Origin of the sequence: Fusibacter sp. 3D3 (assembly GCF_001748365.1) — a bacterium.
In the GTDB taxonomy this organism is placed as follows: domain Bacteria; phylum Bacillota; class Clostridia; order Peptostreptococcales; family Acidaminobacteraceae; genus Fusibacter_A.
This window is the reverse complement of sequence record NZ_BDHH01000003.1, coordinates 115343-230685: the sequence shown is the minus strand read 5'-3', so window position 1 is coordinate 230685 and position 115343 is coordinate 115343. Positions and strand designations below refer to the sequence as shown.

Here is a 115343-nt window from a genome sequence, read left to right as displayed (position 1 = left end):
CCTGATTCCTAGGCACAACGACGTCACATTCATCCATCTCTGTTGTTGAAGCTTTAATCCCTTCAAGGAACGCCCCTCTTGCTGACCAAATGGATTCTTGACGCTCTTGAGTATCAGAAATAAAAATATCCAGTGCACCACCCTCTAAACATACCTCTGCCACTTTTTCGTAAATGCGCTCTACTTCATCATACGAATTGCCATCGAAAGTCAATAAAAGATAGGCATCTGATGAAGCATCCGGAAATTGCTTACCTAGAAAATCTTCGGCATTTTTAATAACGCGTCTTTCCATATACTCAATCGCTGTTGGAATAAACTTGGATTTGATGATCATGGGAACCGTTTCAACAGCTTGTTCTAGGGTTGGAAACGGCACCAATAAACTGATTGCAACCTTTGGTAAGGGTAAAAGCTTTAAAATCGCTTTCGTTATAACCCCCAGCGTCCCCTCAGAGCCAACAATCAAATCTTTAATACTATATCCAGAAGAATTCTTGACGACTTTACCCCCTACCTCAATGATATCGCCATTCATGAGGACCACTTCTAGTCCCCTGACAAAGTCTCGTGTAACGCCATATTTAACGGCTCTCATCCCCCCAGCATTGGTTGAAATATTGCCGCCAATTGTCGCTGATTTTTCACCTGGATCTGGTGGATAAAATAAATCTTCAGCCTCGACATACTTTGAAATCTCCATTAAAAGGACGCCCGGTTCAACCGTTAAAGTGAGATTTTCCTTATCCAGTTCAAGGAAATGATCCATCTTCACAGTGGAAATCATCAGTCCACCATGAATTGCAACGCTGGCACCCACTAGCCCTGTCCCTTGGCCTCTAGGCGTTACTGGGATATTATTTTCATAACAATACTTGAGCAAACTGGATATTTCCTGTGCATTAATCACTTCAACAACAACGTCTGGATATTGATGAACACCCGCAAGTTCATCTTTTGAATAGTCTTCATGAATTTCATCACCGACAAATAGACGAGACTTTGGCATAACGGATTGGAAAAATTCTATATCCTGTTGATCTATTTTTTTATAAGTCACTTGCATCTCAACCTCCTACGCTCTCTCGTTTTCAATGCGCTCAATAAGTTTTGGAAGTACTTCATAAATATCCCCTACGATGGCATAGTGTGCCGTATTAAATATAGAAGCTTCTTTATCTATATTGATCGCCATTATTTGATCTGCACCCTTCATGCCAGCCACGAACTGAACAGAGCCAGAAACACCACAAGTGATAATGAGTTTAGGTCTCACGGTACGCCCGCTGAGACCGATTTGAAGTTTGGCATCCATCCAGCCTTTTTCGATCAAAGGTCTCGTACTTGCCACTCTGGCATCCAGAAGATCCGCCAGTTTAAAGGCCATATTGAGATCTTCTTTCTTTTTAAAAGCAGAGCCTACAACGACAATCACTTCAGCATCTTCAATACTCTCTGATTTTTCTTTAGCGTGAACTTCAAGTACATCAATCTGAGACTTCAATAAACTTTGGTCCAAAGTACACTTTGTAATTTTTCCAAAAGGCGTTTTAATCATTTCTGGTGCATCGAAAATTTTATATCTCACCGTTGCAAATTGGGGTCTATGATTGGGCGTGTGAATATGTGCCATGATATTACCTCCAAAAGCAGGTCTAATTTGATCTAAATCCGTATTCTCTTGAACGTCTAAAAAAGTACAATCCGCTGTGAGCCCTGTTCTAAACCGTGCTGCAAGCCTAGGTGCCAGTGATCTTCCGATAGTTGTTCCACCCACAAGGACAATGCTCGGCTTATGTGCTAAAATGTAATCTTCAAAACAAGCTGCATAGGGTTCAATTCGAAAGTTTTCAAGTGCCACATCATCGTATAAAAACACTTCATCCACACCATATTTTAAGATTTGTTCTGCAGCGTGCTCCATATGACTGCCCATAAGCACCGCATGGACTGGGTGATTGATTTTCTCCGCTAGTGCTCTTGCTTTGCCAATGAGCTCAAATGATACTGGGTGGATATTGCCTTCAACATGGTCCATATAAACGGCAACGCCTTTCCATTCCTCTTTATGAATGCCCCTTATTTGCGCTTCAACAAACTCAAAGATTTCTGGTGCTTGCTTCACACAGAGCTTGCACATTTTACAGCCACTGTTAATGCTTAACTTAGAATCCATGTATTCAATTGCATTAAAGGGACATAATTTTATCAGTTTATCTGGTGATTTCACATATTCATCGTGAATAAGAATTTTCGCCATCTTGTCCTCCTAAATAAACTTTGATCGCATTAACGATTCAAATATTTGATGGGTTAAAATATCACTATTCCCTTCCCAAATCTCATGTGCATCATTTCCTATTGGTGGAAATATGCGCTTCACTTGAGTCGGCGAACCATTTAGGCCATACTTCATTTCATCTTGATCTTCTAGATCTTTTAATGCAAAATATTGAATGTTGAAATGGGCTGTTGCCTTTTTCAATTTATAAGATGGCAGTCTGGGTTGAAAAATACCTTTTTCCACTGTTATGAGACACGGGAACTTGACTCTAGCCACTTCAACAGTCTGTGGCATATCCATTTCCACGGTAATATGGGCATCCGTCACTTCAATAATCTTCAGGACATTGGCGATGTGTGGCATGTCTAAGAATTCTGCCATTTCTGGTCCCACCTGTGCAGTATCACCATCTGTTGTCATCTTGCCGCATATAATTACATCTGGTTTACAGAATTTTCGAGTCCCTTGAGCTAATGTATATGCGGTAGCCCAGACATCCGATCCCGCAAATTTTCGATCACTTAGAATCGCACCACGATCTGCCCCCATCATAAAGGCTTCCTTGATGATCCGCTCTGCTTGTGCTGGTCCCATGGTCATTACGTTCACGGTTGCACCATACTTTTCTTTTAAGATCATTGCACTTTCAAGTGCATACAAGTCATATGGATTCATTTTGGATGCGACACCATCGCGTTTTAAGACACCCGTTACTGCGTCAATTTCTACCTGTGTGGTTCCTGGAACTTGTTTGATACACACTAATATTTCCATAACGCCTCTCCTTTGAATATGGATTTTCAATTTAGATATTGATCCTTCGCAAATTATTTCAACAAAACATATTCGGTCTTATGGTCTGCTGGTCTTACCACTTTAATAAATGATAGCATTTCCCATCTTATTTTTCTATAATTATTTAAATATTCACATATTTTTTACATCATAAAAGGAGCCTTTACGCTTCTAGAGGACTAGATTTGTAAAAGCTCCTACGCTTTTTTGATATTAAATTTTGATATTGAATCATGATAGTAAATTATGGGGCCTTGTTATTGAGATCGACTTCGAACCACCATCGCAAAATGTTCTTTCATATTTAAGGCAGCCTCTTCACTCCTACCCGCTATGATGGCTTCCTCTATTTTACAATGTTGAAGCAACAGCACGCCAGAATCTTGATCCCAAACATTTATAGAGTGTCGCGCTTCTTCTATAAAGTTCTTCAATATAGCCTGAATCGCACGCATCATAGTATCGATTAGAACATTATGAGAGGCTTCCGCTATTATAATGTGAAATTGTTGGTCCAATTGGGAGAGTTCTTCTTCTGATGTTGCTGATTTGAAGGCTTCTATCAGTGCGATGAAAGCTACTTTTTGCTCTTCTGTGATTCTTATCGCCGCAAGACGTGCGGCTTCTACTTCTATAACCGTTCGAATCTCCAGTATTTCGTCAAAATTACCGCCACCTAACTTAAACATCAGCGATATTGGCTCAATCCAGTTTGATCTTTTATAGTCTCCTATAAAATTGCCACCGCCTTGACGGCATTCCACAACGCCAAGTATTTCAAGGCTTCTAATTGCTTCCCTGATAGACGCACGAGATGCACTGAATTGTTCCGCTAGAACGCGTTCTGAGGGTAATTTGTCTCCAGTTTTCAATTTTCCAGATAGGATCATCGCTTGAATTTGCTCTATGATCATTTCATATATTTTTTTAGTCTTTACAGGTTGAAACAAAACTTGCACCACCTTTATGTTGAATGTATTGTTGCAAAGAGTGTATACAAGTTTATTATACCAAAATTTTGAAGCCTTATATATCCCCAAATTATTCTTGCTCGTGCGTTCCTATAATCGTCAAATTCTAAAATCGGTATAACCGCATTCTTATCAATTGCTTGAAACTTTATTTTTTTTGACTTTTATTCAATGCAGATAACCTTCGATAGAACGTTCGTCTTGATATGCCCAAATAGGCCGCAGTCCTTGTTCTATTATTATTACAGAGCCTTAAGGCTTCCTCAATATCACATGACTCAACGATATGCATGCCATCTCTTACTCGACTCGGTCTAATCATGGGTTGTTCTAAAACATCATCAAAGGCTAAATATCGATTAATATCCTCACGTGTAATCAAATCACTCCGCTGAGTGCTAATGATGCCTTCTAGCATATTTTGAAGTTCTCTGACATTCCCTGGCCAATCATAAGATGTGATAAAAGCCTTGGCTGAGTCTGACAAATTAATTTCAGCTCTTTGATGCCGTTTGCATATTTGTTCCATAAAAGAAGTCGCCAAAAGGATTACATCCCCCGAACGCTGTCTAAGCGGCGGTATATGAATCCGTACAATCCCAAGGCGGTAAAATAAATCCTCTCTAAATAGCCCTTGCCAAATTAATTTTTTTAAATCTTTATTCGTCGCTGCAATAATGTGAACATCAACATTTATAGGCGTATTTCCACCAATTTTCATAAAACTTTTTTCTTCTAAGACACGGAGCAAAAATGCTTGTAAATCTAAAGGCATATCCCCTATTTCATCTAAGAAAAGCGTCCCTTGATTGGCCATTTCAAATTTTCCAATATTACCACCTTTCTTAGCGCCTGTAAAAGCACCCTCTTCATAACCAAAGAGCTCACTGCTGATAAGTTCTTTAGAAAAAGAAGCACAATTCAATGCGACAAACGGCTGAAAGCGCCTATGACTTTCATTGTGTATCGCCTGTGCCAAAATATCTTTACCTACGCCGCTTTCCCCTAGCAAAAGAATTTGACTACTTGATTTTGAAGCAACTTTACATTTATCAATAGTTGTTAAAAATGCATCGCTCTTCCCTAATATTTCGTTAAATGTCATCCTTGCTGTATTCACAGAGTACTTTGATAAAAGTGTATTAATGCGTTTGATAGAATTGATTGCAATAATCAAACCATCCATATGAAATTTATTTTCTTTAAAGGCATAAGTACTAATGGTGAGCCCTATTTGCATGCCATTGATATTAAGATGGATATTAATATCATTTACTATTTTCTTTTCATTAACAATGGTAAAAAATTCACTATTTTCATCAGAATCAGGGATCACCGCTTCGAGAAATTCATAATGGACACTCCTACTTCTAAGTCCTAAAATATGGAAAACTTCTTTGCTCATGGTCAAAATACGATTTTCCCCATTTGACTGATCTAACGAAATAATGCCGTATCCTTCAATTATGCCCGTGCTAATTTCTGTAATATCTAACCAAAACATCTGAAGTTCAATGAGCCGAGAGATTGTCATAGCCAGATTAGATAAATAAGGACTACGCTCATCATAGCTCGTCATCACAACAACACTTCCAAGTTTTATACCATTATCAAGCCCCACATGTGCCAAATAGCATGCTGTATCCAATAGAAATTTCGGGTAATTTTCAGGACCAATAAGTGAAGTGCGCTTATTCAGTTTTGAGCCAAGTGAGAAAATATTAGTGCCAATTTTGTCAGAGCGCCAAATACTCCCAACTTCAATATGATGTGCATGAGCCCATGTTAAAAAACTACCTTTCCCATACAGTTTAAGTAAACAACCCTCATTGTCAAAAATAGCAACTCCTATCTGATCATTTTTAGATGTTTTCTCCAAGTTTTTGATAACGCTATTGGCGTAGACATACAATTTTCGTGAATGTTGTTTTGATTTTTGATAAGCAGAGGGAGCCAGTTTTGGAGGCAATACATTTTTAAAGTCAATATGGTTTTGATCATCTTCTTTCCACATGATCTGCAACTCTTCCCGCAGTTCTAATCGGTTACTTTCTTCTTGATGCAATGTCATCCATTTATCCCGTAACAAATCATTCATGATTCACCTCAGCACCTTTATCTTGTATTCACACTTGATACAATATCATTGTATCACTAACGCACTCAACATCTCAACACATCTGATCCTTGCGGAACAAAAACTAACAATCAATGGAAAGTGCTTTCCAAAAAGGTAGCATTATCCATTGATTGACTGTTTGACTCATTGCTCGACCCATTAAAAGGTATCAATTTGACCTATAACCCCTGTTAAGACAAGAGTCCTGCCGTTTTTGCTTCGTCTAATAAACCCGCTCTAAAGTCTGGATGTGCAATCTTGATCATTGCAAGAACACGATCTCTAATCGGCTTATTATATAAATGAGCAATCCCATATTCCGTAACCACATACATAACATCTGCTCTTGGCGTTGTAACAATTTCACCATCTGGCAAATTTAAGCTAATTGTAGACTTAATACTGCCATCTTTATTATTGACTGTTGCAGGTAGGCAAATAAAGCTTTTTCCACCTTCTGAAACACTTGCACCACGTACATAATCCAATTGCCCACCTGTTGAACTGTATTGAAAATGCCCTAAAGATTCCGAGCAAACTTGACCTGTCAAATCCACCATCAAGCAGGCATTGATGGAGATAAAATCTTTATTCTTCCCAATCTCAAATGGATTGTTAACATAACTGATCGGTGCAAGTTCTACTTTACCTTCGCCAACAAAATCATAAAGTTCCGTGCTTCCTAGTCCGAAAGCTGCTAATATTTTGCCACTTATAACGCCTTTTTTAGCGAGATAAACCATTGAGTCTGTAAACATTTCTGTGTGCACTGATAAATTTTGCTTACCTTCAAGCCCATAGCCCACTGCGTTTGCAAGACCACCCAATCCAACTTGTATGGTCGCACCATCCGGTATATGAGGCAATAACAAATCTGCTATTTTGCGATCAATGTCTGAAATTGGTGGTTGAGGTAATACTGGTAATTCATGATCATATTCACAAATGCAATCTACTTCGCTCACATGAATTCTATGCTTTACACCTTTAACCTTAGGTTGAAATTTATTGACTTGAACAATTTTTTTTGTTGCCATCTCTGCCACTTCACCATTGACAACAACACCCATAGGACCATAGTACATATAACCTTCTTCATCAGGCTCAGAAACATCCGCCAAAAGCGTATTCACTTCATAATGTTCTCTTAATGTTCTTGCAATATTAGAAAGATGAATAGAGTTAACATTGACATTGCCAGTCTTATAAAATTGTCTTTCAAAAGCACCATAGAATATCGTGTGAAAATTGAGATGTCCGATATAGTCTTTTGACTTCAGAAATTTATAAGGATAAAGTGCCATTGCTGTGATCAGATCCACATTTTCAAGTGATTCATATCGATCTCCAATCGCTTCCAAAAGTTGAATTGGTGCTGAAGAACAAGCTCCAAACCATGCTGTATCACCCGATTCAATTAAAGATGCCGCTTTTTCAATAGAAACTAATTTTTCTTGATATATTGCTTCCCATTTCATAATAGAGCCTCCTAAAATTTTATACGATTTCAAATAATGTTCCCCTTATTTCTCACCTTAAAAGACAAATTCATTATCCAAATAAAGGTTTTCGCTTTTCTACAAATGCTGAAACACCTTCTTTGAAATCCGAAGATTGGCTACAAGCACTTTGTGCCATAACTTCAGCTTTAATATATGATTCAAAATCAGCAAATTGACTTTGATAAATAAGTTCTTTCATATACTTATAGGATTGCGCTGGCCCTGAAGCAATTTTTTGCGCCATCTTTGCCGTCGCCTCTTCCAGTTCTTCTTTTGAACAAACTTCACTTACAAAACCAAGCATTTGTGCTTCTTTAGCAAGTACAGGTTTGCCTGTCATCCCCAATTGAATTGCACGGTTTACGCCCACTGCCCTGCCCAATAGATAAAGACCTCCAGCATCTGGAATCAATCCAATATTTACAAATGCTTGTATGAATTTAGTATCCTCACTTGCAATACAGAAATCACAAGCAAGTGCAATATTAAACGCGGCACCTGCCACAGCATTATGCACAGAAGCAATAACGGGTTTTGGAAACTTCTTGATGGCTACAGAAATAAGAGCAATCTTCTGAACACCGCTTTCCAAATCAAGGTCTCCTGACTTGATTCCTTTGTACATCATGCCAATATCTCCACCAGCACTAAAAGCAGGACCATTACCTTTTATAACGACAACGCGAATTGACGCGTCTGCCTCTGCCTTTTCCAGTGCCGTTAGAACATCGTCGATCATCAATTCGTCAAACGCATTGAGATTTTTAGGACTATTGAGTGCTATGACTGCAACTGAATCATTCACTTCATAGCTAATTTTTGAAAATGTCATTATCTTCCCCTCCTTCTAATCATCTAATCTTTCAAATACTGCTGCTGCACCCATGCCACCGCCGATACACATGCTTACCAACCCGTATTGTTGCTTTCTTTTTTCCATCTCTGACAACAATTTAATGGTAAGATAAGCTCCCGTGCATCCGAGCGGATGTCCCAGGGCAATGGCACCACCATTGACATTGACAATTTCCTTATTGAGACCTAACGTCTTAATACAAGCTAAACTCTGTGATGCAAAAGCTTCATTGAGTTCAATAAGTTCAATGGATTCTAGTTTTATATTTGCAATTTTTAAAGCTTTTGGAATCGCCTTAATAGGACCGATGCCCATAATCTTTGGATCGACACCAGCCACCGCAAAACTGACAAACTTGGCAATGGGTTTTAAGCCAAGCGCGGTTGCTTTCTCTTTGCTCATAAGAAGCACAAAAGCTGCGCCATCGCTCATTTGTGATGCGTTACCCGCGGTAACAGTCCCGTCCTGTTTAAAAATTGTCTTGAGCTTTGAAAGTGATTCAACAGTCACATCAGTTCTAACACCTTCATCCATTGTAAATTTAAAAGATGTGATCACTGGCATTCCATTCTCATCTTTTCCCATGCGCTCGGCATCAATCGGAATAATTTCTGACTCAAATTTGTGGGCTTCAATTGCATCAAGTGCTCTCTTATGACTTTCAGCGGCAAATGCATCTTGTTCTGCTCGGCTGATATCATAAGCTTTTGATACGTTTTCCGCAGTAAGCCCCATTGAGATATATGCCGATGGATTGAGCTCGATAAGTTCTGGATCAGGGTGGTACATATTGCCCCCAATTGGGACTACACTCATCATTTCAATGCCACCTGCCATAATGCAATCAGCTTGTCCAGCGATAATGCTATTCGCTGCTGTCGCAATGGTTTGAAGTCCTGATGAACAGAATCGATTAACCGTTTGAGCTGGCACATCATCAGGCAATCCAGCCTTTAATCCGATAATTCTTGCAATATTAATGCCTTGCTCACCTTCTGGAAAGGCACAGCCTACAATAAAATCATCTATCTCTTTTAAATCAAATGAAGGCACTTTCGAAATAACGCCTTTTAAAACCTGTGCACCAATAGATTCTGGTCGAGTCTTGCTGAGGCTCCCTTTTGGTGCCTTTCCAATTGGCGACCGCCCCATTGCCACAATAACTGCTTCTCTCATTTTTATCACTCCCTAATTTCGCAATGGTTTTCCTCTTGTCAACATATGTCGAATGCGTTCTTGGGTCTTCGCTTCACCACAAAGACTTAAAAATATTTCTCTTTCTAAGTCCAGAATTGTTTCTTCGTTCATTACCGTATTGGATAGAACATTGCCACCGGTTAAAATATAAGCGACTTTTTCTGCAAGCATGCCGTCATATGCCGATATAAAATGACCGTCTACCATCTGCATAATCTCCAGCTTAATCGCTGCGAATCCCGTTTTACCAGTCATGTTGATCGGTGTCTTCAAATTACCCATGTAGGCCGTCTGTGAAAGCTTTATGACTTCATTTTTAGCATCTGTCAGTTGTAAATCTGCATTCATATTAAAGACGTCTCCCAATCGCACAAACCCTAGTTTTTTAGCATCGTAACCACTGCTAGAAACTTTGGCCATAGCAATATTTCGCCAAATCCGTTTAACATGAGTAACGCGTTCTGCTAATGGTGCTTTGTCCATATCTAACATTGCTCTTGCAAGTAACTCTTTACAGCCACCACCACCAGGTATAAGGCCTACCCCAAGTTCAACGAGCCCCATATACGTTTCCGCTGTAACCACTTGACGATGTGCATGCAATGCCATTTCAGCACCGCCACCTAAGGTCATGCCTCTTGGTGCCGATACAACGGGTTTATGGCAATACTTTAAAGCGAGATTTGCATATTGAAAATCATGAATAAGCGTTTCAAGTGCCTTCCAAGCCTTTTTCTCTGCAAGTTCCCCAATCAAGGCCAGATCTGCACCCGCAGAAAAGTTTTTAGATTGATTGCCAATTACCAAACCTTTAAAATCACCATTTTCAACAATTTCAACTGATTTGTTAATCATTTCTATTACGCCGCGATTAACCGTATTGCCCTTGGTTTTGAAGGTAAGACAAGCAACGCCATCCCCTAAATCCACAAGTGAGGCATCCTCATTTGATCTTAAAATAGTATCAGACTTGCGATCCAAGACAATATAAGATTTCGTCTCATCAATATCTTCATAAAAAGTCTTATGGCCTGCCTCAAGGTGCTTTATAACCCATTCAGGTACCGCTTCACCTTCAGCTTGCATACGCTTAACGGTTTTTGAAACACCTAGAGCATCCCATATTTCAAAAGGTCCTAACTGCCAGTTAAAGCCCCATTTCATGCCGTTATCGATTTCAGTAACACGATCTGCTATTTCAGGCATACAATAAGCACTGTAGAGTAAATTTGCTTTAATCACATCCCAGATAAAATGCTGTTCTTCCGCATCACCCCATACTACCAAATTAAGCTTTTCTGCTAATGTGTCACCTTCTTTAACGACCTTCATAATATCAAGTTCTACTTTTGAAATTTCTGTATAAGATTCAGTATCACAATCCCATACACTTTTTACAACACCTTGAGCGGTCTTTTGTTTTTTATAAAAACCATTGCCAACTTTATCGCCGTAGTAACCCATTGATGCTAATTTTCTGACATAATCCGGTACACGATAAACTTTGGCCTCATAAGTTGACGTGATATTATTCATCACATTGTCTGCCACATGCAAAAGTATATCCAGACCCACCATATCGATGGTTTTAAACGTCGCCGTCTTAGGTCTTCCAATAATCTCACCACTGAGCATGTCCGACTTTGGAATACTATATTGATACTTTTCGGCAAGCTGCATCACAGCAACATTAGCCTGTGCTCCAATCCTATTGGCAATAAAATTTGGTGTATCTTTTGCATATACAACGCCTTTCCCTAGAAGCTTTGTCGCATATACCGTCATAAAATCAACAATAGACGGTGCTGTTTCGGCAGTCGGAATAATTTCGAATAGTTTCATGTAGCGCGGTGGGTTAAAAAAGTGTGTCCCTAAAAATCGTTTTTTAAATTCTTCGTCAAATGGTTCCGCAATTTTTCGAATAGAAACACCCGATGTGTTCGATGATATAATGGTTTTTTCTCCTATATAGGGCCTCATTTTTTTAAAGAGTTGTTGTTTTACTTCTAATTCTTCTAAGACAACTTCCAATACCCAGTCACAATCTTTTAAAAGTGATAAATCATCTTCAATATTTCCAGTGGTAATAAGATCACCAAAGTCTTTGTGATAAATGGCACGATTTCTTGGGTTCAATACTTTTTCCTTACCAGCTACGGCAAATTTATCTCGAAATACTTTGTCCGAATTCGACAGCCCTTTTTCTATCTCTTCTGGACTCAGTTCATTCGGTAAAATATCCAACAAAATGACTGGCGTTCCAGTCCCTGCGATTAATGCGGCAATGCTGGCACCCATAACACCTGCACCAATAATCGCAACTCGGTTCATTTGATATTGCATCCGTTTCACTTCCTTTATTAGATTTTGATACACCATTCTATAACGCAATATGGATGCCAATATTAAAAATGCCTCCTAGGTGTTGAAGTTCCTATGTTCATAAAGTTATACAAAACCGTGCCACATCGTGCCAATTGTGTGCGGTTGTGCCTTGTGGCACAATTTTGGCACAGTTTTGTTTCAATTTAAAATAAGATTGCGCCCATGCTGGGCACACCATAAAAAAACTTCCATCCCAAAAGGAATAGAAGTTTTACGAGTATTTTTATTATTAACTTAAAGGCCTAAATCTTCATCACTTAGCAATACTTCTACAGCTAGGCCCATCATAAATGCCCACAGCGTCACAATGCCTTTACAACGCTCTCTGAACTTCTACAATCATAACACTGCTCTTCTCGAATTAAACAAGGTGTTTTTTATGCCTAACTGGATGATCACACAAAAACACATCCATGATAAATGAACTGCTATTAATTTTATATCTTATTACTCTATACAACGTACAAACACTTTAAACAGCTCTGCCTCACCACTTTGGCCATATCGATAAGGCACTAAGGCATATCCTGAAACTTTATAAAGACCTACGCCTTCGCCAAACTTTATGATGGCGTCAAATTGGGTATCTTTAATTTCTATACTCTGAGAATTGATTTCAACAAACTGCTGACTTGTTTCATCCAGCTTTTTAATTTCTACTCTCATATAATTATTGTCTGCACCTGTTAGTTCCCCTAATAAAGGAATTTCACTTTCTGCCGTTTCAACATAACCCTGCAACGGTTTAGAAATTTTAATCCATGTGAACGGTCCTATCATATTCTCGAGATTAAGGCTGTTCAACTCATAATCTGGTGTGATATTCTTAATCGTTTTTAACATTAATATGCGCCCGTCATATACCACCGTCATTTCCAGTTCATTATGACCACTTGCTAGCATTACACTTGCTTGATGCACAAACTTACCGGTTTCCATATCCGAATGTCCGCTCATATTGCTGTGTAAATCTAATGTCTTATTGTAAACGAAACAATTATACGCACTTGGGTCATCATCTATACTAGAATGTATCGTGAACTGTTCCCCCATGATCTCATAAATCCCATAATCTTTCACGGTGTAATCTGAATAGGTCAAATGTAGATTTCCAGTTTGTTCATCCCATGCTTTCCGTAAACCAAATACAAAATCAGCATCCAAATCACTGATATAAAGCACACCTTTTTTTTCAATAGGTTTTATATCTAGATCATCTGTTTGATATAAAAGCCCTGAAAAATACCGCTGAACTTTACTGGTCTTCCCATTAACTTTGAAACTGTAGTTGTCTTTTTGAATGGTAAAGACAGGCTCATTTTTAGTACCACCTTCTGTAATGTTGTATCCCAATTTTCTAGCTAGGAATTCAAGCGATATCATCGCAAACTGATTATTAAAACCCACTTCTTCGCCTTCAAAATAGTATTTTTGATCCTCAAAATTGAGATCTAAATTAACTGTTGCTATTTTTTCAATTTTGATGGCACAATTGTCAGTTTTATCGTCTTCTGCCACAGTGGTTTCTCCGCTTGCAGGCACATTAGATGTAAAACGGATTGTCCGTGCGTTCGGATTCCACTGAACATCTCCCCATACAGCTAAATCACTTACAAGAATCGCTGTGCTCCCATCAATATTATAGGCCTGAACGTTTTCGCCATCGATATAAGTTTTAATATCCGTATATAGTACATCCCCCAATTTTTTACCCACAACAATCTTTTCAGATTTATTGACAGCCAGTGGTTTTATGTTTCTTTTATTATTTCTAGTAACAATCAATGTTTTCTCTACAGGATTCCAAACCACATCAAAGCCATAGTTTCTCAAGTCTTCTGCTACCACAACGGTGTAGCCACTAATATTCATAGAGGGTATTGGAAACCCGTCAATAGTGGCTTCTATATCGGTCTCAAGAACTTGATCCACGACAGCCCCTACAGATACTTGACCTGCATAAGTTAACGGTGAGATACACAGACAAAGTAATAACATCATTAAGATTTTCATATTCATAATCATACTCCTTATTCTTTTCGTTTTTATTATAAGCTCAAAAGCCTGAAAGCCTCTACTTATAAGGACATTCACTTTTTAATGCTTCATATGCTACACACATGAATACGCCTCCCTTGTAATTTAAAGCTAAGCCTTTAACAATCTATATTATAATTTTATCATTTTGAGCCGCTTTTTTCTCAATAAATTAGAATTGGCTAAAATTTATAAACTCTTTATTTTTTTTACGGGAGATTTCATGATAGAACCAAATCAAACTTAATTCTATTTGAACCTTCTCCTAATTAAAAAAACACAATCTCCCTTCAAGATTAATTCAGTAGGGGGATTGTGTTTTTGTGCTTCACTTAAATGAACTTAAATTGACCTAAATAGACTTAAATTTCTTGCAGCCTTCTATTCTTCAAATATGACGACCACTTCTTTAGTGCTATTGATCCCATTTACGGTGCAGTTTAAGTTTTCTGCAGCAAATTTAACTGGCACAAATGTACGTCCATTTTTAGAAACAGGTGCAACATCCTTTTGGGTACTCACTTTTTTGCCTTGTCTTTTTAATGAATTCCCAAGTTCATATAACCTCTCTAAAATCCGATTCATGGCTCCGATTTATTTCTTGTATATCTGATTTCCTATTTTTCATCTAAGATATTTAAAATCTCATTGGGCATGGTTTGAGGTCTACAGAAACGTTTATGAAGGATTTTTCGATCACCTAAGCCTTCAATTTGCTTTGGCACCTCTATACCTGTTTGATGGGAGAGTTCTGCAATAAGATTTAGTTCGTCAGTCTCTGTTTGACCAAACAAGGCTTTGTAAACACTGCCTGTAAATTTAAAAGGACTCGCTGTTGATAGAATCACACTTTTGCTCTCATCGTCTGTTGCTTTAACATAGTCTTCATAGACCTTGTAGGCTACAGCTGTATGGGTATCAAGTAGATATCCCTCTTCTTCATAGACTTTTTTAACCGTTTGGCTCGTGTCCGATTCTGAGCAGTAAGATGACCAAAATTGGTCTTTGATTTTTGCCTTGATTTCATCAGTCACTTCATATTTTTTATTTTTTTTGAGTTGGTCCATGAGTTCTGCCACATAGGCGTTATCTTTATCGCTCATAAAATAAAGCAATCTTTCAAGGTTACTTGAGATCAAAATATCCATTGAAGGCGACATCGTTTTCTTAAAGTCCCTATTGATGTCATAAACCCCTGTATTTAGAAAGTCATATAAGACGTTATTTTCATTAGCCGCACAAATGAGTTTACCCACCGGTAAACCTAAAGTCTTAGCAAAGTAGCCCGCAAGAATATTACCGAAATTACCTGTTGGAATGACAAAGTTAATCTTGTCCCCTAACTTAATCTGATCTTTTTTCACCATATCAGCATAAGTCGAAAAATAGTATGAAATTTGAGGCACAAGTCTCCCAATATTGATAGAATTAGCTGATGAAAATTTCATGCCCTTAGCAGACAATTTCGCTCTTAAGTCTTGATCATTAAAAATCGCTTTAACCGCTGATTGAGCATCATCAAAGTTACCTTCTACAGCGACCACATGGGTATTGGCACCATCTGTTGTTAGCATTTGCATTTCTTGAACCTTGCTGACACCATCATTAGGATAAAAGACAATAATTTGAGTACCCTCAACGTCTTTAAAGCCTTCAAGTGCCGCTTTTCCAGTATCACCAGAAGTCGCTGTTAAAATGACAATCTCTTCTTTCATGCGACAATTGCTTTGCGCCTTTTTCATCAAATGCGGCAAAATAGATAGGGCAATATCTTTAAAGGCAATGGTCGACCCATGGAAAAGCTCCATAATATAAGTCTCTCCCACTTTTTTTACAGGGACAATCTCAGGATCATCAAACTTGCTATCATAAGCCTTCATAACTGAATCGTTAATCTGTTCTTCTGAGAAATCAGTAAAAAAAAGACTCAAGACTTTTTTAGCCGTTTCATGAAAATTAAGGCTACACATTTCTTTAATATCAAGACCAAGCCCGTCAATTTCTCTTGGTACGAATAAACCACCATCATCTGAAAGACCTTTAACAACTGCTTCTGATGGGCGTACATTTACACGATTATCTCGTGTACTTTCGTATTTTAAACTCATGATTCCCTCCACATAAAAGCTTCTATAGTAGATGTTAATTTTTATCTACATATTACGTTGTTAATTATAATATACCGCTTTTTCAATAATTACAAGTCCATTATTATAAATAGGAATCGGAATTTTACGCTTTTAATAGGTTGTCGCTTCACGGCGGACAATTCAAATTAAAATAATTATACTTTTTTGATGGGCATGTTTTTAGATGTTATCACTTGTTTATAAAAAAAGTCCCGATCAAATTTTCTGCTCAGAACTTTTTTAAGGTATTAATTATTTTATGATTTTTTAAGATCACCCAATTACATTTCTTCAACTGCTGTTTTTCCAGCGATTCTACCAAACGTAAAAATATCGGTGAGTGCATTACCCCCAAGACGGTTGCCCGCATGAATGCCACCTGCAACTTCTCCAGCAGCATATAGATTTTTAATTGGATTGCCTTTTTCATCTAATACACGGGTAGAGGTATCAATTTTTAACCCGCCCATTGTATGGTGAACAGCTGGTTTTCTTGGTGTTGCATAAAAAGGTGCTTTTTCTACTTTTAAGCTGAACGTATCTTTGTGGAATTCAGGATCTGCACCCGCATCAACATATGAATTGTATTTTCTTACAGTGTCCGCAAGAATATCTGGATTCATACCGACTTTTTCAGCAAGTTCTTCAATTGTATCTGCTTTAAAGAGTGTTCCTGCTGCCACTTGGAGCTCTAATTTTTCCTCGCTTGTATTGGCAGCTGTTTTCTTGATTTCACTGTCCGCGATAAGGTAGAATAACCCACCTTGCTCAATCGCCGCTTTGGTTAATACATCTCTGCCCGAGAACTCGTTGATAAATCTCTTACCTTCTGTATTAACGATGACGAAGTTTTCTGGCGGCACTTGAATACCGCTGAAGAGTTCGCCAGTTTCTGGGTCAGCTACTGGCATCATCTGTGTAAAGCCCATGCCTGTAAGTGCGGCGCCCACTGATTGACCAAGTAAAATCCCATCGCCAGTCATTGCATATGAGTTTGTCGTTCTGATATTATCGTCAATTTCTTGCCAGTAGGTGTTGTATGCTTTAAGCATTTTGGTATTAGCACCGAAACCGCCACTTGCAAGTACCACTTTTTTAGCATGGATTGTAATCTTTTGACCATTCTCTCCTGTTGCAATCACACCTTTAATTTCGCCATCCTCTAGGATGAATTCTTTTACAGGACTATCTGTAATGATTTTGCCTGAGTTCGCTTCAACATAGTCTCTTAGGGCTAAAATAAATGCAGTCCCATAGCTCTTAACAGGCTTATGTCCACGACGCCACAATGCGCCTACTGGTGCAAAAACGATACTTTTATCATATGCAACACCGATTTCTTCAAGCCATTTGACACTTTCAAGCGCACGGTCGGTCATAATTTTTACCAGGTCATATTGACCATAGATATTATTGCCATGAAGGTCAGTTCGCTTACCACCAAAATAAGTCTGCATTCTATGAAGTAACGGTGAATCAAAAAGGTGTCCTTTTACATCTGCAAACTTTTCTTTATAGGCTTCAAATTCTTTCTTTAGGGCTCTAAAATCTTCTAAATACTCAGCGTGAATCTGATTTTCATCAGTAGAAAGTAAATGCTCTATAGTCGTTCTCTCACCAGGATTTTCCTCAAATCCAGTTTGCCACTCTGGGTCAGCTGCATTGACTGGACCACCTGAACGGATAGTATTACCACCCACTGCTGGGTATTTTTCAATAACAATTGTATCTGCACCCTTTTGAAGGGCTGTTGCCGCAGCACTGAGACCCGCGCCACCGCCACCTACGACGACGACGTCACAAGTGTACTCTTCATCCTCTTTGTTTAGAGCACTTGGTGGTTTAGGGCGTCTTTTTAAGATATCAGGGTTAACACCTGCAAGTTTAATCGCTTTCGCAACGCCATCAAGTACGGCATTACTCGTTTCTGAAGCACCTGAAATCGCATCTACATTAAGCGTTTGCCCTTCGAGGATTCGATCTGGAATTCTTATGAAAACAACATCTGCAAGGCCTTCTGTCTCACCTTCTCTGTCAATTTCTATAGTCTCAATACGCTTTTCGCTGAAAGTCACCTTCATCGGTAGACTACCACCATGTCCTAGTGTACTTACCTCATAATCACCTGGGTTAAACTCAAACGCTTCCTCTTCATTTAAAAGGTTTGCAATTTTTGAAAAACGCATAAAACGCAAGAAACAAATTTCTAGGAAATCAATCGTTCTTTCGCTATTGAGGTCGCCGTTTTCATCAAAAGCCTTGTGGGTATTCCCAAGTAAGAATTCATAACCCGGCATCACATTAGCATCGACACCTGGTGCATCTAAAATCTGGCGAAGATGTAATTGTGCACGTGATGACCCTTGTACATCTCTTGACGCTCCAAGAACCATTACAGGCTTTCCTACTAGAGGATGAAGCTCAAAGCTAAGCCATTCAATAAGGCTTTTGAGGCTTGATGGAATTGAGTGGTTATACTCTGGCGTTGCAATAATCACCCCATCACACTCAGTGATTTTATCATTAAACATCTGTAGAATTTCTGTATTGGATTGGTCATCTGATTGGTTAAACATTGGGACATCTGCTATGTCCATAATTTCAATTTCAGCTTTTTCTTTAAAATACTTTTTCATAAACTGAAGGAGTGAACGGTTATATGATTTTTTCGCACTCGTTCCAGCAATCGCAATAAATTTCATCATGTTCTCTCCTATTCTTGCCAAGTAAATTTTTTATCTTTATTAATGACTGCTTTTTCCGCTAGTAACTCGGAAGTAATTTTTGTAAAAAGTAAAAACTCTCTAAAGACTTCATTGAGTTCTGCTCGTTTTTCAGGGTATTTTAGCTTCCCAGCATAATCAAATGCGTCTTGTGATTTTCCAAGAAGAAACTCACTGCTCGGCATGATTCTCGCTGCAAGTTCAGGTGAATCAAGAATTTGTCTGAGGTGAGCCTGTGCTCTAGAAGACCCCAATATCCCATGAGATGCCCCTACGATTAAAACGGGTTTGTCTTTAAGCACCTGACTTGTATAACTGATCCATTCAAGTGCACTTTTTAATACTGCAGGAATAGCATGGTCATATTCTGGTGTTGCGAGTATAACCCCATCAGCCTCCATGATTTTTTCTGATAATTCTACGACAGTTTCAGGCACATTGTCATCTTCTGGCTCATAAAAGGCAGGTAATGCCTTGATTTCACAAAGCGCTATATCAGCATCATTTACAAAGTGCTTTTGCATGAATTGAAGCAACATACGATTCGTCGACACATCCGCATTCGTGCCTACAATTGCTAAATATTTCATTGGTTTCCCCTTTCAGTATGGAAATAATATTCTATTACATCTAATTGATATAATTTTAACACATTCATAAAATTCTATCTAATAGTTATATATTGAACTTTGATAACAAATTTGTTATCATCAATCATAAACAAAATCTATCATCACTTAGCAAGAGGCGGTATATATGTCACAAAATAGCCCACAGAACACCCTATATTATATCGACGCTATACTTAAGTACAGCAATTATGGTAAGGCAGCCAAGGCACTTTACGTCTCTCAACCCTACCTAACACAGGTTATCAAACGCGTCGAAAAGCAACTTGAATGTGAACTCATTAACAGGAGTGAACTCCCTTATCGCCTAACCGAACAAGGTAAAATATATTATGAATACTTAACCTCATTAGAAAATCGTTATTCGAGATTTCTACGTGAAATATCAGCTATTGCCAATCTTGGTAAGCAAGTGATTAAAATTGGAATTCTCCCTAGTCTTGGCACTTACCTCTTGCCGTTATTGCTTCCTCATTTTTTAAAAAACTATCCGGACTGTAAGCTTGAGCTCTCTGAAGATTTACCTGAAAAAAATGAGAAACGCGCATTAAGCGGAGAACTGGATTTTTGGATTGGACAAAATTCTAGAAACATCTCTCCAAATCTGAGTTCGACCATTTTAGGCAAAAACAGCTACAGTGCCATTATCCCGCGCTCGTGTACGCTCTATAGAGAAGGTGTTGCAATTATTGATGAAGGGATTTATGACATGAAAACCTTACTCTGCCAAAACCTCATTTTAACCCGTAAGGGGTCTTCCATAAGAAGCCAAATAGATCAGCTTTTGAGCGTTTATAAAATCACGCCTAAAATTATCCTTGAAAGCACTGAAATTCACACCATTCAAAAGCTTGCTATAAATGATATGGGCTTGACCTTCATCCCTGAGAGCATTATCGTAGCGCCCTGTCCAGAAAAATACAATCTCTACCAGGTGCCAGTAGATGAACTGAGTTTGGATTTTTTTATAGCATATCACTCAGACCGGCCGCTCTCAGAAATAGATTTGGCACTTATAAATGCGTTCTCTATTGGCGCAGAAAACGATTTGAATTCAGGAGAATAAGATGGAAACTTCTAAAAAAACACTTTATCTCATGGGAACGGTCATTAAGCTATATTTAATAAGTGAGCGCGCTGAAGCCCTTTTAGATGAGGCTTCAAAGATGCTTAGTACATTCGAACAGGTCTTTAGTGCCAACAGCGACAGTTCACCACTTGCCAACCTAAAAGAGACTGCTTATAAAGTGCCTCAAAAGGTGACTTCAGATTTATTTGAGCTCATAAAGATCGGAAAAGCACACAGCCAAGCAGATGATAGTCTCTTAAATATTGCAATTGGACCCCTTACAAGACTGTGGCATATTGGATTTGAAGATGCATGTGTCCCTAGCCACGAAGAGATTGAAGCTGTGCTCGGCCTTATAAAAGCAGAACACATCTCCCTAGATGAAGAACACAAGACTGTTTTTTTTGAGAAAGAAGGCATGACAATAGACCTCGGCGCCATTGCCAAGGGCTATTTCTGTGATAAAATTATGGCTTTTTTTAAAGAAAACAGGGCTGTTTCAGCGATGGTGGATTTAGGGGGCAACGTACTCGTCTATGGCGATTCACCTAAAGGAAATGCCAAGTGGCAAGTGGGTATCCAAAACCCATTTCTACCTAGAGGCAATTTGGTTGCCAGTGTCAGCGTTAAAAACCAATCGGTGGTCACTTCAGGGATTTATGAGCGCATCTTTAAAATTGATGGAAAGACCTACCACCATATTTTCGACAGTAAAACGGGTTACCCTATAAAAACCAATATCGCCTCTCTGACGATCATTGCTGATAAGTCCCTTGATTGCGATCTCTACACGACAAAATTCTTTGGCCTTGATGTCAGTACTATTTTACAAAAGGTAAATCATATTGAGGGCATGGCGGCTATCGTCATCACTACAGATGGCAGGATGGCACATACCCATAATCTTAAAGGGAAAATACAATACAATAACATTTGAACCTTAGTTCAATAACAAAAGAAGACACAGCGTACTGGGCTATAAAACTCCAGTTGATTAAGCAAGCACTCCTTTATATAAAATAAACACGCAGAAAGATTGTTGTCTTGACCGATTGTATAAATCCCTCGATAACCGTTTTCGACAGCTATTTTCTTGCCCTCAACCAGCAATAGATTTCCTATTCCATGACCTCGATATTCATTACATACTTTTAAGTCAACAAGATATAAGTATTGGAGCAAATCATGCCTATAAACCGCAAGTCCTACACACTTTCCGCACTCATTATAGGCTCCAACAAAGAAACACTCTTTTTTTAGTGCATCAAAATCGTAGTTCTCATTTGGAAATGTCATCTCGCTAATTTTATCTTTCTCAAATTTTAAAGTTGTGTAGGCCCATTTGCTACCATCGTAGGTAGGTATCATTTTTTTTGGAAATGCTTCTAGTTACCTAAAAAAAATTTGATAATACCTATTTTTTCTAATACAATGCTTGTAGACGACACAAAAAATCAAAAGGTTGGTCACATATGAAAGTTATGATTATCGGAGCAGGAAAATTAGGTAAAAAAATAGCAGCTGCACTCAATGGTGAAATACACGTAACACTAATGGACAACAATCCTTTAGTTTTAGATCGCTTAAAAGATCATATGGATGTATTAACAGTACATGCAAATGGTGCTAGAAAAGACATATTGGAAGAAATGAATATTGAAACTTATGATTTAACCATAGCTGTTACCAGCAGCGATGAAGCCAACATTCTCATTAGTTCCATGTCAAAAAATCTAGGTTCTAAACGCAGCATCGCTCGAATCAGGAATCCAGAGTACGCTTCACAACTTGACTTTTTTAAGAAACACTACAACATTGATTACGTTATCAATCCTGAGCTATCCACTGCGAATATGATACTGCGCTATTTAATGGAAAGCTACACTTTCTATTTTGATGATTACGCAAAGGGAAAAGTTTCAGTTGTAAACTTTAATATTAAAAATATTTCAAACTTTGTTAACAAGTCAATTAGTGATCTTGATCACTTAGACGATCTGGTAATCGCAGCTATTTCACGTAATGGAAATATTATCATTCCACATGGTGATACTATTTTGCAGGAAAACGACACTATTTATGTTGTTGGACAACGTAATAAAATTCACGGTTTAGCAAAAGTATTGAAATCTTCAGTCGACAATAAAAACATTCGTAAAGTCATGATTCTAGGTGGCAGTAAAATCGGATACTACCTTGCAAAATCTCTCACTAAAAAAGGGGTCAGTGTTAAAATCATTGAATCTGATTTAGACCGCTGCAAAGAGCTTTCTGAACTGCTACCAAATAACGCTCTCATCATACACGGTGAAGGAACGGATATTGATTTGCTAGAAGAAGATTTGGCTGACATGGATGCCTTCATCGGTTGTACAGGCTTTGATGAAGAAAATCTATTCATGTCTTTACGTGCAAAGCAACTCAATATAGGCAAAGTTATTGCTAAGATATCAAGACAAAGTTATGTCCATATTATCGAAAAGCTTGGAATCGATATGGCTATAAACCCTGTAAATATTACAGCCAGTGATATTCTTAAATACATCCGCGGCGGTAGAGTTGCTGCTGTTTCTTTGTTACTCGGTGGACAAGCAGAGGTCATGGAAATTATTGCCGATAAAAATTTGTCCATTATTAACAAACCACTAAAAAGTCTCAAGTTATCGCAAGGTATTATAATCGGCGCTATTGTCCATAAAGGCAACGTGATTATTCCACATGGTGAATCTAAAATCCAAGCCGGTGATAGAGTTGTCATATTCTCCATACTAGAGAAGGTACCTAAACTAAAAGCACTCCTGCAGTTAAAGGATGGGCTCTAATGAATAAACGCATAATTGTAAAAGTTCTTGGATATTTATTATTAATCCTAGCACTCAGTATGATTATTCCACTGCTTATTGCCGTTTCAAAGCAGCAATATGATATGATCCCATTCGCATTGAGTATTGGTATTACAGCACTTACAGGCGCTGGAATGTCTCAGATACCCATAAAAGGTAAGACCAAGATTAAAACACGAGATGGCCTCGCCATAGTGACTTTAGGTTGGCTTCTAGCATCAGCTTTTGGAGCCTTGCCATTTTATATTTCAGGCAGCATCCCAAGTTATGTGGATGCATTTTTCGAAACAGTTTCTGGATTTACCACAACGGGTGCAACCATAATAAACAATATTGAAGTCTTGCCAATGGGCATATTATTCTGGAGGTCCTTCACCCACTGGATTGGAGGCATGGGCATTCTTGTAGTGGCAATCGCCATTCTTCCTATGATGGGTTCTGGTGGTTTTCATGTTTTCAAAGCAGAAAGTCCAGGGCCTGTAGCTGATAGAATTGTTCCTCGTATTAAGGATACTGCTAAAATTCTGTATGTCACATACATCATCATTTCTTTGGCTGAATTTGTTCTGCTTCTTATAGGTGGCATGACCCCATTTGAGTCCGCAGTACACACCTTTGCTACTTTGGGCACCGGTGGATTTTCTACCAGAAATGCTAGTATTGGTGGATTTAACAACTCATATATTTATATCGTAATTTCTATTTTCATGATGATGTCAGGCACAAACTTCTCACTTTACTATGACGTGTATAAAGGTAAATGGCGCGATGTGCTTCGCAACAGCGAACTGAAATTTTACGTAGGCATTATTTTTGCATCGGTTCTTGCCATTACAATTAACATGAATATGAATCTTTATCACAACTGGTTTGAGTCCTTCCAGCACGCATTCTTTCAAGTAACCTCACTCATAACAACAACTGGTTACACATCCTTTGATTATGAACAGTGGACGACATTTTCAAAAGCAATACTATTTATGCTCATGTTTATTGGTGGTAGTGCCGGTTCAACGGGTGGTTCCATCAAGGTGGTTCGAATACTTGCCCTAATCAAACTTGTCCGTCGTGAATTTACGCGCATACTACACCCTAGATCCGTAGTAGCAGTAAAATTAAACAATCAAGCTGTTCCAGAAAATGTCCTTCTAAATATAGCAAGCTTCTTTATGTTATATGTACTCATATTCGTATTTGGAACAATGCTGATCTCATTTGAAGGTGTTAGTATGCTAAGTGCAAGCAGTGCTGTTGCAGCAACACTGGGCAACATTGGACCTGGTTTTGATTTCGTAGGTCCAACGAATACGTACTCGGAATTCTCAAATGCAGGTAAGCTCTTATTATCGTTCTTTATGCTTCTTGGTCGACTTGAATTATTTACAGTACTTGCACTATTGTCACCAAAGTTCTGGAGACAATAATCGATTAAAACAGATTTTGCTTATAAATTAGATTTTATATGGCAATTTGATATCCATTGACTTGCATGTCTATATGAAATACAATCAAACCGAAGAATTGTTTACCCGACAGGTAAATATTTCTTGTTCAGAGGATAATTTTTCTGCTTTGTCTGTCCAGCAATTTGCTCAACAAATATCATTGCCTGCAGGAATAGTTGTTGGTAGACTGCAACATGATGGGTATGTGCCATTTACAAACCTAAACAAAATGAAAATTAAACTAAATCAGTTTAATCAACTCATTATAGCCTAAGGCAAAGGATCACTCCAATGCCGAAGGCTATTTTTTTGTGTGAATTACATATCAAAGCCTTTACCGTTATTTATGATACGGTTCAGCGTGCTGTAATAGACTGCGGTTTTTTCTAGGTATTGAAATTTTTCATTTCTCACTTTACACGCCATTGATTAAAGCTTAAAATGACTTGGTTACTGCAAATCCTCAATGATACCAAAAGTATATAAACAGCTATACCATTGATATGATTATGGTTATAGCTGTTTTCTTCTATATACTCACCTTGGAGTCTTTATATTGTCATCCTACCTTGCATTGACTTGGCAATTAGTTTATACTACCAATTTCTTCTTCGCTAATGCTGCTCAGTATTACAGGAGCTGTATCGAATGAGCCATTGTACCTCATCTCCCGATTTAATTTGCAACTCGAGATTTTGCTTCTTAGTTCATTCATAGTTCTAGCGCCAAATAAAGGCATAATTTTTTCACAATATTTTTTTGACTTTAACTTTTGCCACATCGGCTGGTTACGTAAACAATGGTAGTAAGTTTGTGGGAACCATCCCCATCTATCTTCAGCCATCCCCAAAACTTCTGACATCTGATAAAGAACTACATCTGCATTTGATAATGTTTCTTTTGTGATAATTGGTTTCTTCTCTCGTTTCACTAAAATCTCACTAGTTAGTGAATAGAATTTAGGGTTTTCACATTTGGGCTTACATACTTCTTCTATAGTTCTAAGATAAAACCGAAACTTAACGAACGTGTGGTCTTTCAACTGCTTATCGTGAAAGTACTCACGTAAAAAATATGAGTGTGTTAAGATTTTATATAATGTTTCGTATTTTTCATAGTGTAGACAAATAGCCGTAGTACAAATAAACAGTTCCCATAAAGCAAAATTGTATATTTCAAACTCTGCATCACTATATGAACTTCTTCCAATAGTGTTATGTGTTTCATTGTAAAGCTGTTCAAATAATGAAGGTACAATGTCTTCAACAGAAAAATCATTATAAATGAGTGCTTCTAAGAACTCGATATAAAGGTCACGAACTATTTTTTCTTCATCAATTTGAATTAGTAATGCTTCATCATAAGACACTTTATCATTCTTTGGAATAGCTAGTAGTGCTGAACAAAATTCATCCTTGGCTTTTCTTATTAAAAAGTCAATTTTAGTTTGGCTGTCACTCTTGTTACCTCGAATTTGCTTAATTACATCTCTTATTGCTGATAAATCAATTGACTCATCTTCTAACCACTCAGGGACAGCACCTATAGCAGGCTTACGATATAACGGCTTATTGTGTATTGCTCGTAATAATTTTTCGTAATTTGCTTCATAACCATCATCTTCAAGTGAGAGGTCTATATAAATTCTTGATTTAATATATGCAGGACAATATGCCTTTAAGTTTTCATCAGTCTCGAAAATTACAGGTATAAACTTATCTTGTTCCATATTTCCATATATCTCAGGTGAGATGATGACCGTTTCATCACCAACACCACCGGCTCTACTGTTAGCTTTTTCGGTGTATACTTTATCACAAATAATTAGAACCTTAGTGACCTCAGGATTGTTAACAGATTGTTCCATAAAAGCATATTTATCTTGCCCTTCTTTCAAATCCCATTTGTCTAAAATAACATCAACACCGTTTGCTAGTAAGCGTTCTGCTAATTCAAGAACTTTTTCAGAACTTGACCACGAATAAGATATAAATATTTTCGGATTTGTTGCACCACTCATAGTATTGACCTCCCTTTATAAATCAATCTCTTGGACCTAAAAACTTGTCCCCATTAAGATGTACCATATGCTCTGGCATATCAGCTATCCAAACCTCTGTCTCCCATGACAAAGACTCTGAGAACTTCTTGTAGATTGCAAAGTTGAGAAATGCTGTGATGTATATCTTGCCGCACTTAACACTTGTTGTCATTTCGTTGATTTCTATAAAACTATAGATAACTTTGTAAAATCCGTAGTAGAGTTCATCTTAATAAATGATAATACTAAGCTAATTGAAATACAGTCAACTTAGACAGTTTAATTATTATTTTAGAAAAGGAGACTATCCCTCTTCTTTTAGTCTTTCTTTAGAGCAGCATCTTTTTGAATTGCTTCAAATGACTCTGACTTAATAAAACCCTCAAGGTCATCATCAATCCTTTTTATAATCTTCTCTTTCTGTTTCTCGCTCAAGTTATCTGATTTACCTTTTACTCTATTCATAATGTCAATCAACTCGTTACCACAAACACTTTGAATTATCTGATTTAAAGCTTCAATTCGACCAATTCCATTGATAATCTGAGTATTTTCCCAAACTTCTAACTTTCCCTTTTTATATAAAGTGAAAAGGACAATTCCCATCATATTGGTAATTGTTGCAAGAGTTCCTTCTGTTTTATTAAAGAAAGTGTAGCTAGTTTCACCTCGGTGAAATGTTGAATGCGGTTTTACTTCCTTTGGCATATTACTAAACTCTTTAATATCATCGAAGAAAAAAATGTGGTTCTCTATTCCTTCAACATTATTAGTTTTACCTAACAAATACTTTTTTATCTCGCTTTCTTTTTCAATAAAACAATTTAATGTATCTAGGTCAATCCCAACCTGCTCAGGATTTTGCACAAAGTCCAATATATCTTGATATAGGCTACGCCAACTTATTGAAGTTAGTAAGTAGTATAAATCTTCATCATAATCAAATTCTTTCACACTATTTTTTTGATATGGATAAAAAAAGTGATTTGCAAACTTAGTTTCCTTCTTGCTGAATAAATCCTCGCACTCTCCACAAAGCATATAATGCTTCTCACTATCCTGTATGACAGCATTAGGATTCTCAATACTTCTAATTTCTCCGTGGGCAGTTTTTTTCAAATGACGCATTACAAACTTTGGTATAATATGACTTTCTTCAAGCTCTCTAAAATTACCACATAATGCGCACGCTCTGACTGGTCTCACGCTAGATTTCCCCATAATTCCCCCTATGATTTATCTACATTTAGCAATCTGATAAATGGTCATATTCTGGTCATAGCTTTCAACATCCAATAAATCAAATACTTAGTTCTGTTCCTCAATATGAACACGCTCAATCTCTTCCTAGACTATTTCAAGAATAAAATTCCGTATGTCCCTACTTATGATACGGTTCCCCCTTCATAATCCTAAACCCACGATAAACCTGCTCCAATAGCACCACCTTCATAAGTTGATGTGGAAACGTCATCTCCGAAAACGAAAGTGCAAAATTCGACCGATTGAGCACAAGGTTTGAAAGTCCTAAACTCCCACCGATCACAAATACCACATCTGAATTGCCTTCTAACCCAAGTGCCGCCATTTTTTCCGAAAGCCCCTCTGATGTAAGCTGTTTCCCTTTAATCTCAAGCGTAATCACATACTGAGTTTCTTTAATTTTACTCAGAATCCGCCGTCCTTCTTTATCTTTGATCTGTTCCATTTCCTTCTCACTCAGTATCTCTGGCGCCTTCTCATCCGGTACCTCGATCATCTGGAGTGAACAGTACTTCGTAAGCCGCTTTGCGTACTCATCAATTGCACCCATAAAATATTTCTCTTTAATCTTACCCACCGTTATAAGGGTTATCCTCATTTCATAATTCCTTTCATCTGTTATCCGATTGATTCCATTATATCAAATTCCGACCACCTTCAACAGAAGAGAACTTCAAATGAAACAAAAACACCTTCAGCAAAAGCGATAAGCTTCCACCAAAGGTGTTTAATTTGGTCTGCAAGTCCCCCCTTTTAACCTCACACCTAAAAGGGGGATTCGCACATCCTTCATGACCTAGAAATTAAAGTCATCAATGTTGTTGATATCAAAGATTGTTCTTTCTGGCATTAAAACGATTCCAGAATCATCTGCTAAATACTCGTAGTTGAGTACTGAGTTAGGCATAATTTCTACTTCGCCAACAGTTGGAATATCAATCTTGTCACCTACTACAAAATCATTACCCGCTGCTAACCAGTATGCAATATAAGCACCCATAGCGCCTTGAACTTCACAATCCCATAATCCGAATTGTTTTAAAGTACCGTCTTTAATAAAATCTCTCATAGAACTTGGTGTTGCAAAACCAGTGATAATCACATCTTCAGCGCTTTTTCCTAAGTTTTTAGCCGCTTGTGCCATACCCGGAAGTGCCGTTGAATCCGGACAAATGATCGCATCAATATCAGCGTAAGTGTTGAGAATTGACTCGCCTACTTGGATTGATTTTTGAGCATCTGACTCACCGTATTCAGTCGTTACAAGTGTCCACTTAGGGAATTCTGCAGCAACATAAGTTTTAGCGGCTTCAACCCATGAGTTCTGATCTGTAACCGTCGGGCTTGAGTAGAAAAATGCAAATTTGATTTCTGCGTTTTTAGCATCGTCGATTTGATCTGCTACCATATCCACAAGCATTTTGCCAAGTTGATCTGGCGTGCCTTGACTTACCATGATTGAACGGTATTCAGGGTTTACATCTGAATCCCAAGTAACGACTTTGATCCCTGAATCTGCCGCCGATTTAAGGGCTTCGTTTAAACCATCTGGTGAATTTGATGAAACTGCGATTGCGTTGTAACCTTGGTTAACCGCACTGTTGATCACTTGAACTTGATCTGCTACAGTTGCATTGGTTGTGCCATCATATTTACATTCAAAGCCTACTTCTTTAGCGATCGCTTGAGCACCTGCATTTGCAGATTCAAAGAACATATTACCTGTTAACTTTGGAATAAACACAACAGAAACATCTGCTGGATCCACTGTAGTCACAGTTGATTCAGGTGTTGTTGCTGGTGTCGCTGCTGGTGTTGCCGCAGGTTCTGCTGCAGGCGTTGCTGCAGGTGCTTTCCCACAACCTACCATTACAACAAGGACTAAAAGCATAATCGCTACCGATGATAAATATTTTCTCTTCATTAAGCATATTCTCCTCTCCATATTTTATATATGAGCCTCTCAGTAATTCTGAGGGGCAATATATACACCAAAATACATTGAAACCTTATAACTTTACCAAGACACTTTGACGCTCTGATGATTTAACTCTTTTCTGGTAAAAACCGCCGTTTGATCTTAGAGAAAACCTTACCGCCACTGAAATAACTCTTTATGGCCACCGATACCACGAGTAAAATGCCTATCCCTATGCCCACATACTGCGTTGATAACCCTGCCATTTGAAGTCCTAAAGTCATAAGACCAATAATAACGCTTGCAAGTGCAGTCCCTATAATAGAACCCTCTCCGCCCGTTATTGCAGTGCCGCCGAGCACCACTGCTGTGATCACAGAAAGCGTAAGTGTTGCACCGTGATCTGCCCTTGATGAACTGAGATAAGAAGTAATGTACATCCCTGAAATCGCTGCCCCCATACCCACTAACATATGAGCACTTAAGATGATCAGCTTTGTATTAATCCCTGAGAATTCAGCTGCTTTACGATTGATCCCGGTAAGATAAACGCGTCTGCCATAAGTGGTTTTATGAAGCAATAGATACGCCACTATGATTAAAAATGCGAAAATGAGTAAGGAACTTGGAATACCGCCTAAATTACCATGTCCCAGTTCTCTAAAGCTATCTGGGAAACCACCGATGCCTTCTGCCGCGCTGATACCAGAGAATCCAATGATCACAAGCGAAGCCCCTGCATATAAAAAGCTCGTTCCCAGAGTGGCCACCATGGCTTGAACACCTACAAAAGCAATTAAATAACCATTAAACGCACCACATATGGCACCCACTATGATGGCAATCACCAACGCCATCCAAATATTGAAGCCAAGTTCTTGCCACAAAAGGCCCATAACCACTGAACTCAGCCCCACCACAGAGCCCATAGATATATCAATACCACCTGTGATGATGACAAAAGTCATAAATAACGCAATAATGGCCACCGTCACAAAATCATTTGCACTGTTGAGCAGTACTTTTATCTTTAAAAATCGAGGATTCATCATGCCAAAGAGTATAATTTCCATGATGAGAAAAATCACCAAAGACACTTCCCATTTTGCTTTAAACTGTTTTATTTTATGCATCATTGACCATTACCTCCTACAAATGTTGATTCTGTAGAGATATGAGCGTCCTTAGAATCCTTAGAATCTTCAACAGACTTATCCAAACACTGTGCTCTTGCTGAAAGTCTCTGTTTTCGTGCTTTTTCTTCAAAATATTTATGAATGAGTACATCTGAAACCACAATGAGAATTAACAGTGTCCCTTGAATCGATTTATTCCAAAAAGAAGGGACCTTTAAAAAGATGAGCGCTGAATTAATCGCTGTCATAATCAAAGCGCCAATACTTGAACCCACCACAGAACCTACACCACCGCTGAGGCTTACACCCCCGAGAACACATGCTGCTATGGCCACCATTTCGATATCCACACCTGTGTTACTGGTCACAAATCCCACTTGAGATGCAAAGATCACACCTGCAATGGATGCACAAAGACCCGATAGGACATAGGCGATTACGATCATTTTCTTAGCGGGTATCCCCACGAGAATTGAGCCTTCTAAATTGTCCCCTATAGCCGCGAAATACTTGCCCGTTCTCGCTTTGGAAAAATAAAACTGAACTAAAATCGTCGTGATAATCGCCAATATAAAGTAGATATTAACATGTGCAAAGTTTGCTTGAGATGCCATTTTAAAAGCATCCGGTAAATTCTCAACCCATTTACCATCTGTGTAAACGATCATCACACCTCGAATGATACCGAGCATGCCCAGCGTCATGATAATCGCTGGTACTTTGACGATGGCCACACCTACACCGTTCATTAAACCAATGAGGAGGCCGATGAGAATCGCAACCACTATAGCCACTGGCACACTTGTGCCGCCTCGGATCATCGTGGCAGAAACCGCAGCCGCAATGCCAAGGGTGCCACCTACTGAAACATCGATACCGCCTGTTAGCAGCACAAAGGTCATGCCTATCGCTAAAAATATATAGAGCACACTGCCCTTTAATACCGTCGTTATACTTTGAGCGTTCATAAAATCTGGATTTCTAAGACCTACACCTAAAAACAAGATCACCAAAAATGCAAGTGCTGTGATTTCTCTCTTTTCAAATATCTTTTTTATAATCAACATGATACGAACAATCACCTTCCTTTTACCGCATAAAACGATTTTGTTAACAACCAAACGCCGCTTGTGTTAAAGCATCCAGCGTAATTTCTGCCTTTGAAAGTACCACATCATTGGTCCCATGATACATGACCGCAGCTCGATCTGCCAATTCATGTATCTCTTCAAAATCTGAAGAAATGAGCAGAATGGCAAGCCCCAACTTTTTAAGTTCGTAGATGATTTTATAGACATCTCCACGCGCACCTGCATCGATGCCCCTTGTCGGTTCGTCTAATAGGATCACCTTAGGGTTGGAAGAAAGCGTCCGTCCTATAACCACTTTCTGTTGATTCCCGCCAGATAAGGATTTTAAAGTTTGATCTTGTCCTGTCACTTTGATTCTAAAATCATCAATGTATTTCTGCGTCACAGATTTCTCTTCTTTTTTATTGATAAACACTTTACTGAGTCTACTTAATATAGAAGAAGTCGTATTCAGTCTTACATCTGCCATGGCAAATATGCCATTTAGATGACGGTCTTCTGGCACATAATTGAGCCCTTTCTCCACAATCTCATTTGTGTTAAAGCCTTTAATGCTCTTCCCAAGAAGTTCAACCTCACCACTGAGAATTTCACCTTTGCCAAAAATCGCTTCTGCAAGTTCTGTTCTACCAGATCCCACGACACCAGCAAGTCCGAGTATCTCGCCTTCATACACCGAAAAGGAAACCTTGTTAAAACCATACCCTGTGAGTGCTTCAAGTTTTAAAACAGGCATTTTCGTATAATCCACGGTACACGCTTCACGATTGTTTTTCGCATGCACCATATTATCAGGCATCAGGCCTTTAATCAGCATTTCTTTCGTGAAATTGGCTACAGGACCACTCACTGTGATTTCGCCATCTCTAAGAATGACCACATGAGATGCCACCTCAAAGACTTCTGTAAGCCGGTGTGTTATATAGAGCATGCCGATACCTTTTTCTTTAAGCGTCATCATGAGCTTAAAAAAAGATTGAATTTCATTAAATGTCAATGTAGAAGTGGGCTCATCTAGGATTAAAATTTTGGCCTCTCTGAGTAACCCTCTCAGTATTTCTACTAACTGCTGTTCCGCAATGGAAAGTGTCGCCGCCTTTCTTGATAAGGCAATATCCCATCCGAGTTGTTTGATCAACGCTCTCAGTTTCGCCGAAAGCACAGCTTTGTTCTCGTTAAAGCCAATGACCACATTTTCTTCAACAGTCATATTGGGAAAAAGCAAAGGTTCTTGCGGGACTAAATAAATGCCCTTTTCAAGTGCTACAGAAGGTGAACTCATGTTGACTTTTTCACCTTCTATGAAGATTTCACCGCGATCAAGTGGGTAAATTCCCATGAGAATTTTCATTAAAGTGCTTTTACCCGCACCATTACCCCCTATGATTGCAACAACTTCACCAACAGATAGTTCTAACGATGCACCTTTTAATACGGCGTTATCTCCGAATGACTTATAGACCTCATGCAATTTCATAAGAGATTTATTTGCACTCATATGATTTACCTCCAACTTCTATAGTTATCTTGGTTAATGCGAATCCCCTAGATACTAACACATCCCGAATCTAGATCTTTTGTTTTGAATCGAATCATTTGTTTTATTTAAAATCTTTTGTTTGAAAAGGTATCTTTTGTTTATTCTGAAATCTTTTGTTAAGCATGCGTTAAGTTATCATGAATCTTTCATTAACTCTATAATATTTCAAATGACTAGGCCTTGTCAATGCTTTTTTGTTTTGCTTTGCTTATTACCACCTATTGACACTATCCAAAAGCATTGATATAATATTTTTAAGCAAACATTTTATCGATATTCAAACATTTGTTTATACTTATTTCATTTGCAATTTTTTATAAATCCATCTATTAAGGAGAATCGTCATGTACGAAGATAATTTGGTTTACAAAGTAACTTGGTTTTATTACGCCGACAATATGACTCAACAAGAAATCGCTGATCATTTAGGCATTTCAAGAATGCGCGTCGTCAAGCTTCTCAATCAAGCGAAAAGTGATGGCATCATCAAATTCAAGATGGATCCAGATGCTAAAGCCCGCATAGATTTAGAACAATCCCTCATAAAGCAATTCAATTTAGAAGATGTTTTCGTGGTCCCTTCAACGCCGAACAACGTCAATGAAAATATCGCTAAGGGCGCCGCACAATATATAGAAGAAAAAGTTGAAGCCAATGCTTATATAAACATTGGCTACGGAGACACCATCTCTCGAACGATCAACCATTTGATTTATTCACTTGAAAAGCCAATTTCACTGGTTACTTTATCAGGTGGTGTTGCGCATTACACTTCTGCAATCGTTGCGGGCACACGCAAAAGAAGTTCTACAAGCATTACACCCGATATACACATTCTACCCGCACCCTTATTTGCATCTTCCGAGCAGGTTGCAGAAATCTTTTTAAATGAAAAGAGTGTCAAAAATGTATTAGACATGACCAACCTCTCTCACATGTCTGTGGTGGGTATTGGTTCCGTCTCTAACACAGCAACGATCTTTAAATACGGCATCGCAAATCCCGACGATTTAATATTACTTCAAATGCAAGGTGCTGTTGGCGATATACTCAGCCAATTCTACGATAAAAACGGCAAAATTTTAGATTCTAGCGTTCACAAGAAGTTGATTAGCATCAAACTTGACACCCTAAGATCTTCTCACAAAACCATAGGTGTCGCAGGTGGCAAAGAAAAAATTCAAGCCATCTACTCCGCATTAATTGGCGGCTACATCGATGTCCTCATTACAGATGAAGACACAGCGGAGTCGCTGATCACCTTTAAAAACAGTTAAAACGAATGCATCGCATTTAATATTTTTATCTATTAAGAAAGGGGCTATCATGAAGCAATATCTCATGGCAATCGATGCCGGCACTGGCAGTGTCAGAACCGTCATTTTTGATCAGAGTTTTAAACAGATCAGCGTTGCACAAAAAGAATGGACACACAAAGAGGACCCTAGATACGAGGGTGCTATCGATTTCGATGTGGCACATAATACCAAGTTGCTATTTGAAACCATCCATGAAGCTTTAGAAAATGCAGGTCTCAAAGGCAACGAAATCGCTGCAATCTCCACCACAAGCATGCGCGAAGCCTTTGTGCTCTACAACAAGGCAGGTCAAGAAATTTGGGCTGTATCCAACGTAGATTCCAGAGCATCAAAAGAAGTTTACGCATTAAAAGCTTTTTCTGAGACCATCGAAGAAGACGTCTATAAAGCCTCTGGTCAAACCTTTGCACTCGGTGCTATTCCAAGACTGCTCTGGGTTAAAAACAATTTGCCAGAGGTTTACGCAGAAACGGCGTCCATGACAATGCTTAACGATTGGATCATTTATAAATTGACAGGCATTTTATCTGTAGAACCTTCAAACGGCTCAACGACTGGGATTTTAAATACACACAAAAGACAGTGGGATCCTAAAATCATCGAAAGTTGTGGCTTAAAAAAAACCATGTATCCACCTGTTTACGAAAGCGGAACCGTCGTGGGGCTTATTACGAAAGAGATTGCCACTTTAACAGGATTAAGTCCAAACTGTAAAGTAGTTGTCGGTGGTGGAGATGTGCAAATGGGATGCGTCGGTCTAGGCGTCACAGGTTCTAATCAAGCAGCACTTTTAGGCGGAAGCTTTTGGCAACTTGAATACAACACAGCTGCACCACATATCGATGAAAAAGGGCTTATCCGCGTGAATTGTCATGCCACACCAGATATGTGGCAACAAGAACTCATCACTTTCTATCCTGGTCTTGTGATGAGATGGTTTAGAGACGCCTTTTGCGACTGTGAAGTCGAAACAGCGAAAGCGACAGGTCAAAACGTCTACGATATTTTAAACGAAAAAGCGAAGGCCATTCCGGTGGGTGCATATGGCGTCATGTGTTCATTTTCAAGCGTTATGGATTATAAAAACTGGCGGCATCCATCACCTTGTTTTACGAATTTTGGCATCGATCCCGAAAAATACAACAAGGCCACTTTCTATAGAAGCATTTTGGAAAATGCGGCATTGGTCACACTGGGGCACAAAAAAATAATCGAAGAATGCTTCGGCCATTTTCCAGAGACCATCACCTTTGCTTCTGGTGCTTCTAACAGTCCGCTCTGGTGTCAAATCGTAGCGGATGTACTGGGCGTGACCGTTCAAGTCCCTGTTATAAAGGAATCCACCGCTCTAGGGGCTGCTTTTTGCGCCGCAGTGGGTATCGGTTGGCTTGAAACTTTAGAAAGTGCAAAAGAATATGTCCTCATTGAAAATACTTTTACACCTCATACAGAAAATCATGAAAAGTACCAAATTATATACGAAAACTGGAAAAAGCTTTCGAATGCACAACAAGAAAACAGCGATGCAGGGTTCTTAACGCACATGTGGCGTGCGCCTGGCATCTAAAAGTTAGTGATCCTAAAATTAAAATAAAAGAGGTGAAGAAATGGTAAAGGTAAACGAATCCGAACGAGAATATCGGTTTGGAGATAGTGGCCCAAAGTACTTGAGAAGAGGTCCACATCTCAGCAGCGGTGTTGTCGTCTTTAAACCAGGACAAGATTTTCAAGGTCATCATCATAAAATTATGGAAGAAAGCTTTCTCATCATTGAAGGCGAACTTGATTTTTATATAGACGATGTTCTTGTGAAATGTGTTCAAGGCGACTTGATTACAGCTGAACCTGGAGAAACACACTATATTATAAACAACAGCACTTCAAATGCAAAAGCTGTATTTATGCTCGCACCGTTCCAAGATCAAGATAAGTACGTTCAAGAATAAAGCATTATGAATCGTCATAATGCATAAGATTAAAGGAGGCAAACTCATGGCAGATAAAGATGGTATTTTAGAAGCGAAAAATTACGGCATAGGCATCGAACAAAACTCTGATGGTTTTTATGTAAAAGGGGCTGGTCATTACAGCTGGGGCATGAAATCCAGACTCAGCAAAGTTTTCAATCCAGTTTCAGGCAAATCATTAATGCTTGCATTTGATCACGGCTACTTTTTAGGCCCAACATCAGGCCTTGAAAGACTTGACCTCAACATTCCACCACTTGCAGAGTATATCGACTGTTTCATGGGCACACGTGGTGGTATGACCACCTGCATTAACCCAACACTCACTGGCAACAAGGCAATTGCACTTAGAGTGACTTCAGGCTCTTCTATATTAGATGAGGATCTCAGTGACGAAATCATCTCCGTGGACATCGCTGAAGCGATTAGAATGAATGCAGATTTAATGGCGAGCCAAGTCTTTATCGGTGCACCCAACCAAAGAAAATCAATTGAAAATCTTTCGAAGGTCATCAACTCGGGCAACACTTATGGCGTTCCTACAATGGGCGTTGTTGCTGTTGGAAAAGACATGGAGAGAAATGCAAAATACTTTAGACTAGCAACGCGTATTATCGCTGAAGTGGGTGCACAAGTTGTCAAATGTTATTACTGTGATGATTTTGAAAGTGTCATCGCAGCATGTCCTGTACCAATCGTTATCGCTGGTGGCAAAAAGATTCCAGAATCAGAAGCACTTGAAATGTGCTACAATGCGATTTCAATGGGTGCTGCTGGTGTGGATATGGGCAGAAACATCTTCCAATCTGAAGATCCAACTGCGATGGTTCAGGCCGTTCGCGCTATTGTCCACAATGGCATTGATCACAAAGAAGCACTTGAAATGTTCAATACTTTAAAAGCACAAAAGTAATTTTTTAAACCGTTATCATCCCCTGATATCAATAGAACCTCTTATCTCGTTGTTTAAGATAAGAGGTTCATTTTTTGTTTTACTCAATTTTTGGAGATCGAATCTCGCCCTTTGTTCTAATTGACTTGGATTTTTCGCACTATTCATGATGAAATCGTACAATCTTATAGATCTTATTTTCTTTCACGTAAAGACGATAGCCCTCACCCTCAAACACCGTATTGACTTTATTTCTAAAGACCGACTCAACACCATGAGCAAGGATTATCAACTCGTCTAAATCGCATGGTGGATTGCTCACCTTCCCATCCGATACAGCTCTTTTAAAAAGCGCTATATTAATAGCCACCCAATCCTTTGGCACAGCGCTCTTTTTCATACGATTACAGGGTTTACAGCAAGTGACTAGGTTAAAAAATTCTTCTGTCCCGCCCAAGCTCTTCGGAAAGTAATGATCCAATGTCGTCCGATTCAGTCGAATCAATTTACCACAGTGATAGCACTTTCCTTGGTCACGTGTATAAACATATGCCTTGATTGTTTTCTTGTGAATCACGATGCCTCCTCTATCGTTTTAACAACATTTCTATATGCGGAATATCATCTTCTAGATATTCATCTGAAACCGATTCAAATCCAAGGCCCGTGTAAAAATCAAGCAAATAAGCTTGTGCCGAGATTCTAATCCACTCAATATGTCTAACCGTTTTAATAAACGAAATCGCCTCTTCCATGATCTTTTTCCCCAGACCTTGACCTCTACCCTGCTCGCTGACCACAACTCTTCCAATTGACGTTTCTTCGTAACTGACACCTGCATCCAATATTCTTAAATAACCCAGCAATTCCCCCGCGTCACCTTTGCACATTAAATGATAGGCTTTTCGATCTTTACCATCAATATCTTGATAAAGGCATTTTTGTTCCATCACAAAAACCTCAAATCGCAATTGCATCACATCGTAGAGTTCATTAATCGTCAAATCATCAAATCTTTTAATCACACATTTCATAAGTATGCCCCCCAAAAGCTAAATCAAAACCAAATATTTCATTTCATTAATAGTTACTACTATTTTATCTTTATTTCCCACGATTTGTAAAGGATTTTGTGATATTCGCACCTTTATAATCACCATAAAATCAGAAGATTGATCAGAATACTTGTGTTTTTATATTGTTCACGGTTTCTTATTAGCTCTTTAACACTCTGTTAATCCCACCTTAACAAGTATACAGTATTATAAAGAAGTCGAAAGGAACTCCCCTCCTTGAGACCTAAACTGCCAATTTCAAATTATTGATAAATTGCCAAGCAACAAAACGCTTACTCATTGACACGTCCCCCCGTGTCAACTCCCCTCCAACAACGACTAACATAAAGGAAAAAGACTCTCATCCCCCGAGAGTCTTTTTTCATTTCTAATATTGAGTTAGAGTATCAAAACGCCAAGTAACTCTCAAAGACCTCACGCACGCGTTCAAAGAGATAATCTGCTTTTTTGAGATACGCCGCATGATCTTTCACAAGTTCATCCAACAGCGCTTGATCATCAAGCTCATAATAACCGATAAATCTCAAATTGACGCAGACATCGTGAAGTGCCTTTGCCACCATCTGAAAGGCATCTAATAGATTGTTCAACTGCTTCAAATCTTCTTTTTTCGGCATTAAAAGGCAATGAATGTAACGGATTTTTTTTGCCAACATTCTTTTAGCATGGATTGATTTCTCAACATTTTCTTGATCAAAAGCAGATCTCTCCACAAAGACTTCGAAGAGTTCAGCTTGTCGCATCTTCTCGAACTCATCATAGGCTTTCAATTCCATGTTCTGTTTAATATGAATTTCAAAGGTCCCAAAAGTAGCCTCCTTCATTTTCTCCGCATTTGCCCTGAGCGTATCTTTCAAAGGCGCTTTTATTTTATTAATTTTAACAACGGTCGCTTCATTCATGATATGTCCATAACTTTCTTCAAAAACATCCAATTCTCGAATAAGTGAAGTTGCATTAAAATGCATTTTAGATATTTTATCTAAAGTTGTATAGTCTGCGTTTTTAATAAAGGGCTCATAAAAAAATAAAATGGCTCTAAATCGTCTTATGCTTTCACGATACTCATGGATGCCCTTGTGGCTAAAATCACTTTCAAGCATCTTTGCAAAATATAAATCAATATCCTCTAAATGTTTTTTTAAATTTTGGGGAATCCGCGTTTCAGATTTCATATTGCCTCCATCTATAAGTATTTTTTGGAAAACTCAAGTTTGAGTAAGATAAACGTTTCAAGATCATTCATATGTTAAAGGTCAGTTGTTCGAACTGATCCGACGTCTCTTTGGAACTGTAAAAATTCATTTTTGTGGCAAGACCAAGTTCTGCACAGGTTTCATAGAAGACTTTATAGAGCAGCTTGTGTTGTTCAGGTTTTACGCTATAACTTGAATTATAACGTCTTTCGTATTTTGACTTTAGTCCTGGAAAATGCACCTCTAACTTCTTATAGTAATATTCTCTGGACCCTTCTCTCAGAGTTAAACCCATGGCGCCGATCACATATTTTGCACCATTAGCCTTTGCGGCAACGAGAATTTGCCTTATATTTTCAGGATTGTCATTAATGTAGGGTAGAATGGGCATCAAAGTTACCCCAGTATACACCCCAGCATCCGACAATTTTTTCATCGCCTCAAATCGTTTAGAACTCACTGGTGCATGGGGTTCTAACACACTTGCCAAATCGTCATCGTACGTTGTTATGGTGAAAGAAACCGCTGCGTAAATACTGCTGATCTTACGAAGCAGTTCAATATCCCTTACCACCAGATCACTTTTAGTAATGATGTGTATGGGAAACCGATAGGCACATATGATCTCAAGTGCACCTCTTGTAAGCTGATATTGCGCTTCTAGAGGCATATAGGGATCGTTCATAGAACCAAATCCGATTGTGCCTTTATTGCGTTTCCCTGCAAGCGCCTTCTCGAGAAGTTCGAGTGCATTCTCCTTCACATAAATATGATCTAGTGCATCCATTCGATAACAAGCACTCCTAGAATCACAATAAATGCAGCCGTGTTGGCAGCCTCTATAAAGATTCATATTATAGCGCAATCCAAACCAAGTATCAGCACCTTCTTTAATTGAGCTCAATATAGCTTTTGACTGTATCAGATCTGCTTTTTGATTTTCTAACATACTCCGCACAACTCCATTTCAGCATTAGGGGCTCACATTGATTTTCTAAACGGTTACCATATTATACCCTATTTAGAACACTTTTTTACGATTTCTTACGATTTTTAACCCGGTTTTAATATAAATAGTGTAATATGAAGTAAGTTACTTATAAATTGACAAAGGGGATCTATATGCTAAAAGAAAAACGTAAATTTATCGAATATGTCATTGTCGTGTGTATCGCTACCTTTCTAACGGTTTGGCTCATTATGGACCGGGCTGGTGTGATGTCTATTTTTTCTAAATTTTTAAATGTCCTCACCCCTTTCTTCATTGGTTTTGCAATTGCCTATATATTAAATCAGCCCATAACTAAGTTGGAGAAAAGATTTAAAATAAAGCGCATATATGTTATTTTGATAACCTATTTGGCACTTCTGCTCATCTTGACCATTTTTTCAGTGAGTCTGGTTCCAAAGATATATGACAATGGCTCTAAGCTCATTTCGGATATCTCCAAATGGGGGGAGCAAATTCCAGCACAACTTCAGTCTTATGATTTCGGTGCTTATGACACCATCATCTACGACAACCTCAGTAAGGGTGCAGAACTTTTATCGAAATTCAGCAATCTCTTGCTCACTAACATTATCGAGGGCCTTGTGGGCTTCGCGCTTGTATTCTTCAACATCATTCTTGGCATTATCATCTCGATTTACATGTTAGCAGATAAAGACTCGCTTAAAAAAAGTTTTACCCAATTGATCCATGCATTTATTTCCAAGAAAAAAGCATCTCCATTCTTTGACTTTTTAGGCGATGTCAACAATGTTTTTTCACACTTCTTGACGGGTCTCATTGTGGAAGCATTTATCATCGGCATTTTGGCTTTCGTCGGTTTCAGTATTTTAGGTGTGAAGTATGCCATTGTCTTGGGTTTCATCATATGCCTCACCAATGTGATTCCCTACTTTGGACCTTTTATCGGTGCTGTACCCGCCATACTCACCACCTTTATGTACGATCCCGTAAAAGCGCTCTGGGTTGCTATTTTCATAGTCATTTTACAACAAGTTGACGGTTCCATAGTAGGCCCAAAAGTCATGGGCAATTATATCGGTTTAAAACCCATTTGGATTATTTTATCGATCTCCATCGGCGGGGGCTTTGGCGGTCTACTCGGCATATTGCTTGCGATCCCGCTCGGTGCTATCGCCAAAATTCTCATTATGAAATTTATAGAAAAGCGTGAAGCACACCAAAAAATGCCTCAGCAAGGTTAGAGGCATTAGATTTAGCCGTTAAATTTAGACGTATTAGATAAAAAATCATATCATAAAAAAGATGCCTCAGGATTGCATTTTTCAAAATGCGCTTCCTTGAGGCATCTTTTTTTATGCCATATCGATCATGATGTAATTATTAATTAAAACAAAATGTGCAAAGGTCCCTGCTAGAATAAAAAGATGAAAAATCTCGTGAAATCCAAATTTGCCAATCTTGATCTTTTCAGACTTCGTTGCATAAAAGATAGAACCAATGGTATAGAAGATTCCGCCTAACACCAGCCATAAGAATCCATTAAGCGGCAATGCTTTAAACAGTGGATAAATGAATATAATGCTGATCCACCCTAGAAACAGATACATGCCAGCCGATAACCATCTCGGCATGTGGATGAACAATACTTTCATAACAATGCCGACAATTGCAAGTGCCCAAACTGCTATTAAAAGTGAATTTCCAAGCGTGCCTTTAAGTGCCGTCAAGCAAATAGGTGTATAAGTCCCCGCGATGAGCACAAAGATCATGGCATGGTCCAATTTACGTAACCTCAGTATAATTTCGTTTTTACCATTAAACCAATGGTATATTGTTGACGCACTATAAAGTGCAATCATGCTCATTCCAAATATGATGCCTCCAACTAAGTAAACAACATTTTGTTTCATGACGGCATTGACAATCATCACCACTAGGCCAACAAAGGACATAACAATGCCCACAAGATGAGTCAATGTATTGATAGGTTCTCTCATACGAGCCTCCTTATGAATTTAGAATTAAAAACGTTTTATGTAGTATCGATTACTACATCTGGCTATATTGATATATTACCACGTTGTATTCTATATTTCAATACTTTTTTATGTTATACTATTGTTAAATATAAAAACATGAGGTGACACCATGAAAATCCAAACTGAGCTTATGAATTTCGATACAATTGATAGCAACGATATCCCTGAGATTCAGCTTTACATGGATCAAGTCCTTGAATTTTTCGAAACAAAATTAGGCGCGAACAAACGTACCGATAAAGAGTTGATCTTCACTAAAACCATGATTAATAATTATGTCAAGGCGGAAGTCATCCCTTCACCTCTAAAGAAAAAATACTCCAAAGAAGCCATTATGGATCTTACTATGGTCTACACTTTCAAGCAGGTTCTTTCTCTGCAGGATACTCAGTCGCTTATTAAAGCACTCAATCAAATTGAAGATGAACCCTATAATCACTTTAGGCAAATTGAAGAGGCCATTCTAATAGCGCTTAAAGAAACTTATAAAAGTGGCGCCTTCAGTTCTAATGAAGCGCTGATTTCTCAAATCGTAGCCTTAACACTTGAGGCTTCCATAAAAAAAAGGCTCGCCGAAAAGTTATTAGATCAACTTTTAAGTTCTGATTCTAAATGATACTTTTTGAGTTTATCATAGAATGTAGATTTAGATAATCCAAGCTGTATCATGGCCTCTCGATTGTTTTCAGCATTTTTAATCGTCTCCCTAATAACTTGGCTTTCATAAGCTTCAAGACGTGCTTTCAAATTTATCCCATCCGCCACACTTTTGGTTTCATCTGCCAACATACTGATGTGCTCAGGGTAGATAACATTCGTTTTACTGATTGCAAGTGCTCTTTCAAGCACATTTTCAAGCTCACGAATATTGCCCTGCCAAGGATGATTTAACAAGCGACTAAAGGCCTCGCCCGATAGTGGCTTTTCTTTTATATCCAGTCTCACGCTAATCTTCTTCATCAAGTCATTGATGATAGGGTAGAGATCCTCACGACGCTCTGCCAGAGAGGGCATATGAATCGGGAAAACATGGATTCGATAATAGAGATCTTCTCGAAACCGTCCCTCCTGTACCGCTTCGTATAGCGATCGATTCGTAGCTGTGATAACCCTTACACTTGCTGTTGTAGGCACACTAGAACCAATCTTATAAAACTTTTTGCTCTGCAAAACTTGCAAGAGTTTTACCTGTATTTCAAGCGGGATCTCACCAATTTCATCTAAAAACAGAGTCCCTTGATCCGCCATTTCGAAATAGCCCTTTTTGCCTCTTCGGTCAGCACCAGTAAAGGCGCCTCTTTCATATCCAAAGAGCTCACTTTCAAATAAGCCATGCGGAATTGCTGCACAGTTTACTTCCACAAATTCTCCCGTCAAATGACTATGTTCGTGAATCAAACGCGCCAAATAAGTTTTACCTGTACCGCTCTCACCAGTGATCAGTACATTGGATTTGATCTCAGTTGCTCTATTGGCCAAGTACTTTACATTGCGAATACTACTGCTGTTGCCAATAAAATCACTGAACTTTTCAAGCGCTTCTTGATCTGTTGACAAGTCCGACTGCGCTTTTAAGGCTTCAATACTTTTCAAAAGTTCATTGCGTTCTGTCAAGAGACCACTCATTTCAGATAAATCACTCAACTTAATGAGCACACCTTCTAAATGAGCTTCTTCAAAAATAGGGGTTAATCGACAATTCATCGGCCTGTGATTTACATCTAAAAAGAACGAACTCGAAGAAAAGACTTTGCTTTCGTCAATGTATTCAAGCGCTCTAAAGAGTTGCTCAGATTCGAAAAGTTTTGATAAAAGCATCCCTTCTACGACCAAACCCTTTTCCTTATTGCCTTTAGGTCTAAAAGTGCCCCCTTCTAATATTTCTAAAATACTTTCTTTTCTAATCGTATAACCTTTATCTTGAAAAAACTTGATTTGCCCCGTCTCACCATTGACGATCACCATGTGACCATATGCTTTTGCGTACCGTTGTTCAAAGACATCTGAATTAATCTGAATGCACATTATCTTCTCAACTTGCTCAATCTTACAGTGAATCTGGTTTCCGAGAAATTTAACTTTTAACTCTAGCAAGTCCAATAATTCGGACTGAGACCATATTTTATGGACACCCTTGATCTGAGGATGTCCATATATGCCCACGGCAATCAAAGCTTCCTTCTGATTGAGCTCTGGCATTTCACATCCGATTGTTTTTAGGATCGCTTCATTGAGCGGTCCATCATCAAGTCCAAACCGATTTGTCATCAAAATAACCAGATCACCTTTTTCCAGTTTACCCGCGGGGTGATGACGTTCACTTTTCAACGAAATACCGGTAATTTCCTTCGCTTTTTCATTAAAAAAAACAATCTCTTTGCGTTTATTTAAATAGATAATCCCCTCATCTATTTCATCTAATATCCTAATGGTTAAATCCTGTTTCATAAAACGCCTCTTTCTCGGACACTCTTATGGGTTCCATTATATTGAATCCCGTTAATTCAATCAAGCTTTTTCTATGAAATGATCTCATTTTTATACTTTGGCATCTAACTTGCATTTAGTATAAGCAAACCTAAAATTTATATGCACCAAATATTAAACCCTATACAAGTCTCAACTTTGGAGGAAATTATGCATCAACACATTACGATTAAAGATCAAAAAATATTCATTGAGGGGTGCGATGCTCTAACACTTGCCCAAACTTATAAAACACCTTTATATGTCCTTTCAGAAACCACGATCCGCGAAAAATTTCGAGAAATCAGAACTCAATTTCTTGAAAAACATCCAAATACAATTGCCGCTTATGCGAGCAAAGCTTTTTTAACCACAGCTTTTGTTAAAATTGTAGCGCAAGAAGGCTTCCATATGGACGTCGTCTCTGGCGGAGAACTCTTTACTGCACTTAACGCTCAGTTTCCCATGGAGCGCATTATCTTTCACGGCAACAATAAATCTAAAGAAGAACTGGAAATGGCCGTTCTCAACAAGGTTGGGCGTATCGTTGTGGACAATACACACGAACTTGAAGTTCTAGCCTCAATTGCAAAAGCGCATCAAATCGAAATGAACATACTCTTTAGAATTACACCCGGTGTTAACAGTTCAACACACGACTATATCGCCACAGGTAAAAAAGACTCTAAGTTTGGCATCTCACTTGATGATTTCGTCATTATGCCCGCAATAGAAACGGCTATTAAAGCACCTTTTTTAAATTTCTTAGGGTTTCATTTTCACGTGGGCTCACAAATCTTTGATCACACTTCACACGTCGTTGCCACTCAAATAGCACTTGATCTCATCAAACGTGTAAAAGCAGATTATAATTATGACATCACAGAACTCAATACAGGTGGCGGTTTTGGCATCAAATATACAGATACCTGCACGCCACAGAGCATTGGTTACTTCACAGATGCCATCGTAGACACAATTGATCAATACTGCATGGCAAACCATCTGGTTCGACCAAAAATTTGCATCGAACCGGGTCGCTTCATCGTTGGCGAAGCTGGAACGACACTTTATACGGTGGGGTCTGTTAAGGACATTAAAGATCTTAAAACTTATGTCGCTGTGGATGGTGGCATGACGGATAACATAAGACCCGCACTCTATCAAGCAAAATATACCGCACTACTTGCCAACAAACCACTTGACCCCGCAGCAGGTGAAGTGACATTATGCGGAAAATGCTGCGAATCGGGCGATCTTCTCGTGGAGCACTTGCCTCTACCAAAGGCAACATCAGGTGATGTCGTTGCTGTTTTTAGCACAGGTGCCTATAACTATTCCATGGCATCACACTATAACAAGCATGTGGTGCCTGCGGTTGTTTTAGTTTCTGGCGCAAATGCATACGAGATTGTCGAGCGAGAAACGTACGAAGATCTCGTAAGACATGATGTTATTCCACCGCACTTAAATCAAATATAAGCTCAGATACAAAACCCCCTCAGTTCCACTTTTCTAAAATGCTCAACCCGAGCGCTTTGAAAATGGCCTTGAGGGGGTTTTATATGTGCTTCATTATTCTGTGATTTGATTTAAGAATTCTAAACTTGATTTGAGGATCAGTTCTTGCTGTGTGTCCCTATCAATATCTGGAATCGAATCTCCTTTTTGAGGTCCGTAGTCCCCAAATTGAGCATGGTTACCACCTTCTACCTCATAATATTTCGTATTTTCAGGTAGGAAAACTTTATTTTCAAGCAGTTTATCAATCCCCATGTCTTTAGAACCATAAATTGAAGCCACAGGTATTTGCGCATCCCTTAAAGAATACTTCTCACCACTTGGATAAGAAGCCCAAAGCAATAACCCTTTAAGACGGGAACTCGGATAATGCTTCACATAACTTGCTGCCATAGCACCTCCTAAAGAATGACCTGCTATGATCCAATCTTTATCGGTTCTATCCTTTAATATTTTACTTGCCGCATTCATATCAAAAACAGCCAAATTCATCGGCATTTTTACTTCAATCACTTCGTAGCCATTTTTTGCAAGTTTCATGAGCATAGGTGCATACGCTTCTGGCGCTACCTTGCCTCCCGGATAGAAGATTATCCCTACTGGTTTCACTTCACCCGTTGGAAAAAAGACAATATTTTTACCACTTAACACCTTTACCTCGCTATTGCTGATCATATCATCCAGCGCCGAAGACATAGGACTGTAGCCTATAAGTGTCCATATATAAAATCCCGATCCCAAGATCATCAGGCCTATAATCACGATTATTAACAATCTCTTCAAGACTTTATTCACACAAAATCCTCCTCTTTTTCACAACTAATCAGACTCTTTTGTGGATAAAAGGGCACTTACCCACAGGTTATCCACAATTTCATGCCTTTGCATTCATGTTATCAACAGCACTAGAATTTCAACAAGTTGTATCTCCAAAGCCAAATCAACAACAATATGTTGAGTATACCCTGTACTCTAAAGATAAAAATCATCAATCCAGTCCATCTAAAATCGGTGCTTCCTCTTTGAATCATAATCCAATTTGGAATTATCAACACTATCCCCACCACGCTAAAGATTCTAATCCAATTGATCACTGTCATCGTATTAAATATAACATCCCACGAATTGTAATTCACACCTGCATAGAGAATTAGACCTATTAAAATGGACGTGACAAGAGTGGATATCAGAATAACAGTTCTAGGGGTATCATGAATTCTATTGATCTTCATAGTTTGCCATTTTGACATGAGTACCAAAAGACTGAGTATATTAAAAAGCGTCGTAACGATGAGCAATACGATCTCCACTATTAAACTCTGATAAAAAGGGGTTCTCTTATAGATGATGTTATCAATAATAAGATATTTTAAGCGTCCAAGGTCATCGAGTTTAAAGGTCGCATAGGTTTGTGTTTCCTCACAATAGAAGCTATTTGGTGCATAGGGTATATATTTTGACTTGTCAATATAAAAGCCATCTTGCTTGTTTATAACACGAATTTGATGAATAATTTGAGTTAATTTTTCAGCTGTTTCGTTAGACGCATTAACTGGCGTGAAAGCGCCAATATATTTGTTAAGGGCTGGTTCTAAATAGCCCACTTTGGTTTCTATATTCCGAGTCCCTAAATAGGCTTTTATGAGTTTTGATGTGAGCGTGGACCTCAGCTCAGTACTATCCGAATTATAGACCATAAACATGGCAAATTTTTCTTTGGGAATCACCAAAAGGCGCGCATTAATGCCTGGCGTTCCACCATCTTGAAAATAAACCTCATGTCCTTCTATGTTCATGATACTAAATCCATAACTTCTTCCCGAACTCAATTCATCGTTTCGAACTTGTCTCGATAGAAATTGGTCCATAATCACTGAATTTTTCCCTGCTGTGAGTACGTTTAAAAATTGTCCCATTTCGGACATTGTGGTCAGAAAATCATCTGATGGCAGAAGCCGCGCTTGATACCCTCTTGTTTTGGTTTTAACGCCGCCGAAGACATTATAACCCGATATCAGATGCACATCCTCAATCTTTTCCTGATTTAACATTTTACCAGAAATACTCATGCCAAATTGCTGTGAAACAACACTTGAAAGATAAGCTTCATAGGACATGTCCGTAAGAGATTCAACAAGAAGTCCTGCCAATACTGAGTTCACATTCGAATAGACCGAGTAAAGATCAGGTGCCACCGCCGCATCAAATTTATACAATTTCATAAACCGATCTGCCTCATCACTAAATGCCCCCACCACCTTAATGGCATCTGGATTAAGACTTGGACGCTTGTTAAGCGCAGTACCCGCCTTCACACTTGCCAGCCCCGTAGTATGTGTCAAAACATTTTTAAAAGTGAGATTTGCAAAACTAGGATGTGCTTCCACATACCCCTTAGATAGATAAGGACCAATGAGATCGTCTGCTTTTATGCCCTTTAAATTCATGGCTTCAACCAGCGCATAAGCAGTGAAGGTCTTTGAGATAGAACCCGTCTGAACCACGGTATGCTCCAGGTCCATCTGCTCTTGACTTGATAAATCAGACATCCCCTTTGCGATCTCAAATCGAGAGGCACCCTCTACAGCAATATTAACCATTATACCTGGTACGTTATACTGTATCATTTCAACTTGAATGAGATTTTCAAGTGCTTCTACGCTATTTTCTTCCCCTTCAGCAAAGCTCAAAAGCAGCTGAATTGTCACCATAATCCCAATAAGACCTACGATTACAAACTTTTTCAAAGCGGTTCCCCTTATCTATAAAAAGCCAATTACGGCATTATTCTTACATCAACTGTCATGGTGATTATAACAGATTTTTGAGTATTAATCATGAAAATTCTATTAAATTTCGTATAAGTGTCCCCTTCATAAAAAAACACCCTATAAAACAAACTGCGTTCTATAGGGTATCTATTAAATTTTACTCTATTATACTTCACTTACTTGATTTTGCTTTTTTTTAGATATTGCCATCAAAATACCTAAAAGAATAGACAGAAATGCAGAAACTAACACCTGAAATTCTGTAGGCAATAAAAATACAATCGTATGACATGGAATCCAAATCCATATACAGGTGGTCAGCCAAGAGAATTTTACGATGACTTTCCAATCTATTTGCTCTATCATTTCATCTATGTTGAATTTCAAATTTCGATGTTTCATGAAATGATCCACACACAAATCACCAAATTTATGATAAATATACATCATCGGTCCAAATGTGAGATTCATGACTGCACTCCCAAAGAATGCTTGTGCGATTTTAACCCCCGCAAAAGGTAGTTTACCCACATTTTGAGCAACTTCTGCACCACCTGTAAAAATTGTGAATACAAGCGCTATCATCATGCCTATAATGCCCCATACCACTGCCTTTAATAAAAACCCAACCGGTATTCTCCACTCTCCTGTAAGAATTCGTACACCGAGCAAATCTCCCATGGACGCTAAGATTGCGAACTTGATAAAACCACCTAAATAAGGATGTGTCTTTGTTACTTCTAGAAATAAAGTTCTGGATGTGGGCACCACAAGCATCACAATCCAAATGGTTAGTGCAAGCGCCCACAACAAATCGCCTTTAATCTTTCTCATATGAATTTTCCCTCGTTTTTAATTTCATTATAATTCTGATGCCGTATTAAAACCTGCATGAATAGCGGTAAAAACATTCCCAATTTCATCACAGTCACCAATAACATAGACTTCTGTTTGAGGGAGTTCAGTGCTCAATTCTGCAACTGTATTTTTAAGTGGTCTCATACCTACAGCAAACGCCACCGTATCTGCCTCATAATTTTGCCACTCAAATCTACTGTTGATTGTTCTAATCCCTTTATCTGTAATGGATTCTAATTTTGTATTTGTAACTACTCTAACTTTATGCTTTGCCATTAAAGACTGAAGTGAAAATTTATTAATCAGTGCTGCGCCATTTAAAAGGGCTTCTGTGCCCTGCATCTCAACTAAAGTAACCTCTTTACCTTCCATAGCAAGTGCAACTGCTGACTCAGCACCTGTAAGGCCGCCACCTATAATGATGACTTTTTGACCCACCTCTGCTCTGCCGCAGTCTATATCCCCAGCCCAGTGAACATGTGGTAAATCAGCACCTGGTACATTTGGCATAATAGGAGTGCCTCCGACTGCGATTATTAAAGCATCCGGTTTGAGCTCTCTAACGACCTCTGGTGTCACTTCTCTATTTAAAACAACCTTTGCATTGCTTTTAAGTGTTTGAGCGATCAACCATTCTCTAAAGTTTTCGAGATCCTTTTTGAAAACGATATCTGCTGCATGATTTAAAGTCCCACCCAATTTATCATTTTTTTCAAAGAGATGCACTTCATGGCCTCTTTCAAGTGCAGTTAACGCAGCTTGCATCCCAGCAGGACCACCACCAACGATCATGACCTTTTTAAGTTCATCTGCCTTGCCTACTTTACCATTTGGATAGTATTTTTCTCTGCCATTCACTGGATTTACGGTACATCTTGTTTTCTTAAAAAATGCCGATCTGCCACAACACGTGTTACAACGCACACAAGGTCTAATATCCTCTGATTTTCCTTGAGCAGCTTTTCTCATAAATTCAGGATCTGATACAAAGGGTCTCGCCATTGCCACGAAGTCCACTTTGCCCCTTGCGAGAATCTCTTCAGCATTATCTAAATTCATGACAGAACCAACTGTTGTAATGTAAAGATCCTCGCCAAATTCTGCTTTCATTCTTTCTGCATAATGGACATTTAACATATAAGGCACATAAAGCGGTTGAATCATATATTGGATGGTAAACGGATTTGGAAGTAGTCCCACAGATACATGTAAGATGTCAATTTTATTTTTGATCATGTGCACAAATTTAACGACATCTTCAAAAACCATACCGCCTTCAACGAGTTCTTCTGCACTAATTCTATATTCAATAATGAATTTTTCTCCAACTCTTTTCCTAACGGCGTCTAATAATTCGATGCAAAAACGTGCTCTATTTTCAAAGCTCCCACCATAACGATCCACACGTTTATTCACATAAGGTGAGAGAAACTGTGAAGGCAGCATCCCATGTGCACCGTGAATCATCGCCATCTTAAAACCACTGTCTTTACATCTGCCTGCTGCATCTGCATAATCCTGAATGGTTTTATTGATAAGTGATATGCTCATTTCTTCCACTTCACCTGGTTGTCTTCCTTGAAGTTTAGAGAAGAACTCATCAATTTCAGCAGGTTTAGGTGTAGAACTTACCGGTTTTAAACCTTTAGTTGCCAAATTCATAGAATTTGCAAAACGACCACCGTGATTAAGTTCCACAGAAACAAGCGCACCATATCTTTGGATTTCATTTGCCAAATCATCAAGGCCCATTTTGACATTATCATCACCTAAGTTAAGTTGACCTTCATGATCCATAGCATGTTCCCAGTTGATCGCCGAATCCCCTATCGTCACAATACCTGCGCCACCTTTTGCAAAGGGCCTGTAGAATTCAATGAGTTCATCCGTTACCCAACCTTCTGGTGTCGCCATACAAGGCACCATTGGCGCGGTTTGAATTCTGTTCTTAAACGTGACGCCTTTGATCGTAATGGGACTAAATACATGAGCATATTTGTTCATAATAAAACCTCCCAAAATTTGATAAATTTTTATCTATCTATTCTAAGATCAGTTTATCCCTTTTTCAGTTTTAATAGAAATACTTATAGGGCATCATAATCATTCCTAAAAGGCATAATTCGAGTGACCCTAAATTGCGTTCAAATTTCAGGCAAAAAAAAACAACCCTCAAATTACTTTAAGGATTTGTTTAAGTTTCTATACTACCCATCTGTTTCAAAACATAGTTGTTGAACACAGCCACAATTGGCGACCTATTTTCAACACGCCATGCCATGACCACACTGAGAAAATCGTCTTTTAAAATACACCTTCTAAAATTGGCCTTTCTAAAAATCCGAATATGATCATCTGTTAACGCAATACCTTCACCAGCTTCTATTGTCAAAAGTTGAGATTCAACATTAGGCATATGTCTAACCTTTCTGGGCACAAACCCATAACTTTTACACAGAGCGATCACATCATCATAACCATTTGGCGACTCCTCGCGCTCAAGCATTATAAACGTTTCCGCTTTAAAATCAGATAAGGATAAGCCTTCTTTATTCGCCAATGGATGGTGGATTGACATTAAAATACAAGTACTACTCTTATAAATTTCATCCCAAATAATACCTGGTTTTTGATCAATCTCAAACGAAAGCGTCAAAATCGTATCCAAATCACCGGAATCCAATTTTTGCCTCAACTTTTTAAACCCGTGCCTCTCAATAACAATTTCTACCAAAGGATATATTTTCTTAAAGTCATGGATGATTTGATTTAGAAAAACACCCGTATCCATAACATCATAACATCCAATTCTAAGCATACTACCAGATTCCAACATAGGGTCAACACATTTTTGAAGTGCTTGGTCTATTTTCCCTATAACGCCATTTATTTCATTGAATAAAATTATACCTTCGGCCGTTAACCGTACATCGCGTTTGGTTCGATAAAATAAATTGACGCCTAGCTTTTTTTCCATATGCGAAATTTGTTTACTCAAAGAAGGTTGAGAAGTATATAAGCGCTTTGCAGCTTCAGTAAAGTTTAAATACTCTGCCACTGCCAAAAAGTATTCTATTTGAAGAAGTGTTACACCTTTGAAACTCATATTTTTATCCCCATCAAAATAAACTTAAAAACCTGCTATAACATCCTCTGAAAGTTTCTTGATGATTTCCACTGCTAAATCAATGGATGCTTTGTAGTCGGTAATCGCTGAAAAGCCATAATGTGTATGGGCATATCTCACAGGTGTCCCCAGTACAATACAAGGTACATCGAGCACTTGTGTCTGAATTAAAGCACCGTTTGTGCCGCCACCTTCTCTAACCGCTTCTTGGAAGGGTATCTCACTTGCTTTAGCAATCTCTTTTGCCAATTTTACAAATCTCGGATTCGAAACCATGGTCTTGTCCACATGTCTGATTTGGGTGCCCTTTTTAAGTGCCCCTTGTGCATCAAATGCATCTCTAAACGTATCATCTGCTGGCGTCCCCTCAAAGACAATCGCAAGATCAGGTTCGATTATTTGCGCATTGACCTTGGCGCCTCTACCACCGATTTCCTCTTGAACAGAAATCGCACCGACCACATCTATGGCAAGATCAAGACCCTCAATTGCCTTGAGCACTTCCACAACGCAACCACAGCCCAAGCGATTATCAAATGCTTTTCCGAGCATAATTCCTGTCTTTTCATTGTAAGAAAAGGTCACATCTGGCACGATTGGTGCACCAATCTCTATTTTATAGACATTGACAGCTTCCTCATACGATGAGGCCCCTACATCAATTACCATTTCACTGATAGGCATGAGCGCCTCTGCGCCCGTGCTAAAATGAGGCGGTTTCGATGCGACTATCCCTTCAATATAGAGACCTTCCGCATTTTTAATTCTCATTTTATGTGCAGCGACATTTTGAGCAGACCATGAACCATTTGAAATAAATTTAAGGGTTCCATTGGGCCTAATGGATTGCACGATGAACGCCACTTCATCGGAATGACCGTCTAGCATTAATATGGGCTTGTCGCCATGATGATTTTTTCTCAGGAGAATCAGATTTCTCATGGTATCTTCCTGAATATCAAACCGATCTCCTACATAATTTCGGATCACTGCATTTACATCATCTTCAAAGCCTGGTGCACCATATGCATTTGACAATAATTCTATAAATTTTATATTCATCCTACACCTCCAATTTCATAGCAACTTGTAAGTTTTCCCGACTTTATCTCTATAGGTTAAATCCAAATTAATATCGATACCATCCCTGATGCCCGCTTCTTCTAAGATGCCCCTCACCGTCTCAAAGGCCAATTCCGGAAAATTATTTTCTTTACTCAAATGCGCCAAAAGAACGTGTTTTACTTTGCCAAATTCAATGATTTCTTTAGAGATATAACCCGCATCCTCATTGGACAAGTGACCATACTCACTAAGAATACGCCTCTTTAGATACATAGGATATGGCCCCACTTTGAGCATTTCAATATCATGGTTTGACTCAATCATTAAAAGATCACTGTCCTTGAACTTTTCCACAACCTCATCCGAGATCGTACCAAGGTCCGTTGCAATAGCTACCTTTTTATGCCCATGCATAAAGGCATAACAAAGTGGATCCACTGCATCATGCGAAATTCTTGCCGATTGTACAAGAATATCTCCAATTTCAAGGTTATCGATCCGGTCATATACATGTAATAAAGCTGAGTCGATTTCTCCGATTTTGTGTTTTAGCGCTTCCCATGTCTTTTCGGTCACATAGAGCGGTATTCTATGTCGCCTCATTAAAACACCCACACCACTGATATGGTCTGCATGTTCATGTGTCAACAAAATACCATTGACGTGATTGATATCCACGTCCATATTGCTGAGCGAATTTTTAATATACCGTCCGCTCATCCCCGCATCTACAAGAAGTTTCGTCTTATCTGATGCTATGAACTGACAATTACCTGAACTCCCACTGGCTAATGAACAAAAATAAAGTGACATATTGCCTCTTTCTATTGCGAATCAGAAACAGCTTGAACATAGTAGTTTTCACCGGTTTCCAATTTTATTTTATAATAAGGTAGCGCTTCTCCAGATACGAGGTCGCTCACCAGCAAACTGCTATCATTGAGTTTATAACCAATGGCAATTTCAGAAATTACATCCTCTTTTTTAAAATTTGCCATCAGCTCATATAGAGCTCTATCTACTGAAATTATATCATATTTTGATTGAGAGTTGTTATCCAGAATATTTAACCATTTGCGTTTATAGCCTACAAGTTCATCGTCCTTAAACACAAAAATCATGGAAGAATCATCTAAGAAATAAGTCTTGTAAATTTGTTTTACACACACATACGTCAATTGACCTTCCGTTGTAAAGTGCTCAAAAACATAATTTTCATCCACGTTTAAAGACTTTAAAAACTGCTCACATGTAGATTTTATACTTTCTGAATTGCTTAAAAGCGAAAAAGGCGTTTTGATTTCCATGTCAAACAAATCTTTTTTGGGTCTATAGACATTGAGAAAATATTCAATTGTGGTTCCCGTTAAGAGCACCGTTTTATCTTTACTGGAATATTGGCTGCCATCATACTCATAATCATCACCTAAAATTACTTTTAACGCCTCGTCACCGTAGGTATCGTATTCTACGTTTAGAGATTCTATTTTATCGGGGAACCTTAAACTCTTAGGGGATATCGTTATGCCTTTTTTCTCATAGAGTGCACGTATATTGTCTATTTTTTCTGACTGTTCCCTTTGAAAGGTCCTTTGTTCGTTGACAATCATAAATCCTAAAAGGGCATTTGTCACCACTAGGACCATGATTAAAATCGTCTTAATTTTTGGCCAATCCATAATACTTCCTCATCTATATGACGTCATAATATTCCCTGTGTAAGCATCGAAAATATAAGTTCTACCGCTGATATTAACGGCCCACACAGGAACCATGTGCGTCTCATCTAACTGATAGTAGTTCATCTCAATGCTTGAGATTGCACTGCGAATAGAAAAATAATATTGAATACTGTTCATTGATGCATCATAAATATTATTGTCTTGTAAATAATAAATGCTGACCTCTAAAAAATTACTCGTGATGCATTCATCTATATCATACATTTTATCATAATCTAAAGCACGTTCTAAAATGGCATCTCCAATATAGGATTTCACATTTTTGGTAATATAAATAACTTGATCCCCTTTGACGACGACTTTGATATCTGCATCTAAGCTATTTTGAGGAACCACCTCATAATTACCTAGTTTGTAATTAAATGAAAAGGTCTGCACCACAATGCCACTCTCTAATTCTGAACGGTATTTTATAAGATTGACGCCACTTGGCAAAATACCAAATTGTTCTAAATTTCCACATGCAAGTGATAATGCCTTTGCCACAGAAATACGCGTTTTTTCATTCACACTATACTTCTGATTGTAAGAAACCACACCTTCTGGGGTAACCGTTAACGCTTTATCGCCATAACCATACATGAAAATCACTGACCCGTTAATATCTTCAAGTCTTTTGATGAAATCAAAGCGATTTCCAAAAACAGCTTTTGCAATGGTTCTAATTTGATCATCAAATTGAGCAGAATCGAGGTTGACTTCAGTTTGAACCTGTAAATTCGGGACGAGATAATCATATTGATAGGGAATTAAGGTGTAATTCATATAGTTTTCATTTTCGCTCACGGTGCTCTCAAGGCTAAATCGATCACTCACCTTTCGATATTCTATATATTCCCTAGATTTAATGCTCTCAATTAATGCTGGAATATCGTGTGTATAAGTCTTACTCTTAACTTTGTAATACTGATTCGATCTACCATCTCGCAAATAGAGTTCTCGAGTCTGGTCACTGACGATCAGATATTCTATGGGTATGATTTCTTCCATTTCTTTTGGGACATCTTCTATGCCATAGAGTACTGCTAAGTCTGAAAAACGCAACTCAAGAGGCATCTTCAGCAAAATACTCTTAGTCGAAAATGCCTCTACATATGTTTTTTCATCGATAGATTCAAAGGTCTCATAGTTACTTAATGCAGAAAAAATATAGGGCTGAACATTCTCCCAAATCTGATTGCGAACCGTTTGGTCATAAACCTTGGTATATGACATACCCCCAAAGCTAATAAAATAACTTTGGGGGTTTATATACGCATTGATATCAACCGTTTGTAATGCGCTTTCACTATTTTTAGAAGCATTTGTCTTTAAGCCGTCGTACAATACCCACCTGCTTAAAATAATCGACATGAAGATTAAGCTAATGAGAGCTATGGATTTGATACGCTCTTTCAAAGTGTTTCTCCTTATTTTGCTGTATTATCGTTGACACTAATCGTAGGTGAAATCATTTTCAAAGTATCGTCTTCCTTAACCACTTCGAAAACCATCTCTTTGATAAAAATATTATTTTCATCCATGAATCTCAACTTGTACTTTCCAATCTCAAGTTTGCCAACCTCTTTTAAATAACTCGGTTTTGCAATTTGATCTTTATACAGTTCAACTTCAAATAAGCTCAAGTAAGCGGCTTGTATCTGTTCAAAAGCCTTTAGCTTTTCAGAAAGTGCAACCTTATTAGAAGTCCACGTTTTATATGCTTTCTTAACTTCATCACTTGCCTTAATGAGGCCTGCTTCAGTTAATGATTCTAATTTATATTTTTTACTCGCCGATGTAATCTCTGCTTTTAAAGCCTCTAATTTTTCAACGGATTGAAAGTAGTTGTTAATGATTTCTGTCTCTACTTTATAATCAGCACTATTCTCTTGATTTTTAAGACCGGTATCTGCAACAATATAAAGTGCAGAAGGTGATTCTTTTAAAAGCGCGCTCGATGAAAGTTTTATAATGGGCACATTTAAGTTCTTATCTAATGCATCTGCAAAGGGAAGTTTATCTTCCAGCTTCACAAGCGATAACGTCAGTGGATGTTCTTGAACACTTGTTTTTGCTTTAACACTGATATTTACGTTTAAGAAAACCGATTTATTCGCATAGAGTACATCTGACAAAGGCTCTCCAATGATGAGTTCATCAGCGGAAATCAGAGGTGTCTGTTTGGTCTCAAAACCAAATGACATTCCTATATTCAATATGATCAATAGGCTTATCGCCACACTCACTAATTTACGTCCCATTTAAAAATCCTCCAGCCTTTTACCCTCAAAATACGCAATGTACAAATTTATTATACAACACGTATATTACAGGCAGGTTACATAAGATTTAAAATGACATTACACGTTAAAAGTTTCTTGAAAAGGTAAAGAGATTGTGACTTTTGTCCCAAGCCCATATTCTGAAGTAATTGTAATTTTTCCATGATGTGCTTCGATGATTTCCTTGGCAATTGAGAGCCCCAGACCCGTTCCACCAAGTGCTCGAGACCTTGCCTTATCCACTCTGTAGAAACGCTCATAGATTCTCTCAAGATCTTCTTCAGGAATACCCATGCCCGTGTCCGTAACGACGATATCAAACCACTCATGCGATTCACCCACTCTGAGATCAATTTCAATTTGACCGCCATCACCAGTGTATTTAATCGCATTGGAGAGGATATTGAGAACCACCTGTTCGATCTTGTCGTAATCAATGATCGCAATCATAGGAATTTCTGGCAACTGCTTGATAAGGGTTTGATGCTTTTGATCCGCTGTGACCTTTACTTTAAAAACACAACTATTTATCATTTGATTAAGGTTATATTCATTCTTCTTGAGTCTAACCGCATCGGAGTCAAAATTACTCAGTTCTAATAAATCTCTTACCAAACGAGACATTCTATCTGCTTCCGTATTGACAACTTCTAAAAAGGTCCTTTGAAGCTCTGGATCATCCACACCATCCAATATGGTCTCCGTATAACTCTTGATACTGGTGAGTGGGGTTTTGAGTTCATGTGATACATTTGCCACGAACTCTCTTCGCATGTTGTCCAGACGCTCTTCTTCAGTGATGTCTTGAAGCACAAAAACAGCACCCACTTTTACAGCTCTCTCGTCCAAAAATGGTGCAAAATTTACTTTTAAAACGCGTTTGTTATATTTGACGTTTTTAGTGCCTATACCACTATTCAATTTTCCAGAATTGTATATCGACATCAGATCGCCTATGATATCTTGGTCTAAATCTTCATCAATTCCCAAAAGTTTTAAAGCTTTCGGATTGTGATGGATGACTTCACCCTCTTCATTGATGGCAACGAGACCGTCTTCCATATAATTGATAATCGCTTCAAGCTTACTTTTTTCACGCGAAACTTCACGAATATTTTTTTTGAGTTCTAATGTCAAAAAATTAAAGGTTTTAGATAGAGTTCCAATTTCGTCGTCTGAACGGACTTCAACGACCTGATCAAAATTACCTTCAGCCAACTTGGAAACTTTTATCGTAATGTCATTAATAGGATCTGTGATGCTCTTTGAAATGATAAAACTGATGATAACAGTCACCACAAGTGACGTCAATATCGCCTGCAGTATAATCATACGCGTCTTATTAAGACTTGTATAAATGTCCAAAAGATCATATCTAAGGTACATGAGCCCCACAAGTTCGCCTGAGAACATAATGGGGTATACTTTATCTTTCGTCCTGACGCTCTCAGAAATTTGAATGTTCTTTTCTACTTTCTGACCTAATAGACCATCAATCACAAGGGCATCATCTAATATATCCGAAAGATCACCATTAAAGTTTTCAGAGCTTGACGCAATGATTTGTTGAGCCTCAGCGTCTATTATGAATATTTCCTCTCTCAGTCCGATATCTGCATGATTATCAATTGATGCTTGTATAAGTGCTTTATCACCCACTAAATCACCATCTTCAATTTTAGATAGCTCAGATATCATAATCTGAGCTATATCATCTAATCTTTCCGATGCAATATTGAGGTTGTAATCCTCAAATGATTGTATAATAAAGATCCCTGCGATAATCATGGCAATGAACACAAGCAAGAAATAAATAATTGTAAATCGTGATCTTATGCTTGTAAACATTAAGCCCCCTCAAACGCTTTTCTTAGTTCTTTTTAAAATAATAGCCCACACCACGTTTAGTCATGATATAAGTAGGTTCACTTGAATCATCTTCTACTTTTTCTCTAAGGCGTCTCACCGTAACATCTACGGTTCTGATATCACCAAAGTATTCATAGCCCCAAACATCTTTTAAAAGTTGCTCTCTGGTAAAGATTTGATTGGATTGTGTGGCTAAGAATTTTAAGAGTTCAAATTCTCTTAAAGTGAGTTCAATCACTTCATTCTCTTTTTTGACCTCATATCGGTCAAGATCTATATGCAGTTTACCTGCAGCGACGACATTACTGCCGCTTGAATCTACATCCAGAAATTCAACTCTTCTGATATTGGCCTTCACACGGGCAATCAATTCTCTCATTCCAAATGGTTTCGTGATATAATCATCCGCACCCAGTTCAAAGCCAAGTACTTTATCCACTTCTTCTTCTTTTGCCGTTAACATAATGATGGGCATATTAAAGCTTTCTCTAATTTTCCTGCAAACTTGAAACCCGTCTAATTTAGGTAACATTACATCTAATAACACTAAATCTGGTTGAAACTGATAGACCTTTTTAAGTGCTTCATCACCATCAAATGCGGTCTCAATTTCATAGCCTTCTTTTGATAAATTAAATTTAATGATATCCGAAATTGGTTTTTCATCATCTACAATCAAAATCTTTTTACTCATGTTTTCGCCCCCTTATCGTGCTTATAATCCATTTATATCTCTCATTTTCTAATTAGTTTTTTTTACAACTACTCACATTATATCTTATTACAGTAAAGGTTTAAAGTCTTTAAAAAAAGGAAGTATAGCCTACGCTAATACTTCCTTATTCTCAATTTAAAACGTTACATAGTTCCTCGGATTTTGAGGCACGCCGTTTTTGCGAACTTCAAAGTGCAAATGAGGTCCAGTACTTCTCCCCGTATTGCCACTTTTCGCAATAACTTGCCCCTTAAAAACCTTCTCCCCTTTACTCACAGACAACTTACTGTTGTGCGCATAAAGCGTCGATATATTATTGCCATGATCTACGATCAAGTAATTCCCATATGAACTGCTATAACCTGCAAAAGTGACAACGCCACCATCAGCAGCCTTAATATCTGATCCAACAGGTAATCCAACATCAATACCTTCGTGACGCTTGCCCCATCTCCATCCAAACTCAGAAGTAACAGCACCCCTTGAGGTTGGTTTTGACAATACACCTGTACCCATTTTAGGCGGTGGATCTTTAGTGCCTTTATAAACCACTTTGTCAATCGGTTCAGCAATAACCGATTCTTCAACGATTATTCGACCAATTTCTCTACCATTTTGGCGTGTAATTTTTGCCACAACAGCTTTTTCGCCAAGCACACCTTTTACTTTGGTCTTCGTTTCTTCTTTATAAAGAGAACTTGTTTCTTCATAAGTTACATTAAAAGGCATTTCTGTGTTATAAGCCGCTTGTTCAACCGTACAGACACTAATCAAGGGTCTTGGTACAACCAAACTTATTTTTTGCCCGATTTGTAAGGTTTCTGGTTTAACATCTGGATTTGCTTTTTCAAGATCAGAAGGATTGACGCCATAATAATTAGCGATTACCCAGTAATTCTCACCTTTTTGTACTTCATGTAATTTTTCTTCTTTTGTGCCTTTTACAATAAACGCAAGCGTTGGTTCTAGTTCATCATATCCACCAAATTGAATGATGTTTACATAACCTTTGCTCACTTCAACTTTTTCATTAAAAAAGGCTTCCAAAATTTCGACTGCAGCATTGTTGGTATACATGTTTTTAAGATTATCTAAGAGCTGATTTGCTTCAGCCTCTGTTTTAAAATTGGTCAAAACTTTACCATTGGCTTTTACTTGATAAGATTCTAAACATGCAAAACCCAAATTTTCAATGTATGGCTTCTCCAAAAGTGGTTCTAACGATTCCAGAGTATTATTTATAGAAACATAATGTGCTTCTCCAGTTGCTAAATCTATCGTTGGTGCCTTATGGATATGTGTCCATGCATAACTGCCACCTGCTACAACTACAATTCCAGTCAAGACAGAAATTGCTACAATTTTGTGTGCATTAAACAACTCTAGAGATTTATTCCCAGCCGCTAACGCACGTTCTTTAAAATCTTCACTAGAAAACTTGAAAGAAAAACCTTTTGTTCCCGAAGTCAATTTGGATGTTCCTTTTCCTGATTTTGAACTCGCGCTTTTATAGTACGGGTTCGCATTCTGCTTTTTTAATGCTTTAGATACTCTAATCCTCATTGTGTTTGGAATAGATTTCCAATCTTTTGACTTGACGTAGTTCACAAGTTTATTGAATCCCACCATCAGCATATATACAGGATAAAACAGCATCGCAACGATTCTCGCGATCCATTCAAGGGCTTGTTCTTTTCTTTTGACTTTCTGATTACCCTTTATATAATACTTTTGAGGTGTATGCTTATAGACCTGTTTCTGATACGTTCGATTTTCATTTTGTTTCCCCATCCTATACTCCTTCTAAGTAAGCGGTTTTGTATCATCTCTCTCTAACTCTACAAAAATACCAATTTCATTATATCACATGCTGAAATATAGATAAATGCTTTAATTTCTTAAATTTTTCGAAAATCGTACGATCTACAACATATTGATTTACAATCCGTTCATATTACAACATCATGGGGTTTTGTTTGATAAAAAAAATAATAGAGCGCTTTATATCATTTTAAGATAGTGTCTATATAGGGGGCTTTATGCTATAATATGGCTACATTGACAGGTGAAATCAAAAGCATTATAGGAGGAAAAAATGGGTTTTTATCGAAAAATACCGTCATTTGATATAGGTGAACTGAATATCGAAAATTTGTTTATTACGGATTTCCTCCCCATTGCCAGTGGCACGTATGTCAAAGTTTATCTAATGGGTCTTTTATTTTCTAAAGAAGAAAATACAAACTACCGATTTGATAATGCAGTTCTTGCCAATATGTTAAAATTGCCGCTTGAAGATATCCACGAAGCTTGGATCTATTGGGAAGGCAAAAAACTCATATCAAGGCATTTTCACGAAGATCAAACCGCTTATGATGTGGAATTTCTCTCTTTAAGAGAGCTCTATATTCTCGATAATTTCGTCTCGAAATCAGCGGCACCTTCTAAAGAAGCCTCTGCAAAGAATGCAACTTTTGTTAAAGAAAACGAGAAATTCAAAGCCCTGTGTACCCGTATTGAAAAAATCATTGCTACCCCTTTAAAACATACCGACTACAGAAAAATCAATGATTTTTATACGCATTATTATAAAAATGCCGACATTATCGTCAGAGCTTTTGAATACAATTATATCGAAAGAAATATTAGAAATATCAAGGCAATCGATTCTCTTTTGAACAGTTGGCTTGATCAAGGATTGAGTACAATCGACGCGATTAATAAATCCATCGAAATGTCCACAAGTCGATTTAAAGTTTATAAAGAAGTCCTGCATCTATTGGGCATGTCTTTTAGAATGGCGAATCAAGCGGAAAAAGAAGCGATCAATCGATGGCTCGATGAGTACCATTTTGAACCAAAGGATCTATACGAATTGATCAAGAATTTTTCAAAGAGTACCATGAATATGAATTTCAATTACATCGAAACGCGACTAAAAGATTTGTGCTCTAAAAACATTTTAACTTTTGAGGCTTATAAACAAACGGCAAAACCAGAAAATACAGATTCTCAAAAATCAGTTCCCGCTAAATCGCGTAAGAAACAATACACAATAGAAAAAGAGCGCACTTACTCAGAGGATGAGCTTGAAGCGCTACTCCTTCGAAAAGGCAAAAACTCCAAATAAGTGAGGTCAATGTTTATGAACACTTCCAATCCCTACCGAGAAATATTTGAAAATTACAAACGTCAACAAGAAGCCAATAAGCACGATCGTAAAATCAGAAAAATGATGCTTTACGAAAGATTTCCAAGGCTTCAAGAAATTGATCTCCACATGAGTCAAATAGGCGCTGAAATTTCTAAGGCTATTATGAAATCACCACACGATGCCGAAATTATGCTTCAAGAATTAAAACTCTCTTTAGATACTTTAAAATCAGAAAAAGCGATGATCATGATCAACAACAACATACCCTCAAATTACCTCGAATTACAGCCTAAATGTTCCAAGTGTAGCGATTCAGGTTACCTTGAAACCAATGAACGCTGTTCTTGCTTTAACCAAAAGCTCATCAGCGTGGCTTATCAAATGTCCAATATTGAAACCCAAATGGAAAAACAAAACTTCGAACACTTTAACCTCAAAGTTTTCTCTAATGAGCCTCTTCCAAAAGAAACCCTTACTCAACGTGAAAACATGATGCGTATTTTATCTGAAAGTGAAGCCTTTGTGCAGTCTTTTCCCAATAATAAAAACCTTCTATTCTTTGGTTCAAGTGGTCTTGGCAAGACTTATCTATGTAATGCCATTGCTAAATCACTCTTAGACAAAGGGTTTTCGGTCATCTATCAAACCCCTTTTGGAATCATTAATATTCTAGAGAAAAAGACTTTTACCGATAAAGACAATGAATTTATTCAGATGGCATACAATCAACTTTTTAACTGCGATTTACTGATCATAGATGACCTCGGTACAGAGACTGCCAATAATTTTACCATCAACGAATTTTACAACATCCTCAATACACGCATTATCAACGAAAAGAGTGTCATTATATCCACTAACATCAAGCTCTCCGAAATGGCTTCTTTCTATAATGATCGGATTGACTCGCGTATCAAAGGCCATTTTCAACTCATTAAGTTTTATGGCCCAGATGTCAGATGGGAAGTTTAATCGAATTTTCCAAAGCATGTACAGCGCTATCCCTAATGTAAAATTCAATCAATTGCATTCAACGTCTCAAAAAGGACCTTTCCAAAATGACTTAAAATCATTTTGGAAAAGTCCTTTTTGAATTGTTACAAAAAAGTTTTTTTTTATGGTAAATCCTATTGACCAGCATAAATGTATTCTGTATAATTGTATACAATTATAATGTATACAAAGGAGGCGTACCCTATGAAATCACTATTTGATAAAATAATCGATGCTCACCTCATCTCAAAGACAGAGGATGAAATTTGTATCAAAGTCCATCAGACACTGACACAAGACACGACTGGAACCATGGCCTATCTCCAACTTGAAGCCATGCAAATCGAAAAAGTTGCCACCGAACTTTCGGTTGCCTATATTGATCACAATACACTCCAAACGGTCACAGAAAATGCCGATGATCATGAATACATCCGCTCGTGTGCAGATCGATTCGGTATCGTGCTCTCAAAAGCAGGTAGCGGTATCTGCCATCAAGTTCACCTTGAGCGCTTTGCTAAGCCGACAAAAGTGTTGCTGGGATCAGATAGCCATACGCCCACAGCAGGTGGCATTGGCATGCTTGCCATAGGTGCTGGTGGTCTCGATGTTGCCACTGCCATGGCGACAGGTAAATACTTTATCAGAAATCCTAAAAAAATGAAAATTCAGCTTGATGGCATCCCTGCACCTGGAGTCACTGCCAAAGATATCATCTTGGCAATCCTCCAAAAGCTTACAGTTAAAGGTGGTGTTGGCTACATCATCGAATACGGTGGTACTGGCGTCCGCTCACTTGATGTTCCAGATCGTGCCGTGCTTACGAATATGGGCGCAGAACTTGGCGCGACAACGTCCATATTTCCAAGTGATTCGATCACACATGCCTTCTTAAAAAGACAAAATCGAGAAGATGACTTTACCCCTTTATACGCTGAGGAGGATGCTCAGTATGATGATACGCTTATCCTCAATCTCAGTGAAATGATACCAATGGTGGCAAAGCCACATGCGCCAGATAACGTGACTTCCGTTTCCGAAATAGAGGGTTTAAAAGTAAACCAAGTGGCTATTGGCAGCTGTACAAATGCATCATTTTCAGATCTGATGCAAGTTTCAGCACTTTTAAAAGGCAAACAAATAGCAGCACACGTCAGCCTTTCCATAACACCAGGATCAAGCAATGTATACTCTATGCTCGCCGAAAACGGTGCGCTTTCAGATATGATTAAATCAGGCGCGCGAATTCTCGAGCCCTCTTGTGGCCCTTGTATCGGTATGGGACAAGCACCTATCAGCGATGGCGTTTCACTTAGAACTTTTAATCGTAACTTTAAAGGGCGATGTGGAACACCTTCTGCTGGCGTTTATCTAGTGAGTCCGCTGACCGCTGCATTATCGGCAATTGCAGGCCAAGTCACTGTTCCAAAAACAACTCAGACGATTGAACTGCCTAAGCGGTTTACCACTAACGACAGCTTCTTAGTTCAACCCACTTGTAAAGGCGAAATCGTAAGAGGCCCAAACATCAAACCTTTACCCGCTAGTTTCGATGTCAGAGATTTAAAAATAGTGACCGTGGGCCTTATTACAGAAGACAATATCACCACAGATGACATTGTGCCATCAACTTCTAGTTTATTGCCATTTCGCTCGAATATCCCTTATCTTTCGGAGTACTGTTTTATTGGCATAGATCCTGAGTTTCCTAAAAGATGCCAAAGCATTGATGACGTACTCATCATTGGCGGTAAAAATTATGGCCAAGGCTCCAGCAGAGAACACGCTGCACTGGTGCCCCTCTACCTAAAAGTAAGGGTTGTTTTGGCAAAATCATTTGCAAGAATTCATAGATCTAATCTGATCAATGCTGGAATTGTACCCCTCGTATTTAATACACCAGAGGATTACGATCACATTACACCAGATATGGCATTCGAAGTTCACGATCTTGAATCTGCCATTTTAGAGGGCACAGATGTTTCGCTTTCAAACAACACCCTCACACTCAAAGCCCATTTTGTTGGCTCTGCTCGTGAGCGTCAAATACTTTTAAACCAAGGCTACTTAAACTACATCAAAAATGGAGGTTTGACATGAAAATTACATTAATCAAAGGGGATGGTATCGGACCAGAAGTCTCCGGCAGTGCCAAAGCCATTATAGATGCAGCACTTGATCTTTATAGTGATATAAAAATAGACTGGGAGATTTTCGACATTGTGGACGGACAGCTCAGCGATGCCCTTTTCAAGAGTCTTGAGGCCAACAAAGTGGCTATAAAGGGTCCCATTACAACGCCTATCGGGTTTGGATTTAAAAGCATAAACGTCTTCCTAAGACAAAAATACAACCTCTACGCCAATGTGAGACCCATAAAAAAAATCATCCCGACTCGATATGATGAACCTATTGATCTCGTCATTTTTAGAGAGAACACAGAGGGTCTTTATGCAGGCATAGAACATGTTATTTCTGAAGATCACATCGTGGCCGAAAAAGTCACGACTAGAAAGGCCTCTACAAAGATTGCCGTATCCGCTTTTGAGCATGCACTTAAAATTAACGCTTCATCGATCACTGTGGTTCATAAAGCCAATATTTTGAAACAGTGTGATGGCCTCTTTTTAGAGTCCGTAAGGGCTGTAGCAAAAAAATATCCAACGGTTGCATTAAAAGAAATGATTGTCGATAACACGGCGATGCAAATGGTCATGAAACCTTCCCAATTTGGCATTTTGGTTACGACGAACCTTTATGGCGATATTTTATCCGACCTTGCAGCAGGCCTTATTGGAGGCCTTGGACTTGCGCCTTCTGCCAACATTGGTGAAGATATGGCAATCTTTGAACCGGTTCACGGTAGCGCACCAGACATCGCTGGTCAAAACTTGGCCAATCCAACGGCTTGTATACTCTCAGGCGTCCTAATGCTTGAACATCTTGGTCAAATGAAAGCGGCAGATGCCATCACCAAAGCCATCACCGCCGTTTTAGATCATGTGGATACAAGGACTAAAGACCTCGGAGGCACTCTAACCACTTCCGAGTTCACGGATGCAGTTATAAAAAAACTTTAGTAAATGGTTAGGGTGTCCAAAAGTTGAGCAACCCTCTACCCTATGATGTCGTTTACGAGAAGTACGCGATACAGCATAGGGTAGAGGGTTAATGCGAAACTGACTTTTGACACCCTAACCGTAAATGTAATGTATAAGGAGGTGTCACCGTGGGCTTTACCGATGTCTTTACTCAAGCAATACCCACTCAAAGTACGGATTTAAATCAATTAAAACTCACTAATCAGCACTTAGTGGATCTCACCAATCAAAATAATGTTATTGCACCCGAAAATTTCAAACGTTTTGATATTAAGCATGGCCTTAGAAATAGCAACGGCACTGGAGTCCTCGTTGGTATTACTGGCATTAGTGATGTTCATGGCTACCAACTGGTCGACGGCGAAAAGCGTCCAGATGAAGGGCGCCTCTATTATAGAGGGATTGATCTGTATGATATCGTCAGTAAGAATGCCTCTAATGGCAAAAGATTATTTGAAGAAACGATTTTTTTGCTGCTCTTTGGTCAATTGCCAAACGCACAAGAGCTTGCTGACTTCAATCATATGATCGATGCCTATAGACAACTGCCACAAGGTTTTACGGAAAATATGATCCTCAAAATTCCGAGCAATGATATCATGAACAAACTTCAGAGAAGTATTTTGGTTTTATATTCACACGATAAACACCCCGACGAACTTGCAGTTGAGAATCTCATCCTTCAGTGCATCAAACTCATAGCAAGGGTGCCGACAATTGTATCCTATGGTTATCAAGCGAAACGTCACTATTTTGACCATAAAAGTCTCTTTATACACGCGCCAAAAGAAGGTGTTGGCACTGCCGAGAACATTCTTCACATGATCAGAAGTGATAATCAATATACAGAAACGGAAGCGTCTACACTTGATTTGGCGCTTGTGCTTCACGCCGATCACGGTGGTGGTAACAATTCAGCATTTGCAGTACATGTAGTCTCATCCAGTGGCACAGACACTTATTCTGCTATCACTGCTGCCATTGGATCCCTTAAAGGCCCAAAACACGGTGGCGCCAATAATCGCGTCAGAGATATGATGCTCGATCTCAACCAGAATGTTTCAGATATCGGCAATGCGGCCGAAATTAGAGCTTATCTTGAAAAAGTCGTCGATAAAAAAGCCTATGATGTCTCTGGTCTAATCTATGGCCTTGGACATGCCGTCTACACGATATCCGATCCAAGGGCTGTTATTTTAAAAGAAAAGGCAAGACAACTCGCGGCTGAAAAAGGCAAGTTAAAATTGTTTTCACTTTATGAAAATGTAGAACTCATCGGTCTTGAACTCTTGAGAAATAAAAAAGGCCTTGATTTTAGCATCTGTGCAAATGTGGATTTATACTCTGGGCTCGTATACCAGTTACTGGATATTCCTGAAGAACTCTATACCCCTCTGTTTGCAGTAGCACGTATGGCGGGTTGGTGTGCTCATCGCATTGAGCAGGTGATGAGTGACACCAAGATTATCAGACCCGCTTATGTTTGCCCTCATCAACGCCAAGACTATACGCCTATGGCGGATCGGAAATAAAAAAGGTGAGTTAATACGTTTCAAAGCGTATCAACTCACCTTTTTTCTATCTCCGCTCCTTGAGAATCACTTCACGATTTATCGGAAGCTTGATCGTAAAAGTGGTCCCTTCTTCTATCTCCGATACAATTTCGATTTCACCCCTGAGCTGATTGACGCGTTCATAGAGGCCTAAGAGCCCAAAAGAAGTGTGCTTAATCTTTATTTTTTTTAAAGTCTCTTCAAGATTGAATCCCGTACCATTATCTGCGATCATCAGTCTAAGGTACACGGAACCGTATTCAAGTTCGATACTGACTTGACTCGCTTTAGCATGTTTTCTGACATTATTGAGGATTTCTTGTACCAACCTAAAAACAGCGACTTGTATAATACTTTCCACTGGAGAGATCATTTTTTGGATACGCGTCTTAACGGTAATCTGATTTTCTTTCCCATAATTCATTGCATAGGTCTCAATCGTTTCATTGAGACCTATATCCTCCAGTGACATCGGTCTCAGATCTTGAATTATATCTCTTACTTCTTTCAGCGCCTTCTTTGTGGCCTCTTTCATTTCGCCGAGCTCCTTCATGCCCTTTTCAAAATCATTTCTAATGATGCGCTCACAGAAATCTGCCTTCATGACGATAGAAGCAATTTGTTGAGCAGGACCATCGTGAATGTCTCTTGAAATTCTTTTGCGTTCCGTTTCCTGTGATTCTAAAATTTTCACCCCAAGAATCATACTGTCCGCATTCATATCCTCAATTGCCGAAAAAATTTCACCTTTCAGGTAAGTCACCGCTATGGTCACTTGACGCACGACATGTTCTGCATTTTGAATGTTCTTCATAGAACGTTTCATGGAAATCTCAAGCATGGAACGCCTTGTTTTTAAAAGTTCTTCTTCTTTTTGTATAGAAGTGAATTCAATTCTCACATCGGCTGCTCTCTCATAAGCTTGTTTAATATCTTCTTCCGTATGAGTCTTAAAAGCCTTTGAAATATTTGCCAAATTATTTCTTGCCATTTTGTCTTTTATGGATAATCGATCCGATTCACTGATTACACGCTCTATTTCTCTTTTAAGGTTTTCGAGTTCTACTTTCAGAAGATCGTATTCTTCTCTGGCAGTCTCAACAATGTCAAGCAGTTGATCTCTACTTTCATTTATAGCCTGTATCGTCTTCGTCATGATGCCTTGCACATCACCTATATTAATCTCCTTGCTTTCCATGTCTTTCACCTCTTCGCACGATTTATACCCCAAACTTTGCTTGCGCATCTTACCCAAACTTTGCTTGCGCATCTTAAATGAAGTCTTACAGCCCTATTGCAACTTAAAAATAGCTCCCCCATTATCACAATATGTAATCATTGAGGAAGCTAGTACCTTAATATTTGTATTTAATTATATCACATTTTATGGTTTTGTTTAATCAAGCCTTAGTTCTATTTAATCTAGGCCTCTTTCTACTTAATAAATATCGCCTCGAATAATCGTTTGGCTTCTCTTTGGTCCAACAGAAATAATTTTTGCAGGTATGCCAACGAGTTCTTCGATACGTTTGATATAGTTTTGAGCATTTACAGGTAATTTCTCGAATGTGTCACATTCAGAGATGTCTTCTTGCCATCCTGGTAGCGTTTCATAAATCGGCTTGCACTGGCCAAGGACATTGAGGCTCGCTGGGAAATTGTTTATGATCTCACCATTGTAATCATACCCCGTACAGATTTTAAGTTCTTCAAAACCCGAAAGCACATCTATGAGCATTAAAGCGATACAAGTCATGCCATTAACGCGTTGTGAGTATTTAACCATGACGGTATCAAGCCAACCACATCTTCTCGGTCTACCCGTAACCGTGCCAAACTCTCTACCTCTTTCGCGAATCAGATCGCCCACTGCATTATCGAGTTCCGTAACGAATGGCCCCTTGCCAACTCTAGTCGTATAAGCTTTAGTGATGCCAACAACTTCGTTGATTTCATTTGGACCGATACCTGAGCCAATCGTAAATCCACCTGATGTCGGATGTGAACTGGTGACGTATGGGTAAGTGCCATAGTCAAGGTCTAGTAAGGTCCCTTGAGCACCCTCAAGCAAAACCTTTTTACCTGCTCTTAATGCTTCATATACAATTACAGAAGTATCTCTAACAAAAGGTTTGATTGCTGCTGCATAAGCATGGTACTGTTTCACAGTTGCGTCTATATCAAGTGGCTCGCCACCATAAATTTTAGTGATGATCTCATTTTTTGCTGCCATTTGCGGTCTAAAAATCTTTTCAAAGAAAGGGGGATCAATAAAATCGCAAATTCTAATGCCACTTCTTTCTACTTTATCCATGTAGCAAGGACCGATCCCGTTTTTAGTGGTGCCGATCATATCCGCACCTCTTGCTTCTTCAGCAAGTCTATCTATTTCTCTATGGTAAGGGAATACCACATGTGCTCTATCTGAAACTCTAATAGAGGAAACATCAATGCCCTTTTCTTTTAAGCCTTCAATTTCTTTTAAAAATCCCTCTGGATCAAACACAACACCATTACCAATAACGTTAATCGTATCTTTGTTTAAAATGCCTGATGGAATTAATCGCAGTGCGTACTTTTTGTCTTCAACAACCACAGTATGTCCTGCATTGTTTCCACCTTGACCACGTACAACAACATCAGCCTGTTTTGAAAGATAGTCGATGACTTTTCCTTTTCCCTCGTCGCCCCATTGTGCGCCTACAATAACAACAGTTGACATAAAAACACCTCACTTTATATAATCAGTCATTTTCAAAGCCTAATTGCCTCAAAAGCGTGACTTTAATAGCATATCCAATTATTCCATAGTCATATTAACAGAATGGTCCCACAAAGTCAATTGAATAACGAATTATTTTACATCATAAATATTTATAATTCGTTATTCAAAGCGTATACTCAGTCCGCTTCGCTGCCTTCGTAACACTTGCACAATCCTATCGGATTGCATTCAGTGGGCGTTTCTGAATTAGGCAGATGAACCCCCACTTTGAGAAGTGGGGGACATCTCCTCAAGGGTTATACAAACGAATTTTATTTATAAAGACGGCTCCAAGTGCTTTCTCAATATGAGGTTTTACAGAAAAATGATTTCTATAATCCACATAGGTCTTCACGGCTTTTTTTTCATCCACTTCATTTTTAGGGTTCAAATAAGCTCTTATGAGGATATTTTTAGGTGTGTGTTCCAAATCTATGAATTCAAGCATCTGCGTTTCATAAGACATCACTTCAAGCGCTGTCGTTCTAAGGGTATCTGTCACCAAAGTCGCAAATTTATCTCTAATGACACCATGTCTTAAAAGCGGTTCAAGATCAGGCTGTTTGATCTGATTAAAGAGTTCGTGTTGACAGCACGGCACTGCAAAAATCACTTTGGCATGCCAAGCACAAGCTTTTCCCAGCGCTTCATCTGTGGCAGTGTCACAAGCATGAAGTGAAACCACCAGATCTACATTGCCTTCGTATTGATAATCTTTAATGTCGCCCAGTTCAAATCTGAGGCCACTGTAGTTTAAATCCTTTGCCACTTGATTGCAATAGTCGATGACATCTTCTTTTAGATCAAGCCCTGTAATTGCCACTTGAAAACCCTTTTGAATCACCAAGTAGTAGTACAGTGCAAAAGTCAAATAGGCTTTACCACATCCAAAATCAATGATTCTAATAGGGCCATCGTCTCGCTTTAGAATATCAATTGCATCTTCTATAAATTCTAAATATTTGTTGAGTTGCTTGAATTTATCGTATTTTTTCTTATAAACTTTTCCAGACGCATCCATCACACCAAGGGCCTGTAAAAAATCACAAGGCACCCCATCTTTAAGGATATAATGCTTTTCCCTATTATGGGATAACGTCATTTCAAATTTAGTAGGCGCTTTCCTGAGCAATGTGCCCTTCCCCTTTTTACTAAAAAGAATTTGATAATCATATGCTGATGTGAACACAATCCCTTGTTTAAAATACGCCCCTAAAATTTCGCTGAGTATCCCAAGCAGGATTTCACCTTCTACATTTTCATGTTTTACTTTCTGCTCATAAAAATAAGAAATATGGTAAAGATACTTTTCTTTAATGACCACAGGTTTTATTTCAACTTTTTGATAAGTCTTTTCGACACCCTTTTTAACATTGCTCAACACCATCTGTATCACTTTTTCTTCATCAATAAGGGTTTTACAAAGTGCCATGATTGTATCCATCGTCATCCTCTTTTCCTATTTTTTTCAGCCGTTATTATTTTACAGCGATTCTTTTGGAAACACAAGTTTTATGATTTAGTGTATAATGGAAGAAGTGAATTAAATCTATTTCTGGGGTGATTGTTTTGCCAGATTTTTGGAGTCATCAAATTGCCGCTAAAAAAGCATATGCACTGTATGTACCCTTTAAAAACTCAACTCTTTTTTTTGAAGGTGATTTGTTGAAAGACTACTACTTTGGTGCTCAGGGGCCTGATTTTTACTATTATATCAATCAGAAAAAACCTTTTTCAAAAAGACATTACAGCGCTCTAGGGACCTATTTTCATCTCCATGGTGTCTACAAGACGCTTAGAATGTTGGTTAAACACGCCCTTACAAGCAATCTACCGTCAGTAAGAGCTTATGTTGCAGGTTACTTGACGCACTATGTGCTAGATGCCGAGTGCCATCCACAAATCTGCGCTCATGCCCCCAGTTCAAGGGCCCATAAAGTTTATGAACTCGCTTTAGATGCACTCTGTGTCAAGCATTATGAACATGTATCCATTCATACTATGACGATAACCGCCTATAAAGATCATACCACTGAGTATTTGGAAGATTTATGGAGACCTATACTGACTTCATTATCTTTAGAGTCCACGATTTTAAGCAAAGACTTTCTGTCTGCTTATGGTGATATGTTGACTGTACAAGAGGTATTACGCTCTGATCTCATAGGTAAGAATCCATGGATTCAAAATTTTTCAAAACTATTTAAATACGATTTGTCACAATTAATGTATCCAAGGCATTTTACAGAAAATGAACTTAAAATGCTTCAATTTGATGACTTCAACGATCACTTTATCCGTGGCATTGAACGTTCAGCCATTATGTTAAAAAAGTTTGAAGCTTTATATATAAAAGATTTATCCACAGAAGCTTTTCTTGAGTGGCTTGTAACAAGCGACTATCTGGGAGAGCCTATAAAAGACGGAGGTAAACATTATGACTTTTGAAAAAACAGTTCAAATTTTTAAAGATGACATTATTAAATCAACCCAAGAACTCGTCCAAATTAAGAGTGTCAAAACGCCCGCTGTAGGTGACATGCCATTTGGGAAAGGCATTCAAGATGCACTTGAATACACCTTGTCTCTTGGAAAGTCTCTAGGTTTTAAAACCAAAAATGTCGACAATCATGCGGGTTATATTGAATTCGGAGAAGGTAAAGAGATGGTTGGGATCTTGTGTCATCTTGATGTTGTACCCGAAGGCGATCACTGGACATACGCACCTTTTAGCGCTACAATTGCAGATGATAAAATTTATGGCAGAGGCGCCATCGATGATAAAGGGCCTGTCATAGCAAGTCTATATGCGATGAAATCACTTAAGGACATCGGTATCGTCCCTAAGAAAAGAATCCGTCTAATTCTTGGAACTGATGAGGAAAGCGGCGGCAAATGTATGGCCTACTACTTAAAGCACGAGGAAGTGCCAACAGTTTCCTTTAGTCCCGATGCCGACTTCCCAGTGATTCATGGCGAGATGGGTATCGTGGTTTTTAAACTTGAAAAAACCTTTACGGATAAATGTGATGACGGGGGCATCAAAGTTTTAAGCGTAAAAGGGGGCAATGCACCTAATATGGTCCCTGATTATGCAGAAGTTCGCCTTATTGAAAATCACCCTATTGAAGCAATTTTAAAAGCCTTTAACGCCACAAACGGCACTCAGATTGAGTATATAAAAGAAGATACTTTTACAACTTTAAAATCTCATGGTGTTTCAGCACATGGCAGCACACCTGAAAAAGGTAAAAATGCAATCTCCGCACTGATTCAGTTTTTAGATTTAGTGGATTTAGAAATCGGAGATCAATCCAACTTCATTCGTTTTTTAAGCAGGACGATTGGTTCGGAAACCAATGGTGAAAGCTTTGGCATCGGTCTAAAAGATGAGTACAATGAATTGGTTTTCAATCTCGGTCTTATTGATATTGATGAAAACCAAGGTTCCATCACCGTCAACGCCAGATATCCTATTACAATAAAAGAGAAACTTGTAAGAGCGGGTGTCGAAGGTACGCTTCAAAATACAGGCATTGAAATCACAAAGTGGGCTGGCAAAGAACCGCTATTCTTTAAACCCAATCATCCCCTTGTGAAAACGCTGATGAAAGTCTATCGCGAACACACAGGTGATCTCGACTCTAAGCCGATAACCATAGGCGGCGGGACTTATGCCAGAAGCATGCCCAACTCAGTAGCATTTGGCGCATTGTTTCCAGGCAAAGCGGACACCATGCACCAAAGAGATGAGCACATTGAAATTAGAGATCTTCTAAAGATCACCGAAATATATGCATCTGCTCTTTATGAACTCTTAAATCTGTAAAATCGTATAAAAATAATCAAAGAGGCGTTGCCAACACGCATGTGTGCAATGCCTCTTTTTAGAGGATTGTTCTTAAAAGTATTGATCTCTAGAGGATTGATCTTAAATACGTTCTAAAATCTTCAGAAAGTTCTTCATTTCTTAGGGCATACTCCACAGTCGCCTTTAAGTACCCTAACTTATCGCCTGTATCATATCGCTTCCCTTCAAATTCATAAGCATAAATTTCTTTGTGGTCCAAAAGTAATCGAAGTGCATCTGTCAGCTGAATTTCATCGCCTTTCCCCGGAGGTGTTTTTTCAATCATCTCAAAGATATCGGATGTTAAAATGTATCGTCCCATAATGGCGATGTTTGAGGGTGCCTCATCGATGCTTGGTTTCTCAACTAAGTTTTTGACTTCATATAAAGCATCATCTACTTTAAGACCATCTACGATGCCGTATTTATTGACTTGGTCCTTAGGCACCGATTGCACACCGATGATTGTACTCTCATACTTTTCATACATATCTGCAAGCTGTTTAATGCATGGCGTATTCGAATAGACGAGGTCATCTCCTAATAAAAGTGCGAAAGGTTCATCCCCTACAAAGGTCTTTGCACAGTAAACGGCATGGCCAAGTCCCTTTGCATCCCTTTGACGCACATAATGAATGTTCGCCATGTTCGAAACGCGCTCCGTTAAATCAAACAGGTCTTCCTTATGCTTATCTTTTAAAAGCAATTCAAGCTCAGGAGAACGGTCAAAATAATTCGGGATCTCCTCTTTATTTCTACCAATAATAATGAGTATATCTTCAATCCCAGCATCAATTAATTCCTCAACGTTGTAGTGAATTGCTGGACGGTCTACGATGGTCAACATTTCTTTAGGCATTGACTTTGTCGCGGGTAAAAATCTTGTTCCAAATCCAGCTGCAGGTATTACGGCTTTTCTAACTTTCATCGTTTGGTCACTCCTCCCAAAAATTTTGAATGATTTCTTTTGAAGTTTCTCTACGAGCTGTGGTATGTCCCCAGTCTCTTGGTAAAAGTCTTCTATAATAGCGGTTGGACAGTCGTTTATCGAGCAAGATGATAACGCCACGATCTGTTTCACTCCTTATGACCCGGCCTGCACCTTGCATGACTTTGTTGATGCCAGGATACTGATAAGCAAATTCAAAACCTTGTTGATTGTACGCATCAAAATAAGACTTGATCAGATTGTTTTCAAAACTCATCATGGGTAGTCCCACACCTATAAGCGCAACCCCTATGAGCAAATTTCCAGTGAGATCAATCCCTTCTGAAAAAACACCCCCAAGAACCGCAAAGCATATAAGTGATTTTCCCCTATGAACTTCTCCCATCTCCTCATATGTGTTTCTGAGGTTTTGATGGTGCACAAATTGATAGAGAAAAGCCTCTTTGTCTTGATCATCCATTTCACGCTCTTGAATCATTATATCAAATGCCATCTCGTATTGGGCTATAAATAAATCCGTCACATGTTTTAAGTATGTGTAAGAAGGCAAAAAAACCATATAATTACCCACTCTACTCATACCCATATTATAAAGATAATCACAGATTGGAGAAAGCGCTGATTCTCGATCTTTGTATTTTACAGAAATATCTTCACTAAAGAGCACCAATTTCCGATTCGGATCAAACGGAGAAGGTAACTTTAATTTTTTGGCGCCCTCGTCCCCTGAAAGGATCTTTTGATAGTAGTCAAGTGGCGACAATGTGGCCGAAAAGAAAATCGTCGCTCTGCTGTTGTTTATAAATCGCATAAGCTGAGATGCCGGATTAATACAAAAAAGCTTAAAGGTTGTTTTAACGGTATGCCCTTCTGTGATATAGAAAAGAAACCCCTCATCGTAGAGTTCACTAATTCTCAAATAAGTCAGAATTTCAAAGTAGAAATCTAGCACTAAATCGTATATCTCAGAACCTTGACTTTTAATAAGCCATTTTTCAAGTATCGTAGAACGTCTTTTAAGCTGTGTGTAAATGTCCGCAACTTCATCCTTATCCACATAAATGCCCTCTTCATCGCATCGCTTACGAATCTCAAGCATCATCTTATTAATCCCATCAATCTGCTTCATAAGAGATTTGTCATATGCTTTAAGCTCATTTTTAATGGCCATCACTTTATCTTTGTGCAGTTCAGCAGAATACATCGTTCTCGCACGATCCACGAGGTTATGTGCCTCATCTACTAAAAAGGCAAAACTCTCTGTGGGGGCATCAAAAAAACGCCTTAAATAAACTCTGGGATCAAAGGCATAATTGTAGTCACAAATAATCACATCTGAAAAAAGTGCCACATCTAGCGAAAATTCATATGGGCATATCTGATGCTTTTGTGCAAAAATTTCAACCGTATCCCGACTGAGTACCACATCTTCGTGAAGCAAATCCCAAAGTGCATCATTGCATCTATCAAAATGACCTTTTGCATAGGGACATTTATCTGGATAACAAGTGGTTTGATCTAAAAAACAGATTTTATCCTTTGCCGTCAAAGTCAACGCTTTCAACTTTAGCGCATGACCACTGTGATTATGAAGGCCCTTTAAAGTATCCTCAGCCACCTTCTTAGTAATCGTTTTAGCACTCAAATAAAAAATTTTATCAACTAAGCCTTCATTCATGGCTTTTAAGGTCGGGAAAAGAGAGGAAATGGTCTTGCCAATACCCGTTGGTGCTTCTATAAAAGCATTTTGTCCATTTTTAAACGCATTATAGACACTAACCGCCATTTCTCTTTGACCCTTGCGATAACTTGCAAATGGAAAAGTCAAATCACTCAAGCTATCATTACGCTTTTTTTGCCAATTCTTTCTATAAATTACCCATTTTTTATACCGCTCCACAGTCTCTTCAAAAAAGGCAACGAGTACTTTGCGTTCGTAAGGTACTTTTATGCGCTTAACGCTTAAGGATTCAAAGTCAGCATAGGTGAGTTGAATGACGACTTCATCCAGACCCTCCGCTTCACAAAATATCGCACCATATACTTTCGCTTGTGCCCAGTGAAGAGGGTATGTATGTTCATCAATATCTTCTAAAAAAGCACTTGTACTTTTGATTTCATCAATGGTGAAACCTGCTTCTGTCCTGAGTATGCCATCCGCTCTACCACTGACCACAAGCTCAATTGGCGTTTGATCATAAGGATCTATAAATTCAAACTTTTTTTGCAAAAAAACTTCTTTTTCATAGTCAACGCCTTGTGAGTTCTGTATACGCTGATGAATGCGTGTGCCGTCAGCAGCTCTAGACTTACCTTGAAATCTCAAATCCAAATCACCACTTCTATACACAAACTCCACAAGACCTCTTACAGATATCTTGCTCAAATATTGATCTGCCATTATTAACTCACCTTTATCAGTATAATGCATCTCAATTGGTCTTTGATTAGAAATACATTAAAATTTATTTGTGAACACGTGTTCGTTCTATTGTATCAAAAAAAGAGAAAAAGAGCCATAGCTTTAAGTATGACTCTTTTTGAGCATTTGCATTATGGGTTGGTTCTTTTTTAACAGGCCTTTTAATTATTTAAGGCCACATATTTTTTCTCTCTGCTGAGTACAGATCTTGAATACGTTGTGGAATACGTCTGATTCAGTGCATAATACTTTTTAAGGTTATTTGGACCTCTGTTGTATTCAGATAGAATCCTTTCAAAATTTGAACCATGAGAATTCATGAGAATATCCAAATATTTCACACCCAAGGCTATGTTGTAATCTGCATCAAAGATGCGGTCTGGATCATACGTTAAGCCAAGTTCGTTCCCGTACTCTGTCGCCAGCCATTTCTCTGTACCCGGTATGATCTGCATAAGACCCCTGTCTTGATCTGCTCCAACTAAATCTTCATCAAAATTACTCTCGATTTCCATGATGGAGAGTATTAAAGATACCGGCACATCATACTGGTCTGAATATTTTACAAGTGCAAGTGCACTCTCTGAATCCAGTGGTGTCTCATCCACTATTTTTTGACTTCTTTCCAGTTGAGATGAATCAAACTCAGTAAAATCGATGAACTTTGACAACCGCTTAAATTCATCGACCATGCCTGATTGGTTTGACAAAGTCATTTTTGCACTTTCCAAAGATGCTGTTAGTGATTCAATTTTATTTTCTTGTTCCGTTATTTGTGATGTTAATAATGCATGCTCGTTTTCGTAAGTTTCGATTTTTTGTGCCGCTTTGATCTGCTGGAAAGCCAACATGATCACAATGAATAGTAGCGTAATAAAAGCACCATAAAAAATCTTTTGCCTTGCTTCCATGATATCAACCTTTCTTAAAAAAATGAAAACATAGCTACGCGCTATGTTTGTTTTGACTTTTCAAATTATAACACACACCTTGAGTCTGTCAATTAAGAAAATGTAACTTATGTTGTTAACCACTAAACAACTAATCGTTTTTCCTTAATCTTACACCTTGGAATCTGTTGATATCACTCGTCTTATATGAAATTATTCAAAATAGTTCATTTTAGCTTTATATGTTTTATACAATACCATTTCCATATTTGCCCATTTCAAAATAAAAGACAACGCCTTCTACAGTATTTTCAACCCCAAAGATTGCCTGATGCTGCTCCAATATCTCCTTTACTATGGCAAGACCAAGCCCACTTCCGCCCAGTACTTTTGACCTAGATTCATCTACTTTATAAAATTTATCCCAAACTCTATCCAATTGCTCATTGGATAATGGTGCACATTCATTTTGGATTGAAAAGCGAATGCGCCTTTCGGCAACACTTGTTTTAATTTCAATTGTCGTATTAGACTTTCCATATCGCACAGCATTCGATACAAAATTCGCCACAACGCGCTCAATTTTACGATAGTCACCAAAAACTTGATCGTATTCGCATTGTTCGAAGGCAAAATTCATCCCTTTCTCCAGGGCAAAATGCGTCTGTTTTAAAATGACATTTTCTATCAACACGTTGATTTTAAAGATCTCTAGCTCAAGTCTATACGCGCCCGTTTGAAGTTTTGAAAGTTCAAGCATATCTTTAACCAGAGCTTCTATGGTGGTGATCTCTTCTAATATAACACCTGAATAATAATCCACGTCATTTTCCACAATGCCATCTTGTAGGCCCTCTGTAAAGGCTCTAATGACACCAATTGGTGTTTTAAGTTCATGAGAGATATTACGAATAAACTCTTTTCTCATGTTTTCAAGTTTTCGATCTTTTTCAAGATCATCAAGCAGTTTGGCGTTCGCATCATTTAAGGCTTTAATGCTGCTTTCCAAATTATAAGAAAGTTGATTTAAACTCCTTGATAATCCACCAATTTCATCATTATGCTTAATTTCAATATACTCATTGAAATCAAAATCAGCCATCTTCTGTGCTTTTTGCTCAAGTTCAATCAAAGGATTTGAAATCATTTTAGAGAATATAAACAAAAATATGGCACCGATGAGCAGAGAGCCTGTGATTAGAACAGGATAGAAGTCTGAAAGCGCTTGAGTGGCTTCTATAATGGGTTGCTGTTGAGTCATTATAAAGATACTTTTAAGCCCTTTACGATTAGAAGGGAACACCTTTACAATTTGTTTCTTTCCAGACATTTTTTCAGTATATATGAAGCTTTCATCATCAATGACACCACTTTTAGGTGTAAAGTAGTAGTAATCCACTACACCCGCAATTCCCGTGTAATCCACACCAAAAATAAGATCCTGTAAATCTGGAATATTAAAACGAATAACAGTTCCCTCTACTTCATCCACTTTTAATCGATCATTAAGCCGTGGCTCAATCACATTAAAGACCATAACATCATTTAAAGTCATTTGCATCAGCGTGATGTTTTTCTTCTGATCACCCCAAAGATAGCCCTTTACTACAATTCGATCTCCAGCGTGGACATCCAGTTTCATGTAATCTGACTTCTGTAATACATTGTTTAATTGAACCTCATAAACCCGACCCTTATCATTCAATATGAAAATCTTATATTTACTTTCATTAATAATGCCGTAGTAATTGTCAATCATGGCCATTTTGATGTCATTTTGATTTTCAAAATACTGAATATTTTGCTCTAACTCTGCTTGACTCCAATCAGAAGACTCATATAATGCCATAAAGTCAAAGTACTTTTCATCAATATCATTAATTTTGCGTTCAAAATAATATTCTTCAAAAGACTTTAATTGAAGTTTAAATGCCACAGATACAAAGAATACTAAAAACAGGGTTGTCAAGACAAAAAGTCTAACCACGACACTTGATCGTTTCATCTATTTCACCTCAAATTTATAACCAAGTTTGACAATTGTTTTAATCGCATCACTACTATGTGGCAACTTTTTACGCAGTTTTTTAATATGAGTGTCCACTGTGCGGTAATCCCCATAGTAATCATAACCCCAAACCTTGTTGAGTATCGTTTCACGAGTAAGTACTGCATTTCTATTTTCAACGAGCAAAAGTAGTAGATCGTATTCTTTGGGACTCAATTTAACTTCTTTTCCCATATCATAAACTTCATAATTTTCTTTATAAATTTTTAAACCGCTAATTTGGATGTAGTCTTGAGCCTCTGTTTTATTGCCTAGCCGCTTAAGGAGTGCATTTACTCGTGCCACAAGCACTTTAGGGCTAAAGGGCTTAGTCACATATTCATCAGCACCACAGTCGAACCCCTTAATCTTATCTTCATCATCATCTCTTGCCGTAAGCATGATGACAAGTGCATCCGAAAAGGTCCTGATCTGCTTACAAGCCTCAAAGCCATTGAGTTCAGGCATCATAACATCCATCAAAATCACGTCCACAGATTCCATTTTCACCAGTTCAATTGCAGCTCGTCCATTTTCAGCTTCAAGCACTTTAAAACCCTCCGCTATAAAATATTTGACGATTATCTCTCTGAGCCGTCTTTCGTCTTCCACGACCATTATGGTATACATATCCTATCACCTACTTTTTAATATGCTTAATATACTCTCTTTCGTAAGCCACGATCAATTTTTGAAGTGATTTTATTTCTACATGAGTATAAAGCCAGTCAAAATCTGCCTCCGCATAATTTTCACCTAAGGATACCTTTATTTTATCGGCCAAAACCTCTTGGATATAGTTTTCAACAATGGGATTTATGATTGCATTTAAGGCATCGTCATCCTCACCACCACTTACTTCTGATTTGATTTGGTTGAAAATATCATCGTGGTAATCAACGACATCAAAGACTCTCATATCCGATTGAAGCTTCTTTAATATAATATCAAGTTGTTCTTCAGTAACAGGTTCCTCTACGCGCGTTTCTTCAACTTCTTCTGGAGTCACGGTCTTCGTTTTGACTGTTTCTTGACCACATCCCGTTATAAGCGCTACTAGGACCACTGTAGAAAAAAAGATTCTCTTTAAGCGTTTAAAACTTTTTCCGTTCATCTTCACCCCTATTTTTCTCCATTATTTCTGTTGATTTTTATAGGCTTGCATTTTCATGATGCGATTGGTGTTGATCTGGCTTCTTTCCATTTCCACTTCTTCTGCTTTTATGACCGCAGAATCTTTTTTCTGTAATTCGTTAATCAGGACGCTGATGGTATCTGACATCTGTGATAATTTTGCGATTTTATACTTCCTCTTAATAAGTTCAAGATCATTGCTTGCAAACCCGAGTATAATATTCGCTTCCTTAAAGCTTATTTTTTCTTCGATCAGGCTTATCACTTGGTCTACTAAAGATTGTTTAGTCTCTTTTACACTGACAAAAGGTTTTAATTCACTGGCTACAAACTCATCACTACCCATTAAATAAGCTGCAAGCCTTTGACGTCTTTCAGTTTCTTCATCAATCTTTGAAGGTGGCACTTTGTTTAAATTGGACTTTGCCATAGATTGGAAATCATCTGCTCCTGTGGATTGATTCTCGTCATATAGAGGTTTAAAAAAGCCTTCTAAAAACTCTTCAGTCTCTACTTTTAAAGCTTCTCTGATATCGCCCACTTCGATCACTTCTCTATTGGGTGATATGATATTACTCTCCCTGCGCTGAATAAACTCGCCCTCGTAATAAGCGGATTCCCCTTTTAAGTAACCCTTTTGGTTAAGCGACTCGAAGGCAAGCTTTGCCCTTACAGTAGAACATCCCATATAATTGCCAAGGACTTCTGAAGTCAGTTTAGAATCTTCTTCCATATTGAGTAAGATTAATAAACACATCTTTTCATAGATGTCTAAATCATCATCTTTTAACACCGTATTTAATGTATCTTTAAACTCTATCGTCACGGTTATTCTCCTCCCGTTTCCATTATAAAATTCATTTTCTAGTTCAAGACATTAAATGTCTTTATACCATTATATCGGGAGTTATGCACTTTATCTAGGTTTTCTCAGATTTAATTTTATGTAGAGGCTATTTGACATCCCATAACCACTGAAATATAATCATTATAAGATATAAAACAACAAAGAGGTACAACTATGGATAAAGAAATACGCTGGCATCAGCGCTATGAGAATTTAACCAAAGCATATAAACAATTTAAGGAAGCTATTGATCGATATGAGGAACTCTCTAAACTCGAAAAAGAAGGCTTAATTCAGAGATTTGAGTACACTTTTGAACTCTCATGGAAGACACTTAAAGATTTTCTTGAATCAAAAGAAGTCCCTGCCAATTTTCCCAGAGAAGTTATAAAATCAGCCTTTCACTATGAAATTATAAAAGAGGGCGACATTTGGATGGACATGCTCGAAAAACGAAATCTTTTGGTATACACTTATGATGAAGAACGCTTTGAGTTTGCAGTTAAAATGATAAAAGAGTCTTATGCAGAAGCCATCAAACAAGTCTTTGACTATTTAGGTGAACAATTATGAATTTTGGACTGTCTGACAAAAGTCTCAATATGATTATTAATGCGATTAAAGCTTGCCCTAATCTCGAAAAAGCGGCTAAGCGTCCAGCTCAACGAAGAATTGCCTTTGCCCTATTATTTTGATGTGCTTCATTATGAATCTCTAACAAGCGACAGCATGAGGCAGCATATTGATCAATATGCTAAAACTATTTTTCACAGAAGCACATAGTTTAAAAAATATAACCTATTTGTAATTATCAAAAAACTCGGTAGTTCTCTAAAATTAGAGCAGCTCACCGAGTTTTATTTTGGCTTATAAGAGGATAACGGTGTCCGACACTTTTTTGGGAAGTAACGCCCTTGGCCTTTACTGTATCCGTTCATTTTGCTACATTTGTTCTGTCAAATCAGGAGTTACTTCCGGTTGGGGTGTGCAACTCTTTATGCAAGTCTATGTCAACATAAATATGGTCTTCCTTGCGCTTATTCATTTGCATTTTCCTCCTGTCAAGATTTTCGCTTACGCGAAAACTGCTTGCGCCACCCTTGTTCGTCGGGTCCTCTTTTGGCAACCGAATTACAACCGGGGCTGATAAGTCTCTCTCTTGGAATTACATCCTCTGACAACCAAGGGGATACGTCAGTACTTTTGTTTTGCAAAAGTCACTCACTTTGTTCGTGCCCCCACTTCTTTACGGGACTAGGTGGGTAAGTATTATTGGGTCTGGGAGAACCAGTCCCGTAGCAAGAGTACGCCCTGTCAGAAACAGGTAACTTCTGGAAATAGGCTTAACTATCTCGAAGTCGTGTGTGTGATATTAACTCTGGTTCAACTCGATTACAAGTCAAACTTTGAGGAAAATGTTGAAAACACTGTGATTCATAAATAATAACAGCAGAGAAAGAAAAGTATTAAAACCTTTTTCTTCTCTGCTGTTGATTGATAATTATTGATTTAGTTCTGGTCAGTCCAGCTAGGATTTCGGAGAAACCGTCGCCCCCCTTAAATCCCCCAGTTGCGTCCCAGTTTACCACAGACAAAAATAACCGTCAAGGGTGGGTTCACCATGAACCGAGGGGTAGCAGAAATGACATTTAGTCTAGATGATTGAGGGCAGAACTTTTAGCTGAGAAGTAATGCTGTTTTTAAACTTAAACCATTGGCATCACTAGGATAAGAGATTATCTTGCCTTTGTATGCCCCACGTTCGCCCTGTGTCGCCCTTTCTATTCCTCAGCCGAGCAAGGATGCCATTGAGGATTATCAAAGCCGAATTTGGGGCTTTGTGACCGATTGTTTTGTGAGCAGCCATTCAACCTGATAGAGACTAAAACATTGCCGTTACTGGCGTCTGAGTTTATTCGCCCATCTGTCGCACACGTTCGCCCTGTGTGGCGTTTACCCATCCCATGTAGAGTAAAGATACCACTGGGGATGAGAACCGCCTGTTTGGGGCGAATTTGGCGAGCGTTCCACTTCGCCTTTTTAGGGCAAAACCAGTGACTGCTCGAATATTATTTCGGTGCGGGATAAAGCCGCGTGGTCGCCTTGCGCCTGCGACAAAGCACAAACGCCGGCAATGCCGACGTTTGTAAGATGCTTATGACGTGGTCGAAATGACCCGTTGTGTATCAGATGGGTGGTCGGAAGTGCTCAACAACCGCCATTTAAAGCCATAGCATAGGTGATATCTACGTGTCAATTCGAACTTGTGACTCTATCGATTTTTAATTTTCTTATAGAGTTCGTAGAACTTTAGCAATTCAATACCAAGCGAATCGCTGAAATCCCAAGAATCTACAATGAACCTTGGATAACTTGGCACAAATTGATTCGAATCCCTGATATTGTTCATTTTATTCAAATCAAAAATTATAGTTTTTAGTTGTTGATTTGATTTATCTTTCAGACCTTTTCTCACTAAATCCATTTCGCTTTCAACAGTTTGAATTAATTCGATATACTTATCTTCAAACTCTTTCACTCTTATCATTTTGACAACGCCTCCAAACTGTTAATATACCATTGCTTAGCTCCTCCTACATACTGCGAACCATGCTGTAGTTGAGGGGCTGCATTACCTGTAATCATTGATGTTCCGCTTTTAACCTGAAATTGTTGTAATCCAGACATGGAATTCCACTGATTTGGCAATGCTAAATTGTTTCTGTTTGTAGTAGGTGAAAAAGTCTCAAACAAGTATCTACCTTTTTCTTTAGCATCCCCACCATAGAATCTAATACCATATGTTGCATCGCCAGCGGTCTCCATTTTTATGGTTCGTACGTCAAACGATTCGAGGATCTGTTTTCTGTACTCTCGTGGAACATTTTGAGATTTGAGGAATTCTGAAGCTTCTTTGACTCCTGCATATACATCATTCCCTATTCCTGTCCCACCCTCAAAAACACCATCAATTTGCTTTATTTCTTTCCCAGCAAACATTTGCAAATCAAACCTAGCGATTATTGGACTTTTCTTAGCTACATCATCTAATCCCGCACCAGATAACGATTTCATCGCATTTTTTATTGGATCTACGCTGTTTTTTACTACCGTTCCTACTTCATCTGCACATTTTACTGCGCCTATTACTGGAATTAGTCCCACAACATCTAATGCCGTTTGACCTGCATGACCCCATGACCATTCCCAATGAGTAAGGTCATAACCAACATCTCTTAAATCTGCTGGTAAATCTACGCCTAAAAGGCCAATTGCAATTTGACCTACAGTTCCTAATAAGGTCACATCATCAGTGAAATTTCCTTTGATAATTTGATTCAATGACTTTGCTAGATAATTTTTTGTTCCCTCTACAATTGATGGAAGCTTATTCTTTACAAATGAAACTACATTCGTTTTTACAGCTGATGCAACTCCTATTCCGAAGTTCCTTACACTATTGAATGTATTTTTCACACCTGAGCCAATATTACTACCTAGTGTTTTAACACCTTTTACAACATTTGATCCAAGTGTCTTGGTGCTCTCGATGACACTACTGCCAAACTTCTTAGCTGTACTAAAGGCACTTTTCACGCCTGAGCCAATATGACTACCAAGTGTTTTGACACCTTTTACAACATTTGATCCAAGTGTCTTGGTACTCTCGATGACACTACTGCCAAACTTCTTAGCTGTACTAAAGGCACTTTTCACACCTGAATTTAGCTTACTTCCAAATGATTTTACACTACTAAATGCCTTCTCTGCCTTACTTTTAAACTGGCTTCCAAAGCTCTTTGCTGTTTTACTGATGCTATTTCCAAAACTCTTTATGCCACTAAATGCTTTTGAGAACCCTGATTGGGTTTGACTGCTTACGCTTTTAGCCACATTACTGCCAAATTGCTTAACACTATTATAACTCTTTGTGACAATACTTTTTGTGTTTTTTGCAAAACTTGTCACCGTTTGCCGCGATTTGAGTGCAAACCTTGAGACTGAGGTCTTCATCTTATCTAATGATGAACTTACACCCGATCTAATGGTTGCTCCAAATTTGCTCACATTTGATTTTGCCGTGCTTACTGTGGATTTCAGCTTTGTAAATGATGCTTTGATACTGGATGCCACACTTCTTGTTGCTTTATAAGTTTTATTCACCACAGATTGGGTTGCTTTTTGGGCAACACTCGATACTTTTTTTACCGCTGTATTTACATATTTCGTCGTGTTACTTACTATTTTACCTATTTTCTTTGTGGTATTACCTATCGCTGTTTTGATTGCATTTTTTGTCGAACTGCTAAATCGACTTGTGACATTACTGACGACTTTTTTAGCCGTACTTGATATTGTTTTCGTTGCTTTTTGATACGTGTTTCTCACAGATGTATTGACTTTTGATACCGTATTTTTCACCGTGCTTGTTACGCGACTTACTGTGCTTTTGATGGTTTCCTTGGCCTTTTGTGCAAAACTTTTACTCACTGGTTTTGAAGGCGTGCGTGCTGGTGGTGATTTCTTTACCACACTTGTTGCTCGGGTTACCTTGCTTGAAGCCGACTTTGCACCACTACTTGATGGTTTACTGGTGGCTTTTGTCGTGGATTTGCTTGCCGAGGGTTTGCTTGAGGTGCTTTTACTTGTGCTCGCCTTACTGTAGCTTGGCTTACTCGGTTTGCTTGGTTTACTCACCTTACTGGGTTCTTTTGTACTCTTGCTTGTGCTACGCGATACTTTTTCATAGCTGCTTCGAGTACTTTTTGAAATCTTCGAGCTTGATTTACTATATGCCGCAAACGACATACTTGATGGCGCATAGGAACTCATTGTCATGAGTAAAAATGCCACCAACGTAATCTTGCTGATGATTCGATTCCATTTGTGATTTGTAAATAGAATCATACTTGTCCTCCTTATTTTTTTTATTCAAAAAGGGGCTTAACCCTGTTTTGATACAAATAATTCAGCTGCATCTATCGATGTGTTTTTTGGGGCTTTATTGTATTTTATAAACACAACAACCGATACTAATGCCGAGACAAATGCTAAGCTTGTAAACATGGAACCTACTCCAGATAATGCAACCCCCACCATGCCTAAAAGTTCCATTAGGATTAATACTTTTAGACCTGTTAGTTTTCGCTCTGATATCATTAAGAGACATTTTAGAATAATGCCAAAGCGTATCCATTTGCCAACGATCACTGCAAATGGAACGACATGACCCATTGCACTTTGATTCCAGTCATTTCCCAACAAAAAGATCGCCAATATCATGACAATGTAGATCCCAATTCGATTGCTCTGATAAGGATTTGACCAGGTCTTGCCTGTGGTGTCTTTTACTTTACCTGCCAGTTTCTCTCCTAGACTTAATACTGAGATTTTTTTAGATAAAACAACATGGTAAAGCACAACCACTATCAAATCTAAAAGCAGAACACTTTGGGCTAATTTTGGACCCATTATGCTCTTATGGGTAAAGCTTGAAATTGTTGCTAATAACCCTGTAACGATTATGCTGAAAAAGTAAAAATCCATTACACCTGCGAATATAGGATGTGGTTTATCCAGATTCATTGCTTTATTGCTCTTACTCTTTTTTTCTTTCATGGTTTCCTCCTGATTTTCAAGTACTATTCTTCGAATGTTTTCCATCTTGTAAAGGCATCTTCGCTCATTGTAAAGGCATCATAGGACTTATCATAAAGTTTATAGGCCTCATCTAGGTTGGCTGTTACAATGCCTTCCCCTAGAAATTCATAGCCCTGCCTTAGAGCATCGATCCCCAGTATAAGCTCATTATGCATTGATTTAACATAATCATTTTTAGGTTGAATGGACTGAGCACTCATCTCTAGTTGATCTATTGCTTCAAGCGACTCAACTACTTGTAGTTTCTGAGCTTCTAAATACTGCGTTTCATCTGCGGATTCGTATTTTGATTCAAATGCAGCTTGTTTCTGACCAATTTCATCAATCTTTTCAATCATTAAATAGGCTTTAATGGTTTTCATATAATCCGCTGTTGCCTTTTGGTCACTTTGTGCACACCCTGTCATTAATAAGAGTAATAATACACTCATTAAGAGTAGGTTTTTTTTATTTTTCATAAGGCAGCCCTATGGGGTTACAACCGAATTCCATTCGGTAATAGCTAAATTGCCATTATTTAATGCCTCTATTGCTTCAGCGTTCAAGCGACTTGATTCAGCCTCATCTTCTTCGAGAAAAGATTGGTGAATAAGGTCAAAACCATTAGCCACATTATCTATCCCTAATTTTAGATTTTCATGAACAACTACTAGAGCTTCATCTGTTACAACGATTGCATTTGCACTTTCTTTAGCTGTTTTCAATTCTGCTTGAATAAGCTCAATCATCTCAAACAGCTTGTCGTTATAACCTTCTGCATTTGGATCCGGATTATCGACACTAAAAGCTGCCGCCATCGAATTTACAGCCTCTACACTTGAATTAAGATTGGAAGATTCTAGAATTTCAACATAAGCATTCATCGCTTTCTCTTCCTCTGATGCACATCCTGCAAACACCACTAAACTGAACAATAATAACCCTGACATCTTTAAAATTCTTTTCATCTTTACGCTCCTTTTAATTAGCCATCTACTTTACAGATCGCTTTTGAATATATCGTTACTTCATTGATCCCTAATATTTTTGAAAAATGTACTGGAACAGTTCTTTGAGAGTAAACCTCAACGATATTGGGTTTAATTGGGTCCGCCTCAACACTAATCAGGATTGCATCTGGCAGATTATAGAGCAGTACATATTCTATATAATCAGCCGCATCCTCTATGATGATCTCTACCTCTCCGGTTTCATCAAAATAGTCATTATCTACTGCAAGTATTGCTGAATCCGAAGCTTGCATTGTCGCTTCATCAAGACCAATCTTAGAATAAACCACATAACCACAATCGATAATCAAGCCTGCAAATGCAAGCAAAACAAACATCATCATAATTGAGATCAGTGCAGTCGCCCCTTTTTCTTCTTTGACAAAATCATGCCACTTATTTCCTTTTGACATCCCTTACACCCCTTGGCTAAACATATCAATCATAGAGAAAATCATTGGTCCAAGCAGAAAGATTACCATAGCAGGAAATACTAACAGTAATAGCGGCAAAAATAATTTCATTGAAGCTTTTTCGGCAAGCTCTTTTGCAAGCGATTTTCTAATGTTCCAACTATTCTCAGCATGTTCCTTAACGATCTTTGCAATCCCGCTATTCCCTTTTTCAAGGCCTTGAATCATGGATGAAACGAAGTAATTAACTTCATCCACGTTTGTACGTAACGCCATATTCTCTAAAGCTTCTGCATTGGTTAGTCCTAAGTGCATTTCTTCAGTTGTTATTTGAATTTCCACAGCCAATGCGTTATTAGGATTTTTAGCAATCTCTTCCATAGCCTGTGTGATATTTAATCCTGCTTCCATCAAAATAGAAAATAGACTCAATACATAGGGCACACTTTTTCGAATTGCTAGTTTTCTTTTTTTTACTTTACCATCAAGCCATTGATTAGGCACTAAATAACCCATAACACTCCCAAGAATCAAGCAAATTAATGTCAACATGTCCTTACTATGATAATAATGAAATCCAAAATATAAGCCTGTAATACCTGTGATGATCACCTTGAGATAGACAAAATCTTCTGGACTTATCATCTTACTCATATTGGCATAATCTAATTTTTCTTTAATTTGAAAGCGCTTTTCAGGCAATATCTTGATGTTGATAATGCGTCGGAGTTTCCGCGCTAATTTCACTAACTGTCTGAGCACCTTATTTTCAATATTGTCATTTGTCAGCTTTTTTTTCTTTTCATTAAATCGCCCTAAAGCACCTCTTTGCTTAAAAAATTGAGTAGGAAACAATAAAACAAAAAATAAGAGTCCGATTGAAATTGCTATAATCAGTTTCATATTGTCTCCTTAAATATCAATATTGATGATTTTTTTGCCTATAAAAAAATTGGCAATTAACATAATCACGCCTAGCGTTGCCAGCAATTTTCCTAAAGGCTTATCATACATTGGATCAAGATACTTAGGAGAAAATAGCATCAAAAGTCCTAGCAGTATAAGTGGCATAAAGGTCAAGAGCTTTGCTTCTGATCTCTTTCCAGCAGTAAGTGTCATAATATCTCTTTTCACATCAATTCTATCCCCTATGACTTCTGTTACATTTGCAAGGACTTCTGTCATGTTGCCACCTTTTTCATGAATGATAACGGCTGAGTTCACAAAAGTATCAACGTCTTCTAATTTCACTCGATTCTTAAAATCATTGAGCACTTTGTCAATCGGCTGACCTAACTGTAAGTCAGATACTATTTTTTCCCACTCTTCAAGAAGTGCATTGTTTTTTTGATGTCTATAAATTCTTTTAAGGTCCTCTAGACACCTCTCAAGTGAAGTCTGAAAAGAATTGCCTGCTTTAAGTGAGTTGGACACAGACTGCATTGCATCTTTGAATTGTATATTCATTTCATGTTTTCTCTTCTGTTTGCGTTCACGTTCCACATATTTAGGATAAAAATAACCCAATATGCCCACTAGAAGCGAAAGCCAAATATTTTTGAGCATAATAAACGAGACTAAAGAGAGAACGATTAACATAACAATTGGGTTATTCAGCAAATGAGTTTGTTTTGATTTGCTACTCGTTTTTTTCTTTTGTAATTTGCGTAATTGAGTCTCCCCTTTGAGAAGTCTTAATGTTTTTTCTGTTGTCCCTTTTTTTACATCTATCCCAAAATAAATTTCATATACAGCCATGATTGAGAAAAAGGCAGCCATAGAAAAACTGAATATAATCATACTCATAAGGCACCTTCATTTATAAAGGGACTTTCATAGTTAAAAATACCAGTGGCGTGAAATTTTTTGGTTATCGCTATGCTATTCCCTTGATATAAAAGTGCACCCTCAGTAGGCGCTTGATTCTGTTCTAAATAGCGTTCTTCATATTTGAAAATATCTTGTGTAACAATGTCTTCGCCATTCATACCTATGACCTCAATGATCTCCACCACTTTTCTCGAACCATCTCTCATCTTACTCAGGTGAACAATAAAATCCACAGCAGAAGCAATTTGTTGACGAATGGCTCTTACCGGAAGCTCCATTCCCGCCATAAGCACCATCGTTTCAAGTCTCATAAGCATATCTTGCGCAGAGTTCGCATGGCCTGTGGACAAGGACCCATCATGACCCGTATTCATGGCTTGAAGCATGTCTAAGGCTTCTCCCCCTCTTACTTCTCCAATGACGATTTGATCTGGTCGCATTCTAAGCGCTGACTTCACCAATTTACGCATTGTGATTTCACCTTTACCTTCTAGATTCGGCGGCCTTGTTTCAAGCCGAACAAGGTTTTGGACTTGGTTAAATTTAAGTTCTGCTGAATCTTCAACCGTAATCACTCTTGAGTCATTTGCAATAAACATACTTAAAGCATTTAAGAAAGTCGTTTTACCAGAACCCGTTCCTCCTGAAACAATAATATTATGTCTTGCCCTTACCATTTTTTCTAGAAGCTCAGACACTTCAGGCGTCAAAGTTCCTTTTTCAATAAGAGATGCCATGTTAAAAGGGCGCTCTGGAAACTTTCTTATGGTTACAGTTGTACCACTTAGTGATATGATGCCTAGTACGATATTTACTCTTGAGCCATCAGGTAACCGAGCATCTACAATTGGATCACTTTCATCCACTTTTCTGTTGATTGGTGACACAATTCGATCGATTACAAACCTTAAATCTTTCTCAGATTCAAACTCTACATAGTGCCCGTTAGGATCTATTGCTCTGGTAATCTTGCCACTTTTCTCAATAAATATATTTTTGCGCCCATTGATCATGATTTCGGTTACTTCAGAGTCTTTTAGAAAAGGTTCAATCACACCAAATCCGAACATATTTTGCATGAGTTGTTCTAACATCTCATGTTTTTCATTTTGAGAAAAAAAGAAAGCAGAATACTCTTTCTCCACAAGTGTATCTATAATCCGCCATCCGATCGCTTTAACTTGCTTCTCAAGGTCTCCTTGTGAAAACTCATCTCTAAGGTCAGAGATACTTTCTTTTGCTTTGTGGATAACTTCGTTTATTTTAGTTTTACGGAGTTTTGTATCGATTGTTAACCCTTTTGAATTATGCTGATCTGCCTCTATCCTCATCTTGTTGTTTAAATAATGTTCAATACTCACTTTTTAAACCCCCATTTTTTCTTAGGATTTTTATTTATAAGGCATAATTTATGCGCAAGCTCTGAAAAAACTTCATTTGTTTTATTGTGATTTTGTAGAGTAATGGGGATGCCCTCATTTACGTTATATTTTATCCACTTCTCCTCTTTAATCACACCGACTAAGGGCATCTGCATCTCAATTTCAAGTTCTTCGTTTGTAAACCCAAGATGCTTTGAAAATCGATTGACAATCAGTACACATTTTTGAGATACACCCACTGTTTTTAAGATTTCCTTTACCTGAATCAACTTCCAGCTTGAAATAATATCTGGGGTAGAAACCAAAACGACTTTATCGCAATCATCAAATATAGAAAGATTTCTCTCACAAATTTCTGTTGAAGTGTCATAAATAACAACATCATAGCCTAAGTTTCTAATCACACTTTGGATTCTCCCCACTTCTGCCGATCGCATCTTCTCCATTTTAATCAGTGAAGAGGACATTAAAATATCGAATTCACAAGTTTCTTGTTGGTATTTGTAAAAACACTCTTCGTGTACATGACTTAAATCTTGTTGATCCATTTCCACCTCAAGTCTTTCAAGTAATTTTGAAAAACCACCATGAACATTAGGCACATGAAGCATTGCGCCAATACTGCCAATTTGGGCCATGTCTACGAGTAAGACTTTCTTATTGGCTTTCGTATATTGAATTGCCAAATTAATTGCAATGGTACTCTTCCCAGAACCACCTTGTGGTGAATAAACACAAAGGTGAATTGTATCTTCTTCCTTGATCACCGTTTTCAGTGCTTCTCTTTTCTGAATAATATTTTCCTTAAAATCTTCAAATAGCTTTTCAGCCAATGCATTTGATGAGCCAAATTTGTAATGCACATTATAACCCAAAGTCTGAGCTAAACGCGTTTTTTCATCCACATATTTATCTGTTATCAGCAATACTTTTCCTGAAAAGTGTTTTTCTATAGTCTCGCTAAATTTTTTTAAATCTTTGATTTTTTCGATCTGTATAATGACCACATTAAACTCTGAGAGCTTATCTTGGTCAATATGATCTTCTTGAACAGGTTCAATGTTGAGCAATCCGTTATATGATTTCTCAAGTGTCATCAATTGATCCAATATAAGATTGTCATAATCCACTATCAAAAGTCGTGTAGGTGCTCTCATCAATTTGCTCCTTCTTCATTTACTGCTAAAGTTTCTCTTATTTTTGATTTTGTGTTTTCATCTAAATTACTGCTGTTTACTTCTTGCAATATTTTTTTTACATCTTCTTTGCGTTGTGCTTCTTGAATAGAATCACTATTGCCAAGTAACCTAAACAGATTGTCTTTTTCAGTATCCGATAAGACGCTGCTATTAATGGCATTTTCTACATTGCTAAATGCATCCAAAGAACTGGATTGCGGTGTTTGTGCGTCAATGAGCTCATAGATGCTTAATTTAACATTATTTGGTATGTTGCTTGACTCAATAATAACTTTTGCCTTTGCTAAGTCAATTTCGCCTTCAAGTGATTTTATAAGTCCTGATTTTATATCTTTAGACAATACCTCATCATTTGAAATAGAAGATATAAGTCCTTCAATTTCATCCACATCTGTCATTGGTGGCTCGGCTGAAAGCTGATATACATGTATAGCTGCTAATGGATCCGTATCTCCTTCCAAAGGATTTAAAATAAGATCAATAACGCCATTGCGTTTTGCAACCGCTAAATAAAGACATTCCTCTGGTGTTGCCATAAGAACATATTGTTTTTTATTGCCGTTAAGTTGTGCGGCATTCTCACTTGATGGCGAAATAATTTTAAAGATCTGAATATGCTGGAGCATCAAATTTGAATAAAGACCGCCAGTACTTTCGTCTGAAGAAGTAAAAATAATATCTACGAAATCCCCTGGTTTAAGTTGCTCCGCTACCGCACCTGTAGAATCGACTTCTATACTAATAATCCGCTTGTCATAAGGAATAAAGTATGCGTCGTCAACCTTTCCGTCATAGTTAAGTGCAATGGCTTTTTCATCATTCATAAGTAAATTGTCTGGCGTTCTTTGAATCGGTTGTTCTTTGCTAAACGCATTTCTTACAATACTTCCTCTTAGTTCACTTATCTGAGAAGCAGCATATGGAAAAAAGCGTTGCTTTTCATCTTTATCTATTTTCACTACTTTAAGATCTGCACTTTCTAATAATGTATACGCTTCAATATCGTGAGCTGCAACCACAATCGGAACCTCACTTTCAAGGGTTCCTAAAAACTGAAAAGTGCTAAATCCTGCAATAATGGCAAAAATAATTGCAATTACAATTTTAAGTTTTACTTTTTTTAACATTCAACACCTCAACTTCTAATTTATGACACAAGTCGTCGTGTAACTGAGATTATACTCACTTTTATCAAAGATCTCTCCCGTTAATGGAAATATATATCTAAATTTATAACTCACTTTTACGCTGACAAGTCCACCCTCCAAATATATATCCACATCTCTATCTGTTCCGTTGATGCCATTATTCAATATATTGTATGCGGCATTTTTTATCATGGTCACTTTGGTTTCATCATTATAGGATTCATCATTAATTACGTAAGAAGCTGTGCGCGCTGCCTGGCTAGATGCAAGTACCAAAAGTGTTTGCGTATAAATCATCATGCCTATTGTTATCGTCGCTAAGATAATCAAAAGCAACACTGGCAAAACAACTGCAAATTCTACAACGGCTTGTCCCTTTTCATCATTTATAATTTTTAGTTTCATGACTGCTCCAGAATATCATCTAATTTTACAGGGTTCACATACGCTCTAATATATTTTTTATTCATGACTTTATAAATTAAATAGCCTAGGCCTAGCGCAATTACGATCCCAATGATGAAAGAAATCATATCAAGTGGGGGCGCTAGAATAAAATAGAGTCCTATGGCTAAATAGAGACCATAGCAGCCTTTTATTAACCCTTTGCCATATTCATTTTGTTTTTTCATTAAAAATATTTGAATCAGTGTTAACTGAACCGTAAAACCATAGAGATCACCCATAACATTATCCAGTAGATCAAAATTGGTATAGTAGATCATTCCGATTATTAAGCTCGAAATTGAGAGACCAAGCCATCCGTAAAAGTATCTGACATCAAATTGATTTGTTCTAATCTGTAGGATCATCTTAAATACAATACTAAATCCAACGAGATAGAATAGAAAAACCAAACTTTCAAGTGATATATCATCTACAAAGCTTAAACCGACAGCTACCGCAAAATATAGAATCCACATGTTTTTTATAAATTGCTCTGAAACTTGTTTATTTTGAATCTTTTTAATGATCAAATTAATAAGCATTCCTATAAAAACTAGCATTATAATACCTGTACCTAAAGCCATTATTTCACACCTCTTTTAATCTGTAATGGACGAATACCAATACTCTACATAATCATAAGCCTGGTTGAGTTGTTCACCTGCAATCTCGAATTCATCTCTATTTCGATTGATATATGCATTAAACAATATCACTGATCCAACCTCCATACTGTTAAGTGCCTCTATCAGCAAAGCATTAATTTCTATGATTTCCTCATTATCAAGTTCAATAGTCGCTAACCGCATCTGCAAATCTTCAATTAAAATTTGAGTATCTTCATAATGCTTATTGAACTCTATATCTTCTATTGAGTAATTTTTATCCTCAAGATAATTACCAATTTCAGTGTAATAATCAGAAAGCTCATCCGTTGCCACTTCCAGATCCTCCACAAAAAACAGGTTGTATAATTGAACATTAAGATAAAAACTTAGATCTTGTTCAAAATCGTCGTTTACAATAAGAACAATTCCTATAATAAGAACTGCTAGAATAGCTGTTAATAAAAAGGCAATTAATTTTTTCATTAAATTCCTCCGTTATAGTACTGTATTTAAAATTGGTCCACAGACCCAATACCAAATTAGTCCAATTCCAATGGGTAGTGCATAGGGAATTGATGACTGAACTAGAGGTGTTTCATTAGCTATCCCTTCTATATTACCTTGGTAAATTAAACATACTATTTGGTTTTTTATCTTGATCAAGCTGCGTTTCAGCTCACCCGTTTTTATCATAACAGCAAATGAAAAGACCCCTCCTGCAATTGCCATATATATATAAACATTTAAAATTGCTGAAAAACCCAAAAAACACCCGATCATCATTAGAAGCTTTACATCTCCGCCGCCTAAATAGCCCAGCAAAAAAGGCACAATCATAAGCACAAAACCAAATATAAAGCCTGATCCACTATAGATTATGCCTGTTAAGCCGCGAATGCCCACACTAAAACATATTCCTGATAGGATTCCAACTAATATGAGTTTATTATTGATTCGCCTTGATTTAATATCTGTTATTATTGCAATTGCCACCAGAGCCACTAGTAGGCACTTCGGTATAACTTCAAGTAATTGCATCATGAACCTGTTGTGCCTTTTATAGCATTCGTGATATCTGTAAACATTTTGACAATTGCATCTTTAAACAGCCCCAATGTCACAATAACAGCAATAACAACAATTCCTAGTACCAAACCATATTCACTTAATGCTTGTCCCTGCTCATCTTTAATTATTTTTTTAATAACTCCCATTTTTATCTCTCCTTTTCATATTTTTTATTTTTTTCCATGCTTAGTTGAATAAAAAAATGGGAAGTCTCCTTCTCGCCATTCAACTTTTTTTGAGATCGAGTTTCTCTTTTTTATCACAACCCTATTTGGACTATATTTGACATCCCATAACCACTGAAATATAATCATTATAAGATATAAAACATTTAAAGAGGTACAACTATGAATAAAGAAATACGTTGGCATCAGCGCTATGAGAATTTAACAATAGCATATAAACAATTTATGGAAGCTATTGATCGGGATGCCAAAACGATTTTTCAAAGAAGCGCATACATTAAAAAAACTCGGTAGCCCTCTAAACGGAGAGAGTCACCGAGTTTTATTTTGGCTAATAAGAGGATTTTCCTCTTATTACTTAATACCTATTACTTATTCCACGATCACCTTATGGAATACTTTCTTGCCTTTACGGATCATAAGCGCATTGTCTTCAAACATCTCCAGTGTGATATTCATGGCAAAATCACCCACCACTTCATCTTTAACAGTGATCCCGTTTTGAGCTACAAGTCTTTTACCTTCACCTTTTGAAGCAATGAGTTCTAAACGCATAAGCAAGTCCAAAAGAGGCATACCATCGCTAAAATCACTTGCTTTTAAAGTAGTTGACGGGATATTTTCACTATCGCCACCTCCAGCGAACAAAGCTTGAGCTGCATCAAGTGCCTTTTGAGCTTCTGCTTCACCATGAATAATCTTCGTAAATTCAAACGCTAAAATTTCTTTCGCCTTATTGATCTGGGCACCTTCAAGTGCCCCTAATCTTCTGACCTCATCCATAGGAATAAATGTCAAGAGCCTTAAGCAATTTTCAACATCTGCATCTTCAACATTTCTAAGGTATTGAAAGAGTTCATAAGGTGAGGTTTTATCCGGATCGATCCAAATCGCACCGCTTTCCGTTTTACCCATCTTTTTGCCTTCACTTGTGAGTAAAAGTTTAAAGGTTAAGCCGTAGACTTGTTCTTGCTCCATACGTCTAACGAGGTCCACACCTGCGATGATGTTAGACCACTGATCGTTACCCCCCAGTTGCATTTTACATTTATACCTTCTATTGAGTTCTAAAAAGTCATAAGCTTGCATGATCATGTAGTTGAATTCTAAAAAGCTCAATCCCTTTTCAAGTCTTTGCTTAAAACACTCCGCTGTCAGCATTCTATTTACAGAGAATTTGCTGCCAATCTCCCTGATAAACGGAATATAGCTGAGTTCATCTAACCAGTCTGCATTGTTGGCAATGTAGCCATTTTCACCATCAAGATTTAAATATTTTTCCATTTGAACTCTTAACTTGTCACCATTTTCAATGATTTGCTCTGGTGTGAGCATTTTTCTCATATCTGTTTTACCAGATGGATCACCGATTTTAGAAGTACCACCACCCACAAGGGCTATCGGTTTATGCCCTGCCTTTTGCATGTGCATCATCACCATAATTTGAATAAAATGCCCTAAATGCAAGCTGTCCGCAGTTGGGTCAAACCCAATATAGAAAGGAACCCTTTCCTTACTGAGTAGTTCTTTTACCTCTTCTTCATGTGTCACTTGTTCGATGTAGCCACGTTCAAGTAAAATATCGTATACATTTTCCATTTTATCACCTCATCATTTATTTATGCTTGCTATTGAATCACCCAATTTGTGTATAAAAAAAACACGGATTATGCTCTCCTAAAGGACGAGAATACCCGTGTTACCACCTTAATTCGTGTTATCAAAATGAAACAACACCTCAAACTGTTTAACGCCCAGCATGCGTAGCAATTTCTCACTATGGCTCACGACCCGTAATTCAAGTATAAATCTCTATGATGCTCCCACCAAATGCATCACTCTCTTAAACCAAAATTTAAACTCTACTCTAATCACTTAAACGCCTATATATTATTTCGTTACAATTAACAATAATATAAACGAATTCTGTCTAAATGTCAATCGTCACTTGAAGCATTTTAATTTATTCTAAGATCTCCACATTGATCCCACGATCTTTGATGAGATTTACAAAATCATTGCCCACTCTTACAAGAGGTCTCGTCGGATAATTGACATCTATAAAGACAATGACACCCTCTTGTCCATTTGAAAGTTTGACTTTCTTACCCAAATAGTACTCTGACAGTTTTTTTATAAATACATAACAGACTTTCGAATCAAAGAGCTTGCCACTGGACCAAGACAAATAATCTGCTGCCAAAATTGGAGAAATTCCTTTTTTATAAGGTCTATCCGTGATCAGAGCATCAAATACATCACATACCATAATGATTTTGGCATAATCGTGAATCTGATTTTCCCTTAATCGAAGCGGATAGCCACTACCATCCATCCGCTCATGATGGTGAAGTGCAGCGTATTTAATGTTACTCGAAACCCCTTTTGTCTTTAGCAAAATACTATATCCAAATTGAGCGTGTTTTTTTATGAGCTCAAATTCCTCTAAATTCACTTGTGTTGGTTTTTTTAGGATAAAATCAGGGACATTTAACTTACCGATATCAAAGAGCATACCAGCCTCACCAATTTCCACAAGTTCCTCTTGAGAATAACCAAGCCATTTGCCAATCATTGTCGCCAAGATAGAAACTCTCAAAGAGTGTCCAAAAGTGTAATCATCTGATGCTTTTAACTGATTGAGGCGTCTTAATACATCATTATTTCTAACCATATCGGGCAGCGTCTCTTCAACATTGCGCCTGATTCTATTAAGGTCCAAAATGCCATCTTCTTGTATTTGAGTGAATATTTTTTTATTATCTTCTATTACTTTCTCATGTCTTACATCTATAGGCAAGTCAAATTCTCCTGTGAGGATATTGACTTCCATATTGGTATTTACAATGCTTCTTTGTGCAGGTTCATAGATTTGCTTTTCAATTTCATTAAGGTCTTTCACGAGTTTTTCAAGATCAAATGCCCTGCCATCAGCTTCTGCTTTTTTGGCAAGATCCTCGACGTTCATATCAATCTCTTCAAACGCTTCATCTTCGTATTCTAATATGAAAATGTCCATAGCTCCCATTTGAGTAATCAGTGCAATGTGTCTTTTAGTCAGTTTTGTACCCCTACTTAAAAGTTCTACAACACCCTCTGTATCCACAATTGGAGCGCCTAAAATCATACCTTCTTCAAGTTGATTAACCTCTATTTTTTTCACTTTACACCACCCTTAGATTATGCTTTCCATTGTATCCCATTCAAGCCTACTTTTCAACATAATACGATTCGATTTCCATCACTAGGCTCTCAGGAAAATCTTCTAGAAATATCGTGATCTCATATAATCGGCCTTCAATCGCTCTAAAGCTTTTAATTCTGCCAATAAGAGAGTACTTTGCTTCTGTAATAACTAAGTCTAGGTTAACAAATTTGTTTACAGGATAAATGCTGCGTGTAATCACAATAATTTTGCCACTCAAAAGCTTTGTGACATCTACAACAAGTGGCATTTCAAGCTCTACAACTTCCGATGCCTCCAAATAAAAAACTTTACTCATTTTATCAGGGACAGGCCTTTGAATTTCTTGGGTTAATAATTTTTGATCTCGCAACATAGTATCACCTACTTTCTATAAACAATTTGTAATTTTCAGAATATTCCTGCATTTGTGTCCTTATATTATTATACCCTTAATGATTTTGATAAAGCAAGAAAATTAGGTCTAAAAGCACCCTTCCAGCGTTTGAATCTATCCTTAAAATTCTCCTCTGAAAAAAATTGCGATCACACCTGGACCACAATGTGCACCTATGACACATCCCAGTTGGTTGATAATAAAGTTTTGAGTGCCAAACTCGGCTTTAAAATATGCTTTCACCATTATGGCTTCACTTTCATTAAGTGTATGCGCAATGCCTATGGTTTGGGTTCCAAAGTCACTGCCATGACGACTGACGTAATCCAGCATTTTAACCAATCTTTTTTTTCTGCCTTTAGCCTTATCAAAGGGCACAAGAAACCCATCTTGAACATTTAAGATGGGTTTAATATTGAGGACACTTCCAATTGTTGCCTGTCTCCTACTGACTCTCCCGCCTCTGAACAAATACTCCAAATCATCCACTGAGAACAGATGTATCATTTCTTTATTTTGATTTAAAACCAGTTTGAGCAGTTCTTCTTTACCCATACCCGCCTTGGCTTTTTGTGCAATTTCTACTACTAATAACCCCAGTCCCAAAGACACATATTTGGTGTCGATTATCGTAAGATCAAAATCAGGATAATCCTCTTTTACGGCTTCCTTAGCCAGTATTGCCGTTTGGTATGTACCAGAAAGATTTGATGAAAATGCCAAATAAATATAAGGCTCACTCGTTTGAGCATAAGCTTCAAATTTTTCTATAAAAGTTTGCAAGGGTATTTGTGCTGTTTTAACAGATTTGCCTTCGATCATATGCTCATAGAGTTCGTCAGAAGACAGATTGACCGAATCAAGATATTCTTTATCCTCAATATAAACGGATAACGGAAGTACATCAATGTTTAAGGCTTGAATCACATCCATTGGTAAATCACAGGCGCTGTCTGTTACTATTTTTACTGCCAAATCAATCACTCCTTAACCTATCATTATATCCAATATTATACACCTTTTTATACTTATATGTCATCTTCATTTAGAATAACCATATGATAGTGATCTTCCCAAACCCCATTGATCTTTAAATATTGCTTTGCGAGGCCTTCATTTACAAATCCACATTTTTGGACCACTCTTATGGAGCGCACATTACGGGGCATGACATTCGCTTCTATTCTGTGAAGTTTCATACTCGAAAAAGCGATCTTAACAACCGCTTTAATGGCTTCTGTCATATAGCCTTTATTGATTTCATCCGCATCCATTTTATAGCCTAAGAAACAAGATTTGAACACACCTCTGATGATATTCGTAAGTGCTATAGTCCCAATCGGCTTTTCAAGGTTTATATCGCCCTTTTTAAAAAGCCAAAAACGCACCATATTCATCTTTAAAAATTCTGCTTCTTCAAGCCTTAAAGTCAATTTATGATTATCCAACGTATAAAAAGATCTTGGCTTAATGTGCTCATAAGGCAACAAAAATGTATCATTTTTGATATAAAACTGCATTATTTTTTCTGCATGAGATTCATCTAAGACCATTAATATTAAACGTTCTGTTTCATATATGCGCTTCATACAAACTCCTAATTTCTTTTTTGCACTTTGACAATTTCATTTGAAAGTGTGGCGAATTGATTGATATCAAGCGCTTCTCCTCTCAAATTCTCTGCGAGACCACTCGCTGCAAGTGCGATCCTCGCCTGATCTTTATCAATGCCTAAAACACCGCTTGATAATGCATTTAATAAAGTTTTTCTGCGCTTACCAAAAGCATCTTTAATCGTCTTAAAGAAAATGACTTCGCTTTCTAAAACGACTGGTGGATTTTCTCTCACCTTAAGTCGAATCACACTGGAATCTACATTGGGCATCGGCATAAAAGAGCCCCTTGATACCGTTGTCACTATGGACGGTTCTGTAAAATACTGCACAGCCACCGATAATGCCCCATAAGCTTTGGTAGAAGGACTGGCCATCATGCGATCCGCCACTTCCTTTTGAATCATAACGATTAAATCGGATACAGGTACGCGCTCTTCTAAAAATTTCATGATAATCGGCGTGGTGACATAGTAAGGCAAATTTGCAATGAGCTTTGGTTTTTTCTCTTTAAATTCAGCTTCAAAGAGCGCTTTTAAATCTAATTTTAAAACATCCTTGTGAATGACTTTTAGATTTTTAAATGCGCCTACGGTTTCTTCTAGCACCGGAATCAGAGCACTGTCAATTTCTACGGCGACTACTTTTTCGCAGTTTTCACAGAGCATTTGTGTCATAACCCCTATCCCCGGACCGATTTCAAGAATATAATCTGTCTCCGATAATTCCGACCCTTCAAGGATTCGATCGAGTACATTGGCGTCGATGATAAAATTTTGACCAAGGCTTTTACTAAATCTAAAACCGTATTTCTCCATAATGTATTTAATGGTTCTCGGTGACGTTAATCGATCCATAAGGACTCCTCTTTCTCCATAATTTCAAGCGCACTGGCAAATTCTGCTCTTGTGACGCCATATCTATTTAAACGATTTAAAAACTGTTTTGCATTACAATAACCGATCCCAAGTAGTTTACCCATAGCCGCTCTTCGATCAGCCGCCTTATCATTTCCAATCAGATCTGCAAGTACAAGATCGGATTGCACAAATAATTTAACCTCTTCTTCTACAAGCGTTCTCACTTTAAAAAGGGCCTCTCTAATAGCAGAAGGTGATGCATTCTCAATCCCAACATCACCCTTCTTCGTTGCCTCTTGACGGTCCAAAAAGGCATGCTTACAGCCTTTTACCCGATTTTGAATTCGATTTCGAATCTGTTCACCTGCATAATCTGGATCTGTAAATATAATGATCCCTTGAGTCTTTGACACCTTCTCAATACGCTTAAAGGTTTCCGCGTTGATGCCAAATCCATGTGTGATGATGATTTCACAATCCACTGCTTTTTTCACAGCAGCTTCATCATCTTTGCCTTCTACGACGATTACTTCTTTTATTCGATCTAACATTGATGTATTGCTCCATTTTGTTATTTTTTTGAATAGCCCACAAACATTTCTTCTGGAATCTTTTCGTCCAATACGTATACTCTCACGTTGCGTGTCCCATAGCGCAAAGCTTGTGCCCTATTGCTTATAAAAAGATCAATTCGATTGCCTTTGATGGCGCTTCCCGTATCCTCAGCGGATGCAAAGCCATAATCCAAAGTGCCATCTAGGGATTCCACATAAAGTTTTGAACCTAAATCAATCACCTTTGGGTCCACAGCCACCGCACCAGGTCTCGCTCTGGTGCCCGATCGGGTGATCCCATATCCTGGGTCTCCAGGATTCTTGCCACAGCTCTCATAAGACAAGTCATAGGCAGTTGCCCTCATAATTATAACTGCTCTGTATCTAAAGGGCATACCTCGGCTCGTTACATAGAGTTTATCAAGACCCTCTTCGATAATTTCAGTTTCAGGCACCACTACAACCCGATCTGTAACCATTTGCCTAGAAACTTCAACGCCATTTTCATAGACAATTTTAAACTTACATTCTAAAGCACCATCTTTACCTTCTGATAATATTTCGCGATCCCCTGGCAGTTTTGAATCCGTCATTTTGTAGACGGTGTTGTAAGGGATTTTTTCAGAAATCGTTTCATAAGAAACTTTCACCCTTACAATTTCTATAAGCCTATCCCTTGCAATTGCATCATTTAATCTTGGATAAACCTGATCCTCATTTCCAAGTGTTATGCCAGCCGATTCAAGTATAGCACTTACTTTATTTTCAGTACTGTATAAAATCGTCTGGGTTTCCCCCTCTACTAGGGTAATCGGTTTTGCACGCTGTATGACTATTTTGCTGTCTTTACCGATGGCTTCATCTAGATTTGGCTCAATTCGATCTTCTGTTCTCAAATTGATATCTGCTAGCTTCAAAATTTTAGGTATCTTATTTTCAAAGGTGCTTATGGTGATTATTTTGTCCTCATCTATGATGACGACTTTATGCTTAAAGACTGTTTTAATACCGAAAATAATGACTAAGCCAAATATGACGAGTAGAAGTAATGATTTAACACCTCTAAAGCTCATATTCATACTCCCATCTTTGGTTAGAGTCTCAAAAGTCAGTTTTGCATACCCCCTCTACCACATGCTGTATCGTGTACTTCCCGTAAACGACATCATAGGGTAGAGGATTGCTCAACTTTTGACTTTTGACACTCTAACGCTCTTTACATTTTCTATTTTATTTTAAAATATGCTTTCGCATTATTAAGTGTAATTTCAGCGCATTTTTCATACGCAATCCCTTTAATATCTGCTATCTTTTGGCAGACGTGCTTTACGTACATGGATTCATTGCGCTTTCCTCTAAAGGGTTCAGGTGTCAAATAAGGCGAATCTGTTTCAATCATCAGTCGCTCTAGCGGAACGGATTCGACAACTTCAATCGTCTTTCGCGCATTTTTAAAAGTTAAAGGCCCTGCAATGGAGATATAAGCCCCAAGCGCAACATATTGCCTCGCAAGTTCTTTACTACCCGAAAAACAATGCATCAAAACACCCGTTTCAAAAGCTTGTTCTTCCTTTAAGATGCGGAGCACATCGTCATTTGCATCTCTATCATGAATAATCACAGGCATATCAAGTGATTTCGCAAGCCTGAGTTGTGCGATAAACCATTTTTTTTGGAGAGGTCTCGGCGATAAATCTCTATAGTAATCCAGTCCAATTTCTCCAATCGCTTTCACTTTTTCCTTTTGAGCCATGGCTTTTAGCAACGCTAACATGTTGTCATCCATTGTTTCAACGTCATGGGGATGCACGCCCACCGCAGCATAAATAAAATCATATTTTTCAGCAAGTGCGACTGCCTCTACACTGGATTCAAAATCCGCACCTGGATTCATAATATAAGAGACCTCATTGAGCCGTGCACGTTTGATGACAAGATCTCGATCGTGATCAAACTGTTTTGCATCTAGATGTGCATGTGAATCAAATAACATTTCATGGCCTCCTAAAAAAACACGCTCTGAATCACCGTTATAAAAACATGGTCTATTATATCATACAAAAGTTATAAAAACGATATTTAGAGGCTCATTTTAAGGGTATATATCTCTCAAACGCTTTTAGGAGGGGGATTGCAATGCTTAAAGAATATCGCAAAAAACTCATCAATTGGATGATACACATTCTCATCATTCAAATTGTCCTCAGTACATTTAGCAGTCTCGTCAGCCTCTTACTCATTAATATTTCAAATCGAATTGCACTGATACTCCCCCTTCTTGGATTGCAATTAACTGCTCTCATCTTTGTTCTTGGCATAAAACAATTGGTAAAATCTGAGTCACATCAATTGGCCGCCATTTACGCCTTTATGGTAGGTTATGTAATTTTGCAAACCTTTATTTTCATTGATTATAAAGGCTTTTTCATCATATTATTGAGTTTGACATGGTATATTTCCTATCTAACGCTTTATCGCGACTATAAAAAAATGGTGCTTTTTATACTGGTCACCATGTATCTCTTTTTTGTCTTCGCCTATAAAAATTATCAGTCCATATTTCAGTTTACAAACATTCACCTTATAGCATTACTCAATTACTTTATTGTGAGTGCCTATATCGGATTCGATCTTAAACGCTTCAATGATGAAATCGCAAAGACAGCGGAATCAGAAAGAAACGCACTCCTTTCGAAAGTTGAAGACAATACCTTTGAACTCCATTCTGCTCTCGAAGAAAATAAGAGATTAGAACATCTTGATGATGCTTTAGTCGACAAAGTTCGAGAATTTGAACTTCAAAACGAAGCACTTGTCAGTGAACGCAATCGCTTTCAACTCATATTGGACGCTAGTAATGAAGTGCTCTGGGATTTAGATATGCACTCTGGAAAACGTCATTTTTCAGATTCTAAAATTATGGCGTATCCAGAATTTTATAGCTTTACAGATAAACCTGAAGAATGGTACGAACAAGTTCACCCTGATGATAAAGCACAAATCATCAGCGGACATCGTAATCTCATGAACGGCCAAATCGACTATTTTTCCATGGAATTCAGACACTTTTACAAAGGAGAATATCAATGGTTTTTATCGCGTTCACTTTCTCTACGAGATGAGCACGGTAAAATCATCCGAATTGCAGGATCCTACAGCTGGATTCATCCACAAAAACAAAAAGATCTTGAAATAGAATCTTATACCTTTTATGATATTTTAACGGGTTTTCCCAATCGGTCTAAATTGATTAAAGATCTATTTGAAATCATTCAAAAATTTCCAACGCATGCACTTGATCTCTACTTTATGGATTTATACGGATTTAGAGAAATCAACAACACCTATGGTCATTCTGTGGGAGACGAAATCATAAAAGCCATTGCCAATAGGATGCAAGTCCAGTTCAAAGGCGTTCAAATTTATAGAATTAATGGACCTGAATTTTTATTGATAGATCCTTTTCATCATTTACCCCAAAGTGACATGCTCGGAAAAATTAGAGCCACTTTTGAAACGCCCTTTCACTATGTCGAAAATGCCGTTCACATCAGCTATAATGTAGGCATATCCAGCTATCCAACACATGGACTTCATCCAGAAGTTCTATTAAAACATGCCGATACTGCACTTTATCATGCCAAGATGAAAGGCATTCGTAAATCCGCAGTCTACGATGATCACATGACGGACGACGTTACGTCAAAAACAGTTATCAGTAATCTGCTCTATAGTGCCATTAAAACCGATGAATTTATCGTTTACTATCAACCTATTTATGACCTTTCAAAAAACAAACTTTACGGCTTTGAGGCGCTTCTTAGATGGTTCAACCCACAAATTGGTCAAATATCACCTGCAAGGTTTATCCCCATTGCTGAAGAGACTGGCATTATAGTCGAACTCGGTCCAAAAGTAATTGAAATGGCTTGCAAAGGCATACAGCCTTACGTCTTAAACGATACAAGTTTGAAACTCTCCGTGAATGTCTCTGCAAAGCAGATTATTCAAGACCAATTTATAAATCAACTTGATGACATAATAGAATCCACTCAATTTCCAAAACAAAATCTATGTCTTGAAATCACAGAAAGTGTCTTAATTGAATCCTTTGATTTAGTCATCGATAAACTCAATTATTTGAGAAACTCAGGCTACACCATCGCCCTTGATGACTTCGGCACGGGTTATTCCTCTTTAAACTATTTAAGTCAACTCCCCATCAGTACGCTTAAAATTGACAAATCATTCATAGATCGTATCCACGATCGTTCTCAGGAATACTACCTTTTAAAATCGATGATCACACTTGCTCAAGATCTCAAGCTCTCTATGATCGTGGAAGGTGTCGAAACAAAGACCCAAAAAGACCTTCTGGAAAAACTGGGCTGCTCACTCTTCCAAGGTTTCTATTTTTCAAGGCCGCTAGACCCTATTGGACTTGAAAAAATGATGGGAGATCTTGATCGTAAGTGATGAAGCTACATCATTGATGCTTTGGAGAACGGGCGAATTTTACTATTTTATTTAAAACTCATCTCATCAAAACGATCCTTCAAGCGACAAATAGTGATCCAGTATCAAGCGACTCACTTTCGGACCAAACTGATAGGATTCGTGTTCAGAATAATAAAGTGGATCACGAAATTCCTTCGTTAAAATCGTAATGGCATAGCCACCATAAGGGGTATAGAATATGCCACCATCATTTCTGCAAGCGTCCATACTGCCACTTTTAGAGGCAATGGAGATGAGTTCTTCATCTCCTGTATCCTCTGAATTAAAATAATAGGGCGTCAGGTCTTTGGTAAGCATCGTGTTATAATGTTGCTTTTTAAGGATTTCTACAAATACATCACTCAGCTCTGCGTTCCAAAGTTTCTTTTCATATGCAAGCTCGAAAATTTTAGCATATTCACGAGGCGTGGTTGTACCAAGCTGTCTATAAGCTTCGAAATCAATTTTATTATGAAGTCTTGTCACTTTAAGACCCAACATTTCGCAAGTTTCATTAACCGTATCAATCCCTAACAGCTCAATAAGGGTATTGGTCGCAATATTATCACTTACAATAATCATCAGTGTGGCAAAGTCTAAAATAGAGAGTTCTAAACCCATGCTAAGCGCTCTTAAAATGCCACTGCCATTGACATAATTTTCTTGTGTGTAGCTTATTTTATCCTTTAGATTGATCTTTCCCTCATGCACACGTCTTAAAAGCGTTGCTAAAATAGGCACCTTAATACAGCTTGCGGTTTCAAAACATTCATCCGCATGCATTTCAATCGTATTGCCCTTAAAATCATTTGCGTAAACCCCCATAGTGCCACTGAAACTGTAATTGATCGCTTTTATTCTTGAAGATAGGGTTAACTTTTCCATTATATTTTCGCCTCCTACATAATCTTAGTCTATATTTGCTTCGTGCCTTTGACTCTATAATAATGTTTTTATATCTAAACTACAATCTAAGATCAGAAAAAAGGCTCATGCTTTTAAGAAAAAAACATGAACCGTTTCTATTTTATATGCCCTATTTTTCAATGACTATATTATAGAAAGATTGGTCAGACCAGCCATTCCATGCCACTGTATAATTTTTGACATACGGTTGAACAATAAAAAGGTGCTCGAGTTCAAATAGTGGAATCCAAGCTGCATCCTCTTGTACGACGATCTTTTCAATCTCTTGATAAAGCGCAATGCGTTCTTCAGGGTTCGTCATGATGCGCGCTGCTTCGATTTTAGTTTGAACATCATCATTCACATAATTAAAGGATCTTCCAAAAGCATTGTCTTTATCAAAGAAAGTGTAGATGAAGTTGTCTGGATCATTATAGTCCGCTGACCAGTTGTTAAAGTAACTTGGCAATTCACCCGTTTTTCTAATGCCAAAGAACGTTGAAGAATCCAGTTGAGTAATCTTTATTTTGATGCCTATTTTGGCGAGGTCAGACTGCACAATCTCATTAATTTTTAAAGTTGATGCATTATCACTTACTTGTGTAAGCTCCATCTCAAATCCGTCTGGAAAACCTGCTTCTGCAAGAAGTGCTTTTGCCTTTTCTGGATCATATGTGATCGCTGGTAAATCTTTATTATAGCCATATAAGCCTGGAGGTATAACCCCATTGACAAGGACGCCTTTTCCATAGTACATTTGCTTTAAAATATTTTCTCGATCAATGCCCATTTGTAAAGCTTTTCTCACATTTACATTATCAAGTGGTGCAATGGCTTCATTTAAACAAATGTAGTAAACACCCACTCTTGGTCCAGAAACGATGTTGTTTTTCCAAGTCTCATGCGCTTCAAAATAGGGAATCTGACTTCTTGCCATATCACAGTCAAAAGTGTCTATTTCGCCGTTTTCAAACAACATTCTAGCCGTTTCTGCATCTGGAACGATTTTATAAATTAGCTGATCAAACTGTGCTCTTCCAGCCCAATAATCAACAAAGGTATCCAGCACAATTTTGTCGTTAACCACCCAGTCCGTCATTTTAAAAGGCCCACTCCCAATCGTCAATGCAGGATCCACCCCGAACTGATCGCCAGCAGCTTCCACTGCTTTCTTAGAGTAAACAGAACCCGCTGGTGTGGCAAGACCTGCAACAAACGGTCCAAAAGGCGCATCCAGTGTGATCTCTATCGTGTAATCGTCCACAATTTTGATTCCCGTTGTTGCCTCTGCTTCACCATTCATTCTCGCCTGAGCCCCTTGAATCATATCAAAGAAATCTGTATTGAGCCCTTCTGTTTCAGGATTGAGCATTCTGTCGAAAGTAAAGTACACATCCTCTGCCTTTACTTCGTCGCCATTGTGAAATTTAGCCCCTTTTCTAAGATTAAAAGTGTACACTAACCCATCTTCACTAACCGACCATTTTTCTGCAAGTCCTGGTATGAGCTTGCTTTCTCCTGGCCCTACTGTTGCAGATTCAACCAAGCGATCAAAGACATTCAGCGGTAGGCCGTAATATTCTGTTGTCTTCGCCACATCAATTGTGCCTGGATCTTTTTCATACGGTACTGTGAAGACAACCTTTTCCTTCCCTGGCGCCGTGTCTTTGTCACCACATGCTGTCAATGCAAAAATCATCACAAATACAAGTACCAGTGCCATTAACCTTTTTTTCATTTTATACCCCCTCTTATTGCGTTATTTTATATAAAAATGCGCGTTAGAATGACCACCTCTATCCTATGACCCACTTACGTAAAGTACGTGATACCTCATATCTAACGGATGCATCTTTTTTTACATCAATGGATGATGACAAGCAAACTTCCGTTCTCCCTGCGTTATAAGCTTTGGGCAAGAATTTGCACAAATTTCGGTTGCGTAAGGACACCTTGTTCTAAATCTACAACCAGAAGGGGGATTAATAGCACTGGGCAAATCCCCTTCGAGTATCATCTTCTCACGATCTCTTATACTCGGGTCTGCAATTGGCACCGCGTTAATCAAAAATTGTGTATACGGATGTATCGGTTTTTCAAACAAGGCTTTTGGAGTACCCGCCTCTACAATTTGTCCTAAATACATGACGTAAACTTCATCACTGACATAGCGTACGACACTTAAATCATGCGATATAAAAAGGTACGTTAAATTAAAATCTCTCTGTAATTGCTTGAGCAAATTTAGAATTTGTGCTTGTATGGATACATCCAGTGCGGAAACCGCTTCATCGCACACAATCAAACTTGGATTGAGCGCAAGTGCCCTTGCGATACCAATCCGCTGTCTTTGACCTCCACTAAATTGATGCGGATAGCGATTTGCATATTCTGCCTTGAGTCCTGTGATCTTCATGAGCTCATTTACACGTTCATAGCGCTCCTTTTTAGCCTTCATGCCATGTGTTAGAAGCGGTTCGCCAATTAAATCTCTAACCTTCATCCGTGGATTTAAAGAAGCATAGGGATCTTGAAAAATAATAGAAACGGCTTTTCTAAAGGCTTTTTCCTCCTGCGCATTAAAAGCATATATATTTTTGCCATTAAATAAGACTTCCCCTTCAGTAGGATCAATTAGATTGATCAACGTTCTGCCCAGTGTACTTTTACCACAACCCGATTCACCCACCAGCGAGAGCGTTTTCCCTCTTGGAATATCCAGTGTAATATCGTCAACAGCTTTAACAATGCCCCTATTCGCATGGCTTGAAAACAAAGTACTGCTTGAAATTTGATAATATTTCTTCAAGTGTTTTGCACTTAATAAGATCTCACTCATCTAACCACGCCCTTTCATCGTATTGC

General features: G+C 38.1%; 104 protein-coding genes (2 of these 104 running past the window's edge). 23 read left to right on the top strand and 81 right to left on the bottom strand.

All coding sequences use genetic code 11. The features are described 5' to 3' along the window. From F3D3_RS04965 to F3D3_RS04900, 14 genes are all read right to left on the bottom strand, one after another. Nucleotides 1–1060, bottom strand: the 5' portion of a protein-coding gene (locus F3D3_RS04965; protein ID WP_374700064.1) for an FAD-binding oxidoreductase. It extends 335 nt beyond the left edge of the window; the window shows 1060 of its 1395 coding nt (coding positions 1–1060); its start codon is at nucleotides 1058–1060; the stop codon falls past the left edge of the window. Between the two features lie 15 nt (nucleotides 1061–1075). Next, nucleotides 1076–2260 carry an electron transfer flavoprotein subunit alpha/FixB family protein gene (locus F3D3_RS04960; RefSeq protein WP_069871749.1) on the bottom strand — a complete coding sequence of 395 codons (1185 nt, stop codon included), beginning with the start codon at nucleotides 2258–2260 and terminating at the stop codon, nucleotides 1076–1078. A gap of 9 nt (nucleotides 2261–2269) precedes the next feature. Further along, complete coding sequence (locus F3D3_RS04955) at nucleotides 2270–3058, bottom strand: electron transfer flavoprotein subunit beta/FixA family protein (RefSeq protein ID WP_069871747.1); 789 nt, start codon at nucleotides 3056–3058, stop codon at nucleotides 2270–2272. A 278-nt stretch (nucleotides 3059–3336) separates the two neighbouring features. Then, entirely contained in the window at nucleotides 3337–4029 is a 693-nt protein-coding gene (locus F3D3_RS04950) for a FadR/GntR family transcriptional regulator (protein ID WP_069871746.1), read from the bottom strand. Between the two features lie 169 nt (nucleotides 4030–4198). Next, nucleotides 4199–6148, bottom strand: coding sequence for a sigma-54-dependent Fis family transcriptional regulator (locus F3D3_RS04945; protein ID WP_069871744.1), 1950 nt, complete (start codon nucleotides 6146–6148; stop codon nucleotides 4199–4201). 212 nt (nucleotides 6149–6360) lie between these two features. Further along, the gene (locus F3D3_RS04940; RefSeq protein WP_069871742.1) at nucleotides 6361–7647 is read right to left on the bottom strand and encodes an acetyl-CoA hydrolase/transferase family protein; all 1287 of its coding nucleotides are present in this window, start codon (nucleotides 7645–7647) and stop codon (nucleotides 6361–6363) included. A gap of 73 nt (nucleotides 7648–7720) precedes the next feature. Continuing rightward, nucleotides 7721–8503, bottom strand: a complete 783-nt coding sequence (locus F3D3_RS04935; RefSeq protein ID WP_069871741.1) for an enoyl-CoA hydratase-related protein — start codon at nucleotides 8501–8503, stop codon at nucleotides 7721–7723. A gap of 15 nt (nucleotides 8504–8518) precedes the next feature. Beyond that, nucleotides 8519–9703, bottom strand: a complete 1185-nt coding sequence (locus F3D3_RS04930) for an acetyl-CoA C-acyltransferase (RefSeq protein ID WP_069871739.1) — start codon at nucleotides 9701–9703, stop codon at nucleotides 8519–8521. A 12-nt stretch (nucleotides 9704–9715) separates the two neighbouring features. Further along, nucleotides 9716–12127 (bottom strand): 3-hydroxyacyl-CoA dehydrogenase/enoyl-CoA hydratase family protein, encoded by a 2412-nt coding sequence (locus tag F3D3_RS04925; RefSeq protein ID WP_084388831.1) that lies wholly within the window; start codon nucleotides 12125–12127, stop codon nucleotides 9716–9718. Nucleotides 12128–12556: 429 nt separating this feature from the next. After that, nucleotides 12557–14128, bottom strand: coding sequence for a hypothetical protein (locus F3D3_RS04920; protein WP_069871737.1), 1572 nt, complete (start codon nucleotides 14126–14128; stop codon nucleotides 12557–12559). Between the two features lie 399 nt (nucleotides 14129–14527). Then, nucleotides 14528–14731 carry a stalk domain-containing protein gene (locus tag F3D3_RS04915; RefSeq protein WP_069871736.1) on the bottom strand — a complete coding sequence of 68 codons (204 nt, stop codon included), beginning with the start codon at nucleotides 14729–14731 and terminating at the stop codon, nucleotides 14528–14530. Nucleotides 14732–14763: 32 nt separating this feature from the next. Continuing rightward, nucleotides 14764–16254, bottom strand: a complete 1491-nt coding sequence (gene thrC / locus F3D3_RS04910) for a threonine synthase (protein WP_069871734.1) — start codon at nucleotides 16252–16254, stop codon at nucleotides 14764–14766. Nucleotides 16255–16556: 302 nt separating this feature from the next. Beyond that, a complete protein-coding gene (locus F3D3_RS04905; protein ID WP_242877079.1) occupies nucleotides 16557–18980 on the bottom strand; it encodes a flavocytochrome c in 2424 nt (807 codons plus the stop codon). Nucleotides 18981–18988: 8 nt separating this feature from the next. Continuing rightward, nucleotides 18989–19588 (bottom strand): NADPH-dependent FMN reductase, encoded by a 600-nt coding sequence (locus F3D3_RS04900; protein ID WP_069871731.1) that lies wholly within the window; start codon nucleotides 19586–19588, stop codon nucleotides 18989–18991. Between the two features lie 166 nt (nucleotides 19589–19754). On the opposite strand from F3D3_RS04900, the gene F3D3_RS04895 reads away from it, so the two are divergent. Together F3D3_RS04895 and F3D3_RS04890 are read left to right on the top strand one after the other, a co-directional pair. Continuing rightward, entirely contained in the window at nucleotides 19755–20693 is a 939-nt protein-coding gene (locus F3D3_RS04895; RefSeq protein ID WP_069871730.1) for a LysR family transcriptional regulator, read from the top strand. Between the two features lies 1 nt (nucleotide 20694). Next, nucleotides 20695–21633, top strand: a complete 939-nt coding sequence (locus tag F3D3_RS04890; protein ID WP_069871728.1) for an FAD:protein FMN transferase — start codon at nucleotides 20695–20697, stop codon at nucleotides 21631–21633. An 8-nt stretch (nucleotides 21634–21641) separates the two neighbouring features. Here F3D3_RS04890 and F3D3_RS04885 read toward each other — a convergent pair whose 3' ends face one another. Next, on the bottom strand, nucleotides 21642–22064 hold the full coding sequence (locus F3D3_RS04885) for a GNAT family N-acetyltransferase (RefSeq protein ID WP_069871726.1): 423 nt from the start codon (nucleotides 22062–22064) through the stop codon (nucleotides 21642–21644). Between the two features lie 104 nt (nucleotides 22065–22168). On the opposite strand from F3D3_RS04885, the gene trkA reads away from it, so the two are divergent. The 3 genes from trkA (at nucleotide 22169) to F3D3_RS23690 (ending at nucleotide 25258) form a co-directional block, all read left to right on the top strand. Next, nucleotides 22169–23518, top strand: a complete 1350-nt coding sequence (trkA, locus tag F3D3_RS04880) for a Trk system potassium transporter TrkA (RefSeq protein WP_069871724.1) — start codon at nucleotides 22169–22171, stop codon at nucleotides 23516–23518. Next, nucleotides 23518–24963 (top strand): TrkH family potassium uptake protein, encoded by a 1446-nt coding sequence (locus F3D3_RS04875; protein ID WP_069871723.1) that lies wholly within the window; start codon nucleotides 23518–23520, stop codon nucleotides 24961–24963. Before trkA ends, F3D3_RS04875 begins: the two co-directional genes overlap by 1 nt. 73 nt (nucleotides 24964–25036) lie before the next feature. Continuing rightward, complete coding sequence (locus tag F3D3_RS23690) at nucleotides 25037–25258, top strand: hypothetical protein (protein WP_139132019.1); 222 nt, start codon at nucleotides 25037–25039, stop codon at nucleotides 25256–25258. A gap of 312 nt (nucleotides 25259–25570) precedes the next feature. Here the strand turns inward: F3D3_RS23690 and F3D3_RS04870 are convergent, their stop codons facing one another. From F3D3_RS04870 to F3D3_RS04840, 8 genes are all read right to left on the bottom strand, one after another. After that, nucleotides 25571–27004, bottom strand: coding sequence for a toll/interleukin-1 receptor domain-containing protein (locus F3D3_RS04870; RefSeq protein ID WP_069871721.1), 1434 nt, complete (start codon nucleotides 27002–27004; stop codon nucleotides 25571–25573). Nucleotides 27005–27026: 22 nt separating this feature from the next. Beyond that, the gene (locus F3D3_RS23240; RefSeq protein ID WP_084388830.1) at nucleotides 27027–27197 is read right to left on the bottom strand and encodes a BsuBI/PstI family type II restriction endonuclease; all 171 of its coding nucleotides are present in this window, start codon (nucleotides 27195–27197) and stop codon (nucleotides 27027–27029) included. Nucleotides 27198–27343: 146 nt separating this feature from the next. Beyond that, complete coding sequence (locus F3D3_RS04865; RefSeq protein ID WP_069871719.1) at nucleotides 27344–28246, bottom strand: hypothetical protein; 903 nt, start codon at nucleotides 28244–28246, stop codon at nucleotides 27344–27346. Between the two features lie 160 nt (nucleotides 28247–28406). Next, a complete protein-coding gene (gene rlmH, locus F3D3_RS04860; RefSeq protein WP_069871717.1) occupies nucleotides 28407–28886 on the bottom strand; it encodes a 23S rRNA (pseudouridine(1915)-N(3))-methyltransferase RlmH in 480 nt (159 codons plus the stop codon). Between the two features lie 198 nt (nucleotides 28887–29084). Next, nucleotides 29085–30212: an autoinducer 2 ABC transporter substrate-binding protein LsrB gene (gene lsrB, locus F3D3_RS04855; RefSeq protein ID WP_069871715.1), complete on the bottom strand. Its 1128-nt coding sequence runs from the start codon at nucleotides 30210–30212 to the stop codon at nucleotides 29085–29087. Nucleotides 30213–30334: 122 nt separating this feature from the next. Beyond that, nucleotides 30335–31342, bottom strand: coding sequence for an ABC transporter permease (locus F3D3_RS04850; RefSeq protein WP_242877078.1), 1008 nt, complete (start codon nucleotides 31340–31342; stop codon nucleotides 30335–30337). Beyond that, on the bottom strand, nucleotides 31339–32409 hold the full coding sequence (locus tag F3D3_RS04845) for an ABC transporter permease (RefSeq protein ID WP_069871713.1): 1071 nt from the start codon (nucleotides 32407–32409) through the stop codon (nucleotides 31339–31341). The genes F3D3_RS04850 and F3D3_RS04845 overlap by 4 nt, the downstream gene beginning before the upstream one ends. A gap of 43 nt (nucleotides 32410–32452) precedes the next feature. After that, on the bottom strand, nucleotides 32453–33931 hold the full coding sequence (locus tag F3D3_RS04840) for a sugar ABC transporter ATP-binding protein (RefSeq protein WP_069871711.1): 1479 nt from the start codon (nucleotides 33929–33931) through the stop codon (nucleotides 32453–32455). A gap of 386 nt (nucleotides 33932–34317) precedes the next feature. On the opposite strand from F3D3_RS04840, the gene F3D3_RS04835 reads away from it, so the two are divergent. Genes F3D3_RS04835 through lsrF form a run of 4 tightly spaced genes read left to right on the top strand, consistent with a single transcriptional unit; the run spans nucleotide 34318 to nucleotide 38172 of the window. Beyond that, on the top strand, nucleotides 34318–35250 hold the full coding sequence (locus F3D3_RS04835; protein WP_069871710.1) for a sugar-binding transcriptional regulator: 933 nt from the start codon (nucleotides 34318–34320) through the stop codon (nucleotides 35248–35250). Nucleotides 35251–35299: 49 nt separating this feature from the next. After that, a complete protein-coding gene (gene lsrK / locus F3D3_RS04830; RefSeq protein WP_175438295.1) occupies nucleotides 35300–36859 on the top strand; it encodes an autoinducer-2 kinase in 1560 nt (519 codons plus the stop codon). Nucleotides 36860–36899: 40 nt separating this feature from the next. Beyond that, the gene (locus F3D3_RS04825) at nucleotides 36900–37238 is read left to right on the top strand and encodes a cupin domain-containing protein (protein ID WP_069871706.1); all 339 of its coding nucleotides are present in this window, start codon (nucleotides 36900–36902) and stop codon (nucleotides 37236–37238) included. Between the two features lie 46 nt (nucleotides 37239–37284). Continuing rightward, on the top strand, nucleotides 37285–38172 hold the full coding sequence (lsrF, locus tag F3D3_RS04820; RefSeq protein ID WP_069871705.1) for a 3-hydroxy-5-phosphonooxypentane-2,4-dione thiolase: 888 nt from the start codon (nucleotides 37285–37287) through the stop codon (nucleotides 38170–38172). A 139-nt stretch (nucleotides 38173–38311) separates the two neighbouring features. On the opposite strand, the gene F3D3_RS04815 is transcribed toward lsrF, so the two are convergent. From F3D3_RS04815 to F3D3_RS04800, 4 genes are all read right to left on the bottom strand, one after another. Then, on the bottom strand, nucleotides 38312–38728 hold the full coding sequence (locus F3D3_RS04815; RefSeq protein WP_069871703.1) for an HNH endonuclease: 417 nt from the start codon (nucleotides 38726–38728) through the stop codon (nucleotides 38312–38314). A gap of 10 nt (nucleotides 38729–38738) precedes the next feature. Then, nucleotides 38739–39185, bottom strand: coding sequence for a GNAT family N-acetyltransferase (locus F3D3_RS04810; protein ID WP_069871701.1), 447 nt, complete (start codon nucleotides 39183–39185; stop codon nucleotides 38739–38741). Nucleotides 39186–39613: 428 nt separating this feature from the next. Further along, nucleotides 39614–40402, bottom strand: coding sequence for a CHAD domain-containing protein (locus F3D3_RS04805; protein ID WP_069871699.1), 789 nt, complete (start codon nucleotides 40400–40402; stop codon nucleotides 39614–39616). 67 nt (nucleotides 40403–40469) lie between these two features. Beyond that, nucleotides 40470–41372, bottom strand: coding sequence for a radical SAM protein (locus tag F3D3_RS04800; protein WP_069871697.1), 903 nt, complete (start codon nucleotides 41370–41372; stop codon nucleotides 40470–40472). Nucleotides 41373–41545: 173 nt separating this feature from the next. Here F3D3_RS04800 and F3D3_RS04795 point away from each other — a divergent pair, with 173 nt between their 5' ends. Then, nucleotides 41546–42637, top strand: coding sequence for an AI-2E family transporter (locus F3D3_RS04795; protein ID WP_069871695.1), 1092 nt, complete (start codon nucleotides 41546–41548; stop codon nucleotides 42635–42637). Nucleotides 42638–42748: 111 nt separating this feature from the next. On the opposite strand, the gene F3D3_RS04790 is transcribed toward F3D3_RS04795, so the two are convergent. Beyond that, a complete protein-coding gene (locus F3D3_RS04790; RefSeq protein WP_069871694.1) occupies nucleotides 42749–43393 on the bottom strand; it encodes a hemolysin III family protein in 645 nt (214 codons plus the stop codon). A gap of 151 nt (nucleotides 43394–43544) precedes the next feature. Here F3D3_RS04790 and F3D3_RS04785 point away from each other — a divergent pair, with 151 nt between their 5' ends. Continuing rightward, nucleotides 43545–44051: a DUF1836 domain-containing protein gene (locus tag F3D3_RS04785; protein ID WP_069871692.1), complete on the top strand. Its 507-nt coding sequence runs from the start codon at nucleotides 43545–43547 to the stop codon at nucleotides 44049–44051. On the opposite strand, the gene F3D3_RS04780 is transcribed toward F3D3_RS04785, so the two are convergent. Further along, nucleotides 44024–45883 carry a sigma-54-dependent Fis family transcriptional regulator gene (locus F3D3_RS04780; RefSeq protein WP_069871691.1) on the bottom strand — a complete coding sequence of 620 codons (1860 nt, stop codon included), beginning with the start codon at nucleotides 45881–45883 and terminating at the stop codon, nucleotides 44024–44026. The genes F3D3_RS04785 and F3D3_RS04780 overlap by 28 nt on opposite strands. Nucleotides 45884–46072: 189 nt before the next feature. Between F3D3_RS04780 and lysA the strand changes: the two genes are divergently transcribed. Next, entirely contained in the window at nucleotides 46073–47383 is a 1311-nt protein-coding gene (gene lysA, locus F3D3_RS04775; RefSeq protein ID WP_069871689.1) for a diaminopimelate decarboxylase, read from the top strand. Between the two features lie 93 nt (nucleotides 47384–47476). Here lysA and F3D3_RS04770 read toward each other — a convergent pair whose 3' ends face one another. The 13 genes from F3D3_RS04770 to F3D3_RS04710 all read right to left on the bottom strand — a co-directional run bounded on the left by F3D3_RS04770 (nucleotide 47477) and on the right by F3D3_RS04710 (nucleotide 63624). Then, entirely contained in the window at nucleotides 47477–48217 is a 741-nt protein-coding gene (locus F3D3_RS04770; protein WP_084388828.1) for an alpha/beta hydrolase, read from the bottom strand. 110 nt (nucleotides 48218–48327) lie between these two features. Further along, entirely contained in the window at nucleotides 48328–50169 is a 1842-nt protein-coding gene (locus tag F3D3_RS04765; protein WP_069871687.1) for a serine hydrolase, read from the bottom strand. A 189-nt stretch (nucleotides 50170–50358) separates the two neighbouring features. Next, nucleotides 50359–51027, bottom strand: coding sequence for a hypothetical protein (locus F3D3_RS04760; RefSeq protein WP_069871685.1), 669 nt, complete (start codon nucleotides 51025–51027; stop codon nucleotides 50359–50361). Between the two features lie 27 nt (nucleotides 51028–51054). After that, nucleotides 51055–53055, bottom strand: a complete 2001-nt coding sequence (locus tag F3D3_RS04755) for an FAD-dependent oxidoreductase (RefSeq protein WP_069871684.1) — start codon at nucleotides 53053–53055, stop codon at nucleotides 51055–51057. Nucleotides 53056–53245: 190 nt separating this feature from the next. Next, a complete protein-coding gene (locus F3D3_RS04750) occupies nucleotides 53246–54157 on the bottom strand; it encodes a LysR family transcriptional regulator (RefSeq protein WP_069871682.1) in 912 nt (303 codons plus the stop codon). A gap of 24 nt (nucleotides 54158–54181) precedes the next feature. Next, nucleotides 54182–55240, bottom strand: a complete 1059-nt coding sequence (locus tag F3D3_RS04745; RefSeq protein ID WP_069871680.1) for a M42 family metallopeptidase — start codon at nucleotides 55238–55240, stop codon at nucleotides 54182–54184. Between the two features lie 15 nt (nucleotides 55241–55255). Beyond that, nucleotides 55256–56056 carry an MBL fold metallo-hydrolase gene (locus F3D3_RS04740; protein WP_069871678.1) on the bottom strand — a complete coding sequence of 267 codons (801 nt, stop codon included), beginning with the start codon at nucleotides 56054–56056 and terminating at the stop codon, nucleotides 55256–55258. Between the two features lie 11 nt (nucleotides 56057–56067). After that, nucleotides 56068–56922, bottom strand: a complete 855-nt coding sequence (locus F3D3_RS04735; protein WP_069871677.1) for a hypothetical protein — start codon at nucleotides 56920–56922, stop codon at nucleotides 56068–56070. A 9-nt stretch (nucleotides 56923–56931) separates the two neighbouring features. Beyond that, the gene (locus F3D3_RS04730; RefSeq protein WP_069871675.1) at nucleotides 56932–58383 is read right to left on the bottom strand and encodes a hypothetical protein; all 1452 of its coding nucleotides are present in this window, start codon (nucleotides 58381–58383) and stop codon (nucleotides 56932–56934) included. Nucleotides 58384–58394: 11 nt separating this feature from the next. After that, nucleotides 58395–59228 carry a hypothetical protein gene (locus F3D3_RS04725; RefSeq protein ID WP_069871673.1) on the bottom strand — a complete coding sequence of 278 codons (834 nt, stop codon included), beginning with the start codon at nucleotides 59226–59228 and terminating at the stop codon, nucleotides 58395–58397. Between the two features lie 99 nt (nucleotides 59229–59327). After that, the gene (locus F3D3_RS04720) at nucleotides 59328–61097 is read right to left on the bottom strand and encodes a HAMP domain-containing histidine kinase (RefSeq protein ID WP_069871672.1); all 1770 of its coding nucleotides are present in this window, start codon (nucleotides 61095–61097) and stop codon (nucleotides 59328–59330) included. 22 nt (nucleotides 61098–61119) lie between these two features. Further along, nucleotides 61120–61812: a response regulator YycF gene (gene yycF / locus F3D3_RS04715; RefSeq protein WP_069871670.1), complete on the bottom strand. Its 693-nt coding sequence runs from the start codon at nucleotides 61810–61812 to the stop codon at nucleotides 61120–61122. Between the two features lie 156 nt (nucleotides 61813–61968). After that, nucleotides 61969–63624, bottom strand: coding sequence for a M23 family metallopeptidase (locus tag F3D3_RS04710; RefSeq protein ID WP_069871668.1), 1656 nt, complete (start codon nucleotides 63622–63624; stop codon nucleotides 61969–61971). A 304-nt stretch (nucleotides 63625–63928) separates the two neighbouring features. Between F3D3_RS04710 and F3D3_RS04705 the strand changes: the two genes are divergently transcribed. The 5 genes from F3D3_RS04705 to F3D3_RS04685 all read left to right on the top strand — a co-directional run bounded on the left by F3D3_RS04705 (nucleotide 63929) and on the right by F3D3_RS04685 (nucleotide 70613). After that, on the top strand, nucleotides 63929–64963 hold the full coding sequence (locus tag F3D3_RS04705) for a DnaD domain protein (RefSeq protein WP_069871666.1): 1035 nt from the start codon (nucleotides 63929–63931) through the stop codon (nucleotides 64961–64963). A 15-nt stretch (nucleotides 64964–64978) separates the two neighbouring features. Next, nucleotides 64979–65959 (top strand): ATP-binding protein, encoded by a 981-nt coding sequence (locus tag F3D3_RS04700; RefSeq protein ID WP_069871664.1) that lies wholly within the window; start codon nucleotides 64979–64981, stop codon nucleotides 65957–65959. A gap of 225 nt (nucleotides 65960–66184) precedes the next feature. Then, complete coding sequence (locus F3D3_RS04695) at nucleotides 66185–68080, top strand: aconitate hydratase (protein ID WP_069871663.1); 1896 nt, start codon at nucleotides 66185–66187, stop codon at nucleotides 68078–68080. Further along, nucleotides 68077–69060: an isocitrate/isopropylmalate dehydrogenase family protein gene (locus F3D3_RS04690; RefSeq protein WP_069871661.1), complete on the top strand. Its 984-nt coding sequence runs from the start codon at nucleotides 68077–68079 to the stop codon at nucleotides 69058–69060. The genes F3D3_RS04695 and F3D3_RS04690 overlap by 4 nt, the downstream gene beginning before the upstream one ends. Nucleotides 69061–69239: 179 nt before the next feature. Continuing rightward, nucleotides 69240–70613, top strand: coding sequence for a citrate/2-methylcitrate synthase (locus F3D3_RS04685; protein WP_069872045.1), 1374 nt, complete (start codon nucleotides 69240–69242; stop codon nucleotides 70611–70613). A gap of 46 nt (nucleotides 70614–70659) precedes the next feature. Here F3D3_RS04685 and F3D3_RS04680 read toward each other — a convergent pair whose 3' ends face one another. The 3 genes from F3D3_RS04680 to F3D3_RS04670 all read right to left on the bottom strand — a co-directional run bounded on the left by F3D3_RS04680 (nucleotide 70660) and on the right by F3D3_RS04670 (nucleotide 74842). Then, entirely contained in the window at nucleotides 70660–71904 is a 1245-nt protein-coding gene (locus F3D3_RS04680) for a sensor histidine kinase (protein WP_084388826.1), read from the bottom strand. Between the two features lie 168 nt (nucleotides 71905–72072). Beyond that, nucleotides 72073–73356 carry an adenylosuccinate synthase gene (locus tag F3D3_RS04675; RefSeq protein ID WP_069871658.1) on the bottom strand — a complete coding sequence of 428 codons (1284 nt, stop codon included), beginning with the start codon at nucleotides 73354–73356 and terminating at the stop codon, nucleotides 72073–72075. A gap of 292 nt (nucleotides 73357–73648) precedes the next feature. After that, nucleotides 73649–74842 (bottom strand): SAM-dependent methyltransferase, encoded by a 1194-nt coding sequence (locus F3D3_RS04670; RefSeq protein WP_069871656.1) that lies wholly within the window; start codon nucleotides 74840–74842, stop codon nucleotides 73649–73651. 125 nt (nucleotides 74843–74967) lie between these two features. Between F3D3_RS04670 and F3D3_RS04665 the strand changes: the two genes are divergently transcribed. Further along, nucleotides 74968–75846 carry a zinc dependent phospholipase C family protein gene (locus F3D3_RS04665; protein ID WP_069871654.1) on the top strand — a complete coding sequence of 293 codons (879 nt, stop codon included), beginning with the start codon at nucleotides 74968–74970 and terminating at the stop codon, nucleotides 75844–75846. Then, nucleotides 75836–77227 (top strand): dipeptidase PepV, encoded by a 1392-nt coding sequence (gene pepV / locus F3D3_RS04660; protein WP_069871652.1) that lies wholly within the window; start codon nucleotides 75836–75838, stop codon nucleotides 77225–77227. The genes F3D3_RS04665 and pepV overlap by 11 nt, the downstream gene beginning before the upstream one ends. Nucleotides 77228–77315: 88 nt before the next feature. Here the strand turns inward: pepV and galU are convergent, their stop codons facing one another. The 7 genes from galU to F3D3_RS04625 form a co-directional block, all read right to left on the bottom strand. After that, entirely contained in the window at nucleotides 77316–78176 is an 861-nt protein-coding gene (gene galU / locus F3D3_RS04655) for a UTP--glucose-1-phosphate uridylyltransferase GalU (RefSeq protein WP_069871651.1), read from the bottom strand. Between the two features lie 7 nt (nucleotides 78177–78183). Continuing rightward, the gene (locus F3D3_RS04650; protein WP_069871649.1) at nucleotides 78184–80598 is read right to left on the bottom strand and encodes an ATP-dependent DNA helicase; all 2415 of its coding nucleotides are present in this window, start codon (nucleotides 80596–80598) and stop codon (nucleotides 78184–78186) included. A gap of 182 nt (nucleotides 80599–80780) precedes the next feature. Continuing rightward, nucleotides 80781–81530, bottom strand: coding sequence for a lytic transglycosylase domain-containing protein (locus F3D3_RS04645; protein ID WP_069871647.1), 750 nt, complete (start codon nucleotides 81528–81530; stop codon nucleotides 80781–80783). 226 nt (nucleotides 81531–81756) lie between these two features. Continuing rightward, complete coding sequence (locus F3D3_RS04640) at nucleotides 81757–83514, bottom strand: HAMP domain-containing sensor histidine kinase (protein WP_069871644.1); 1758 nt, start codon at nucleotides 83512–83514, stop codon at nucleotides 81757–81759. Next, nucleotides 83515–84186, bottom strand: coding sequence for a response regulator transcription factor (locus F3D3_RS04635; protein WP_069871642.1), 672 nt, complete (start codon nucleotides 84184–84186; stop codon nucleotides 83515–83517). A 10-nt stretch (nucleotides 84187–84196) separates the two neighbouring features. Continuing rightward, complete coding sequence (locus F3D3_RS04630; protein ID WP_069871639.1) at nucleotides 84197–84670, bottom strand: hypothetical protein; 474 nt, start codon at nucleotides 84668–84670, stop codon at nucleotides 84197–84199. 21 nt (nucleotides 84671–84691) lie between these two features. Beyond that, the gene (locus F3D3_RS04625; RefSeq protein WP_069871637.1) at nucleotides 84692–85516 is read right to left on the bottom strand and encodes a hypothetical protein; all 825 of its coding nucleotides are present in this window, start codon (nucleotides 85514–85516) and stop codon (nucleotides 84692–84694) included. A gap of 195 nt (nucleotides 85517–85711) precedes the next feature. Here F3D3_RS04625 and F3D3_RS04620 point away from each other — a divergent pair, with 195 nt between their 5' ends. Both F3D3_RS04620 and F3D3_RS24890 read left to right on the top strand, forming a co-directional pair. After that, nucleotides 85712–86110 (top strand): HI0074 family nucleotidyltransferase substrate-binding subunit, encoded by a 399-nt coding sequence (locus F3D3_RS04620; protein ID WP_069871636.1) that lies wholly within the window; start codon nucleotides 85712–85714, stop codon nucleotides 86108–86110. Continuing rightward, nucleotides 86107–86232, top strand: coding sequence for a hypothetical protein (locus F3D3_RS24890; RefSeq protein ID WP_255364369.1), 126 nt, complete (start codon nucleotides 86107–86109; stop codon nucleotides 86230–86232). The genes F3D3_RS04620 and F3D3_RS24890 overlap by 4 nt, the downstream gene beginning before the upstream one ends. Before the next feature lie 1577 nt (nucleotides 86233–87809). Here the strand turns inward: F3D3_RS24890 and F3D3_RS04615 are convergent. The 16 genes from F3D3_RS04615 to F3D3_RS23225 are packed head-to-tail and all read right to left on the bottom strand — an operon-like array spanning nucleotide 87810 to nucleotide 100428. Continuing rightward, nucleotides 87810–88085: a hypothetical protein gene (locus F3D3_RS04615; protein ID WP_069871634.1), complete on the bottom strand. Its 276-nt coding sequence runs from the start codon at nucleotides 88083–88085 to the stop codon at nucleotides 87810–87812. Further along, nucleotides 88082–90445 carry a hypothetical protein gene (locus tag F3D3_RS23230; protein WP_084388822.1) on the bottom strand — a complete coding sequence of 788 codons (2364 nt, stop codon included), beginning with the start codon at nucleotides 90443–90445 and terminating at the stop codon, nucleotides 88082–88084. Before F3D3_RS23230 ends, F3D3_RS04615 begins: the two co-directional genes overlap by 4 nt. Nucleotides 90446–90481: 36 nt before the next feature. After that, entirely contained in the window at nucleotides 90482–91156 is a 675-nt protein-coding gene (locus F3D3_RS04605) for a hypothetical protein (protein ID WP_069871632.1), read from the bottom strand. 23 nt (nucleotides 91157–91179) lie between these two features. Then, nucleotides 91180–91656: a hypothetical protein gene (locus tag F3D3_RS04600; protein WP_069871630.1), complete on the bottom strand. Its 477-nt coding sequence runs from the start codon at nucleotides 91654–91656 to the stop codon at nucleotides 91180–91182. Between the two features lie 9 nt (nucleotides 91657–91665). Beyond that, complete coding sequence (locus F3D3_RS04595) at nucleotides 91666–92127, bottom strand: hypothetical protein (protein WP_175438294.1); 462 nt, start codon at nucleotides 92125–92127, stop codon at nucleotides 91666–91668. A gap of 35 nt (nucleotides 92128–92162) precedes the next feature. Continuing rightward, entirely contained in the window at nucleotides 92163–92600 is a 438-nt protein-coding gene (locus F3D3_RS04590; protein WP_069871626.1) for a TadE/TadG family type IV pilus assembly protein, read from the bottom strand. Nucleotides 92601–92603: 3 nt separating this feature from the next. After that, nucleotides 92604–93503, bottom strand: coding sequence for a type II secretion system F family protein (locus F3D3_RS04585; RefSeq protein WP_069871624.1), 900 nt, complete (start codon nucleotides 93501–93503; stop codon nucleotides 92604–92606). Between the two features lie 9 nt (nucleotides 93504–93512). Further along, complete coding sequence (locus tag F3D3_RS04580; protein WP_069871622.1) at nucleotides 93513–94406, bottom strand: type II secretion system F family protein; 894 nt, start codon at nucleotides 94404–94406, stop codon at nucleotides 93513–93515. Then, on the bottom strand, nucleotides 94403–95791 hold the full coding sequence (locus tag F3D3_RS04575) for a CpaF family protein (protein WP_242877077.1): 1389 nt from the start codon (nucleotides 95789–95791) through the stop codon (nucleotides 94403–94405). The genes F3D3_RS04580 and F3D3_RS04575 overlap by 4 nt, the downstream gene beginning before the upstream one ends. Then, nucleotides 95788–96969 (bottom strand): ParA family protein, encoded by a 1182-nt coding sequence (locus tag F3D3_RS04570; protein WP_069871621.1) that lies wholly within the window; start codon nucleotides 96967–96969, stop codon nucleotides 95788–95790. The genes F3D3_RS04575 and F3D3_RS04570 overlap by 4 nt, the downstream gene beginning before the upstream one ends. Continuing rightward, the gene (gene cpaB, locus F3D3_RS04565) at nucleotides 96969–98138 is read right to left on the bottom strand and encodes a Flp pilus assembly protein CpaB (protein WP_069871619.1); all 1170 of its coding nucleotides are present in this window, start codon (nucleotides 98136–98138) and stop codon (nucleotides 96969–96971) included. The genes F3D3_RS04570 and cpaB overlap by 1 nt, the downstream gene beginning before the upstream one ends. A gap of 15 nt (nucleotides 98139–98153) precedes the next feature. After that, entirely contained in the window at nucleotides 98154–98564 is a 411-nt protein-coding gene (locus F3D3_RS04560) for a TadE/TadG family type IV pilus assembly protein (protein WP_069871617.1), read from the bottom strand. After that, nucleotides 98561–99190, bottom strand: a complete 630-nt coding sequence (locus tag F3D3_RS04555) for a hypothetical protein (RefSeq protein ID WP_069871615.1) — start codon at nucleotides 99188–99190, stop codon at nucleotides 98561–98563. Before F3D3_RS04555 ends, F3D3_RS04560 begins: the two co-directional genes overlap by 4 nt. A 15-nt stretch (nucleotides 99191–99205) precedes the next feature. Further along, nucleotides 99206–99697 (bottom strand): hypothetical protein, encoded by a 492-nt coding sequence (locus F3D3_RS04550; protein WP_069871614.1) that lies wholly within the window; start codon nucleotides 99695–99697, stop codon nucleotides 99206–99208. Nucleotides 99698–99709: 12 nt separating this feature from the next. Further along, nucleotides 99710–100252, bottom strand: a complete 543-nt coding sequence (locus F3D3_RS04545; RefSeq protein WP_255364375.1) for a prepilin peptidase — start codon at nucleotides 100250–100252, stop codon at nucleotides 99710–99712. Beyond that, a complete protein-coding gene (locus tag F3D3_RS23225; RefSeq protein WP_207645345.1) occupies nucleotides 100252–100428 on the bottom strand; it encodes a Flp family type IVb pilin in 177 nt (58 codons plus the stop codon). Before F3D3_RS23225 ends, F3D3_RS04545 begins: the two co-directional genes overlap by 1 nt. Nucleotides 100429–100629: 201 nt before the next feature. On the opposite strand from F3D3_RS23225, the gene F3D3_RS24885 reads away from it, so the two are divergent. Then, complete coding sequence (locus F3D3_RS24885) at nucleotides 100630–100761, top strand: hypothetical protein (RefSeq protein ID WP_255364368.1); 132 nt, start codon at nucleotides 100630–100632, stop codon at nucleotides 100759–100761. A 78-nt stretch (nucleotides 100762–100839) separates the two neighbouring features. On the opposite strand, the gene tyrS is transcribed toward F3D3_RS24885, so the two are convergent. The 9 genes from tyrS to F3D3_RS04500 all read right to left on the bottom strand — a co-directional run bounded on the left by tyrS (nucleotide 100840) and on the right by F3D3_RS04500 (nucleotide 109068). Further along, nucleotides 100840–102066, bottom strand: coding sequence for a tyrosine--tRNA ligase (tyrS, locus tag F3D3_RS04540; RefSeq protein WP_069871610.1), 1227 nt, complete (start codon nucleotides 102064–102066; stop codon nucleotides 100840–100842). A gap of 364 nt (nucleotides 102067–102430) precedes the next feature. Next, complete coding sequence (locus F3D3_RS04535) at nucleotides 102431–103630, bottom strand: HD-GYP domain-containing protein (RefSeq protein ID WP_069871608.1); 1200 nt, start codon at nucleotides 103628–103630, stop codon at nucleotides 102431–102433. Between the two features lie 46 nt (nucleotides 103631–103676). Further along, nucleotides 103677–104027, bottom strand: a complete 351-nt coding sequence (locus F3D3_RS04530) for a hypothetical protein (RefSeq protein WP_069871606.1) — start codon at nucleotides 104025–104027, stop codon at nucleotides 103677–103679. A 141-nt stretch (nucleotides 104028–104168) separates the two neighbouring features. Next, the gene (locus tag F3D3_RS04525) at nucleotides 104169–105023 is read right to left on the bottom strand and encodes a DegV family protein (protein WP_069871604.1); all 855 of its coding nucleotides are present in this window, start codon (nucleotides 105021–105023) and stop codon (nucleotides 104169–104171) included. Between the two features lie 53 nt (nucleotides 105024–105076). Beyond that, nucleotides 105077–105637, bottom strand: coding sequence for a GNAT family N-acetyltransferase (locus F3D3_RS04520; protein WP_069871602.1), 561 nt, complete (start codon nucleotides 105635–105637; stop codon nucleotides 105077–105079). Nucleotides 105638–105645: 8 nt separating this feature from the next. Next, on the bottom strand, nucleotides 105646–106518 hold the full coding sequence (gene rsmA / locus F3D3_RS04515; RefSeq protein ID WP_069871600.1) for a 16S rRNA (adenine(1518)-N(6)/adenine(1519)-N(6))-dimethyltransferase RsmA: 873 nt from the start codon (nucleotides 106516–106518) through the stop codon (nucleotides 105646–105648). Then, a complete protein-coding gene (gene rnmV / locus F3D3_RS04510) occupies nucleotides 106506–107072 on the bottom strand; it encodes a ribonuclease M5 (protein WP_069871598.1) in 567 nt (188 codons plus the stop codon). Before rnmV ends, rsmA begins: the two co-directional genes overlap by 13 nt. Before the next feature lie 20 nt (nucleotides 107073–107092). Beyond that, nucleotides 107093–108148 (bottom strand): 3D domain-containing protein, encoded by a 1056-nt coding sequence (locus F3D3_RS04505; RefSeq protein ID WP_175438292.1) that lies wholly within the window; start codon nucleotides 108146–108148, stop codon nucleotides 107093–107095. 152 nt (nucleotides 108149–108300) lie between these two features. Next, a complete protein-coding gene (locus F3D3_RS04500) occupies nucleotides 108301–109068 on the bottom strand; it encodes a TatD family hydrolase (RefSeq protein ID WP_069871595.1) in 768 nt (255 codons plus the stop codon). 143 nt (nucleotides 109069–109211) lie between these two features. Between F3D3_RS04500 and F3D3_RS04495 the strand changes: the two genes are divergently transcribed. Next, nucleotides 109212–111551 carry a bifunctional diguanylate cyclase/phosphodiesterase gene (locus F3D3_RS04495; RefSeq protein ID WP_069871593.1) on the top strand — a complete coding sequence of 780 codons (2340 nt, stop codon included), beginning with the start codon at nucleotides 109212–109214 and terminating at the stop codon, nucleotides 111549–111551. 66 nt (nucleotides 111552–111617) lie between these two features. On the opposite strand, the gene F3D3_RS04490 is transcribed toward F3D3_RS04495, so the two are convergent. The 4 genes from F3D3_RS04490 to F3D3_RS04475 all read right to left on the bottom strand — a co-directional run. Continuing rightward, entirely contained in the window at nucleotides 111618–112457 is an 840-nt protein-coding gene (locus tag F3D3_RS04490) for a serine hydrolase (RefSeq protein WP_069871591.1), read from the bottom strand. A 151-nt stretch (nucleotides 112458–112608) separates the two neighbouring features. Then, a complete protein-coding gene (locus tag F3D3_RS04485; protein ID WP_069871589.1) occupies nucleotides 112609–114216 on the bottom strand; it encodes an ABC transporter substrate-binding protein in 1608 nt (535 codons plus the stop codon). A 120-nt stretch (nucleotides 114217–114336) separates the two neighbouring features. Then, the gene (locus F3D3_RS04480; RefSeq protein ID WP_069871587.1) at nucleotides 114337–115317 is read right to left on the bottom strand and encodes an ABC transporter ATP-binding protein; all 981 of its coding nucleotides are present in this window, start codon (nucleotides 115315–115317) and stop codon (nucleotides 114337–114339) included. After that, nucleotides 115310–115343, bottom strand: partial view of an ABC transporter ATP-binding protein gene (locus tag F3D3_RS04475; protein ID WP_069871586.1) — the 3' end only. It continues 959 nt past the right edge of the window; 34 of the gene's 993 nt are visible here — the last part of the coding sequence; the start codon falls outside the window, past its right edge; the stop codon is at nucleotides 115310–115312. Before F3D3_RS04475 ends, F3D3_RS04480 begins: the two co-directional genes overlap by 8 nt.

Bases quoted from the DNA above. Each gene is read 5' to 3' on its own strand.
- F3D3_RS04960 (WP_069871749.1), bottom strand. From the start codon at position 2,260: ATGGCGAAAATTCTTATTCACGATGAATATGTGAAATCACCAGATAAA.
- F3D3_RS04955 (WP_069871747.1), bottom strand. From the start codon at position 3,058: ATGGAAATATTAGTGTGTATCAAACAAGTTCCAGGAACCACACAGGTA.
- F3D3_RS04945 (WP_069871744.1), bottom strand. From the start codon at position 6,148: ATGAATGATTTGTTACGGGATAAATGGATGACATTGCATCAAGAAGAA.
- F3D3_RS04940 (WP_069871742.1), bottom strand. From the start codon at position 7,647: ATGAAATGGGAAGCAATATATCAAGAAAAATTAGTTTCTATTGAAAAA.
- F3D3_RS04935 (WP_069871741.1), bottom strand. From the start codon at position 8,503: ATGACATTTTCAAAAATTAGCTATGAAGTGAATGATTCAGTTGCAGTC.
- F3D3_RS04930 (WP_069871739.1), bottom strand. From the start codon at position 9,703: ATGAGAGAAGCAGTTATTGTGGCAATGGGGCGGTCGCCAATTGGAAAG.
- F3D3_RS04920 (WP_069871737.1), bottom strand. From the start codon at position 14,128: ATGAATATGAAAATCTTAATGATGTTATTACTTTGTCTGTGTATCTCA.
- F3D3_RS04915 (WP_069871736.1), bottom strand. From the start codon at position 14,731: ATGAATCGGATTTTAGAGAGGTTATATGAACTTGGGAATTCATTAAAA.
- thrC (WP_069871734.1), bottom strand. From the start codon at position 16,254: ATGAGTTTAAAATACGAAAGTACACGAGATAATCGTGTAAATGTACGC.
- F3D3_RS04905 (WP_242877079.1), bottom strand. From the start codon at position 18,980: ATGATGAAATTTATTGCGATTGCTGGAACGAGTGCGAAAAAATCATAT.
- F3D3_RS04900 (WP_069871731.1), bottom strand. From the start codon at position 19,588: ATGAAATATTTAGCAATTGTAGGCACGAATGCGGATGTGTCGACGAAT.
- F3D3_RS04895 (WP_069871730.1), top strand. From the start codon at position 19,755: ATGTCACAAAATAGCCCACAGAACACCCTATATTATATCGACGCTATA.
- F3D3_RS04890 (WP_069871728.1), top strand. From the start codon at position 20,695: ATGGAAACTTCTAAAAAAACACTTTATCTCATGGGAACGGTCATTAAG.
- F3D3_RS04885 (WP_069871726.1), bottom strand. From the start codon at position 22,064: ATGATACCTACCTACGATGGTAGCAAATGGGCCTACACAACTTTAAAA.
- trkA (WP_069871724.1), top strand. From the start codon at position 22,169: ATGAAAGTTATGATTATCGGAGCAGGAAAATTAGGTAAAAAAATAGCA.
- F3D3_RS04875 (WP_069871723.1), top strand. From the start codon at position 23,518: ATGAATAAACGCATAATTGTAAAAGTTCTTGGATATTTATTATTAATC.
- F3D3_RS23690 (WP_139132019.1), top strand. From the start codon at position 25,037: ATGAAATACAATCAAACCGAAGAATTGTTTACCCGACAGGTAAATATT.
- F3D3_RS04870 (WP_069871721.1), bottom strand. From the start codon at position 27,004: ATGAGTGGTGCAACAAATCCGAAAATATTTATATCTTATTCGTGGTCA.
- F3D3_RS23240 (WP_084388830.1), bottom strand. From the start codon at position 27,197: ATGACAACAAGTGTTAAGTGCGGCAAGATATACATCACAGCATTTCTC.
- F3D3_RS04865 (WP_069871719.1), bottom strand. From the start codon at position 28,246: ATGGGGAAATCTAGCGTGAGACCAGTCAGAGCGTGCGCATTATGTGGT.
- rlmH (WP_069871717.1), bottom strand. From the start codon at position 28,886: ATGAGGATAACCCTTATAACGGTGGGTAAGATTAAAGAGAAATATTTT.
- lsrB (WP_069871715.1), bottom strand. From the start codon at position 30,212: ATGAAGAGAAAATATTTATCATCGGTAGCGATTATGCTTTTAGTCCTT.
- F3D3_RS04850 (WP_242877078.1), bottom strand. From the start codon at position 31,342: ATGATGCATAAAATAAAACAGTTTAAAGCAAAATGGGAAGTGTCTTTG.
- F3D3_RS04845 (WP_069871713.1), bottom strand. From the start codon at position 32,409: ATGTTGATTATAAAAAAGATATTTGAAAAGAGAGAAATCACAGCACTT.
- F3D3_RS04840 (WP_069871711.1), bottom strand. From the start codon at position 33,931: ATGAGTGCAAATAAATCTCTTATGAAATTGCATGAGGTCTATAAGTCA.
- F3D3_RS04835 (WP_069871710.1), top strand. From the start codon at position 34,318: ATGTACGAAGATAATTTGGTTTACAAAGTAACTTGGTTTTATTACGCC.
- lsrK (WP_175438295.1), top strand. From the start codon at position 35,300: ATGAAGCAATATCTCATGGCAATCGATGCCGGCACTGGCAGTGTCAGA.
- F3D3_RS04825 (WP_069871706.1), top strand. From the start codon at position 36,900: ATGGTAAAGGTAAACGAATCCGAACGAGAATATCGGTTTGGAGATAGT.
- lsrF (WP_069871705.1), top strand. From the start codon at position 37,285: ATGGCAGATAAAGATGGTATTTTAGAAGCGAAAAATTACGGCATAGGC.
- F3D3_RS04810 (WP_069871701.1), bottom strand. From the start codon at position 39,185: ATGAAATGTGTGATTAAAAGATTTGATGATTTGACGATTAATGAACTC.
- F3D3_RS04805 (WP_069871699.1), bottom strand. From the start codon at position 40,402: ATGAAATCTGAAACGCGGATTCCCCAAAATTTAAAAAAACATTTAGAG.
- F3D3_RS04800 (WP_069871697.1), bottom strand. From the start codon at position 41,372: ATGTTAGAAAATCAAAAAGCAGATCTGATACAGTCAAAAGCTATATTG.
- F3D3_RS04795 (WP_069871695.1), top strand. From the start codon at position 41,546: ATGCTAAAAGAAAAACGTAAATTTATCGAATATGTCATTGTCGTGTGT.
- F3D3_RS04790 (WP_069871694.1), bottom strand. From the start codon at position 43,393: ATGAGAGAACCTATCAATACATTGACTCATCTTGTGGGCATTGTTATG.
- F3D3_RS04785 (WP_069871692.1), top strand. From the start codon at position 43,545: ATGAAAATCCAAACTGAGCTTATGAATTTCGATACAATTGATAGCAAC.
- F3D3_RS04780 (WP_069871691.1), bottom strand. From the start codon at position 45,883: ATGAAACAGGATTTAACCATTAGGATATTAGATGAAATAGATGAGGGG.
- lysA (WP_069871689.1), top strand. From the start codon at position 46,073: ATGCATCAACACATTACGATTAAAGATCAAAAAATATTCATTGAGGGG.
- F3D3_RS04760 (WP_069871685.1), bottom strand. From the start codon at position 51,027: ATGAGAAAGATTAAAGGCGATTTGTTGTGGGCGCTTGCACTAACCATT.
- F3D3_RS04755 (WP_069871684.1), bottom strand. From the start codon at position 53,055: ATGAACAAATATGCTCATGTATTTAGTCCCATTACGATCAAAGGCGTC.
- F3D3_RS04750 (WP_069871682.1), bottom strand. From the start codon at position 54,157: ATGAGTTTCAAAGGTGTAACACTTCTTCAAATAGAATACTTTTTGGCA.
- F3D3_RS04745 (WP_069871680.1), bottom strand. From the start codon at position 55,240: ATGAATATAAAATTTATAGAATTATTGTCAAATGCATATGGTGCACCA.
- F3D3_RS04740 (WP_069871678.1), bottom strand. From the start codon at position 56,056: ATGTCACTTTATTTTTGTTCATTAGCCAGTGGGAGTTCAGGTAATTGT.
- F3D3_RS04735 (WP_069871677.1), bottom strand. From the start codon at position 56,922: ATGGATTGGCCAAAAATTAAGACGATTTTAATCATGGTCCTAGTGGTG.
- F3D3_RS04725 (WP_069871673.1), bottom strand. From the start codon at position 59,228: ATGGGACGTAAATTAGTGAGTGTGGCGATAAGCCTATTGATCATATTG.
- F3D3_RS04720 (WP_069871672.1), bottom strand. From the start codon at position 61,097: ATGTTTACAAGCATAAGATCACGATTTACAATTATTTATTTCTTGCTT.
- yycF (WP_069871670.1), bottom strand. From the start codon at position 61,812: ATGAGTAAAAAGATTTTGATTGTAGATGATGAAAAACCAATTTCGGAT.
- F3D3_RS04710 (WP_069871668.1), bottom strand. From the start codon at position 63,624: ATGGGGAAACAAAATGAAAATCGAACGTATCAGAAACAGGTCTATAAG.
- F3D3_RS04705 (WP_069871666.1), top strand. From the start codon at position 63,929: ATGGGTTTTTATCGAAAAATACCGTCATTTGATATAGGTGAACTGAAT.
- F3D3_RS04700 (WP_069871664.1), top strand. From the start codon at position 64,979: ATGAACACTTCCAATCCCTACCGAGAAATATTTGAAAATTACAAACGT.
- F3D3_RS04695 (WP_069871663.1), top strand. From the start codon at position 66,185: ATGAAATCACTATTTGATAAAATAATCGATGCTCACCTCATCTCAAAG.
- F3D3_RS04690 (WP_069871661.1), top strand. From the start codon at position 68,077: ATGAAAATTACATTAATCAAAGGGGATGGTATCGGACCAGAAGTCTCC.
- F3D3_RS04680 (WP_084388826.1), bottom strand. From the start codon at position 71,904: ATGCGCAAGCAAAGTTTGGGTAAGATGCGCAAGCAAAGTTTGGGGTAT.
- F3D3_RS04675 (WP_069871658.1), bottom strand. From the start codon at position 73,356: ATGTCAACTGTTGTTATTGTAGGCGCACAATGGGGCGACGAGGGAAAA.
- F3D3_RS04670 (WP_069871656.1), bottom strand. From the start codon at position 74,842: ATGGATACAATCATGGCACTTTGTAAAACCCTTATTGATGAAGAAAAA.
- pepV (WP_069871652.1), top strand. From the start codon at position 75,836: ATGACTTTTGAAAAAACAGTTCAAATTTTTAAAGATGACATTATTAAA.
- galU (WP_069871651.1), bottom strand. From the start codon at position 78,176: ATGAAAGTTAGAAAAGCCGTAATACCTGCAGCTGGATTTGGAACAAGA.
- F3D3_RS04650 (WP_069871649.1), bottom strand. From the start codon at position 80,598: ATGGCAGATCAATATTTGAGCAAGATATCTGTAAGAGGTCTTGTGGAG.
- F3D3_RS04645 (WP_069871647.1), bottom strand. From the start codon at position 81,530: ATGGAAGCAAGGCAAAAGATTTTTTATGGTGCTTTTATTACGCTACTA.
- F3D3_RS04640 (WP_069871644.1), bottom strand. From the start codon at position 83,514: ATGAAACGATCAAGTGTCGTGGTTAGACTTTTTGTCTTGACAACCCTG.
- F3D3_RS04635 (WP_069871642.1), bottom strand. From the start codon at position 84,186: ATGTATACCATAATGGTCGTGGAAGACGAAAGACGGCTCAGAGAGATA.
- F3D3_RS04630 (WP_069871639.1), bottom strand. From the start codon at position 84,670: ATGAACGGAAAAAGTTTTAAACGCTTAAAGAGAATCTTTTTTTCTACA.
- F3D3_RS04620 (WP_069871636.1), top strand. From the start codon at position 85,712: ATGGATAAAGAAATACGCTGGCATCAGCGCTATGAGAATTTAACCAAA.
- F3D3_RS24890 (WP_255364369.1), top strand. From the start codon at position 86,107: ATGAATTTTGGACTGTCTGACAAAAGTCTCAATATGATTATTAATGCG.
- F3D3_RS04615 (WP_069871634.1), bottom strand. From the start codon at position 88,085: ATGATAAGAGTGAAAGAGTTTGAAGATAAGTATATCGAATTAATTCAA.
- F3D3_RS23230 (WP_084388822.1), bottom strand. From the start codon at position 90,445: ATGATTCTATTTACAAATCACAAATGGAATCGAATCATCAGCAAGATT.
- F3D3_RS04605 (WP_069871632.1), bottom strand. From the start codon at position 91,156: ATGAAAGAAAAAAAGAGTAAGAGCAATAAAGCAATGAATCTGGATAAA.
- F3D3_RS04600 (WP_069871630.1), bottom strand. From the start codon at position 91,656: ATGAAAAATAAAAAAAACCTACTCTTAATGAGTGTATTATTACTCTTA.
- F3D3_RS04595 (WP_175438294.1), bottom strand. From the start codon at position 92,127: ATGTCAGGGTTATTATTGTTCAGTTTAGTGGTGTTTGCAGGATGTGCA.
- F3D3_RS04590 (WP_069871626.1), bottom strand. From the start codon at position 92,600: ATGTCAAAAGGAAATAAGTGGCATGATTTTGTCAAAGAAGAAAAAGGG.
- F3D3_RS04585 (WP_069871624.1), bottom strand. From the start codon at position 93,503: ATGAAACTGATTATAGCAATTTCAATCGGACTCTTATTTTTTGTTTTA.
- F3D3_RS04580 (WP_069871622.1), bottom strand. From the start codon at position 94,406: ATGAGTATGATTATATTCAGTTTTTCTATGGCTGCCTTTTTCTCAATC.
- F3D3_RS04570 (WP_069871621.1), bottom strand. From the start codon at position 96,969: ATGAGAGCACCTACACGACTTTTGATAGTGGATTATGACAATCTTATA.
- cpaB (WP_069871619.1), bottom strand. From the start codon at position 98,138: ATGTTAAAAAAAGTAAAACTTAAAATTGTAATTGCAATTATTTTTGCC.
- F3D3_RS04560 (WP_069871617.1), bottom strand. From the start codon at position 98,564: ATGAAACTAAAAATTATAAATGATGAAAAGGGACAAGCCGTTGTAGAA.
- F3D3_RS04555 (WP_069871615.1), bottom strand. From the start codon at position 99,190: ATGGCTTTAGGTACAGGTATTATAATGCTAGTTTTTATAGGAATGCTT.
- F3D3_RS04550 (WP_069871614.1), bottom strand. From the start codon at position 99,697: ATGAAAAAATTAATTGCCTTTTTATTAACAGCTATTCTAGCAGTTCTT.
- F3D3_RS04545 (WP_255364375.1), bottom strand. From the start codon at position 100,252: ATGCAATTACTTGAAGTTATACCGAAGTGCCTACTAGTGGCTCTGGTG.
- F3D3_RS23225 (WP_207645345.1), bottom strand. From the start codon at position 100,428: ATGGGAGTTATTAAAAAAATAATTAAAGATGAGCAGGGACAAGCATTA.
- F3D3_RS24885 (WP_255364368.1), top strand. From the start codon at position 100,630: ATGAATAAAGAAATACGTTGGCATCAGCGCTATGAGAATTTAACAATA.
- tyrS (WP_069871610.1), bottom strand. From the start codon at position 102,066: ATGGAAAATGTATACGATATTTTACTTGAACGTGGCTACATCGAACAA.
- F3D3_RS04530 (WP_069871606.1), bottom strand. From the start codon at position 104,027: ATGTTGCGAGATCAAAAATTATTAACCCAAGAAATTCAAAGGCCTGTC.
- F3D3_RS04520 (WP_069871602.1), bottom strand. From the start codon at position 105,637: ATGAAGCGCATATATGAAACAGAACGTTTAATATTAATGGTCTTAGAT.
- rsmA (WP_069871600.1), bottom strand. From the start codon at position 106,518: ATGGATCGATTAACGTCACCGAGAACCATTAAATACATTATGGAGAAA.
- rnmV (WP_069871598.1), bottom strand. From the start codon at position 107,072: ATGTTAGATCGAATAAAAGAAGTAATCGTCGTAGAAGGCAAAGATGAT.
- F3D3_RS04505 (WP_175438292.1), bottom strand. From the start codon at position 108,148: ATGAGCTTTAGAGGTGTTAAATCATTACTTCTACTCGTCATATTTGGC.
- F3D3_RS04500 (WP_069871595.1), bottom strand. From the start codon at position 109,068: ATGTTATTTGATTCACATGCACATCTAGATGCAAAACAGTTTGATCAC.
- F3D3_RS04495 (WP_069871593.1), top strand. From the start codon at position 109,212: ATGCTTAAAGAATATCGCAAAAAACTCATCAATTGGATGATACACATT.
- F3D3_RS04490 (WP_069871591.1), bottom strand. From the start codon at position 112,457: ATGGAAAAGTTAACCCTATCTTCAAGAATAAAAGCGATCAATTACAGT.
- F3D3_RS04485 (WP_069871589.1), bottom strand. From the start codon at position 114,216: ATGAAAAAAAGGTTAATGGCACTGGTACTTGTATTTGTGATGATTTTT.
- F3D3_RS04480 (WP_069871587.1), bottom strand. From the start codon at position 115,317: ATGAGTGAGATCTTATTAAGTGCAAAACACTTGAAGAAATATTATCAA.